104 protein-coding genes, 2 tRNA genes and 2 pseudogenes are annotated in these 113,581 nt (G+C 63.6%); 41 read left to right on the plus strand and 67 right to left on the minus strand.

Going from position 1 to position 113,581, the window contains the following annotated elements; translation table 11 throughout:
• The first annotated feature begins 1,158 nt into the window (after positions 1-1,158).
• Complete coding sequence (locus ACOIX3_RS37995; RefSeq protein WP_420971894.1) at positions 1,159-1,236, plus strand: DUF3309 family protein; 78 nt, start codon at positions 1,159-1,161, stop codon at positions 1,234-1,236.
• 243 nt (positions 1,237-1,479) lie between these two features.
• Here the strand turns inward: ACOIX3_RS37995 and ACOIX3_RS38000 are convergent, their stop codons facing one another.
• Entirely contained in the window at positions 1,480-1,737 is a 258-nt protein-coding gene (locus ACOIX3_RS38000) for a hypothetical protein (RefSeq protein ID WP_420967104.1), read from the minus strand.
• A 48-nt stretch (positions 1,738-1,785) separates the two neighbouring features.
• Positions 1,786-2,034 (minus strand): hypothetical protein, encoded by a 249-nt coding sequence (locus ACOIX3_RS38005; RefSeq protein WP_420967105.1) that lies wholly within the window; start codon positions 2,032-2,034, stop codon positions 1,786-1,788.
• Positions 2,035-3,334: 1,300 nt separating this feature from the next.
• On the opposite strand from ACOIX3_RS38005, the gene ACOIX3_RS38010 reads away from it, so the two are divergent.
• Positions 3,335-3,700 (plus strand): hypothetical protein, encoded by a 366-nt coding sequence (locus ACOIX3_RS38010; protein ID WP_420967106.1) that lies wholly within the window; start codon positions 3,335-3,337, stop codon positions 3,698-3,700.
• Positions 3,701-4,225: 525 nt separating this feature from the next.
• Here the strand turns inward: ACOIX3_RS38010 and ACOIX3_RS38015 are convergent.
• Positions 4,226-5,293 carry a glycosyltransferase family 4 protein gene (locus tag ACOIX3_RS38015; protein ID WP_420967107.1) on the minus strand — a complete coding sequence of 356 codons (1,068 nt, stop codon included), beginning with the start codon at positions 5,291-5,293 and terminating at the stop codon, positions 4,226-4,228.
• Positions 5,294-6,720: 1,427 nt separating this feature from the next.
• Here ACOIX3_RS38015 and ACOIX3_RS38020 point away from each other — a divergent pair.
• From ACOIX3_RS38020 to ACOIX3_RS38030, 3 genes and pseudogenes are all read left to right on the plus strand, one after another.
• A pseudogene (locus tag ACOIX3_RS38020) lies at positions 6,721-6,900 on the plus strand (hypothetical protein); the annotation flags it as partial.
• On the plus strand, positions 6,866-7,165 hold the full coding sequence (locus tag ACOIX3_RS38025; RefSeq protein ID WP_420971980.1) for a hypothetical protein: 300 nt from the start codon (positions 6,866-6,868) through the stop codon (positions 7,163-7,165). The pseudogene ACOIX3_RS38020 and the gene ACOIX3_RS38025, both read left to right, overlap by 35 nt.
• Positions 7,166-7,459: 294 nt before the next feature.
• A complete protein-coding gene (locus ACOIX3_RS38030) occupies positions 7,460-7,678 on the plus strand; it encodes a hypothetical protein (protein WP_420967108.1) in 219 nt (72 codons plus the stop codon).
• A gap of 160 nt (positions 7,679-7,838) precedes the next feature.
• On the opposite strand, the gene ACOIX3_RS38035 is transcribed toward ACOIX3_RS38030, so the two are convergent.
• The 3 genes from ACOIX3_RS38035 to ACOIX3_RS38045 form a co-directional block, all read right to left on the minus strand.
• Positions 7,839-8,531, minus strand: coding sequence for a Crp/Fnr family transcriptional regulator (locus ACOIX3_RS38035; RefSeq protein WP_420967109.1), 693 nt, complete (start codon positions 8,529-8,531; stop codon positions 7,839-7,841).
• Between the two features lie 276 nt (positions 8,532-8,807).
• Positions 8,808-9,026: a hypothetical protein gene (locus ACOIX3_RS38040; RefSeq protein ID WP_420967111.1), complete on the minus strand. Its 219-nt coding sequence runs from the start codon at positions 9,024-9,026 to the stop codon at positions 8,808-8,810.
• A gap of 458 nt (positions 9,027-9,484) precedes the next feature.
• On the minus strand, positions 9,485-10,258 hold the full coding sequence (locus tag ACOIX3_RS38045; RefSeq protein ID WP_420967112.1) for a sensor domain-containing diguanylate cyclase: 774 nt from the start codon (positions 10,256-10,258) through the stop codon (positions 9,485-9,487).
• 643 nt (positions 10,259-10,901) lie between these two features.
• On the opposite strand from ACOIX3_RS38045, the gene ACOIX3_RS38050 reads away from it, so the two are divergent.
• The 3 genes from ACOIX3_RS38050 to ACOIX3_RS38060 all read left to right on the plus strand — a co-directional run bounded on the left by ACOIX3_RS38050 (position 10,902) and on the right by ACOIX3_RS38060 (position 13,750).
• Positions 10,902-11,432, plus strand: coding sequence for a PRC-barrel domain-containing protein (locus tag ACOIX3_RS38050; RefSeq protein ID WP_420967113.1), 531 nt, complete (start codon positions 10,902-10,904; stop codon positions 11,430-11,432).
• A gap of 1,047 nt (positions 11,433-12,479) precedes the next feature.
• Entirely contained in the window at positions 12,480-13,220 is a 741-nt protein-coding gene (locus tag ACOIX3_RS38055; RefSeq protein WP_420967114.1) for a hypothetical protein, read from the plus strand.
• Positions 13,196-13,750 (plus strand): hypothetical protein, encoded by a 555-nt coding sequence (locus ACOIX3_RS38060; RefSeq protein ID WP_420967116.1) that lies wholly within the window; start codon positions 13,196-13,198, stop codon positions 13,748-13,750. The genes ACOIX3_RS38055 and ACOIX3_RS38060 overlap by 25 nt, the downstream gene beginning before the upstream one ends.
• Positions 13,751-14,510: 760 nt before the next feature.
• On the opposite strand, the gene ACOIX3_RS38065 is transcribed toward ACOIX3_RS38060, so the two are convergent.
• The 4 genes from ACOIX3_RS38065 to ACOIX3_RS38080 form a co-directional block, all read right to left on the minus strand.
• On the minus strand, positions 14,511-15,431 hold the full coding sequence (locus ACOIX3_RS38065; RefSeq protein ID WP_420967117.1) for an ArdC family protein: 921 nt from the start codon (positions 15,429-15,431) through the stop codon (positions 14,511-14,513).
• Positions 15,432-15,499: 68 nt separating this feature from the next.
• Positions 15,500-15,805, minus strand: a complete 306-nt coding sequence (locus ACOIX3_RS38070) for a DUF736 domain-containing protein (RefSeq protein WP_420967118.1) — start codon at positions 15,803-15,805, stop codon at positions 15,500-15,502.
• A 785-nt stretch (positions 15,806-16,590) separates the two neighbouring features.
• Complete coding sequence (locus ACOIX3_RS38075; protein WP_420967119.1) at positions 16,591-18,591, minus strand: ParB/RepB/Spo0J family partition protein; 2,001 nt, start codon at positions 18,589-18,591, stop codon at positions 16,591-16,593.
• 516 nt (positions 18,592-19,107) lie between these two features.
• The gene (locus ACOIX3_RS38080) at positions 19,108-20,736 is read right to left on the minus strand and encodes a type IV secretory system conjugative DNA transfer family protein (RefSeq protein ID WP_420967120.1); all 1,629 of its coding nucleotides are present in this window, start codon (positions 20,734-20,736) and stop codon (positions 19,108-19,110) included.
• Between the two features lie 941 nt (positions 20,737-21,677).
• Between ACOIX3_RS38080 and ACOIX3_RS38085 the strand changes: the two genes are divergently transcribed.
• From ACOIX3_RS38085 to ACOIX3_RS38100, 4 genes and pseudogenes are all read left to right on the plus strand, one after another.
• On the plus strand, positions 21,678-23,225 hold the full coding sequence (locus tag ACOIX3_RS38085; RefSeq protein WP_420967121.1) for a hypothetical protein: 1,548 nt from the start codon (positions 21,678-21,680) through the stop codon (positions 23,223-23,225).
• Between the two features lie 222 nt (positions 23,226-23,447).
• On the plus strand, positions 23,448-26,102 hold the full coding sequence (mobF, locus tag ACOIX3_RS38090) for a MobF family relaxase (RefSeq protein ID WP_420967123.1): 2,655 nt from the start codon (positions 23,448-23,450) through the stop codon (positions 26,100-26,102).
• 292 nt (positions 26,103-26,394) lie between these two features.
• Positions 26,395-26,763 (plus strand): hypothetical protein, encoded by a 369-nt coding sequence (locus ACOIX3_RS38095; protein ID WP_420967124.1) that lies wholly within the window; start codon positions 26,395-26,397, stop codon positions 26,761-26,763.
• 95 nt (positions 26,764-26,858) lie between these two features.
• A pseudogene (locus tag ACOIX3_RS38100) lies at positions 26,859-27,968 on the plus strand (recombinase family protein); the annotation flags it as partial.
• A 561-nt stretch (positions 27,969-28,529) separates the two neighbouring features.
• Here the strand turns inward: ACOIX3_RS38100 and ACOIX3_RS38105 are convergent.
• From ACOIX3_RS38105 to ACOIX3_RS38165, 13 genes are all read right to left on the minus strand, one after another.
• A tRNA-Phe gene (locus ACOIX3_RS38105) sits at positions 28,530-28,605 on the minus strand.
• A 140-nt stretch (positions 28,606-28,745) separates the two neighbouring features.
• Complete coding sequence (gene yacG / locus ACOIX3_RS38110) at positions 28,746-28,928, minus strand: DNA gyrase inhibitor YacG (RefSeq protein WP_420967125.1); 183 nt, start codon at positions 28,926-28,928, stop codon at positions 28,746-28,748.
• A 276-nt stretch (positions 28,929-29,204) separates the two neighbouring features.
• Positions 29,205-29,834: a Maf-like protein gene (locus ACOIX3_RS38115; RefSeq protein ID WP_092123132.1), complete on the minus strand. Its 630-nt coding sequence runs from the start codon at positions 29,832-29,834 to the stop codon at positions 29,205-29,207.
• 184 nt (positions 29,835-30,018) lie between these two features.
• Complete coding sequence (locus ACOIX3_RS38120; protein ID WP_212317204.1) at positions 30,019-30,483, minus strand: low molecular weight phosphatase family protein; 465 nt, start codon at positions 30,481-30,483, stop codon at positions 30,019-30,021.
• Between the two features lie 126 nt (positions 30,484-30,609).
• On the minus strand, positions 30,610-31,116 hold the full coding sequence (locus tag ACOIX3_RS38125) for a UPF0262 family protein (protein ID WP_092123128.1): 507 nt from the start codon (positions 31,114-31,116) through the stop codon (positions 30,610-30,612).
• On the minus strand, positions 31,113-32,408 hold the full coding sequence (hisD, locus tag ACOIX3_RS38130) for a histidinol dehydrogenase (protein ID WP_420967126.1): 1,296 nt from the start codon (positions 32,406-32,408) through the stop codon (positions 31,113-31,115). The genes ACOIX3_RS38125 and hisD overlap by 4 nt, the downstream gene beginning before the upstream one ends.
• A gap of 213 nt (positions 32,409-32,621) precedes the next feature.
• Complete coding sequence (locus ACOIX3_RS38135; protein WP_420967127.1) at positions 32,622-33,050, minus strand: DUF2948 family protein; 429 nt, start codon at positions 33,048-33,050, stop codon at positions 32,622-32,624.
• Between the two features lie 84 nt (positions 33,051-33,134).
• Entirely contained in the window at positions 33,135-33,794 is a 660-nt protein-coding gene (locus ACOIX3_RS38140; protein WP_420967128.1) for an epimerase, read from the minus strand.
• A 353-nt stretch (positions 33,795-34,147) separates the two neighbouring features.
• Positions 34,148-34,972 carry an alpha/beta fold hydrolase gene (locus tag ACOIX3_RS38145; protein WP_050403363.1) on the minus strand — a complete coding sequence of 275 codons (825 nt, stop codon included), beginning with the start codon at positions 34,970-34,972 and terminating at the stop codon, positions 34,148-34,150.
• 140 nt (positions 34,973-35,112) lie between these two features.
• On the minus strand, positions 35,113-35,613 hold the full coding sequence (locus tag ACOIX3_RS38150) for a hypothetical protein (protein WP_229172232.1): 501 nt from the start codon (positions 35,611-35,613) through the stop codon (positions 35,113-35,115).
• Positions 35,614-35,785: 172 nt separating this feature from the next.
• A complete protein-coding gene (locus ACOIX3_RS38155) occupies positions 35,786-36,094 on the minus strand; it encodes a UBP-type zinc finger domain-containing protein (RefSeq protein WP_057018148.1) in 309 nt (102 codons plus the stop codon).
• Positions 36,095-36,281: 187 nt separating this feature from the next.
• Complete coding sequence (locus ACOIX3_RS38160; protein ID WP_420967129.1) at positions 36,282-37,979, minus strand: FAD-dependent oxidoreductase; 1,698 nt, start codon at positions 37,977-37,979, stop codon at positions 36,282-36,284.
• Between the two features lie 137 nt (positions 37,980-38,116).
• Positions 38,117-38,311, minus strand: a complete 195-nt coding sequence (locus ACOIX3_RS38165; protein WP_420967131.1) for a hypothetical protein — start codon at positions 38,309-38,311, stop codon at positions 38,117-38,119.
• Positions 38,312-38,675: 364 nt separating this feature from the next.
• Between ACOIX3_RS38165 and ACOIX3_RS38170 the strand changes: the two genes are divergently transcribed.
• From ACOIX3_RS38170 to ACOIX3_RS38205, 8 genes are all read left to right on the plus strand, one after another.
• Positions 38,676-38,750, plus strand: a tRNA-Thr gene (locus ACOIX3_RS38170).
• Between the two features lie 112 nt (positions 38,751-38,862).
• Complete coding sequence (locus tag ACOIX3_RS38175) at positions 38,863-39,519, plus strand: hypothetical protein (protein ID WP_420967132.1); 657 nt, start codon at positions 38,863-38,865, stop codon at positions 39,517-39,519.
• A 1-nt stretch (position 39,520) separates the two neighbouring features.
• Positions 39,521-39,766, plus strand: coding sequence for a hypothetical protein (locus ACOIX3_RS38180; RefSeq protein WP_420967133.1), 246 nt, complete (start codon positions 39,521-39,523; stop codon positions 39,764-39,766).
• A 227-nt stretch (positions 39,767-39,993) separates the two neighbouring features.
• Entirely contained in the window at positions 39,994-40,740 is a 747-nt protein-coding gene (locus tag ACOIX3_RS38185; RefSeq protein ID WP_420967134.1) for an outer membrane protein, read from the plus strand.
• Between the two features lie 240 nt (positions 40,741-40,980).
• Positions 40,981-43,125, plus strand: a complete 2,145-nt coding sequence (locus tag ACOIX3_RS38190) for a methyl-accepting chemotaxis protein (protein WP_420967135.1) — start codon at positions 40,981-40,983, stop codon at positions 43,123-43,125.
• A 186-nt stretch (positions 43,126-43,311) separates the two neighbouring features.
• Positions 43,312-44,376, plus strand: coding sequence for an MBL fold metallo-hydrolase (locus ACOIX3_RS38195; RefSeq protein WP_212317191.1), 1,065 nt, complete (start codon positions 43,312-43,314; stop codon positions 44,374-44,376).
• A gap of 171 nt (positions 44,377-44,547) precedes the next feature.
• The gene (hemA, locus tag ACOIX3_RS38200; RefSeq protein WP_420967136.1) at positions 44,548-45,777 is read left to right on the plus strand and encodes a 5-aminolevulinate synthase; all 1,230 of its coding nucleotides are present in this window, start codon (positions 44,548-44,550) and stop codon (positions 45,775-45,777) included.
• Between the two features lie 114 nt (positions 45,778-45,891).
• Positions 45,892-49,401 (plus strand): PAS domain-containing hybrid sensor histidine kinase/response regulator, encoded by a 3,510-nt coding sequence (locus tag ACOIX3_RS38205; protein ID WP_420967137.1) that lies wholly within the window; start codon positions 45,892-45,894, stop codon positions 49,399-49,401.
• A 2-nt stretch (positions 49,402-49,403) separates the two neighbouring features.
• On the opposite strand, the gene ACOIX3_RS38210 is transcribed toward ACOIX3_RS38205, so the two are convergent.
• Complete coding sequence (locus ACOIX3_RS38210; protein WP_420967138.1) at positions 49,404-50,825, minus strand: MFS transporter; 1,422 nt, start codon at positions 50,823-50,825, stop codon at positions 49,404-49,406.
• 93 nt (positions 50,826-50,918) lie between these two features.
• Here ACOIX3_RS38210 and ACOIX3_RS38215 point away from each other — a divergent pair, with 93 nt between their 5' ends.
• On the plus strand, positions 50,919-51,554 hold the full coding sequence (locus tag ACOIX3_RS38215; RefSeq protein ID WP_420967139.1) for a helix-turn-helix transcriptional regulator: 636 nt from the start codon (positions 50,919-50,921) through the stop codon (positions 51,552-51,554).
• 1 nt (position 51,555) lies between these two features.
• Here the strand turns inward: ACOIX3_RS38215 and ACOIX3_RS38220 are convergent, their stop codons facing one another.
• Positions 51,556-52,230 (minus strand): response regulator, encoded by a 675-nt coding sequence (locus tag ACOIX3_RS38220; RefSeq protein ID WP_050630075.1) that lies wholly within the window; start codon positions 52,228-52,230, stop codon positions 51,556-51,558.
• Positions 52,231-52,545: 315 nt separating this feature from the next.
• Here ACOIX3_RS38220 and ACOIX3_RS38225 point away from each other — a divergent pair, with 315 nt between their 5' ends.
• Positions 52,546-54,210 (plus strand): MFS transporter, encoded by a 1,665-nt coding sequence (locus ACOIX3_RS38225; protein WP_420967140.1) that lies wholly within the window; start codon positions 52,546-52,548, stop codon positions 54,208-54,210.
• 109 nt (positions 54,211-54,319) lie between these two features.
• Here the strand turns inward: ACOIX3_RS38225 and ACOIX3_RS38230 are convergent, their stop codons facing one another.
• The 3 genes from ACOIX3_RS38230 to ACOIX3_RS38240 form a co-directional block, all read right to left on the minus strand.
• Complete coding sequence (locus ACOIX3_RS38230; RefSeq protein ID WP_420967141.1) at positions 54,320-54,793, minus strand: secondary thiamine-phosphate synthase enzyme YjbQ; 474 nt, start codon at positions 54,791-54,793, stop codon at positions 54,320-54,322.
• Between the two features lie 164 nt (positions 54,794-54,957).
• Positions 54,958-55,467, minus strand: a complete 510-nt coding sequence (locus ACOIX3_RS38235; RefSeq protein ID WP_420967142.1) for a hypothetical protein — start codon at positions 55,465-55,467, stop codon at positions 54,958-54,960.
• A gap of 31 nt (positions 55,468-55,498) precedes the next feature.
• On the minus strand, positions 55,499-56,122 hold the full coding sequence (locus ACOIX3_RS38240) for a 2-hydroxychromene-2-carboxylate isomerase (protein WP_420967143.1): 624 nt from the start codon (positions 56,120-56,122) through the stop codon (positions 55,499-55,501).
• 275 nt (positions 56,123-56,397) lie between these two features.
• Here ACOIX3_RS38240 and ACOIX3_RS38245 point away from each other — a divergent pair, with 275 nt between their 5' ends.
• The 5 genes from ACOIX3_RS38245 to ACOIX3_RS38265 all read left to right on the plus strand — a co-directional run bounded on the left by ACOIX3_RS38245 (position 56,398) and on the right by ACOIX3_RS38265 (position 59,024).
• Positions 56,398-56,769 (plus strand): AtpZ/AtpI family protein, encoded by a 372-nt coding sequence (locus ACOIX3_RS38245; protein ID WP_229169536.1) that lies wholly within the window; start codon positions 56,398-56,400, stop codon positions 56,767-56,769.
• A gap of 72 nt (positions 56,770-56,841) precedes the next feature.
• Positions 56,842-57,591 (plus strand): F0F1 ATP synthase subunit A, encoded by a 750-nt coding sequence (locus ACOIX3_RS38250; protein WP_176533912.1) that lies wholly within the window; start codon positions 56,842-56,844, stop codon positions 57,589-57,591.
• Between the two features lie 55 nt (positions 57,592-57,646).
• Positions 57,647-57,877 (plus strand): F0F1 ATP synthase subunit C, encoded by a 231-nt coding sequence (locus ACOIX3_RS38255; RefSeq protein ID WP_016847054.1) that lies wholly within the window; start codon positions 57,647-57,649, stop codon positions 57,875-57,877.
• Positions 57,878-57,968: 91 nt separating this feature from the next.
• Positions 57,969-58,535 carry a F0F1 ATP synthase subunit B gene (locus ACOIX3_RS38260; RefSeq protein WP_092123089.1) on the plus strand — a complete coding sequence of 189 codons (567 nt, stop codon included), beginning with the start codon at positions 57,969-57,971 and terminating at the stop codon, positions 58,533-58,535.
• A 3-nt stretch (positions 58,536-58,538) separates the two neighbouring features.
• On the plus strand, positions 58,539-59,024 hold the full coding sequence (locus ACOIX3_RS38265; protein ID WP_092123087.1) for an ATP F0F1 synthase subunit B: 486 nt from the start codon (positions 58,539-58,541) through the stop codon (positions 59,022-59,024).
• Positions 59,025-59,133: 109 nt separating this feature from the next.
• Here the strand turns inward: ACOIX3_RS38265 and ACOIX3_RS38270 are convergent, their stop codons facing one another.
• The 11 genes from ACOIX3_RS38270 to ACOIX3_RS38320 form a co-directional block, all read right to left on the minus strand.
• The gene (locus tag ACOIX3_RS38270; protein WP_420967144.1) at positions 59,134-59,781 is read right to left on the minus strand and encodes a hypothetical protein; all 648 of its coding nucleotides are present in this window, start codon (positions 59,779-59,781) and stop codon (positions 59,134-59,136) included.
• A 166-nt stretch (positions 59,782-59,947) separates the two neighbouring features.
• Positions 59,948-60,535: a GNAT family N-acetyltransferase gene (locus ACOIX3_RS38275; protein ID WP_092123083.1), complete on the minus strand. Its 588-nt coding sequence runs from the start codon at positions 60,533-60,535 to the stop codon at positions 59,948-59,950.
• 219 nt (positions 60,536-60,754) lie between these two features.
• Positions 60,755-62,044 (minus strand): M16 family metallopeptidase, encoded by a 1,290-nt coding sequence (locus tag ACOIX3_RS38280; protein ID WP_420967146.1) that lies wholly within the window; start codon positions 62,042-62,044, stop codon positions 60,755-60,757.
• On the minus strand, positions 62,044-63,459 hold the full coding sequence (thrC, locus tag ACOIX3_RS38285; RefSeq protein ID WP_420967147.1) for a threonine synthase: 1,416 nt from the start codon (positions 63,457-63,459) through the stop codon (positions 62,044-62,046). Before thrC ends, ACOIX3_RS38280 begins: the two co-directional genes overlap by 1 nt.
• A 401-nt stretch (positions 63,460-63,860) precedes the next feature.
• Complete coding sequence (locus ACOIX3_RS38290; protein ID WP_420971895.1) at positions 63,861-64,487, minus strand: glutathione S-transferase family protein; 627 nt, start codon at positions 64,485-64,487, stop codon at positions 63,861-63,863.
• Positions 64,488-64,669: 182 nt separating this feature from the next.
• Entirely contained in the window at positions 64,670-65,263 is a 594-nt protein-coding gene (locus ACOIX3_RS38295) for a GNAT family N-acetyltransferase (protein WP_420967148.1), read from the minus strand.
• Between the two features lie 204 nt (positions 65,264-65,467).
• Entirely contained in the window at positions 65,468-67,912 is a 2,445-nt protein-coding gene (locus ACOIX3_RS38300) for a penicillin acylase family protein (protein ID WP_420967149.1), read from the minus strand.
• Positions 67,913-67,973: 61 nt separating this feature from the next.
• The gene (gene glpK / locus ACOIX3_RS38305) at positions 67,974-69,476 is read right to left on the minus strand and encodes a glycerol kinase GlpK (RefSeq protein WP_420967151.1); all 1,503 of its coding nucleotides are present in this window, start codon (positions 69,474-69,476) and stop codon (positions 67,974-67,976) included.
• 319 nt (positions 69,477-69,795) lie between these two features.
• Positions 69,796-70,809 (minus strand): SGNH/GDSL hydrolase family protein, encoded by a 1,014-nt coding sequence (locus tag ACOIX3_RS38310; RefSeq protein ID WP_420967152.1) that lies wholly within the window; start codon positions 70,807-70,809, stop codon positions 69,796-69,798.
• A 14-nt stretch (positions 70,810-70,823) separates the two neighbouring features.
• Entirely contained in the window at positions 70,824-71,594 is a 771-nt protein-coding gene (locus tag ACOIX3_RS38315; protein WP_420967153.1) for an SGNH/GDSL hydrolase family protein, read from the minus strand.
• The gene (locus ACOIX3_RS38320; RefSeq protein WP_342726128.1) at positions 71,591-72,850 is read right to left on the minus strand and encodes an OpgC domain-containing protein; all 1,260 of its coding nucleotides are present in this window, start codon (positions 72,848-72,850) and stop codon (positions 71,591-71,593) included. The genes ACOIX3_RS38315 and ACOIX3_RS38320 overlap by 4 nt, the downstream gene beginning before the upstream one ends.
• Before the next feature lie 273 nt (positions 72,851-73,123).
• On the opposite strand from ACOIX3_RS38320, the gene apaG reads away from it, so the two are divergent.
• Together apaG and ACOIX3_RS38330 are read left to right on the plus strand one after the other, a co-directional pair.
• Positions 73,124-73,522 carry a Co2+/Mg2+ efflux protein ApaG gene (gene apaG / locus ACOIX3_RS38325; protein ID WP_092123063.1) on the plus strand — a complete coding sequence of 133 codons (399 nt, stop codon included), beginning with the start codon at positions 73,124-73,126 and terminating at the stop codon, positions 73,520-73,522.
• 269 nt (positions 73,523-73,791) lie between these two features.
• Complete coding sequence (locus tag ACOIX3_RS38330) at positions 73,792-74,115, plus strand: hypothetical protein (protein ID WP_420967155.1); 324 nt, start codon at positions 73,792-73,794, stop codon at positions 74,113-74,115.
• A 326-nt stretch (positions 74,116-74,441) separates the two neighbouring features.
• On the opposite strand, the gene ACOIX3_RS38335 is transcribed toward ACOIX3_RS38330, so the two are convergent.
• Entirely contained in the window at positions 74,442-74,702 is a 261-nt protein-coding gene (locus tag ACOIX3_RS38335) for a DUF1488 domain-containing protein (RefSeq protein WP_092123059.1), read from the minus strand.
• Between the two features lie 304 nt (positions 74,703-75,006).
• Between ACOIX3_RS38335 and ACOIX3_RS38340 the strand changes: the two genes are divergently transcribed.
• From ACOIX3_RS38340 to ACOIX3_RS38355, 4 genes are all read left to right on the plus strand, one after another.
• Positions 75,007-75,786, plus strand: coding sequence for a sensor histidine kinase (locus tag ACOIX3_RS38340; protein ID WP_420971896.1), 780 nt, complete (start codon positions 75,007-75,009; stop codon positions 75,784-75,786).
• A gap of 331 nt (positions 75,787-76,117) precedes the next feature.
• Positions 76,118-76,963 carry a hypothetical protein gene (locus ACOIX3_RS38345; protein ID WP_420967157.1) on the plus strand — a complete coding sequence of 282 codons (846 nt, stop codon included), beginning with the start codon at positions 76,118-76,120 and terminating at the stop codon, positions 76,961-76,963.
• 27 nt (positions 76,964-76,990) lie between these two features.
• Positions 76,991-77,362 (plus strand): signal transduction histidine kinase, encoded by a 372-nt coding sequence (locus tag ACOIX3_RS38350; RefSeq protein ID WP_420967158.1) that lies wholly within the window; start codon positions 76,991-76,993, stop codon positions 77,360-77,362.
• A gap of 21 nt (positions 77,363-77,383) precedes the next feature.
• A complete protein-coding gene (locus ACOIX3_RS38355) occupies positions 77,384-77,617 on the plus strand; it encodes a hypothetical protein (protein ID WP_420967160.1) in 234 nt (77 codons plus the stop codon).
• A gap of 37 nt (positions 77,618-77,654) precedes the next feature.
• On the opposite strand, the gene ACOIX3_RS38360 is transcribed toward ACOIX3_RS38355, so the two are convergent.
• The 3 genes from ACOIX3_RS38360 to ACOIX3_RS38370 form a co-directional block, all read right to left on the minus strand.
• Complete coding sequence (locus tag ACOIX3_RS38360) at positions 77,655-78,656, minus strand: Hsp33 family molecular chaperone (RefSeq protein WP_176533928.1); 1,002 nt, start codon at positions 78,654-78,656, stop codon at positions 77,655-77,657.
• 209 nt (positions 78,657-78,865) lie between these two features.
• The gene (gene argF / locus ACOIX3_RS38365) at positions 78,866-79,792 is read right to left on the minus strand and encodes an ornithine carbamoyltransferase (protein WP_342726122.1); all 927 of its coding nucleotides are present in this window, start codon (positions 79,790-79,792) and stop codon (positions 78,866-78,868) included.
• The gene (locus tag ACOIX3_RS38370; protein WP_420967162.1) at positions 79,792-80,997 is read right to left on the minus strand and encodes an aspartate aminotransferase family protein; all 1,206 of its coding nucleotides are present in this window, start codon (positions 80,995-80,997) and stop codon (positions 79,792-79,794) included. The genes argF and ACOIX3_RS38370 overlap by 1 nt, the downstream gene beginning before the upstream one ends.
• Positions 80,998-81,493: 496 nt before the next feature.
• Here ACOIX3_RS38370 and ACOIX3_RS38375 point away from each other — a divergent pair, with 496 nt between their 5' ends.
• Positions 81,494-82,006: a GcrA family cell cycle regulator gene (locus ACOIX3_RS38375; RefSeq protein WP_420967164.1), complete on the plus strand. Its 513-nt coding sequence runs from the start codon at positions 81,494-81,496 to the stop codon at positions 82,004-82,006.
• Between the two features lie 237 nt (positions 82,007-82,243).
• Here ACOIX3_RS38375 and phoB read toward each other — a convergent pair whose 3' ends face one another.
• The 13 genes from phoB to ACOIX3_RS38440 form a co-directional block, all read right to left on the minus strand.
• Positions 82,244-82,954, minus strand: coding sequence for a phosphate regulon transcriptional regulator PhoB (gene phoB / locus ACOIX3_RS38380; RefSeq protein ID WP_016844067.1), 711 nt, complete (start codon positions 82,952-82,954; stop codon positions 82,244-82,246).
• Positions 82,955-83,084: 130 nt separating this feature from the next.
• On the minus strand, positions 83,085-83,801 hold the full coding sequence (gene phoU, locus ACOIX3_RS38385) for a phosphate signaling complex protein PhoU (RefSeq protein ID WP_050403109.1): 717 nt from the start codon (positions 83,799-83,801) through the stop codon (positions 83,085-83,087).
• A 97-nt stretch (positions 83,802-83,898) separates the two neighbouring features.
• Complete coding sequence (gene pstB, locus ACOIX3_RS38390) at positions 83,899-84,717, minus strand: phosphate ABC transporter ATP-binding protein PstB (RefSeq protein WP_029079896.1); 819 nt, start codon at positions 84,715-84,717, stop codon at positions 83,899-83,901.
• Entirely contained in the window at positions 84,714-85,559 is an 846-nt protein-coding gene (gene pstA, locus ACOIX3_RS38395) for a phosphate ABC transporter permease PstA (protein WP_092123044.1), read from the minus strand. The genes pstB and pstA overlap by 4 nt, the downstream gene beginning before the upstream one ends.
• A 4-nt stretch (positions 85,560-85,563) precedes the next feature.
• Entirely contained in the window at positions 85,564-86,553 is a 990-nt protein-coding gene (pstC, locus tag ACOIX3_RS38400) for a phosphate ABC transporter permease subunit PstC (RefSeq protein ID WP_420967165.1), read from the minus strand.
• Between the two features lie 230 nt (positions 86,554-86,783).
• The gene (gene pstS / locus ACOIX3_RS38405; protein WP_342726120.1) at positions 86,784-87,794 is read right to left on the minus strand and encodes a phosphate ABC transporter substrate-binding protein PstS; all 1,011 of its coding nucleotides are present in this window, start codon (positions 87,792-87,794) and stop codon (positions 86,784-86,786) included.
• A 136-nt stretch (positions 87,795-87,930) separates the two neighbouring features.
• Complete coding sequence (locus ACOIX3_RS38410) at positions 87,931-89,244, minus strand: ATP-binding protein (RefSeq protein ID WP_420967166.1); 1,314 nt, start codon at positions 89,242-89,244, stop codon at positions 87,931-87,933.
• Between the two features lie 84 nt (positions 89,245-89,328).
• The gene (locus ACOIX3_RS38415) at positions 89,329-90,384 is read right to left on the minus strand and encodes a lysylphosphatidylglycerol synthase domain-containing protein (protein ID WP_224943987.1); all 1,056 of its coding nucleotides are present in this window, start codon (positions 90,382-90,384) and stop codon (positions 89,329-89,331) included.
• Between the two features lie 353 nt (positions 90,385-90,737).
• Positions 90,738-90,965, minus strand: a complete 228-nt coding sequence (locus ACOIX3_RS38420) for a SelT/SelW/SelH family protein (RefSeq protein WP_420967167.1) — start codon at positions 90,963-90,965, stop codon at positions 90,738-90,740.
• Between the two features lie 19 nt (positions 90,966-90,984).
• Positions 90,985-91,896: a haloalkane dehalogenase gene (locus ACOIX3_RS38425; protein ID WP_420967168.1), complete on the minus strand. Its 912-nt coding sequence runs from the start codon at positions 91,894-91,896 to the stop codon at positions 90,985-90,987.
• Complete coding sequence (locus ACOIX3_RS38430) at positions 91,893-92,483, minus strand: TetR family transcriptional regulator C-terminal domain-containing protein (RefSeq protein WP_420967169.1); 591 nt, start codon at positions 92,481-92,483, stop codon at positions 91,893-91,895. The genes ACOIX3_RS38425 and ACOIX3_RS38430 overlap by 4 nt, the downstream gene beginning before the upstream one ends.
• Positions 92,484-92,593: 110 nt before the next feature.
• On the minus strand, positions 92,594-92,890 hold the full coding sequence (locus ACOIX3_RS38435; protein ID WP_420967170.1) for a hypothetical protein: 297 nt from the start codon (positions 92,888-92,890) through the stop codon (positions 92,594-92,596).
• 2 nt (positions 92,891-92,892) lie between these two features.
• Positions 92,893-94,287 carry an OmpA family protein gene (locus ACOIX3_RS38440; protein WP_420967171.1) on the minus strand — a complete coding sequence of 465 codons (1,395 nt, stop codon included), beginning with the start codon at positions 94,285-94,287 and terminating at the stop codon, positions 92,893-92,895.
• A 181-nt stretch (positions 94,288-94,468) separates the two neighbouring features.
• Between ACOIX3_RS38440 and ACOIX3_RS38445 the strand changes: the two genes are divergently transcribed.
• Both ACOIX3_RS38445 and ACOIX3_RS38450 read left to right on the plus strand, forming a co-directional pair.
• Positions 94,469-95,527: a polysaccharide deacetylase family protein gene (locus ACOIX3_RS38445; RefSeq protein WP_420967172.1), complete on the plus strand. Its 1,059-nt coding sequence runs from the start codon at positions 94,469-94,471 to the stop codon at positions 95,525-95,527.
• 171 nt (positions 95,528-95,698) lie between these two features.
• Positions 95,699-96,499 carry an SDR family NAD(P)-dependent oxidoreductase gene (locus ACOIX3_RS38450; protein WP_420967174.1) on the plus strand — a complete coding sequence of 267 codons (801 nt, stop codon included), beginning with the start codon at positions 95,699-95,701 and terminating at the stop codon, positions 96,497-96,499.
• Between the two features lie 157 nt (positions 96,500-96,656).
• Here the strand turns inward: ACOIX3_RS38450 and ACOIX3_RS38455 are convergent, their stop codons facing one another.
• Positions 96,657-97,082: a winged helix-turn-helix transcriptional regulator gene (locus ACOIX3_RS38455; RefSeq protein ID WP_420967176.1), complete on the minus strand. Its 426-nt coding sequence runs from the start codon at positions 97,080-97,082 to the stop codon at positions 96,657-96,659.
• Positions 97,083-97,198: 116 nt separating this feature from the next.
• On the opposite strand from ACOIX3_RS38455, the gene ACOIX3_RS38460 reads away from it, so the two are divergent.
• Both ACOIX3_RS38460 and ACOIX3_RS38465 read left to right on the plus strand, forming a co-directional pair.
• The gene (locus tag ACOIX3_RS38460) at positions 97,199-98,071 is read left to right on the plus strand and encodes an NmrA family NAD(P)-binding protein (RefSeq protein WP_420967177.1); all 873 of its coding nucleotides are present in this window, start codon (positions 97,199-97,201) and stop codon (positions 98,069-98,071) included.
• Between the two features lie 122 nt (positions 98,072-98,193).
• Positions 98,194-98,553 carry a DoxX family protein gene (locus tag ACOIX3_RS38465; protein ID WP_420967178.1) on the plus strand — a complete coding sequence of 120 codons (360 nt, stop codon included), beginning with the start codon at positions 98,194-98,196 and terminating at the stop codon, positions 98,551-98,553.
• 160 nt (positions 98,554-98,713) lie between these two features.
• Here the strand turns inward: ACOIX3_RS38465 and boxB are convergent, their stop codons facing one another.
• From boxB to ACOIX3_RS38485, 4 genes are all read right to left on the minus strand, one after another.
• Entirely contained in the window at positions 98,714-100,150 is a 1,437-nt protein-coding gene (boxB, locus tag ACOIX3_RS38470; RefSeq protein ID WP_420971897.1) for a benzoyl-CoA 2,3-epoxidase subunit BoxB, read from the minus strand.
• A gap of 158 nt (positions 100,151-100,308) precedes the next feature.
• On the minus strand, positions 100,309-101,997 hold the full coding sequence (gene boxC / locus ACOIX3_RS38475) for a 2,3-epoxybenzoyl-CoA dihydrolase (RefSeq protein ID WP_420967179.1): 1,689 nt from the start codon (positions 101,995-101,997) through the stop codon (positions 100,309-100,311).
• Positions 101,998-102,162: 165 nt separating this feature from the next.
• Positions 102,163-102,972, minus strand: a complete 810-nt coding sequence (locus ACOIX3_RS38480; protein ID WP_420967180.1) for an alpha/beta fold hydrolase — start codon at positions 102,970-102,972, stop codon at positions 102,163-102,165.
• A gap of 171 nt (positions 102,973-103,143) precedes the next feature.
• Positions 103,144-104,682 carry a benzoate-CoA ligase family protein gene (locus ACOIX3_RS38485; protein ID WP_420967182.1) on the minus strand — a complete coding sequence of 513 codons (1,539 nt, stop codon included), beginning with the start codon at positions 104,680-104,682 and terminating at the stop codon, positions 103,144-103,146.
• 168 nt (positions 104,683-104,850) lie between these two features.
• On the opposite strand from ACOIX3_RS38485, the gene ACOIX3_RS38490 reads away from it, so the two are divergent.
• Entirely contained in the window at positions 104,851-105,759 is a 909-nt protein-coding gene (locus ACOIX3_RS38490; RefSeq protein ID WP_212317125.1) for a helix-turn-helix transcriptional regulator, read from the plus strand.
• A gap of 7 nt (positions 105,760-105,766) precedes the next feature.
• On the opposite strand, the gene ACOIX3_RS38495 is transcribed toward ACOIX3_RS38490, so the two are convergent.
• Together ACOIX3_RS38495 and ACOIX3_RS38500 are read right to left on the minus strand one after the other, a co-directional pair.
• Positions 105,767-106,123: a hypothetical protein gene (locus ACOIX3_RS38495; protein ID WP_420967183.1), complete on the minus strand. Its 357-nt coding sequence runs from the start codon at positions 106,121-106,123 to the stop codon at positions 105,767-105,769.
• An 81-nt stretch (positions 106,124-106,204) separates the two neighbouring features.
• Positions 106,205-106,990, minus strand: a complete 786-nt coding sequence (locus ACOIX3_RS38500; RefSeq protein ID WP_420967185.1) for an IclR family transcriptional regulator domain-containing protein — start codon at positions 106,988-106,990, stop codon at positions 106,205-106,207.
• Positions 106,991-107,113: 123 nt separating this feature from the next.
• On the opposite strand from ACOIX3_RS38500, the gene ACOIX3_RS38505 reads away from it, so the two are divergent.
• Together ACOIX3_RS38505 and ACOIX3_RS38510 are read left to right on the plus strand one after the other, a co-directional pair.
• Positions 107,114-108,472: a Rieske 2Fe-2S domain-containing protein gene (locus tag ACOIX3_RS38505; protein ID WP_420967186.1), complete on the plus strand. Its 1,359-nt coding sequence runs from the start codon at positions 107,114-107,116 to the stop codon at positions 108,470-108,472.
• Positions 108,473-108,614: 142 nt separating this feature from the next.
• Entirely contained in the window at positions 108,615-110,051 is a 1,437-nt protein-coding gene (locus ACOIX3_RS38510) for a glutamine synthetase family protein (RefSeq protein WP_420967187.1), read from the plus strand.
• 151 nt (positions 110,052-110,202) lie between these two features.
• On the opposite strand, the gene ACOIX3_RS38515 is transcribed toward ACOIX3_RS38510, so the two are convergent.
• From ACOIX3_RS38515 to ACOIX3_RS38530, 4 genes are read right to left on the minus strand one after another with little or no spacing between them, the layout of a single operon-like run.
• Complete coding sequence (locus tag ACOIX3_RS38515) at positions 110,203-110,931, minus strand: ABC transporter ATP-binding protein (RefSeq protein ID WP_420967188.1); 729 nt, start codon at positions 110,929-110,931, stop codon at positions 110,203-110,205.
• Positions 110,924-111,691: an ABC transporter ATP-binding protein gene (locus ACOIX3_RS38520; RefSeq protein WP_420967189.1), complete on the minus strand. Its 768-nt coding sequence runs from the start codon at positions 111,689-111,691 to the stop codon at positions 110,924-110,926. The genes ACOIX3_RS38515 and ACOIX3_RS38520 overlap by 8 nt, the downstream gene beginning before the upstream one ends.
• On the minus strand, positions 111,684-112,631 hold the full coding sequence (locus ACOIX3_RS38525; RefSeq protein WP_420967190.1) for a branched-chain amino acid ABC transporter permease: 948 nt from the start codon (positions 112,629-112,631) through the stop codon (positions 111,684-111,686). The genes ACOIX3_RS38520 and ACOIX3_RS38525 overlap by 8 nt, the downstream gene beginning before the upstream one ends.
• The gene (locus ACOIX3_RS38530) at positions 112,628-113,545 is read right to left on the minus strand and encodes a branched-chain amino acid ABC transporter permease (RefSeq protein WP_420967191.1); all 918 of its coding nucleotides are present in this window, start codon (positions 113,543-113,545) and stop codon (positions 112,628-112,630) included. Before ACOIX3_RS38530 ends, ACOIX3_RS38525 begins: the two co-directional genes overlap by 4 nt.
• Positions 113,546-113,581: the final 36 nt, after the last annotated feature.

Below are 113,581 nucleotides of genomic sequence, written 5' to 3' on the forward strand. Positions count from 1 at the left end.
TCGCGCGCTGAGCATATACGGCACTCTAGCAGACCGCTCCGAGACGAAAGGCGCCCGTGAAGGGCTCTCCAGGCATTTGATGAAGATGTACGCCGAGGGAGAACGAGACGAACACCGATTGACGGTGCACGGGCTATCGTACCTTCGCCAGCTCGATCAGGAACTCGACTCCAAATGCTAAGCGTTTTAGTTGTCGACGGTTGCGCGCTACTCAGCCCTTCAGGGCTTCCCGCTGTTTTTGCAAGGAAGTCCGTCGCGTCATTCTCGCCTTCGCGGCGCGGATTGCCGCCATCCTTGTCGGCTCTTTCTTCACTTGCGGCGTCTTCCTTCGCTCTCCGACCGTTGGCGTCAGCAGCATTTGTGTCGGCATTGTCGAGCCGTTCTCGATGGGTTGCATTCTCATCGGGCCGGGGGTGGGCACTGGTTTGCGTTTGGGCATCCTGAACACGGCGAGTGGTCACGATTGATATGGAAGGCGACCCCTTCGGGCCGCCCTTACGGCGATGGCGCCTACTGACAGAGGTGTCGGCGATCGTCTTCGCCACGGAACCAAGCTCCCGGCTGACAAACGAACCCATTGCGCCTGGCATACCCGTTATCGTAAGCGTAACCACTATCGTAGGCATATGAATCGCGGAACGGCGCTGTCGCAATAGCGGCGGCGGTTCCGACTGCGAACCCGGCTATGCCGGCGGCGGCATCAACAGGTCCTCGGTCGCGGTAACCGTCGTGGCCCCGGTAATACACTTGCTGTGCCATTGCTGGTGCGACCATCGCGGCTGAAAGCACTGCAGCGGCGGCAAGAAGTTTTAGCTTGGTCATTGGATCTATCCTCTGCAGTTGTGAGAAGCCAACAACCTGCACGAAGAGACGTTCCGCTATTGAACGGCGATAGAGCCAAACAGACGTCAAAGGCCTGGTGGCCGCGCTCTGTCAGATAGTCGGTCCGCTCTCCGAACGCAGGCGCCACGATGGGCGCGATTATTTCAGAATCACATCGCGCGCTTGACCTTAGGTAAGGAGTGAGCGAAATTGCTCACACGGCCGCAATGTAAACTGGGGGTTGCACGCTCATCGGGAACAATACGTTGAAGGCGCCGTTGATGCTTGATGCGCGGCAATAGTGCCCATCGCTATCAACGGAGAATTCCCATGGAAATGATCCTGATCGTCGTTTTGATAGTCCTCTTGTTAGGTGGCGGCGGATACTGGGGTCGCAGTCGCGGTCATTGGTGATGAACTGACTCTTTCGCGTTCTTTGTAGCATCATCGATTGCCGTCCTAACCCCGGCGACACGCCGCGAACACTGACACTGCGCCACGATCATCATGCGCGCCCATTGAACATATTGTAATCGAAGTTCGACCGAACAGTCCGGCGCGCGTGGCGACCCAATGTGAGCAACTCGCGGCCAACTGACCGGCCTTCCTCAAACTCGCATCAATCCGGCTTTGGTTATGGGCTAGTGGGTCAGTGCCCTAGGCCAGCTCGATTGCGGTAGTTTTGACGTACGCGACGGCGGCCACCGCGACGCGGAGGAAGCGCTGACCCAATTGATTGCCAGTGCCGGGTAGCCTGGATTTGGGCGCTGCCATCGAGGAAGCAGGCGGCTTGTAGCGCGGTGCCACTTGCACGCGCGGCAGACGGCAAAAGACGTTCCAATGAGACGTGCCGCTCCGGATCCTTGCGCGCTTGTTTGCCTTTACGATGGCGTCGTCGTCATCTTTGTAGATCACACTTGGCGGGGTTCCATTTCGCCTAGAAGATAACGTCGGCCGACGGCGTCAATCACCAACCTCAGCAAGCTCGACGTCCCTCCGGTATCCACGGGTTTTTTTACTGGTGTTTCCTCTTTTGGCTTTCCCCTTGGCCTCCTTAATCAGGCGGTCCGGGTGCCGCTCAACTTCACCGCAAAGCGTCTTCATGATCTCGTCGCGCGTCTTTTTGCTTTTGAGCGCGTATCCGAGGACCCATATCTTCAGCTCGTCTTTGCCTGCGTGGTATTCGTGTTCAATCTTTGGCGTCTTTGACATTTGTCTCTCCCGTCAATGCTTCGGCGGAGGGCGTCCTTTGGTTGCTACGGTTCTCACTCAGATTTTCGGCGCTAGACCAGCTCGATCGAACACCGGCGTACTTTCGGCATCAGCCGGCGTGGCGCCGGAGGGCGTGTCCTCTACCGCGTGCCGCAGTGCTTCAGTAGTAGAGTCCAGACCATCAACCGTCTCGTTGGCCTGGCTGCCGGAGTCGTGCGGTCGTGCAGGTATCCGTTCGGCTGTCTCATCTGTATTCGGGCCGCGATTTCCCTGTGACATGATTGGCTTCCTTGAATAGACCAATCCACTCGCTCGCATCCCGTTCCGCAGGCCACGTGTCCGCTTCTTAGCGTCTTCCTATGCTCGCGCAGGGGCCATCGCGCGCGGAGCATGCCGGGGGTTCTAGACCGGCGCCCGCAGCCCGGAAGATATCCACCTCATCGATTTAGTCTCGCTGACGACCTTATCGACATGATGGCAATTGACGCCCTGAAACGTGCGCATCTCGGATCCGATCCGAGAGGGCCGAATGTGCGTCAGAATCATCGGACCCAAACATTTGGGACAGGTGTGGGATTGAATTGCTATGCGGCTTGGGTCGAACAAGACTGCTAAGGATGACACGATGCTCACCTAAATTCGGGCGGGAGCGTTACAGAACTCTCAGTCACCGATCGATGCCATGATGGGATGGTGATAGAGTGACCATGGAACCATTGCCATCGCGGCGCTGGTCTATTTTGCTCAACTTTCGGAAAGTTAACGAATTAGCCTGGGAAAGCGCAACGCCACCAAGCCCAATAGTGCTTGGTGGCGTTGGATTAGATCCGGACAGCGCAATCCCCCGGTGATTACTAAAACAGCAGATCTGCACTGCGATCGTCTGTTCAAAATTGCTCACGTTCGAACGGACCATTTGCTATTTTCGAACTAGGTCACTGTGGTCAGAACGAGCCAGCACCCATGTCCTATGCCGCCAGGAACGCAATTTGAAAGTAGGACAATGAGCAAAAGTGAGCAGCGTCCCACTGTTGGATGTGGTCGGCTGCAACGTAGGTCGTAGCCATTCTGGGGCTGCTCTCAAGACCCAGACCGGTGCAGAGCCGTTTGGGGGTGAGAACCCATGCATCGCAAAACTTTTCTGTTATTCGATCACCTCGAATGCGCCTGACGAGCAGCGAGCGTGGAAGGGCAAGAACCTGAGACCACGCCACATTTGCAAGCCGGTTGACTTTGCGCGCAGGAACATGGGTCGACTTTGTCGGTTAGCTCGCCGGGACGTCACCCTAGGGAGTGTGCCATGGAGAACGATCAAATTGTCGGTTCGGCGAAGAATTTCGCCGGTAAGCTCGAGGGCCCCGTAGGCGACATTGCCGGCAACGCAGAGACCGAGACGGCACGCCGCGTCCGCGAGACGACAAGCGCTGCGCAGAATCTCTACGGCCAGGCCAAGGATGCAGCGCGCGAAGCTACGGATGCCACCGTCAACTACGCCAAAGACGCTTTTGAGAACCGCGGCGATACTTTCCATCACGGCTCGCAAGCGATTGCGAAGAGGGTGCAGGACAATCCGCTCGCTTCGATGTTGATCGCGGGCGGGATCGGCTTTGCGTTGGCGCTATTGCTGACGCGCCCGCCGCGCCGCCCGCTACAGCGCGGGCGATAACGGCTAAGGCGGTCCTATCGGAACAGTTCGCGTATTTTGATTGATTGGCTTGGAGATTAGGTCGTGAGTGATGACACCCCGCTGGCCCCCTTCGCCCACAAAGACTCGGATCCCGTTCCAGAGCCGAAATCCACTATCGCGGAAATCTCCGAAGCTGTGAACGGGACGGTCCACCGGGTTAGCGGCGCGATACAAGCGGGTCGAAAGCCAGGGATGCCGTTGAGCATCTTGAGCAACATCGCGCGCGAGGCGCCTCTCGGTTCGCTGCTAATCGCATTCCTGTTAGGAGTTGCCGTCGCCCGCCGCCGTTGATGATTGGGGGCGTCCGGGGTCAGTAAATCTGTTGATGGCTCGGCGGCAGCTTGCTAGGCCTTGCGTGTCGATGTCGGCGAGGGACATGCAAATCACTCGCCTGGTCCCGGCCCGCGATGTCCGAGAAGGGTTGCCGTGAACGGCATTGCCGTGACCATCCAGGATCGTGGCCCGTTATCGTGAAATGCAAGTGCAGTGAACAAGCAGCACGTGCTACTCGGCGCTGCTCACCAGCTTGATGCGCGGCTCAGCCGCATGCATCAGGGTGCGATACGCCGCAAGATAGTCAAGCGCCATGCGGCGCGCGGTGAAACGTGCCTCGAACCGCTTTCGGACCGCGCTGCGATCAAGCTGTGCAAGGCGGCCGACTGCCGCGACAGCGCCGATCTCATCATCGACGACGAATCCGGTCAGGCCTTCATCGATGATTTCAGCGACAGAACCGCGGTTGTACGCGATCACGGGCGTGCCGCAAGCCATGGCCTCGATCATCACAAGACCGAAGGGCTCCGGCCAATCGATCGGCAACAACAGGGCGGTTGCACCACTGAGAAAATCCGATTTTTCGTGATCGCCGATCTCGCCGATATATTCGACCAGCGAGTGGCGCAGCAGCGGCAGAATGATTTCGTCGTAATACTCCTGATCGCCGCGATCGACCTTGGCGGCGATCTTCAGGGGAATACCGCATCGTATGGCTATCTTGATGGCTTGGTCGACGCCTTTTTCCGGCGCGATGCGACCGAGCACCGCGAGATAGCTCGGTGAGATGGATCGCGGCGTCAGCAGCTTTTCCGGGACTCCGTGGTGGATTGTGCGGATCCAGCTTGCCTGCGGCACGGGGCGCCGCTGTGCGGTTGAAATCGAGATCACCGGAACCGATGAGAACGTCGTGAAAACTGGCTGAAGTTCGGGCAGATCGAGCCGGCCGTGCAACGTGGTCAGGAATGGTGTCGGCTGCCGGGAGAACAGCGAGAACGGATAATAGTCTAAATGAAAGTGCAGAACATCAAACTCTTCATCGTCGCATTTCTGTCGCACCCGCTCCAGCATCATCATGTGCAAAGCGTTGGGATCGCGTACTGATCCATCGAGGCGCAGGGCTTTCGGCCACGTTGCGTCCAGTTTTGCGGAAGTGTTGGAATCGCCGCTTGCGAACAGCGTTACATCGTGTCCAAGTGCGACCAGTTCCTCCGTGAGCCAGTGCACCACTCGCTCAGTGCCGCCATAAAGCTTAGGCGGTACAGCCTCCGTGAGCGGAGCTATCTGCGCGATGCGCATCCACTCGTCTCCTATTAGCATTTCCGGGAAACGCCCAGATTTTAAAATGACAATCGCCCGACGCCAGGAGTGCTTCGTCTCGGATCAGGCGGGAGCGTTGCAGAACTCTCAGTCACCGGCAGATAATCGAGCATGACGCTTCGGATCGAGACTCGCTGGTCAATATTGCTCACTTTCAACGATTTAGAGCGACCTCCAAACTAATGCGCCGAGAAATGCTTAACCGGGTTTTCTCTGGACAAGCCCGCGGTCGATCCGGCCCGGCACATGGCGGGCTCAGTCGAAACAGGCAAAGATCCCGGTACGGTTCGACGTACTAAAGACTAGGCCCATTTGTCATCCGGACGATGAGTGACGATGCCGCCACATCATGCGGTTTACTTCTCCGGCGCCAAACAAGTATCAGTGACGGCCTTCGATGATGTGCTGCCCCCCTTGCGTTGGCATGCAAACTCTCCGTCACTGCTAGACGTGACCAATGCAGCGTTCCGGCGGTCGCTCAGATTTTTTCTGTAACTTGGCTAAGGTTGTTTAACTTGGAGCCTGTACCCAGCGCCGCTGCGCCGACCCATCAACTTTACCTTCTCCACGCCGAAGGTGACGAGTTTACTCCGCTTTAGCGGCAAAGGTGATTGTCATCAGGAACGATTTCTCCGATGCGGGCGTTCCGGTGTTACCCGTCGGAGACGGGCTCACCAAACAGAGGAAACACCGCTATGTCCAAGAAAGCAGCCGAGCACCACAAGCAGTCGGCAGAGCATCATACACACGCCGCGCGTCACCACGGCGAGGCCGCTAAGCATCATGAGGGCGGACACCATGAAAAAGCGGCCCATCATGCACACACCGCGAGGGGGCATGCGCTTCACGCTAGACATCACTCGGACGAAGCTGCCAAGTCTCACATGGAGGAGCACGGCAAGAAGTAGTTATTGAGACGACTGCCCCATTAACGATTTGGATTGGAGGCCGCCTCAGCAGGCGGCCTCACCCAAGCCTGGCGCCCCGACGGTAGCTTCGTTCGGTTTTGCTGCAGACACTCGTCGCCGATGTCCCGAACAATGAGAGAGCATAGCCGCCATCGCGCCGGCCATTGCCGCAGGCAGCGCCGTCAAGTCCGCCAAGACGACCGTTCTAATGACGGGAGCCGCAGTAACGGCTATGAAGAAGGCGGACGCGGTCGCCAAGGCCTACAAGCCAGCCCGATAGGCAAGTCGTTGGTGCGACGTGGACCTTTGGCAAATAGCCTTAACTTCGGGAATGTTTCCAACCCGCGAAGAACTCAGTACGAGCATACGGTTTCCGCTTTGCTCGAAATCGGACATCGCTCGATGCGGTCGGCTTGTCTCAAACGTGCCACGAGGGGAAATTGGCAGCTTAGCTCGATCATCTCCAGTGCGGGCAAGCAGCGTCGACAGATTTTCAAGGCCGAGCACAAGGTTGCAAGCCCGGTTAACTGGAAGCACGGCGAGGACGTGATCATCGCGGGGTCGGTGACAGACCAGGACGCCCGAGTACTGAAATTGTGCTCCACGACAACACACAAGCGGCCTCCCCGAAGGAAGGCCGCTTGTGTTTCGCAATTATTGGTCAATCGCGGTCGATAACGACCGGACGACGGTCGTGGTCTCTGTCTCTGTCGTGGTCACGGTCCTTCCTAATGATAACCGTTTCGTCACGATCTCGGCGGTCACGATCCCGAAAGTGTCCACGGTCACGATCGCGATCACGGTCACCATGACCTTCACCCACCGTCACGCCATGAGGACCTACACCGATTCCGACTTCGTCCGCTCCAGCAGGAATTGCACTGCAAATACCCACCACGGCGGCTACTGCTACTACGTACTTAATCATTGCGTGCTCCTATGAATGAGAAACTCTGGAGCCAATGCCTTGCTACGACGAATGTTCCGATTGGCGCAAACGCAGTGAGGTCGCTCAATGGGCGATACCTTCAGCAAGAGCACCCCTTATGAGATGTGGTTCTGTATAAAATTGACCACCTTTCGCAACCGTCAGGCCGGCAAATTGCAGCTTGCGGAAACGGCTCCGGATCATGGCTTTGTTCGCATACTGCAAACGCGTTGTCCTATTTGCATTCCCTCATTCATTGTTTTCGCTTTCTCGTGAGCGATTGCGGCGCGCCTGAGCTCCGAGGCCATCATGCGAACACACAACGATCGCGCAATGAAAAGCGGAAATCAGGCATACGACCTGGCATGTCAAACGCTTCAGAATATCGGTCAGCTGGAGGTAGATCGCGAAATCATTGCCCGGGGAATTTTGCAGGCTGCCGAGAGCGGCGAGCGGGACGTCAACAAACTATGCGAGCGGGCTATCTATGGATTGACCGCGCTCGACTATCGGCAGCCTGGTATCTAAAACAACCACCGGACCCACCAGTTTAGGTTCGGAGAGACATCGGCAAAGTCGGACGCCAATTAGAGAAAGCCCCACTAACTAGCGGGGCTTCTTTGTTGCCGAGAGGGACATTCCGAGAGCACATGCTTATTGATAGATCGCTCATCGAGCACCGGGCTCGTTAGCCTTTGCTTGTTGAATCATCCCGCTCTATCTCGGGCTTTTCATGCAAGACGGCATTCAACAGCGAATTATGAACCTCTATCTTTCCGTTGTAGCTGATGAGCCCAAGTTTGCGGAATTTGTTCATGAAGTAGCTCACCCGGGATCGGGTCGTTCCGATCATCTCAGCCAGCGTTTCCTGGCTGATATCCAATAGAATTGGCTGAGGTATACCTTCCTTTCCGAAGTGCGCGAGCAGAAGGAGAAGGCGGGCGAGTCGCTTCTCGCTCGAATTGAAAAGCTGATCGATCAAATCCTCTTCAACTCGGCTGTTCCGGGTCAAAAGATACGCCATGAACAGTTCGGAGAATTTCGGCTCGGTATGAAGGGTGGCGATCATCGCTTCTTTGGTGATGGAGGTGATCACGCATTCTTCCATCGCGGTTGTGGTCGCGATGCGCAATGGATGGCCATTGAGGCAGCCCTCGCCGAAGAACTGGCCCGGTTCTAGAATCCCGACGACTGCTTCCTTGCCTTGCTCGGATAGGACAGTGAGCTTGACCCTACCTCTTTGAATGTAAAAAACCGTATCCGCCACGTCTCCCTGCTGGAAGACGCGTTGATTCTTCTCCAGATTCAAGATCGTTTTGCCGGACCCCACCTTGGCGAGAAAGACTTTGGGATCGAACTCGTTGTTGGCTGGCTTCCCCATAGGAGCCTCCTTTGCTCCGATGAACGAGCGCGCCCCGCATTATAGGTGTTCCAACGCCGAAATGAAGCCGCGACTTACGTAGCAAGAGGATTTGACCGGCTAGAGGGCATCCTTCTGCAGGGGGAAACAGGATTCCCTCGTGGCCCAGGCGTGGCCGCACGTTCGACTGCCCCAAGTGCGTTCATGTCGAGGAAAACGGCTGGGCCCTCGATTCGCACCCGCGCCTCGTTCTGACCGGCATCTCATCTATAAATGAGAAAGACCGCTGTTTGTCGTTCAAGTGCAAGCCTCCGCGCTGACGAAAACATCGAAGACCTCGTACGCCTGTTGCGGCGTCTTTCCTTCCTTGAATGCGTTTGCGAAACTGAAGATCGCATCCGCTAGAAGGAATTCATCCGGGACAGGAAACAGGCTGCGAAGTTCGGCGAGCCAGTTCGCGTAGGAAGGCGGGTTGAACTTACCCAAGGTGTAGTTGTCGCTGAATGAGGTCCGCATTTAGGTCGGAGCCTTCAGGCCGGGCGAGGCCAGCCACTCGCTGATGTGAGAGGCAGTCTCAATCTGCCGCGCTCTCCGGATCAACCTCTCACGCTCAATACCTGGCGGAGTCCCCCTCGCTTGCTTGCGAAGTCGCTCCGCCTCATCGACAAGGCGGTTGCATAGAGGTTCGGCTTGGGGCTGGTAACGGCGTCGCTGCATGCCGCGGCTCCTCTGTTTGCAGAAGGCGGGAGCGCATGATGGCGTTCTCATCACCGATGCCGAGAGACGCGCGGTGGTGATGCCAGCTTGGGCTTCTGGAATCTTCCCGCTGTTCCCTTTTGAACACCTCCTGAAGATTTAGTGAACCGGGAGGCGATGGTGCACTCGACAAACCGATCCCCAACAACCAGTCGATGCCCAACAAAGGGACGCTGCAACAATCACTGGAACCGTGTCCGACGGCGACGCCGTCGCGTTCAAGCCACGCGTCGTTTGCTTGCTTTGTCCCATCCGACCGGGCTGACGACGACGCGATCGCGGCCCTCGCGCTTGGCGTCGTAGAGGGCGAGGTCCGCGGCTCTGATGAGGTCGCGTGACGTGCGCTCGTCGCCAGGGACGAGACTGGCCAATCCGATACTCACGGTCGGCAACTCGGGCTGGGACTCGCGCGCGGTCGCCAGCATCGCGCGCAACTGTTCAGCAACCTCCAGCGCCCCGGTCTTGCCGACGCTGGGCAGCAACACGGAAAATTCTTCACCGCCATAGCGCGCGCCAAGGTCGGATACGCGCTTGGCGCTCGTCGCGATGCACCGCCCCACGGTAGCAAGCACCGCATCGCCGGCCTGGTGCCCGTACGTGTCGTTATAGGCCTTGAAGTGATCGACATCGATCATCAACAGGGAGACCGGCGCCTTCACACGCATGCCGCGACGCCATTCGATGTCCAGCGTATCATCGAGATGGCGACGGTTGGCGAGGCTGGTCAGCGCGTCGGTGCGGGCGAGACGCGCCAATTGGTCTTCCGCCGCAGCCCGCCGTTTGACGGCGGCAAGCAAATAGAACATCAGGGTGATCGAGAAACCGCCGAGTACGGCCACCACGGAGCCAATCAGCCAAAGCTGCTGCCACCAATCCGCATAGATGCCGTTGAGCGCGAGACCTTCGGCAATGAGCAAAGGATGTTGGCCGACCTGCTGGAAAACGTAGAGACGGCTGACGTGATCGACGATCGATCTCGTCGCAGGCCTCAAAGGTGCCAATGCACTAAATCGCTGCGCGATAATCCGCTGAGGCGGGCGGTCTAACCGCGAGCACTGTCTCCGGAGGAGAGATCGTCGGTGGCAGGCGTGGCGCCCTGTCTTGAAGATCGAGGTGTGATCCACCTCATCCCAGATAGGAGCCGTCTATGACCGATACTAGCAGTCCGCTTCGCCAGCGCATGATCGAGGACATGAACGCGCGCAAGCTGTGCGCAGGCACCCAGAGGGGCCACATCAGCAGTTGCAAGCGGTTCACTGCCACTCCGATGTAACGGTCGAGCATCGGCTGCCGACGCGGCACCGGCTTACGAAGCACGTAGTGGCGCCGGTGAATAATCCGCTGCTCTGATGATCACCGCACTCAGGCGCAGATTGCCGGGTAAACGCGAGCGATCGCCGCCGAATTCGGCGGACGTCGTCTTCGGTAAGCGTTTTTGATCGGTCACAGTCTGACATCTCAACCGAGAAAATCGGGATCCCTTGTTCGCTTAGGAACTGGCGAGTGGCGAGCAATGTCTGAGCGTTGGCGTCAGCCGCTTCTCGGAAGACCTTGCCGCGAGTAGATGATTTACTGTTCCGTCGCAGGAACCAAAGTCACGTCGCAATATTGTTCCCAAAACAATGGAGGAACATCATGATTTCCAAATGTCTCGCAATAGCATTCCTGGCTACCGCGTTGATGACCGGCGCGGCGGCGGCGCAAACAGCCGCAAACCAAGTGGCTTCGACTACCAGTGCTACCACGCACAAGGAGGGTGAATGGCGAGCGTCCAAGCTCGCCGGCGTCGATGTGTACAATGACGCAAACGAGAAGATCGGCAACATCCACGACGTGATTTTGGATAGGTCAGGCAAGGTGGCCAATGTCATTCTGGGTGTGGGCGGCGTTCTCGGCTTGGGCGAGCACTACGTGGCGGTCGCCTTCGATAAGCTGAAGTGGGTTGACCAGCCGGTGACCTCGACAACTGCCTCAACAACATCCGCACCGACGAATGCTCCTGCAGCTACTTCCGCTCCGGACGGCACCACGCGAACCACCACCGGTGCCGCAACTACCACCACGACAACTACTACAACCAGCGCCAGCACGCGTTGGTATCCCGATCACGCTGTGTATAACGCCACCAAGGATCAATTGAAGACCATGCCGGAGTTTAAGTACTAACTCTCGACATGGGGCGTTGTTGACCGGAAGCGGCACTTCGACCCTGGACGGCGGGATGGCCGGCGTTCTAGGTGGGGTTCTGTCTTGACTTTGCCGTCGGCCCTCGGCCCTCGGCACTCCCTCGCCCGCCAACATATCGTTGGTACTCGGTGAGGTCACGTTTCAATACACGCCCAACCTTGGCTATACGTTTAGCGGGACGGTCCCGATCGCCGAGAGCTACCATCTGTTTCCGCGCGTTTCCTCCGTCGTTCAGTATCCGTGCAGCTGAGACATCTTGAGCCGAGGCGCGCCGATTTCGCCAACCTACATTTTTTTGGCGGTTTTATTCTGCATGGCGCGCTAGATTTTCTTTGTCTGACAGCGCGTTAATCGGCAGCCGAACCGAAATTCGGTTTTGTCTCGTTCGGAGCGAGTTCTATAGTCGCGCTGCGCCGGAGTAAGATTTTATTCCTATCACCAATCGCTAGATGCACAGGTGTGCCCAAAACTTGACTAGTATTTTAAGAGTAAACTTGCTGGTAATCACTAGCAACTCTAGTTCTGGCTAGTACGGTACTGAACGCCTAGGTCTACTGCATGACCTTGGATCTCAAACGTCTCCGTGCCGACGCTTCAAGATTGCAGACCGAACAATCGAGGTCGCGATCCGGCCGGCAAACGACCGGAACGACGAGGGCGATCAGGGCTGCTCTTCCGGAGATCTACAAGTTGCGCGCTGACGGGGTGCAGTGGTCCGTGATCGCGGCGGCCCTGGCAGCTCAGGGTATCATCCAGGGCAGAGATCGTACCCCCATCACGACCAATCGGTTGACGGCCCTCGTTCGTCAGATCGAACAGCAGAACGAGAAGCGCGCTGCGAAACGAGCCAAGAGAGCAACGGTCTGGGGCTCAGAAAAACTTGCAATGCAAAGTCGGAGTCTATCTGTGTCACCCGATCTTGGGCCAAAAACGCGTGCGGTCGAGAGCCGGCCGCCTCAGAGCGAAGATGAAATCCGCCGTCTGGCTCTTGAGCGCGTTCAACGGATGACAGAGAAAGACTAGCGTATGCCGCGTATTCTGTTCAGCAGCCAGGAAAAGGGCGGAGTCGGCAAGACCACGATCGTCCGCGCCCTGGCCGAAGCGGTGGAAGGCGCTCCTATCATCGAGATCGACGCCAGCCATCGGCTTCTTGAACTTAAGGACCGAGTCAGCTTCTTCCAGATGCGTGCCGACCGCGAGGCGATCGAGCGGACCGGCGGGCGGGCCGCCCGCGCGGAGTTCGACGCCGTCCTCGACGTGTTGTCGCAGGCGACGCTGCCGACCATCGTCGACGTCGGCGCCAACACCTCGGTTTCGTTGTTCACGATGCTGGCCGATGTTGCGCCTGAGCTCGCTGCTGAATTCGCGGTCTGCGTAGTGGTGACCAATGAGCCCGGCGCCATGAGCGAGACGCCGAAGTTGCTTGACCTCTCAAGGTCTTGGACCAAGGCCCGCTTCGTGGTCGAGAACCGCTTGCACGGCAACATCGACCCGAATTGGCTCCAGACCAATGTGGGCGATGCGACCGTCGTCACGCTGGACGCCCAGTTCCTCGAAGAGGGGGCGCAAGATTATCTGCAGTCCGGCGGACTTGCGATCGTAGACCGGCTCAACCCGAGAAAACTGCGTGAGGCGCACGGGATTGGTCCGGCCATCCGAATCCAGCGGGACCTTGCCAAGTTCCGCTTGGAGGCTATGCGGGCGGTGCGGCCGGCCGCCGAATGGCTGGTGGGGAGGCCGCCATGGCGATGCTCACGGAGAACTTGAAGCAGAACTATGCGAAGGCTGAGGCGGCATTGGCGGCATCAATCGGCGCGGCAGAACGCTTCAGCAAGAAGCGGCTGTCGGCCTTGCTGGCGTTGGCCCCACAAGAGAGGTTTGACCATCTCGCCGATCGGTCCCTGACCCCGGCGGACGCTCTCGCATTGACACGCTCGTTGCGGGTCGAGACCAGACCGAGACCGCGCAAGCAGGTCTCGGTGAGCATGAGCCGATCGCTTCGTCGTTTAAGCATGGCAACTCTGATGTCGCCGGCCTCGATTGCAATCCTCGTGATGGCAGCGGTCTATGCGGTCGTCGTATGGTTGCACACGCCGCGTGAGGCGACGGTCACGCAACCGGTCGAGGTCACCGTTCAATATCCGGACGGCAGGCTGGTTAATGGAATGATGAGCCCGGGCAAAATCTGGTGGCTCATCCGCTCGTATGGAGACCACGCGATCATCCGGATCTGGATGCCGATGACCGGTTACCAGGAATTTGACGTGCCGGCGTCGGTCGTTCAGCTCGTCAGATGATCTGCGAACCGAACGCATACGCTCGCGCCGCCGCTATCGCAGGCGTCTGTTTGCGGCGACTTTCTATTGTGTGGCGATCCGGATGTGAAAGCATATTCCCTTACGTGTCGATGCTTCCGAAGGCGCATCTGCCCTTCGTCTATTTTTTCTCGGTGCCCCTCCTCTGGCACCATCGCGCCACTGGGCGCATGGCAGCCTCACAGATCAGCTGCGCCGTCTACTGCGAGGGTCGCATGCCATCGAGCAAGCCGCGCTTAGCGGCCATGCGGCGTGCACCAACGTCGAGATAGAGCCGCGCGGCGCGAATGGCCTCCTCCCGGCTTCGTGGCCTTTCGAGCAGACGTTGAAACCTGGCCCTTCGCCACTCCTCGATACGGCGCAACCGGGACACCATTGATGTCCGCCCTCCGTCGATACGCTGTACGATCTCTCCGGACACGTCACCCACCTCCCGCTCCGGTTGTTAGCTTAGCGCAACTCGAGGTGAGCGTGGAAGAGATTCCCGTTATCCTACGGGATCAATGTCTGGCAAGCGTCGCGGTTTACAGGCAATTCGCGGCTTCTCGCCGGCGTTGTGATCGGTGAGATATCCGACTGTCGTTCGAGCATCTCGGCAAGTTCTCGAACCAGATAGAATAGCGGCCGGTTCGCAAACGGGGATCGAGATCCTCGCGAATGTAGGCAATTGTTCCACGAATAATATCATGCTGCACTCTCGGCCTTGTTTTCGCAACGATACGAAGAAGTCGAGCCTCCTCCCTCAGTCGGGATGGCTCTTCGCGGCGAGCCAGTCGAAGGTCTTCTGCGCCAGAGCAGCCGCCGCGAAGATCGCGCGCTTGTCCGACTTGAGCAGGGAGAGCCAGCTCACAAGGTAGGCCGCATGGTCGGGCCTCGGCTCCAGCGCGATGCCAAGGTCGGCGCAGAGGAACGCCGCGCCGATCTCGGCGACGAGCTCTTCTCGCGCGTAAGCATTGTCACCGAAGCGCTTGCCAATATCCCGGTCGCAGCGATGCTTTGGCGATGTCCAGTGGATCAGTTCGTGAAGGAGGGTCGCGTAGTACCCTTCGGCCGCACTCGACGTTGGCGTATCGATGAACTGCCGATAGGGTGGCATTTCGATGCGGTCCGCGGACGGAACATAGCAGGCGCGATTGCCCTTGTGGACGATCGTAGCGTTGGTAGCAGTAATGAAGGCGTCAGCCCTGTCGATTCTCGATGAGATCGGTTCAATGACCGCCGGCTGCGGCGCAGGCTGATTGGGAAGGCCATCGATCTGCTCCGTGTTGAAGACCGTGTAGGCGCGCAGCAGCGAAATGCGTTCGACGGTCTCTTTGCCGGTGTCAGGATCATCCTCGGCTCGCTCGATCGTCTTGGCATAGACGACGGTCGTGCCATGCTCGCCCTTGCGGACTTGAGCGCCCAATGCTTGGGCCTGTTGATAGGTCATCCACGTCGCTGACGTGTAGCCACGTTCGATCGCTTCGGACCACAGGATGAGGACATTGACGCCTCGATACGGCGTGCCGTCGTGGCGCAACGGTCGGGCTGCGGCAGCGTGCTCTGACGATGTAGTCCAAGGCTTAATCCAACTGCGCTTGCCCTGTTCAAGGTCGCGGATGATCTTGTCGGTAACGCGCTGGTAGAAGTCCGCGCGCGGGTTCGTATTGAGGCTCTTGCTCATTGACCTAGCTCTGCGATGTCGGGATGATGAGGACCGGCGCGGCCGAATTCGGCCGCGCCGGCGGCTGCTCAGTCGGCGCTGCGACGCGACCAGATCAACTGGTGGTTCGCCTCTTCGCCTTCGATGAGATTGGCGAAGATCGGGGCAGCGAAGCTCGGGTCATCAAGGCGGACCGAGAGATATTCGCGTCCGTTCTGCGCGGTCTTCTTCCACGCGGCGCCGAACTCCACCGCGCCTGCGAGGATTCGGAAGTCGGGCGCCTTGTCGCTTTCTTTCTCGGCCGGAATGAATTTGGCCTTGACGTTGAGGGTCAGCGTCTTGACCGCGCCGATGAAGCCAGCGTCGCTCTTGGTGAACGTTCCGATTGTCGCCATGATCGTCTCTCCGTTTGCTGTCGGGCTCGCGTGATTGCGGCCTCGATGGCGGTGCTTGCGCCGGGAGGCGATCGACCTGCACCGGAGGCTGGAGCGCAGCGGAGGACGGCGAACGGGAGGGCTATTTTGGCTTGCGCGAGGAGACGCGTAGCGGCGGGGAAAATAGCCCGACCAGCCGTTGCGGGAAGCGATCGGGGCCAAAGGCCCTTTAACTCTCGGCGATACCGTCCATCGTCGGAGGCCCAACACCTGCGTGCCCGGTCTCGCAAACGGACGGCGAATCGCGACGGATGCGTTCACCCGGCGAAATGTCTGACGCAAGGGATTTGATGCTGACCCCTTTCAAGGCCAACCAGACCGGACGAAAACGACAGAGTCCGCCGCCAGACCGCTCGCTGCGGTGGAGTGGCGCGGCGTGGAAGTGTCGACAGAGTTCGCGAGATCGCGTTCGCCGATGTACCCGACGAGCCAAAGCTTGCACCAATTGCAGTCGATGGCTATTGGCGACGGCCCCAGCAGAGACAGTAGCTGTCGAATATTGCGATGCGCAGGACGGCGTGGCTGGACCGCCGCGATTCCGTGTCGTCAAACACGGAGAGGCAAATGCGCACGAGTCGCCGAATTCGATGCGCCCAGCTTCGCTGTATTGATCACATCGCCAAGACGTGACCCAACGGGGAATGCATCGAGGGTGAGGGATTCATCATCCTGATCGATGCTCGACGAACTTGTATCGAGCGCAAGCCGGAGATCGCAGAGGCGATCTCCAGCTGGACTTGGCCGTGCTATTCTGCGGCGACCAGCGTCTCCGGTGCCTCGTCGGTGGTATTGGTTCGATGAACCAGTGCGTCATCCGCTTGCGGCGCCGATTGCGTCATGAGCCGTGGCAGCCAGCCGGTGCCCCCAAGCAGCTCCTCGGCAGCTTCTGCCATGGCCACCTTCTTCATGCCCGCGATGCGCTCAGCCGCGTCCGGCCCCGCCGCTTCGCGAACGGCGGCAAGGATGTTCTCCTTGGACACCCGCCCCAAGTATGACCGCACGGTGGGTTTCCAGTAGCGGTTCATGTCGAGTTCGAGCACCGACGCGACTGTGTCCGCTGTTGCCCACGCGAGCGGCCTCTGTTCCCAAGGTGCCCTGACCGCAAACACCGTGAGAGCCACGCAGTGTGCGAACAGCGCCATTCGGCTATCGTGGTCGAGTTCAGCGATAAAACACCAGAGGTCGGACGGGGCGTGTGGAAGCTGGCTGGCCCATCGACCGTGGCGATCCGCCAGCGCCCGGGCGGCATCGATGTCATCGATGCCTTCCGCATGGGCAGCGAGCGAAGCGGCAACCGGTCGAATATCAAGACATGAAACCTCCTGCCGATAGAATGTCCGAGCGACGAGCGCGTGAACCGCCGCAAGCAGCGCGACATGCGGCTGTTCGCCGAGCGCGAGCCGAAGGCCGAGGGTCCGATGCGCCGTCAGATCACGCGCCAGCACGTCGGAAAGGGACTTACCGCCGTTCCCCTCGCTCTCCATCCCTTCGTCACCGGTAGATGCCCCTTCAACACGGGCAGCGCTGTCGGTGACGGGGGAGCCATCTGCCTGCTCGGCATTCAACAATTTCTCATCATCGCGGCGAACGAAGCCGCGTTCGATACGGGCGGTTCCATCGTGGTTGAGCACGACGAATGCCCCCGAGCACACCTTGACATCGGCTCCGTAGGCTTCGCGCTTGGCGTCGAGCCGCTCGATCTCCGCCTCAAGCTCGCCAAAGCGCGCATCGATATCATCAGGCAACTCTTCCGCATCATCATATTGCTCCGTGAGCGCGTTGAAGGCCGACTGTGCCGCCTCATAGGCGGCGGCATCTTCGGGCGAGAAATCGACGGGCGACGGATAAAGCCGCCGCAGTCCATGCGCATGGGGGAAGTCGAGATGGACTTCTGCCCATTTCCAGCCCTCCTGCTCGCAGAGCCGGGCGGCGATGCTGTCGAGCTTCTCCTTGGTCAAGCGGTCCAGCAGCGCCACGTCTTCGAGAAAGCCGTCCTGGCTCTCCGAAAAGAGATCGCGAAGGATGCTTCCGCCTGCGGCTTCATACGCCTCCAATCCAACGAAGCGCGCTCGCCGGTCGCGGGCCGGAACCTTTGCTTCCAGCAGAATCCGGCGGATCATGTAGGGCTCGGGATTGGGGGCCAGCCGTTCGAACGCAGCCTCTTGGCGTTCGTGATCCCCAACGATCGAAAACGCGATCAATTGATCCAGCGTCAACCCGCCATCGCGGTAAGTCTGGATCAGGTTGGGCGACACGGCGGCCAGCCGCAGCCGCTGGCGCACGACATGCGCCGTGACACCGAAGCGGGCTGCGATGTCCTCGACGCCACGCCCCTTCTCCTCGGCGAGATACCGGAACACCTCGTATTGGTCGGCCGGGTGCAAATCCGAGCGGGTGACGTTCTCATCCAAGCTGATCTCGGTCGGATCGTTGGCGAGATCGACCGTGCAGCGCATCGGTTCAGACTTCTTGATCTCCTTGCGCTGCACGCGCAACAATTGGGCCAATCGTCGCCCCTCGCCGATGGTCACCAGATAGAACCCCGTCGCGGCGCCGGCGTCATCGACCTCCGGCTCCACGACGAGATTCTGCAGCATCCCCTTGTACGCGATGCTGGCCGCGAGCGCCGCGATGGCCGCCTCGGTATGCAGCACTTTCCGCGCATGCTTCGGGGATTTTTTCAGCTTGTTTAACGGTACGAAAATCTCCGCACTGTTATTCGTCTTCGATTTCGCTTTTGTAGTCATGGTGTCACTCCTTGCACTGCCGAAGGCACGGCTTCGGCGTGCCTTCCGGGGGCGCGTGAGCGCGCGGGAGTGAGGGGGCGAGTTTCGGCGCGCCGGGCTGGGCTGCACAGCTGAGCGGGGCGATCCGTTGTTCGGTGATATTGGTCGCCGTGGGATCGCCGTGCGAGGACGCGGCCCCGACCGGGCGTCAGCCGGAACTCGCGGGGAGCGAGGGGAAGACCCTCGCTTCCCGTGCGATAGAAGCCAGTCAACCGTATAGCCTCTCAAGTTTACGGCTTCGGACTACTACATTGTGGCAGATCGCACTTATCCTGTTGTCCTGGACAGCGAGCGATGTTGTGCCGCCGTTAGGAGACAAGCGCACCTCGGCTTATCTTCCACATGAACCGCTCAAGCTGCTGGCAGGCGACGCGTTAAATCGACGACGCCATCGATCGCCGCTATAGTCGGGTGCGAAGACCCGACCAATTTCGCGATCTTGCGCGCGAAGGTTTAGCTAAGCTTCTGCGCACCCGCCTAGATTCGCGCGACCGGCGGTACCTTGACAATCAGCTTCTCAAACCGGACGTCGGTGTGAGCGGCGGTCTTTCTGAGGCGAAAGGGATGGCGCGTGTAGAATGGGCTGTTGGGGAACACAATCAGCTCCCTGCTGTGAAGCGTCGTCAATTCCTCCTTCGTCATCAGGCGCGTCTCTTGCGAGGCGGTCGACGTTGACGCGGTTCCCCTACCCGATCCTGTGGACTGCGTCTCGACGAGGGCGGAGAAGCTGCCGAGTGCACGCGACCACCGGTCGCTCTCATCGGGGTCCGTCGCAGGGACGTCAAACAGCGTGACGATGTCAGCGGTGCTTAATAACGTGCGCGCCCCCGATTCTCCATAGGTCGTCACCATTTGCGCGCGGTCTTGCCAGATGGTCCAGAGGCTGGCGCCATGGCCGGGAAGCTCGCCGGTTGCTTTCAGGATGGCATCGAAATGCCCGAGCGTGTTCGCCTCGTCGATGAAGATGACCATACGTTCCGCAGGATGGTATTCGCGCACGGTGTCGAAGACATCGCCCAACAACCAGCGTAGAAATGGCGCTAGGGTCAGATTGTCGCGGGACGGCACCGCCACGAAGAGGTCGACATCGCCTCGGGTGAGGTCTCGCAAGTCGAACGAGCTGGTGCTGACCATCCTGGCGGGGCGTTCGTCGTTCAGCCATGCAAACGCCTGCGCGGCCGTCGATGCGATCGTGTCCCGCGCTTTAGGATCGCTTTCCAGGATCTTCAACGCGGCCCGGGCTGCTGGCTCCGTGTCATGGAGCGCCAGGCCCTTGATCAGGTCTTCCTCGTTATTGAGTAGCCGCCAGACTTCCGGGATATCGCGTTTGGAGGAATGTAGCGCGACGAGCATGGCGCCGACGATCAGATCGACCGCGCGATTGTTGAAATAGGTGGCGACCCCGTCGCCGTTGCCGATCGGCTCGGGCAACAGCATTCGGGCAGTGTGCTGCAGGTAGAGAATGTCATTGGCTGCGACATGTTCGAGAGGGTTCCAGCTATCGGTACCGTCGACCAACCCCAGAGGGTCCAGGCACCGGACAGTTCGACCCAGTTGGCGCCGCCGACCGGCAACGGCACGGTAGGCATCTCCCTTGGGATCAATCACCACGGCCGGCCCAAGCCAGGCTCTCAGTTCGGGATAGGCCAGGTTCGGGATCAACAGGCCGGACGTTTTGCCCTTTCTCGGGGGCGCAATGGTCAGGAGATTTCCCTCGATCGAGACGCGAACGGCGCGGCCGGTAGTCTTATCGACGCCTAGTTCCAATCCAGTTTTCATTTGGCCGATTTCGGCTTGCGTCGCCCATCGCGCCGCGCCATGGATGCCGCTAGGGTCGCGCTTGAGCTCAAACCTCTTGATCCGGAACAACAGCACCGTGATGACGAGGAACGCGGCGAGCACAATGCCGAGCTCGATTTGTCCGCCACCGGCGAATTCTGGCGACTGTCCCCGCGACATCAACCAGTAGGGGCGAAGCAGATCCGGCAGCTTGAACGACTCGACATAACCGATCCAGCGACCGGGATCGATGGCGTCCGTCGGCCATGCCGTGGGATTTGCGCCGTGCTGTTCCGTCACGGCTAGGGGATAGCCAAGCAGGATCATGCTGAGCCCGACGACGACGAACAGGGATACGTTCCATATAACGCGACGCATTGCGAACCTATGAATTTTCGCAGATGCCTACGTCGCCGCGGCGGTGAAGGCTTTGCTGCTCAGTTTCGGCAATCGTCACGGTCGGCCGCTCGATTGTCCCGAGAGATCTCTTAGTCCAGCCAAGCCGTCAAAAGCACTCGTAGAATTTGCAATGCAAATTTTACTAGGAACGAATGTCGTGGCCGCGCTCCGATCGGTAGAAGGGCGCGCTATTGCCCCCCGACTCGATGTCGGCGTCGATCTGGCGGACAAATCCGGCGCGTCGGTCTCGGTGACGTGATTGGGTTGGTCGTGGAAAGTCTCCTCCTCGGTTGCGAGTCCGATCTTCGGCGATACATGTGGACGAGGCGCAGTAGCGCTGCCCTCAAAACAGCCGACTCCCCGAAGGACCGAGCTATGTTGCGTAAGCGTACGGAAACGAATGGCGTCAACGGCGCCGCACGCCTCGACACAAACGGCTTATTGAGCGGTCGTGCTATCGAACTGAAGTGCTTCTCGAACGGAATTTGCCCGGGCCAATTCACAGGCTTCGTGCCCGCAACGAGGAAGAGGCAGGCTTTGACTTGACGATCGAAGGTTACCGAACAACGGCCAATCGAACTTCAAAAAATGAGATGCGGCGGCGCTTCCGAGCCAAATTTGGGCAGATCGAGCCAAGGCCCGATCTAACGCGTTTGGTGGCACTTGTAAGATCCTAGACTAGGATTGACAAAGCGATCTCGTTCTTCGCCAGCGGGTATTGGCCAACGCCATATGGGCGATGATTACAATTTGAGCTATCGATTTTACGTGATCTGAGGTTGCTGCGCACAGAGTTGCGGCCTAACCGACGAGGCGGAAACGTCCACACCTCGGCACCATATTAGCTATTAACTGAGCACAAGATCATCATGCCATTTTCCGAACTCCGTAGGCGTGCCGTCGCAACTGAAGATGCTGATGTCAACAGTGACGATCTGAGGGTTATCCCACCGGAGTTCATGCTGCCGAGCGCGCCAGGCCCTGGAGACAGGGAGTATATCCATTCGGTATTTTATGATACGCGGCGCTTCGAGACATTTCCGGATCCGCTGCTACAGCAGGTGCGCGACGAATTCCCGGAGCAGCCACTGTGGCAGCCAGAACCAGTGCACGCCGCCAGTCTGCACGGTCGGATGGCCGCATATGGCCCGTCGCACATCGAGAAATTTCTCCAGTTCGGCTACGTCGCCGAGCTTGAGCCGCCGGTCTACCGAAGCGGCAGATTCCCGAAACGATCGCCAAGAAGCCAAATGGCTTGGAACGCCTTCAGGGTCAACGCTTCCTTTGCCGAAGCAATCGCTGATGCCATTCGTGAATGCCGGGATCACTACAAGCTTGATTGGGTATTCCACCATCCGCATATAACCGCGTTGGCACCCATTGTCGGCAGGGTCGACGACAGTTTTCGAAAGAAGGACCCGGACGAAATTGCGCCCGAACCGGGCACGACCATACTATGCCGACAGGGAACGTTATTGGTCGCGCCGAGGGCTATTCTCAGGACGCGCCGAAATGGCCGACCGCCCGTCATCGCCTATCCTGCGGACCCCGTAACCCTGAACACCGCATCAACGACCGGACGAGCACAGTATAGCAATTGGACCCGCGACGGCAGAAAGGATATCTTGAATCGCGTGCAGCAAGAGATCCACGCATGGTGTGCTGCAGGGTTCAATCCGGAAGCTTTCTTGCTCTGGATATTACAGACGGTCGCCGTCTTGCGTATCCAGGCGACCGATTGCAAAGGCCGGGAGCGGCCCAGCTATGTCCGGGGCGATGTTCACGCAAAGCGTGAAGATGATCAAGCTGAGTTTCGTCTCAAACTAGGTGAGTCAGGCCTCGAGAAGGGTGACGCATGTCCGATTGAAATGAGGCGCGCGCCGGTCACCGCTCAGGCAGATGTCATCTCGATGTTGGCGGGAGGCATCGGCCTCGAAGACGAAGCGATCTGGCGCGACAATGACGTCCTTCGCGACAACCTGGCGCGCCAGGATCTCGGCAGTCTCGCCGGATGGATTGGACGCCTAAAGCGATTCCATCGAGAAACGTTCAGCCCTTGGCACGCGCGATTGATCGAGGAGATTTTGACCGATACTCCAAATATTCTGCAAGAGCTAGAAATGACCAGGGATGACTGGTCGGGTCCCCGTCTTGTTCGCGCTCAGTTTCCCGACGACGTCTGGCAGGGGTTAGTCGATACGGCATTGTATGGCGAGCGTGGTGAGACGGATGTTGAGGTCAGCTACAACTGGAACGGTGACCCGATCCAGCAAGCCACAATTTTGTCGCTTGAAGGGGACGGCAACGATGCGAGGATCGTCATTTCCGGACCATTGCTTGATCTGAGCGCGCCGCGCCGCGCTTGGTGGCGGGAGCAACTCGAGCAATTCCGGCAGTCTGGATCGCTAACTATCTGATTCGGACATGGGCAGTACGGTGGGTTAACGGCCCTGATGAGGCCGTGGTCGATCGGCTCGGGCCGCCTTGAGCAGATGCTCCATCTGGCTTCCAAAGACAACTCGGCCGGCGGCTTGAACAGCCAGATCTTGCATTGCAAGTTTCGCGACTCACAGAATTTGCAATGCACGGCACAACACTTTTAGGCGTGGCTATTGGGGCCTCCTTCGACGGAGGCTCCCATGGTCGCGACAATCGCGGCTGGCACACAGGCGACGTACTACTCGCGGCAGTCCGAATATTATCTCGGCGGTGGAGAGCCGGCCGGTCGTTGGATCTCGGCCACCGGTAACTTCGGCGCAGTTCACGGCGCGCTCGTCGACAACGTTTTGTTCGAGCGACTTCACGCTGGCCTCGACGTCGACGGCAAGCCTTTGCTGTCGAACAGCGGCGATAGAACTGATCACGTCGGCGGGATTGATCTAACACTGTCGGCGCCGAAGGCGGTCTCGGTCGTATTCGCGCTGGCTGATCCCACGACGCGGCGCGCGATCGAGCAGGCTCAGCATGACGCTTGTGAAGCGACGATCGGGTTTCTCGATCGCAACGCTGCATTCTGCCGGCGCGGGAAGAACGGACTCAGGCTGGAACGGGCTTCACTCACTGTGTGCTCGTTCCGGCACGGCGAGGCAAGGCCAGTCACGCACAAAAATGGCCGCATCTTCTCCGATCCAAATTTACATAGTCACGAAGTAATTTTGAACTGCAGCGTTCGCGATGACGGTAGCGTGGGCGCTTTGGACGCCCGCCATTTGTTTGCCTACAAAATGGCGGCCGGAGCCGTCTATCACCTCGCACTTTCTTCAAATTTGAAGAAAATTGGCTTCGAGATCGGGGAGATCGGCAAAAACGGCATCTTCGAGATCGTCGTGCCGCCGAGCTACGGCGACGCGAGCCTTGGCCAGAAGTTTGGGGCCCTGCAGCGCCACTTCTCGGGCCGGCGCAAAGAGGTGGAGCAGGCGATCGCCGCCGAAGGGCTGTCGACCGCGGAGGCACCGGCGTTGGCGGCAGCGATCGCGCTCGGAACGCGTTTGTCGAAGACAGAGGAGCTGACCACCGATCGCTTCGCATTGTGGGCCGAGGAAGCCGCGCCGTTTCTGGACGTCGACCAACTCATCGAGAATCTGCGAACCGACTGGACGTGGAACCACACTGAACAAGAGAAGCTGATCGCCGAGCGTGTGGCGGCCGTGCCGGCGCAGCTGACTGAGCACGAAAGCCTGTTCGAGAAGCGACATCTCTATGCAGCCGTCGCGACGTCGCTGGTTGGCACTGGCGCCGACGCCATTCGCGTCGAACAGGAAGTCGACCGGCTGATCGAGGCGGGCCGCATCGTCGAGCTCGGACGCGATGCCCTGCAGCAGCCAGTTTTTTCTACGCCCGAGCAGATCGCAATCGAGCGCGAACTGGTCACGTTCGCCGAGCATCTCGCTCAGGAGCATCGCGCAGCACCTGATCCGGAGCATGTGCTGCAGCTTTGCCGCGAGCGCGGATTGTCCGCAGAGCAAACGCACGCGGCGCAGATGGCAACGACCTCTGCCGCCATCGCGGTGATCCAGGGTGCCGCCGGGTCGGGGAAGTCGACGACCTTGGCAGCGATCGTGGCCGCATATTCCGACCCAGTGGCTTCCGCCGGGATGCAAGCTACCAATCGGCGGATCATTGGCACATCCCAATCTTGGAAGGTCGCCAAGGAGCTGCAAAAGCTCGGCATCGAGGCGATGGCCACCGACGCCTGGCTTGCCTGCACGAAGGAGCCGTTCCTCGACGCCAACACTGTTCTCGTCGTCGACGAGGCGGGCCTCCTATCGTCCGCTCAAATGTTGGCGATCACGAAGAGGGCCGCAGAAGCACACGCGAAGATTGTGGCCGTGGGCGATTCCGAGCAGCTCCAAGCGATAGGTGCCGGCCCGGGCCTCTCTATCCTCGCCAGCGTCGCCGGAACCACTCGCGTCGACACCATCGTGCGCCAGCGCCAAGCCTGGATGCGTGCCGCCGTGACGGATTTCGCGAAGGGCCGCGCCGCGCAGGGCTTAGCGGCGTTCGAGGAGCGCGGCCTCCTGACGTTGGCGGCCGGCGAGAACGCTACCGTTATGCAAGTGGTGGACGCCTGGGAGAGAGCGCGGTGCGGGTCGCCGGCACCCTCGGTCTTGTTGATCGCCCAAACCAATGCGCAGGTGCGAGCCCTCAACGATGAGGTTCGCGTCCGCTTGAAGCGCGATGTGCGTATCGTCGGCGAAGATATTGAAGTGGCTGCCGTCACGCCGTCCGGGCACGGTCAGACGCTTTCCTTCGCGACCGGCGATCAGATCCGGTTCCTGGTCCGGCACGACCGGCTTGCCGTCATCAACGGAACCACGGCCACCATCACCCGTGTCGACGGTCGCGATACACCGGATCCCACACTCCATGTTGAGATCGCCGGACGAAATGCGCGGTTTCGCGTGTCAGAGCTCGCGGACGAACATGGGCGAGCCCGGCTTGGCCACGCCTACAGCACGACGACCTACGGATCCCAAGGGCTAACGACCGATCAGGCCTTTGTTTGGGCCGGTCCATCAATGACGCGGCATGACGCGTATGTAGCGTTTTCCCGAGCACGGGATCATCTCGAGATTTTCGCCGACCTTCGTGAAATCGACGCGCAAGTTCGCCTGGACTTGCCGTTATCAGAGCGTCGGCAGGCCACGATCGCGCCTGAACGCCGACTGAACTGGTTGGCCGGGCGGCTGTCCCGGCTCCAGATCAAGACCCGCACGCTTGATCCCACGCTCGAGCTTGCCTCGCGGTCCGGTGAACGCGTGCGCGATCGCTCCGCGGAGTACGACCGTGGCTAAGTCGTGCATCCCGAAGCTGCGGTTGCGGCCGCGACTGACTGCGTTGGCAATCTTACCGGCGCCGCTGGCGGCCGACACGGCCCCAATGAAAAGGCAGCGCAAGTGGGCTCCGACAGCTCCCTCGCGGCCGTCCGACCCTGAGTACTGGACCGTGATCAATGAGATTGCGGATCCCACACCAATCGCGCCCGCCGAGATCGACGCCATCGAGCGATGCTTCTCGGCAGTGCTCGCCGCCGTCTTCGACCCCTCCCAGAAATCCACTACCTGACCAACCGAAAGGACCACGACTATGCCCGATAACAATCTCCCGCTTGACACCGATATCGTTCCGCGATTGGAGGTCGAGCACTTTGCCAACTTCGCCGTCGACGCCGCGCTCTGGTTGGTGCGAGAATCGATGGATGCGATCGCCAACAAGACTGATTTCGACCCGGATCCGGAGAACTGCTTCAGGGTACTCGGCCGATTGCCCGCGATCCGTCAGCTGCGCGATCTCACGGAAGACCAGCGCCATGACATGTTCATCGAGGGATTCCGCCATATTCCCAACGGCGCGCAAGAGACGTTCGAGTTACTGCTCACCCACCACAGGGAGCTCTTGTGGGAGGGCCTGCGGAAACGTTGGAACGTGGTTGCCGATGAGGTCCCATTCCGCTGATCTTAACCGCGTAGAGGAGTCGAGCGAAGTAGCACTTCCCTTGATTCCACGGCATGGGTAGATTCTTTTTTCTGTACCGCGTGAGGAAGTAGTCGATGGCCCGCAAGAACCTTCAAGTCGTAGCCCCCCTTGAAAAGGCCGCTGAGTCGCGGCCGCGCAATGTCCTGATCTACGTTCGCGTTTCAACCGAAAAACAGTCAGGCCACCAACTCAGCCTCAACTCGCAGGAGGAGCATTTGATCGCACGTTGCAGACGCGACGGCGACAATATCGCCGGCATCTTCCGCGAAGAGGGTGAAACTGCAACCAACATGAAGCGCCCGGCATTCGAGCAGATGATCGCGCGCGCGACCGATGGCACGCGCACGATCGACGCGATTATGGTGTACTCGTTCTCGCGAGCCTTCCGAAACCAAGTCGAGCAGGAGCTCACCGTTCAAACTCTGCGCAAGCACAAGGTCGAGCTGATCTCGTATGCCGAGCCGCTAGCGAACGATGACACCGGCGACATGTTCAGGAAATTCATCGGTATCGTGAACGAATACCAGTCCAAGGAGACAAGTCGTTCCACAATGAGAACGATGAAAGCCAATGCAAAACTTGGCTACTCCAACGGCGGCATCATTCCCTTTGGCTTCAAATCTGTCGACGCAGAGGTGATCGGCAACAAGCAGAAGAAGAAGCTCGCCATCGAGCCAGTCGAAGCGGAGATCGTGATCCGCGCTTTCGATCTGGCCAAGAACGGCGACGGCAACAGCGGCCCACTGGGCACGAAGAAAATCGCAGAGTGGCTGAACACGCGCGGCTACCGCTCGCGCAATGGCTCGTTGTTCGGGACCGGCACCATTCACGAAATTCTGACGCGCCGCGCCTATACTGGCGTTCGGAACTTCAATGAGTTCGCCCGGAAGGGGGACGGCGAGCGCAAGGCACAGTCTGAGATCGTCGAATACGAAATTCCCGTCATTATCGACCAGGCGACCTTCGAGGCGGTTCAGGCCCTGCTAGTTTCACGCCGCCCGAGGTCTCGTGGACCGCGTCTCGCCTCGGCTCCGTCACTGCTCGGCGGTCTTGTCCGATGCGATTGCGAAAGGCCCTGCTCGTTGACCACTGCCACCGGCACCTCGCGGACCGGCGTCATCTACAAATATTACAAGTGCGTTCAGGCCAACAAGCAGGGACGTCATAAGGAGGGAAATGGAGCGAGCTGCGTCAACCGAAAGATTCCCCGTCCCGTTATCGAGAAGCTGGTCGTTGACGCGCTGACCGATCAATTGTTACGGCCGGACAGGGTGGCCTCGATCCTGCTCGCTCTGAAAGCTCGGCGGGACGAGCGACAGGCTTCGGCCGACCGCCGGATCGTCGACCTTGCCCGCCAGGCCACCGAGGCTGAGGAACGTTTGGGACGCCTCTATGCGGCCATCGAAGCGGGCACGATCGATGGCACTGACCCAAGTCTCAAGGACCGCGTAGCCGCTCTGAAGGCCAGCCGAGATAGGGCTGTCGAGGCCCTGGACTATGCGAAAAAGAGCAGCGCAACCTCGATTGAAATTGACCCGATTGCGATCGATCGGTTCACCCGCTTGATGCGCGATCAGCTCGTCTCAGGCGACGTAGCCGCGCGGAAGGCCTACCTCTCGAGCATTGTCGACGCGGTTGTCGTATCGGAGGACAAGATCCGGATTATCGGCTCAAATGACAACATCCGGTCCAGCTTCGGACCCAACGGGCAACCCACCCCCCAGGTTCGTAAATCTGTTCAGGAATGGTGCCCAGGGGCGGGATCGAACCACCGACACTGCGATTTTCAGTCGCATGCTCTACCAACTGAGCTACCTGGGCAAACCCGCGGGGCCGAAAAGGCCGAAGCGAGCGGGCGGTTTATAGAGAGGTCGGAGCGCTGTGTCCACCCGGCTTCGCGAAACGCTTCGCCGGGCGCCGCCCGCCGGGCGTTGTTTCCCCAACTTGTTGGGAAATCTTGGCTATTCCGCGTCCTCCGCGTCGTCGTCGCGGCCGGGAACGACATAGCGGCCGCTGAGCCAGCGGTTGAGGTCGACGTCGCGGCAGCGCGACGAGCAGAACGGGAGAAAGGCCTGCTGGGCGGGCTTGCTGCAGATCGGGCAGGCGCGCGGGGTGGCCGGGGGCGTTCGGGCTTGGTCAGTCATGGCTGGGACGGAGATTACACCAGTTGGCAATTGAGGGGGCGATCGCTTGTTCCGCGTTCACCGCGGGCCCGCTTCCCTTCTCCCCTCTTGTCCGCCGAAGCCTTGGCGAAGGCGGATGTGGGAGAAGGTGGCGCGCGCCAGCGCGACGGATGAGGGGTCTCTATCCTCGGAGACAGACCCCTCACCCGGAATTCAAGCCTTGCTTGAATTCCGACCTCTCCCACAAGGGGAGAGGTGCAGTGCCGATGCGGCGCGGGAAGAGGGTCTCTTCAGATCTCACACCGCGACGGCGTTGAGCCAGCCGTGGCGGATCGGAAAGCCCTCGCCGCCGAGCAGGGTCACGGTCTCGTAGAGCGGCAGGCCGACGACGTTGGTGTAGGAGCCGACCATCTTGACCACGAAGGATCCGGCAATGCCCTGCACGGCATAGCCGCCGGCTTTGCCGCGCCATTCGCCGGAGCCGATATAGGCCTGGATGTCGTCGTCGCTGAGCCGCTTGAAGCGCACGCGGGTCTCGACCAGGCGCTGGCGGAACGCCTCGCGCGGCGTCACCACGCAGATCGCGGTGTAGACGCGGTGGTTGCGGCCCGACAGCAGGCGCAGACACTGCGCGGCCTCGTCGACCAGATTGGCCTTGGGCAGGATGCGGCGGCCGACCGCGACCACGGTGTCGGCAGAAATGATGAAGGAGCCGCGCAGATCGTCGTCGAGCTGCACCGACTTCAGCGCCGCGTCCGCTTTCGCGCGCGCCAGGCGGTTGGCGCAGGCGCGCGGCAACTCGCCCCGCCGCGGGGTCTCGTCGACATCGGCCGGACGCAGCGCGTCGGGCTCGATGCCGGCCTGGTTGAGCAGGGCCAGCCGCCGCGGCGAACCGGAAGCAAGAACGAATTTGGGACGGCCTAGCATGCGGGCTTTTGGGCTGAATCGGGGGGACGGACGCGGGCGGAACCTATCGGATGGGGCATGGATGCACAACCTTGGAACCGGCCGCGAATCGCGCTTCCCCGTGGGCGACAAGGCCCCATAAGCACAGCTGTTTGTCAGTCTGGCGACAAGGGGCGGACCTTGCGAATCGGAACACGCGGGTCCCTCACAAGTTTGCCACGCCAGCCTTGGTGAAGCGACGGCGGATACGCATCAACAGGCCGTCGCAGACCTCGCGATAGGCGGCGAGCTTCTGCTCGCGATTGCCGCTGGTGCCGGTCGGATCAGGGGTCGGCCAGTATTCGACAGCGGCGGCGAGCGTTCGGGTCAGATCCAGCGCCTTGTGGTGCGCCTCGGGCGACAGCGTGATGATGAGGTCGAAGTTCAGCCCCTCCCAGTCCTCGAGCTCCTCGAAGGTCTGCGGCTTGTGGCCGGAGATGTCCTGGCCGAACTCGGCCATCACGGCGACGGCGAACGGATCGAGCTCGCCCTTCTTCACGCCGGCGGAGCGAACATAGACACCTTGCGGGAACATCTGCTGCAGCAGGCTTTCGGCCATCGGCGAGCGCACGGCGTTGTGCCCGCATGCGAACAGCACGGCCTGCGGGGAGCGCGCGCGCGGCGCTTCCATGCGATCAGGCTTTTTTCGACCGGGGTACGCCCCCGTCGTCTGGCGAAGTGGCGATCATCTTCGGGATCATGCGCCTCTCACTTTTGCGCATGATCTGATCCGAAAACCGGTACCCACTTTTCGGGATCATGCGCCTTCACCCTTCCAGTGCAGCACAGTGATCAGCGTGAACAGACGCCGCGCGGTCTCGAAATCGACGCGCACCTTGCCCTTGAGCCGCTCCTGCAGCGTGCGCGAGCCCTCGTCATGGATGCCGCGGCGGCCCATGTCGATGGCCTCGATCTTGTCCGGTGTCGCGGTACGGATCGCCTGATAGTAGCTGTCGCAGATCATGAAGTAGTCCTTCACGACGCGGCGGAACGGCGTCAGAGACAATAGATGCGCCACCACGGGCGCGCCGTCCTCTTTCCTGATGTCGAACATCAGCCGGTTGCCGGTGATCGCGATATGCAGGGTATAGGGCCCCGGCCCGGCTGCGCCTTCGGGCGCGAACAGGTTCTGCTCGACCAGGTCGTAGATGGCGATTGCCCGCTCATGCTCGATGTCGGGCCCGGAACGGCCGATCGATTCCTCGTCGAGCGTCACCGCGACGATGCGATTGTTGGAATCCTCGTCGTCTGGTGGCTTGTTCATGAGAGGTTGAGGCGCAATCCGACGGAACGTGAATGGGCATCGAGACCCTCGGCCTGGCCGAGCGTCATCGCGGCGGGCCCGAGCGCACGAAGCTGATCCGGCCCGCACCGCAGGATCGAGGTTCGCTTCATGAAGTCAAGCACCCCGAGGCCCGAGGAGAACCGCGCCGAGCGCGCGGTCGGCAGCACGTGGTTGGAGCCGCCGACATAGTCGCCGATCGCCTCGGGCGTATGGGGCCCGAGGAAGATCGCGCCGGCGTTGCGGACCTTCTTCGACAGGCCCTCGGCGTCGGCGGTCATGATCTCCAGATGCTCGGCGGCGATCGCATTGGCGAGCTCGACCGCGTCGTCGAGCTTTGCGACCATGATGATCGCACCAAAGTCATCCCACGAGGCGCGCGCAATCGCCGCACGCGGCAGCGTCGCAAGCTGCGCCTCGACCGCACGCTCGACATCGGCCGCGAGCCGCGCACTGTCGGTGATCAGGATCGACTGCGCGCTGACGTCATGCTCGGCCTGCGCCAGGAGATCGGCCGCGATCCAGTCGGCATTGCCGGTGTCGTCGGCGATCACAAGCACCTCGGAGGGGCCGGCGATCATGTCGATGCCGACCTTGCCGAACACCTGCCGCTTGGCCGCGGCGACATAGGCGTTGCCGGGACCGACGATTTTTGCCACTGGCGCGATCGTTGCCGTGCCGTAGGCCAAAGCGGCCACCGCCTGGGCGCCGCCGACGCGGTAGATTTCCGAGACGCCGCCGAGACGGGCGGCTGCGAGCACCAGAGGGTTGAGCTTGCCGTCGGGCGCCGGCACCACCATCACCACCCGCGGCACGCCGGCGACCCGGGCCGGCACCGCATTCATCAGCACTGAGGACGGATAGGCCGCGGTGCCGCCGGGCACGTAAAGCCCGACCGCATCGACCGCGCTCCAGCGCCAGCCGAGCTCGACGCCGGCGGCGTCGGTGAAGCGCTCGTCCTTGGGCAGCTGGCGGCGGTGAAAAGTCTCGATCCGGTCGCGCGCGAATGTCAGCGCTTCGACGGTCTTGGCGTCGCAGGCCGCAACCGCGGCGTCGACCTCGGCGGCGGTGATGCGCAGGCCGGCGGCGTCGATGTCGAGCCGGTCGAACTTCTTGGTCGCCTCGAGCAGCGCCGCATCGCCGCGGGCCGCCACGTCGTCGACGATGGCGCGGGTGGCGCGCTCGACGTCGGCCGATACCTCGCGCTTGGCCGCCAGGAATTCGCGGAAGCGTTGCTCGAAATCGGCGCTCTGTCGGTCCAGGCGAACGGGCATGGCGGCTTTCTGAAGAGGAATTCGGGTCCCTGCTCAATGGCGCGGCGGATAATGGCCGTCAACCCTTGGCGAACACGCAATCCCACCGTCGTCCCGGCGAAGGCCGGGACCCATTACCCCGACTGCCGATTGTTGCGGGAGCCTGGGGCCTCATCGCGACCAAAATCCGCATTGGTGGTTATGGGTCCCGGCCTTCGCCGGGACGACGAAAGACTACCCCGGCCCCACCCCGAGATCGTCGGGCCCCAGATCGGTCAATTCGCACTCCAGGCACTCGACATCGAGCCGCAGCGCCGCACCCTCGCCGAACATCAGCAGCGCACTGCCGCCAGGCGGGTCGGAGGCGTGGAATTCGATCCCGAGCAGTTCCAGGGTGGCCTCCGGGGCCTCCAGGTCGATATTGCGCGACTTGCATGCCAGCACCCGGTCGAACCTGAGTGCGGCGATCAGCCGGCGCGAAGACGTGGCACCGGCCAGGGTCTGCTCCCAGTCCAGCCGGTTCAGGCCGACCACGAGGCGCTTCTCGTCCTGGCGCCAGACGATGTCGGCGGGCTGGACGCGGGCGTCCTGCACATGGGCGGAGATGACCGCGAGGTCATCGGCATCGAGGGCGATCAGTTTCAGGGGAGCAGGCGGCGACATGCCGATACTTATAGCGCCTTGGCGTCCCAGAGATACCACGTGACCTGAGGAAATCCGCCGCAGGAACCCGGCTCGCCGGTTCCGTCAGAGGCTATTGATGTCCTCGCTCTCCAGCACCGGTCTGGGATAACCGTCGCGGGCGACCTTGAGCATGGCGCGGCCGAGTTGTTCCGATGTCGTCATGTAGCCCGGGGCAACCCGCACCAGGAACGACAGCAGCGGCGAGGTCGCGACATAGATCGCCTGCACCCAGCCGGTCTTCGAGCGCACCCCGTGCAGCGGCTGGATACCGGCGGGCCGGAACATATAGGCCGCCTTGAACGGCAGCTTGAGCAGGTCGTTCTCGGTCTTGCCCTTCACCCGCGCCCACATCAGCGGACCCTGCTCGGTGGAATCGGTGCTGCGGCCCGTGACATAGGTGAACACCATGCCGGGATTGAGCCGCGCCAGTGTCGTCGCCGCCGCCAGCGTGATGTCGTAGGTCAGATGGCGGTAGCGCGCCTCGTCCATGCCGATCGAGGAAACGCCGAGGCAGAAGAAGCAGGCGTCATAGCCGGTGAGCTGCGGCTCGATCGCGCTGTAGTCGACGAAATTGTTGCAGATCAATTCGACGAGCTTGGGACCGCGCTGCCCGCTCGGGCTGCGGCCGACCGCCAGCACGCGCTCGACACCGGGATCGAGCAGGCACTCGCGCAGCACGCCCTGCCCGACCATGCCGGTCGCGCCGAACAGGATGACTTTCATGCGATGTGCTCCTTTTCGGCGACTGCGCTTTGACGGCGGGTGCCGTGTCAGAGGACGATATATGAGCGCGTAATCTTTCGTGAGGCGAGCACGACGGACAGGCTCCCTCCCCCCTTGCGGGGGAGGGCTGGGGAGAGGGGTAAGCCCCGGGCGAGATCAGCGACGATGGAGACAGCTTCGCAATCTCAATTCGCATCGTTGGAGATATGGAGAGAGCGCGCCGTGTGTGCCCCTCTCCCTAACCCTCCCCCGCAAGGGGGGAGGGAACCCTTCCGCCGGTGGCTCCCTCACTTGGACGTCGGTGAAGCTGCGCGATGTTGTGATGCGCGACGCAGAGCACAGCTACTCTCACCTCAGCCCTTGATGAACGCCAGCAGATCCTTGTTGATCGTCTCGGCTTCCGTGGTCGGCATGCCATGCGGAAAACCCTTGTAGGTCTTCAGCGTGCCGTTCTTCAGAAGCTTGGCCGAGAGCGGGGCGGAATCGGCGTAGGGCACGATCTGGTCGTCGTCGCCATGCATCACCAGCACCGGCACGTTGATCTTCTTCAGGTCCTCGGTGAAGTCGGTCTGCGAGAACGCGACGATGCCGTCGTAATGCGCCTTGGCGCCGCCCATCATGCCCTGCCGCCACCAGTTCTGGATCACGGCTTCCGACGGCTTTGCGCCGGGCCGGTTGTAGCCGTAGAACGGCCCGGCCGGCAGATCGCGGTAGAACTGCGAGCGGTTGGCCGCGAGCTGCGCCTGCAGGCCGTCGAACACCGACTTCGGCAGGCCACCGGGATTGGCCGCGGTCTGCACCATCAACGGCGGCACCGCGCTGAGGATCGCGGCCTTCGCCACCCGGCTCTCGCCGTGGCGGGCGATGTAATGCACCACCTCGCCGCCGCCGGTGGAATGGCCGACATGGACGGCATTCTTCAGGTCGAGATGCGCGGTGACCGCCGCGAGGTCGTCGGCGTAGTGATCCATGTCATGGCCGTCGGCGACCTGGGCGGAGCGGCCATGGCCGCGGCGGTCATGGGCGACGACACGAAATCCGTGGCCGACGAAGAATAGCATTTGCGCGTCCCAATCGTCCGACGACAGCGGCCAGCCGTGGCTGAACACGATCGGCTGGCCCGAACCCCAATCCTTGTAGAAGATGTCGACGCCGTCTTTGGTGGTGATGGTGGGCATTTGATTGCTCCTCCTGTTGCGTTACGTCATTCTGGGGCGACGCGCAGCGTCGAACCCGGACTCTCGATCGATTGACTCTGGATTCCGGGTTCACGCCAACGCGTGCCCCGGAATGACGTGGCATGAACAGATGTGTCAGATCAGGCGAATGTGACCGGCCTGAACCGGCGCCACGCGCCGATGATCACCACGGCGAAGAACACCAGCACGATGCCCTGCACCACCGCAAACACCGGCCCGGACGGCGGGTTCGGCGGCACCGCCGGCGCCAGCGCCTGCAGCGCGGGCACCTTGAGGAAGCTCTGGATGACCAGCACGAAGACGTTGAGATAGAGCGAGACCATCGCGGTCACGATATAGATCGGGCGCCAGGCGCCCTTGAGCTGCATCGCATACAGCGCGATGCAGGCGATCGCGAGCAGCACCAGCGAGAGGCCGCCGATGATGTGCGACGGCAGCAGCTTCTCGGTCACCAGTGGCGGAATCACGAAGCCGGTGGCGTTGGTCAGGATCGTGAGGATGAGGAAGATCGCGGTCAGTCCGGGCATCGCGCGCGAACCGAGCAGGCCGAACATCACGATCACACCGGCGACGATTGCAATCAGGCTGATAATGACGTGCACAAGCACCAACGTCGTCATGTGGAGCACTCCCCGTTGAGACCCGCGCGCGAGGTTACGATGCGTGCGGGAAAAATGCTACATGGTTCGATGGCAGGACGGCCGACATCTCATGAAAAATTCGCCGGCGCCGGCACTTGCCGAAAATTGTCGCACGCGTGTCGTATGCACGTGCGCCTCGTGAGACATTGAATCAATAATAGCGCGGGATCGGCCCGTTATGCGGCGTCTTGCGCTTCGACAGGTCGAACAGCACCTCGTCGACATAGCACCAGCCCCAGCCTTCCGGCGGGTCGTAGCCCTCGATCACGGGATGGCCGGTGGCGTGGAAATGCGCCGTCGCATGCCGGTTCGGCGAGTCGTCGCAGCAGCCGACATGGCCGCAGGTCCGGCAGATCCGCAAATGCAGCCAGCGGCTGCCGCTCTTCAGGCATTCCTCGCAGCCGAGCGCACTCGGCGTGACATCCTGAATGCCGGCGATATGGGTGCAGCCTTTTGTCATTCTTGGTCCCTCATGCGGAAGCAATTGCTTCGAGTTCAGCTCAGCGAATTCGCTGGCCTAACCCGTCATCCTGAGGAGCGCGGAGCGCGTCTCGAAGGATCGACGGCCACCAGCGGGGCCGATTCATCCTTCGAGACGCGCGTTCCGCGCTCCTCAGGATGACGGGGATAGTGCTGCACCGACATTGCTACAGCGACGGACTGCCGTCATCGGCGAGATACCCGTGCAGCGCCGCGACGACCTGCGCGCCTTCGCCGATCGCGCCGCCGACGCGCTTGACCGAACCGGAGCGGACGTCGCCGACGGCGAACACGCCGGGCACCGAAGTCTCGAGCAGCGGCACGGCCGGCGCGCCGTCGCCGTTCTGCACACCGGTCATCACGAAGCCGCCGCGGTCGACCTGCACGCCGCAGCCCTCGAGCCAGCCGGTCGCCGGATCGGCGCCGACGAACAAAAAGAGATTGCGGATATCCATGGTGAACTCGTCGGGCGCGAGCCGGCTGCGCCAGCGCACGCGCTCCAGCGTCTCCGCGCCTTCGAGCCCGGTCACCTCGGTGTTGAACATCAACTCGATGTTCGGCGTCGCCTCGATGCGCTCGATCAAATAGCGCGACATGCTGGCCCCGAGCCCGCCGCCGCGGATCATCATGTTGACCCTGCGCGCATGTGCCGACAGGTACACCGCGGCCTGGCCTGCGGAGTTGCCGCCGCCGACCAGCACGACGTCCTGGTTGGCGCACAGCCGCGCCTCGATCGGCGAGGCCCAGTACCAGACGCCGCGGCCCTCATAGTTCTCGAGATTGTCGATCGCCGGCCGGCGATAGCGCGCGCCGCTCGCGACCACCACCGACTTGGCGCGCAGCGTGTGCCCGCAGCCGGTGGCGAGCGTGAACGCGCCCGACGCCTTCGAGCAGTCGAGCGATTTGATCGAGACCGGGATCAGCATCTCGGCGCCGAACTTCTGCGCCTGGTTGAAGGCGCGCCCGGCCAGCGCCTGGCCGGTGATGCCGGTCGGGAATCCCAGATAGTTCTCGATCCGCATGCTGGCGCCGGCCTGGCCGCCGAAGGCGCGGGAATCGAACACCGCGACCGACAGGCCCTCGGAGGCCGCGTAGACCGCGGTGGAGAGCCCGGCCGGGCCGCTGCCGACCACGGCGACATCGTAGAGCTTCTCATGCGCGCTGTTGCCGATCATGCCGAGCGCCATCGCAAGCGCGGTCTCGGACGGATTGCGCAGCACCGTGCCGTTCGGGCAGACCACCAGCGGCAGCTCGGCGCGTGTCGGCGAATAGCGCGCGACGAGGTCGGCGGCATCCTTGTCGGTCTCGGGATCGAGGACGTGATGCGGCTGCCCGTTGCGCGCCAGGAAATTCTGCAGCGGCGCCATGTTGCCGACCGACGCGGAGCCGATCAGCACCGGCCCGCCGGCGCCGCCCTGGATCAGGCTGACGCGGCGCAGGATCAGCGCGCGCATGATGCGCTCGCCGAGGTCGGCCTCGGCAACCAGCAGCGCGCGCAGCCGCTCGGGCGGCAGCAACAGCGTCTCGACCGGCCCCTCGGCATGGCCGTCGACCAACGCGGCGCGTCCGGAGAGCTGGCCGATCTCGGCAAGGAATTGCCCCGACCCCTGGTCGATGATCGGCGTGACACGGCCGAGGCCATCGCGCTGGGAGATCGACACGCAGCCCGACAGCACCACGAACATGCCGGGCCCCGGCTTGCCGGTCTCGAACAGCGCCTCGCCATCCCCATACGACCGCAGCTCGCCGAAGCGGCGCATCCGCTCGATCTCATGGCCCGTCAGGGTCGGAAAGGTCTGCTCATGGCGCGGAAAGGCAGTGGCGGTGGCGTTCAGCCGATCGATCGTCGTCTCATCCATGGCCATCTCGGCGACTCTCTTCTTGTTGCAACAAATGCCAACCGGCCGGAGTTTCGATTCTCACTAGAACCAGAACCCAGGCCCTGGCTTGTCGTTTTGCCGGATTTTCTGCACGAACTGATGTCCATCGCGCAGAAATTGATCTAGCGGCCCGGTTCGCTTCCGCCGCCGTCGTCTCGTGAGCCGTCTTCTGGCGAGGTATCTTCTAGCGAGCCGTCTTCTAGTGAGGCTTGGGCGGGTTCGGAAGCCACATCCTCGCGAGCGCGCGCCTGCGATTTCCGCCGCTTCAGATTTTCGCGCAGCGCCAGCTTGAGACGATCCTGTCGTGAATCCTTCACGCGGGCTCCGGCCTGCCCGCCGCCTCTGTCGTGCTCACCTGTCATTGCAAAACTCTCGAACCGCCGTCGCGCCTTCCGCGAGGCCGAACATAGCCAATGGCCGCCGCCCGCGCACCCTGCCCGGTCGGCCAGTTGCGCCAGGCGGCATGATTCGGCGGCTGGGCGAAATCCGGCTTCCCGGCACGATCGGAACCCAATCGGACCGGAATCGGCCGGATTGGGCAGAATCACCGGCGAAGAATGTCAGTTTCTGCCGATTTCATCGGCAACCGAGGCGCTGTTTCGCTTGCGCCAAGGGGAGGCCTGTGGCAAGAACCGCCCGCTTGGACGGGCCCGTGGGGCCGATTCAATTTTTCCCGGGCACGCTGCCGTAGCTCAGTGGTAGAGCACTCCATTGGTAATGGAGAGGTCGACAGTTCAATCCTGTCTGGCAGCACCAGGATCTTCAGCGCCGATTTGCGGGCAGTTCGGCAAGCGAAGATTGTCGTTCGGCAAAGCCGATCCTTCCAGCTAAGACTACTCAGACGCGCAACTAGACGAAATACTACTGTTTGGATCGTCGCGAATCGCGCGACCATGGCTATGCTCCTGATTTGGTCGAGGAGACCCAGCTCCCGAAATTTTCCGAGGAGCACTGTGAAGACGAAGAGACCATCGACGGATCGCAGATAATGTCAGACGCCCAATCATTTTATGTCGCCTTCAGGTTTGACGAAGAAGAGGGCGACGCCGACGCATACTTCCTTTCGGAAGGTCTTGATAGCGTTGAAGCGTGGGTCGCCAATGGAGGAAAACGATCGAACGACGCCACAAATGCTCAAGGCGATCCATCTGAATTGTCCGATGCTCACGAACCGCGCGAGGAGGAGGAGGAGTTTCCTTTCCGAGAACTAACAAGCAAATTCATCCACTCGATGAATCGGCTTAGGCATATTGTTTCAGCTACCATGACCCTACTGCCGATGCTGGAGCGCATCCGAATGAATCGGCAAGTATACGAACCCCTGGCAAAAAGCAGCAGGCGGATTGCCAAGTCTGGATCCTTTGAAATCTATGAGTGTGACTTTGATCGACGGAAGCTCTTCAATACCGTCGGCCGTCAACTCCACGAACTTCGGGATGGCAGAGATAAGCGTGACTGGCCCAGAACTGAAGAAACTGCGCGAACATCTCGGCGAGGCACTCGGGCGGAAGCTGACGGCGGCTGACATGGCGAAGCTGTGCGGGTTGCCGGCGGCCGGCGGTGCCGAAAAACTCCGCAAGTGGGAGGTCACCGGACCGACCCCGAAGGTCGCCGCGCTGCTGCGCGTGCTGGCGATGGCGAGCGAGCACTATCCGATCCTGGAGAAGTTCGACGTGTTCGATCGCCACGACGTTCCGGTTGGGGATCGCGCCGCGCGCCGCCAGGCGTTCCGCGAGCAGATGCGCGACGACGTGCGCAAGCGATTGGATTAGCAGACGGCTTGGTTAACGAAAGCAGCGTGTCGCGCGCGGCGCGTTAAGCCTTCCGTCATTCCCGCTTAAGCGTTCGTTAGGCACAACAAAGCGTTTCACCGCAACGGGTGCGACTTAACGTGCCAAGTCGTCTTTCGGTGACAGCATTTTATTCAAATGCGGTCTAACGCATCGCCATGGATGGCGCCATTCACGCCGCGCCTCATGACTTGTCCGGAGACTGCCCTATGAAGAAGTTCCTGCTTGCAACCGCAGCCGTAGCTGTTGCCGTCGCTGCCTTTGGCGCGACCGCCCAGGCCGCCGACCTCGGCTCCCGTGGCTACTACCAGAAGGCGCCCGCGCCTGTTTACGCCGCGCCGCTCTACAACTGGACCGGCTTCTATCTCGGCGGCCATCTCGGCGGCGTGTTCTCGCAGAACAACACCTTCAACGGCCTGGCGCTGTCGGACTCCAGCGCCCGCTTCATGGGCGGCGTCCAGGGCGGCTACGACTGGCAGCTGTCGCCGATGTGGGTGATCGGCCTCGAAGGCCAGTATTCCTGGCTCGGCGGCCACCAGCTCAACGCGATCTTCCCGGGCGGCTACGTCTACAACAACAACCAGCGCGGCATCGCCTCGATCACCGGCCGGGTCGGCTACACCTGGGGTCCGGGCCTGATCTATGTGAAGGGCGGTTACGCCTATTCCGACAACAACGAAACGGTGACGCTGGGCGGCGCGCAGGTCCCCTTCGCGCTCACCGACAACCACAGCAACGGCTGGACCATCGGCGGCGGCGCCGAATACATGTTCGCGCCGAACTGGTCGGCCAAGGTCGAGTACCAGTACTACGACTTCGGCGACAGCCGCTTCACCGCACCCGGCGCGCTGGTGCCGGTCGGCAGCTTCCACAATGACGAGCACACGGTGAAGGCGGGCCTCAACTACCGCTTCAACCTCGGTAACCTCGGCGGCCCCGCTTACGGCCGCTACTGAGGTTACGGACCACCACAACCGAGAGTGGAAAGGCCGGCTCGCGCCGGCCTTTTTGCGTCCGATCGCGCGCATCGATTCCGCACAGCGAACCAACACCGCGTTGGCGCGCGGCAGCCGCGAAAAATCCCGCAGATCGTCGCAATTTTCCCGATTTTGTTAACCCGCCGCATCGATACTCCCGCGCCGGGGAAACATCCAAGAGTAGTGGCCAAGGGTAGTGGGCCAGGGGGTACGGGGGCAATGGCGTTTCGGTTCAAGCTCGGCAAACCAAATCTCAAGCGTATCCATCTGCCGCAGATGGGTGTCAGGGGCAGCCTGTTCGCGGCGTTCGCCGTGATCGCAGGCATGGCGCTCGTGATCAGCGCAGGCGCCGGCATCGTGCTGCATCAGCTCGGCGGCACCATGAGCGATCTCTCCGGCCGCGACATTCCGCGGCTCGCCGCGAGCCTGCAGCTTTCCGCGCAGAGCGCCTCGCTCGCAGCGCAGGGGCCCGGCCTGCTCGCCGTGCAAAGCGAGGATGCGCTGAACGATCGCACCAAGAAGGTGCAGGAGGTCGCGCAGCAGACCAATGCAAAGCTTGGCGAGATCATCGAACTCGGCGCCGACAAATCCGTCGTCAGCGCGCTGCAGGAGAACGTCAAGAACACCGACGAGGCGACCAAGAGCCTGATCTCCGCCGCGCACGAGCGGCTCGACGTCGGTGCGCTGCGCGACAAGCAGTACAACGCGCTGCGCAAGGCGCAGGGCGCCTTCGTCTCTGCCGCCGGTCCGGCGATGCTCGACGCGCAGACCCGGCTCAACGCCATTCTCGCCGCGGCCGACGTCTCCGCTGACGCTGCCACCGAAGCCGCGCGTACCGTCGGCCAGATCAGCAACGTGCTCGCCGCCGGCAATCTGATGGCCGCCGACATGACCGCGGCGCTGTCGGCCAATTCCAGCGAGACGCTCGATGCGATCGAGGCCGAGTTCAAGAAGGGCCGCGAGCGCGTCAAGTCCAACCTCGAGGACCTGCCGAACAATCCGGCGATCGTTGCCGTGCGCGACACCGCGGAGAAGCTGCTGGTGCTCGGCGAGGGCAAGACCGGCGTGTTCAAGATCCGCCAGAAGGAGCTCGATTCGATCGATTACGGCCAGACCATCCTGGAAGAGACCCGCAAGCTCAATGTCGGGCTCGGCATCAGCGTCCAGCAGCTGGTTGACGCCGTGCAGAAGGAGACCGACTCGTCGACTTTCCAGGCGCGGCAGCAGATCTCGCTCGCGACCACGGTGATGATCGGATTGGGCGCGCTGACGTTGGTCGGCTCGTTCCTGTTCGTCTGGCTCTATGTCGGGCGCAACATCCTGCGCCGCATCCGCGGCCTGCAGCGCTCGATGCAGCTGTTGTCCGATGGCGACCTCGACACCGAGATCCCGCAGAGCCGCCAGCGCGACGAGATCGCCGTGATGGCCGACTCGCTGCAGGTGTTCCGCGAGAGCATGATCGAGAGCCGCGAGCTCACCGAGAACCAGAACAAGGACCGCTCCGCCAAGGCCGAGCGTGCCTCGCGCATGGAGACGCAGATCGTCGCCTTCGAGTCCAACGTCCGCAGCGCGCTCGGCAGCTTGCAGACCGCGGCGAACTCGATGCAGTCGACCGCGCAGAGCATGTCGGCGACCGCCGACCAGTCGAGCGCATTGGTCAATGCGGTCGCCTCGGCCGCCGAGGAAACCTCGGTCAACGTGCAGACGGTGTCGGCCGGCACCGAGGAGCTGTCGTCGTCGATCTCCGAGATCGGCCGCCAGGTCGTCACCTCGGCCGAGATCGCCCGCAAGGCAGTGGAGGAAGCCAGCGCCACCGACACCACCATGCAGGGCCTTGCCGACAACGCCGCGCGGATCAGCGTCGTGGTCGACCTGATCCAGACCATCGCCTCGCAGACCAATCTCCTGGCGCTCAACGCCACCATCGAGGCGGCGCGCGCCGGCGAGGCCGGCCGCGGCTTTGCCGTCGTCGCCTCCGAGGTGAAGAACCTCGCGAGCCAGACCGCCAAGGCGACCGAAGAGATCCGCCAGCAGATCGTCAGCATGCAGGAGGTGACGACGACGGCCGTCACCGCGATCCGCAACATCTCGAGCACGATCGGCGAGATCAACGACGTCACCACCGCGATCGCCGCCGCGGTCGAGGAGCAGGGCGCAGCGACCCGCGAGATCGCCCGCAACATCCAGCATGCCGCCGGCGGCACCAGCGAGGTGTCGAGCAACATCGTCGGCGTCTCGACCGCCTCGGCCGAAGCCGGCACTGCTGCCGGCGAGGTGCTGAGCGCCTCCGACGCACTGCGCCGCGAGGCCGACGTGCTGCGCTCCGAGATCGACGGCTTCCTGTCGAACATAAGGGCGGCGTAAGGCAGATATTCCGTAGCCCGGATGGAGCGCAGCGAAATCCGGGACCGCACGTCGTGATCGACTGGCCCCGGATTGCGCTTCGCTCCATCCGGGCTACGGAATTCAGGCACTTCGCCACCCCATTCTCCGGACGACTATCTGATTTTTCGGCTGGCGCGGCGGCCCGGGTCCCGCTAAGTCGGTAGCATGCATACGAAGACCGACAGCCTGCCGTCCTCGGCGGAGGCATTGCGATACCCCTGGGAGAACCATCCCGGCCACGACCAGGTCGTGGAGGTGGCTCCCGGCGTGCTGTGGGCGCGGCTGAAGCTGCCGTTCCGCCTCAACCATGTGAACATCTATCTGCTCGCCGACGGCGACGGCTGGACCATGGTGGATGCCGGCTTCGGCAATGAGGAATCGATTGCGGCCTGGACCACGCTGTTCGAGGGACCGCTGAAGCACGTCAAGGTCAAGCGGCTGATCGTGACGCATTCGCATCCCGATCATGTTGGTCTCGCCGGCTGGATCACCGAGCGCTTCGACTGCCCGCTATACATGTCGCAGGTGGAATATCTGCAATCGGTCTATCACCAGAACCGCGGCACCGAAGAGCGGCGCAACGCGCAGCGGCTGTTCTTCCGCCGCCACGGCATGGACGAGGACCTGACCGAGAAGCTGCTCGGCCGCGGCCAGGACTACCTGAAGCGGGTGTCGGTGCTGCCGCCGTCCTATCACCGCCTCACCCATGGCGACGAGGTCGTGATCGGCACGCGGCGCTTCAAGGTGATCACCGGCGGCGGACACGCGCTCGACCAGGTGATGCTGTATTGCGCGGCCGACAAGCTGTTCCTGTCCGCCGACCAGGTGCTGAGCAAGATCTCGCCCAATGTCAGCGTCTGGGCGGTCGAGCCCGAGCAGAACTCGCTCGGCGAATACCTGGCCTCACTCGCAAGCCTGACCACCACTTTGCCCTATGACGTGATGGTGCTGCCCGGCCATGGCGTGCCGTTCTACGGGCTCAAGACCCGGATCAAGCAGCTCGCCGATCACCATGAGGAGCGCTGCCGGCTGATCGCCGAAGCCTGCCGCGAGGTGCCGCAGACCTCCAAGGAACTGGTGCCGGTGGTGTTCCACAAGCACGTGCTGGACGAGCACCAGATGGGCTTCGCCGCAGGCGAACTGGTCGCCCACGTCAATTACATGCTGGTCGAGGGCCGCCTGACGGCCGAGATGCACGACGACGGCATGCTGCGCTTCAAGACGACCTGAGCGCCGGGCCCCGGCCGGTTTGACCGAAATCCCGGCCGAACAGGCCCGGCTAGGGCAATTTGCCCAACTGCGGCGCATGCCCGAATGTGGGCCAATGCATGGACATTAGAGCTGGAAAAGCTCTAAGAAGAGGCAGGTTTTCCGGTCAGGTTCCGCTTTCTGGGTTCGCCGATGAATTACAGCCAGTTTTTCCAAACCGCCCTCAACCGCCTGCATGACGAGCGGCGCTACCGGGTGTTCGCCGACCTCGAACGGATCGCGGGACGCTTCCCGCACGCGACCTGGCATTCGCCGAAGGGCAGCCGCAATGTCGTGATCTGGTGCTCCAACGACTATCTCGGCATGGGCCAGCACCCCAAGGTGGTCGGCGCCATGGTCGAGACCGCGACCCGGGTCGGCACCGGCGCCGGCGGCACCCGCAACATCGCGGGCACCCATCATCCGCTGGTGCAGCTCGAAGCGGAGCTCGCCGATCTCCACGGCAAGGAAGCCTCGCTGCTGTTCACCTCGGGCTATGTCTCGAACCAGACCGGCATCTCGACGCTCGCCAAGCTCATTCCAAACTGCCTGATCCTGTCGGACGCGCTGAACCACAATTCGATGATCGAAGGCGTGCGCCAGGCCGGCTGCGAACGCCAGATCTTCCGCCACAACGACGTCGCGCATCTCGAAGAGCTCTTGATCGCCGCCGGCCCCGACCGGCCGAAGCTGATCGTCTGCGAGAGCCTTTATTCGATGGACGGCGACGTCGCGCCGCTCGCGAAGATCTGCGATCTCGCCGAGAAATACGGCGCCATGACCTATGTCGATGAGGTGCATGCGGTCGGCATGTACGGCCCACGCGGCGGCGGCATTGCCGAGCGCGACGGCGTGATGCACCGGATCGACGTGCTCGAGGGCACGCTGGCGAAGGCGTTCGGCTGCCTCGGCGGCTATATCGCGGGCCGCGCCGAGATCATTGATGCGGTGCGCTCCTACGCGCCGGGCTTCATCTTCACCACCGCGCTGCCGCCGGCGATCTGCTCGGCCGCGACCGCCGCGATCCGCCATCTGAAGACCTCGAACTGGGAGCGCGAGCGCCACCAGGACCGCGCCGCCCGCACCAAGGCGATCCTGACCGCCGCCGGCCTGCCTGTGATGTCGAGCGACACCCATATCGTGCCGCTGTTCGTCGGCGATCCCGAGAAGTGCAAGCGCGCCTCCGACCTGCTGCTGGAGGAGCACGGCATCTACATCCAGCCGATCAACTATCCGACGGTCGCCAAGGGCAGCGAGCGGCTGCGCATCACGCCCTCGCCCTACCATGACGACGGGCTGATCGACGCGCTGGCCGAGGCCCTGCTCCAGGTCTGGGACCGGCTCGGCCTGCCGCTGCACCAGAAGTCGCTGGCCGCCGAGTAACCCTATCCGCGTCCACCCCCGAATTTGGGCCGGCCGTGCATCGCACCGCCGGCCCTTTGCGTTATAATCCTGGCACCCGGCCCTCCCAGCGGCCGGGACAGGAGATGAGCAGCGATGCTGCACGACTGGGGCGTTATCGCCACGGCGTTCGCCTACATCGGATTGTTGTTCTTCATTGCCAGCCGCGGCGACCGCAGGTCGGCGGGTGGGCGCGGCCGTGCCAGCCAGTGGATCTATCCGCTGTCGCTGGCGATCTACTGCACCTCCTGGACCTTCTTCGGCTCGGTCGGCTTCGCCACCCGCACCAGTGTCGACTTCCTGGCGATCTATGTCGGCCCGATCGTGATGATCGGGCTGTGCACCCCGCTGCTTCGCCGCGTCATCGCGCTCGCCAAGTCGCAAAACATCACCTCGATCGCCGACTTCATCGCCGCGCGCTACGGCAAGAGCCAGGCGGTCGCGGCCACCGTGGCGCTGATCGCGATCATCGGCTCGGTGCCCTACATCGCGCTGCAGCTCAAGGCGATGGCCTCATCGCTGGAGACCATCCTGAGCGAGGACCAGGCATTCTCGAGAATCCCGATCATCGGCGACATCGCGCTGATGGTGACGCTGGCGATGGCGGTGTTCGCGGTGCTGTTCGGCACCCGCCACACCGATGCGACCGAGCATCAGCACGGGCTGATCCTGGCGATCGCCGCCGAGTCCATCGTCAAGCTGGTCGCCTTCATCGCCGCCGGCGCCTTCGTCACCTTCTGGATGTTCTCCCCGGTCGAACTCTACGAGCGCGCCCTGAAGACGCCGGAGGCGGTACGCGCGATCGAATATGTGCCGTCGATCGGCAACTTCCTGATCATGACGCTGCTGTCGTTCTGCGCGGTGATGCTGCTGCCGCGCCAGTTCCATGTCAGCGTGGTGGAGAATTCGACGCCCGGCGAAGTCACCCGGGCGCGCTGGCTGTTCCCGCTCTACCTCGTCGTCATCAATATCTTCGTGATTCCGATCGCGATCGCGGGCCTCGTCATCTTCCCGTTCGGCGCCGTCGATGCCGACATGTTCGTGCTGGCGCTGCCGATCGAGGGCAATTCGCAATTGCTCAGCCTCGCCGTGTTCGTCGGCGGGCTGTCGGCGTCAACGGCGATGGTGATCGTCGAATGCGTCGCGCTGTCGATCATGGTCTCCAACGACATCGTGCTGCCGCTGGTGCTGCCGCGCAGCGACGACGCCCGCGCCGGCCAGAAGGACTTTGGCGACTTCCTCTTGAAGGCGCGGCGCTTCTCGATCTTTGCCATCATGGTGATGGCGTATTTCTACTATCGCGCGCTCGGCAACACCCAGCTGGTTGCGATCGGCCTGTTGTCCTTTGCCGCGATCACCCAGCTCGCGCCGGCGTTCTTCGGCGGCCTGTTCTGGCGCCGCGCCACCGCACGCGGCGCCATGGCGGGCATGCTGGTCGGCTTCGCGACGTGGCTCTACACGCTGTTCATCCCGAGCTTCCTGGAAAACTCGACCACCGGCCTGATGCTGCTGCAGCATGGGCCGTTCGGGATCGAGGCGCTGCGGCCGCAGGCGCTGTTCGGCGCCGATTTGCCGCCGCTGCTGCACGGCGTGCTGTGGAGCCTTGCGCTCAACATCCTCACTTACGTCGTGTTCTCGCTGGCGCGCGCGCCGTCCGCGATCGAGCTGTTGCAGGCCGACGTGTTCGTGCCCAACGCGCTGGCCCCGATCGCGCCGAGCTTCCGGCGCTGGCGCACCACGGTGACGGTGCAGGACATCGAGAGCACGGTGACCCAATATCTCGGCCCCGACCGCACCCGCGAGGCGTTCGCCTCGTTCGCCGTCGACCGCAACGTCGTGCTGCTGGCCTCGGCACCGGCCGATTTCGAGCTGCTGCAGCACGCCGAGCGCCTGATCGCGTCCTCGATCGGGGCGGCGTCCTCGCGCCTCGTGATGTCGCTGCTGCTGCAACGGCGGACGGTGTCGGCCAAGGCCGCGCTGAAGCTGCTCGACGACTCGCACGCCGCGCTGCATTTCAACCGCGAGATCCTGCAGACCGCGCTCAATCACGTGCGCCAGGGCATCGCGGTGTTCGACGCCGATTTGCAGCTGATCTGCTCCAATCGCCAATTCTCCGAATTGCTCGCGCTGCCGCCGCATCTGGTGCAGCTCGGCATACCCTTGCCCGAGATCCTCGAATTCATGGGCGCGATCAGTCCGCCGCCGGCTGGTGACAGCGACAACCTGCTGCAACTGCGGCTGCGCGCCTACACCACCGAGGGCGAGCCCTATCTGGAACGCTTCACCGACCGCCACCTGGTGATCGAGGTTCGCGCCAACCGCATGCCGGGGGGCGGGCTCGTCCTCACCTTCTCCGACGTCACGCCGAGCTTCGAGGCCGCGGAGGCGCTTGAGCGCGCCAACGCGACGCTGGAAAAGCGCGTCCGCGACCGCACCGAGGAGCTGACGCGGCTGAACTCGGAGCTCGCGCTCGCCAAGGGGATCGCGGAGGACGCCAACGCCTCCAAGACGCGCTTCCTGGCGGCGGCCAGCCACGACATCCTGCAACCGCTCAATGCGGCGCGCCTCTACGTCACGAGCCTCGTCGAACGCCAGAACGGCGGCGAGGATTCGCGGCTGGTCGAGAACATCGACGACTCGCTCGAGGCGATCGAGGACATCCTGGGCGCGCTGCTCGATATCTCGAGGCTCGATGCCGGCGCCATGACGCCGGCGATCACGAGCTTCCGGATGGCCGATTTGATGCGCTCGCTGGAGATCGAGTTCATGCCGATCGCCCGCGACAAGGGCCTCGATCTGCGCTTCATCGCCTGCTCGCTGCCGGTCGAATCCGACCGCTCGCTGCTGCGCCGGTTGTTGCAGAACTTCATCTCCAACGCGATCAAATATACCCCGCGCGGCCGCGTGCTGATCGGCTGCCGCCGCCGCGGCGACACGCTGCAGATCAGCATCTTCGACACCGGCGTCGGCATCCCCGTGCAGAAGCGCGGCGAGATCTTCAAGGAATTCCATCGCCTCGAGCAGGGCGCCCGGATCGCCCGCGGCCTCGGCCTCGGCCTGTCGATCGTCGAGCGGCTGGCGCGCGTGCTCAACCATCGCATCGCGATCTCGGCCAATGTGAGCGGCGGCTCGGCGTTCTCGGTCACCGTACCGGTCGCGACCGCCGTCAACCATACCGCGGCCGTCACCACCGCCACGCCGCTGTCGAAGACGCCGATGAGCGGCTCGCTGATCGTCTGCATCGAGAACGATCCCGCCATTCTCGACGGCATGAAGACGCTGCTGACGGCCTGGGACGCCGAGGTGATCGCGGTGCTCGATGCCGACGGCGCGATCAGCGCGATCGAGGCCGCCGGCGGCCGCGTCACCGGCGTGCTGGTCGACTATCACCTCGACCGCGGCAACGGCGTCGCCGCGATCCGCGAGATCCGCCGCCGCTTCGGCGACGGCATTCCGGCGATCCTGATCACCGCCGATCGCAGCCCCGCGGTGCGCTTGGCCGCGCGCGAGGAAAACATCGCGGTGCTGAACAAGCCGGTCAAACCGGCCTCGCTGCGCGCTTTGCTCGGACAATGGCGCACCCAGCAGATGGTGGCGGCGGAGTAGCCTTACAGCGGGCCGGCTTGCGGCCTGCGCAGCGCCCGCAGGCGGAGCCCGGCCGCAACGGCGAGCATGGCCGGCACCGCGAAGCTCGCCGGCACCCAGAAGGCGGCGCGCGCCATCGTCGCGTCGGCAATCGCAGCCGACAGGCCGCTGGCATTCGCGATCAGGCCAGCGATCGCCGCACCGAACGCAAAGCCCATCTGCTGGATGGTCGGCACCGACGAGGCCGCGACCACCTCGTCGCCCGCCTTGGCACTGTCCATAATGCGGTGTGCAACGAGCGGCCAGCACTGGCCGATACCGACTCCCAGCATCGCGATCGCCACGACCAGCAGGATGATGGACGCCGCGCCGTCCGGACCGAGCCAGCCGATCGCGGCGAGACTCGCTGCCATGATCGCAGGACCGGTCAGCATCAGGCGGTCCGCGCGGCGGGCCGACACGCCGGCCGTCAGCAGCGAGGCGGCGCTCCAGCCCAGCGAAGCGCAGGCGACCGTGAATCCGGCCGAGAGCGGATCGAAGCCATGCAGTTGCTGCAGGAACATCGGCACGTAGATCTGCAATGGACTGAAAGTGATGCAGAGCAGCAGCGCGAGCCACAGACCGACGCCGGTGCCGGTGCGCCAGGAAAACGCGTCGCTGGGCAACAGCCGGGGTGACGCCAGACGATCGAGCCGGAGCATCGCGACAAACGAGACGATCGCCGTGACGATCAGGCCGAGCTTCTGCAAGGACGATCCGGCAGCAGAGGTGGCCGACGTCGCGGCGATGGCAAGGCAGATCAGCGCGACACGGCCGAGCGGCAAGCGCGCCGGCGACGCGCGCTGCGCCGCCGTGACCGGCGGCAGCACGAACAAGGCAGCGATCGCCAGCACGGCGGCCGTTGCGGCGCTGGCGACAAAGGCGCCGCGCCAGCTCGCGAAATGTGCGAACAACCCACCGACCAGAGGGCCGATCAGCACCGACATGCTCCAGCTCGTCGACATCAGCGCGATGGTTCGCGACCACATCTGCTCGGGAAACGTGCCGCGCACCAGCACATAGGCGACAGCAGCCTCGAGGCCGCCGCCGAATCCCTGGATCAGCCGGCCGGCCACGATCCAGCCCATCGCGGGAGCAAGCGAACACAGCACGGCGCCGACGCCGAAGATCGCAACACCCACGCAGTAGACCCGCCGGGCGCCGAGCGCGGTGGAGAGCACGCCGACGCAGCTCGCCGCGACGATCGAGGACGCCAGATAGGCCGTGGTGGGCCAGCTCAGCATGGCGACGCCGCCGAGTTCGCCGACGATCGACGGCAGCACCGTCGTCAGCATCAGCACGTTCATGGATTGCAGCAGCACACCGCCGAGCAGGATGGCCAGTGTCGGGATCCATTCGCGCTTGAGGAGCGATCGCCACCCGGCGCGGACTTGTTGTGGCTCCATGTCGGAGTTCTCTTCCGGACTGGCGCCAAGGCAGTTGCACGCGGCGGCGATTTCCGGTTATTTTAGATAGTATCTTGTTTCTAAAATAAGCCGATGAGTCAAGACGACACAAACAGCCAGGATCGCATCCTGTTCGAACTGAAGACGCGCGGCCCGCAGACCGCCGCCGGCATCGGCGCGCGCCTCGACATGACGCCTGCCGGCGCGCGCCAGCATCTGCTGAAGCTCGAAGCGGCGGGCCTCGTCGAAAGCGGCGATGAACGCGAAGGACGCGGGCGGCCGCGAAAGTATTGGCGGCTGACGGCGCCGGGCCACGCGCGCTTCCCCGACCGCCATTCCGACCTCACGCTGGATCTGCTGCGGTCGATGCGTGAGGTGTTCGGCGAGCACGGCCTGGAGACGCTGATCGCGCATCGCGAACGCACCGGCATTGCCGACTACCGGAAGGCGGTCGGAACCGAAGGCTCACTCCGACAGCGGCTCACGGCGCTCGCACGGATCCGGAGCCGGGAAGGCTATATGGCGAGCGTGGTCAAGGACGCCGGCGGCTTCCTGCTGATCGAGAACCACTGCCCGATCTGCGCTGCGGCGGCAGCCTGTCAGGGCCTGTGCCGCTCCGAACTTGCGGTGTTCCGCGCCGTGCTCGGCAGCGACGTCGTGGTCGAGCGCGTCGATCACATCCTGGCGGGTGCGCGGCGCTGCGCGTACCGGGTGATGCCGGCCGCGTGAGTCAACTCGACGGCGTACCCTGGCGCCACTGGCCGCCGGCGATCTTGGCGGCGGCGATCACGGCCTGGGTGCGGCTTTCGACGCCGAGCTTCTGCAGGATGGCCGAGACATGGGCCTTGATGGTCGCTTCGGAGACGCCGAGCTCGTAGGCGATCTGCTTGTTGAGCAGCCCCTCGGACAGCATCATCAGCACCCGCACCTGCTGCGGGGTCAGCGTCACCAGACGGTCGCGCAGCCGCGTCATGTCGGGATCGCCGGCTGCCGACAGATCGGTGTCCGGCGGAACCCAGACGTCGCCCTCCATCACCTTCATGATGGCGTCACGCAGCGTCTCGACGCCGAAGCGCTTGGGGATGAAACCGGAGGCGCCGAAATCGAGCGAACGGCGGATGGTTCCGGCATCGTCGCTGGCCGAGACGATGACCACCGGAATCGCCGGATACTGCGCCCGCAGATAGATCAGGCCGGAAAAGCCGCTGATCCCCGGCATGCTCAAATCGAGCAGGATCAGGTCGACCTCGGAGTCCCGTTCCAGCAGCGCGGTCAGGTCCTCGAACGATCCGGCCTCGCTGATCGTAGCCGAACTCACGACGCTGGACACCGCCTGACGCAACGCATCGCGGAACAGCGGATGGTCGTCGGCGATGACAAGATGAGTATTGGCAGCAGCAGTCATCTCAGTCCCACAAGCGGGCTTTGGCAAGCCCGCGCCGTTCGGTTGTCGCCCGCGTGGCAGTATCACGCAAGCCCTTGATAATACCAGATGCCAACGCAGTTAACCCGCCGAGCTTGTGCGCCGCAACAGACGCACGCGGGGACGTTCCATCCTGCTCTCACCTCTCAAGATAAGTTCAAGCGTGCAAAAGCCAAAAGTCTTATTGGGACGGGTTTCACTGCGATGTTACCCTTGATTTAAGCCTAGGGCCCATTCGGGCCTAACCCGCCAGCCGGGGGCGAGCATGGCAGCAATAATTCGGGGGGAGCAATCCAGATGTCCACTATGACTGCAACTTCGGCGCGGCCCGCCGGCATGACGAAGGATGAGCGCTTCGTCATCCTGGCGTCGTCGCTCGGCACCGTGTTCGAGTGGTACGACTTCTATCTCTACGGTTCACTGGCCGGCATCATCGGTGCGCAGTTCTTCTCCGACTATCCGCCGGCGACACGCGACATCTTCGCGTTGCTGGCCTTTGCCGCGGGCTTCCTCGTGCGTCCGTTCGGTGCCATCGTGTTCGGCCGGGTCGGCGACATCGTCGGCCGCAAATACACCTTCCTGGTCACCATCCTGATCATGGGCCTGTCGACCTTCATCGTCGGCCTCCTGCCCAGCGCCAAGACCATCGGCATCGCGGCGCCGATCATCCTGATCTCGCTGCGCCTGTTGCAGGGCCTCGCGCTCGGCGGTGAGTATGGCGGTGCGGCGACCTACGTCGCCGAGCATGCGCCACAGGGCAAGCGCGGCTACTACACCTCGTTCATCCAGACCACGGCAACGCTCGGACTGTTCCTGTCGCTGCTGGTGATCCTGTTCACCCGAAGCTTCACCGGTGAGAAGGACTTCGCGGATTGGGGCTGGCGCATTCCGTTCCTGGTGTCGGTGCTGCTGCTCGGCATCTCGGTCTGGATTCGTCTGCGGCTGAACGAATCCCCGGTGTTCCAGCGGATGAAGGATGAGGGCAAGACCTCCAAGGCGCCGCTGACCGAAGCCTTCGCGACCTGGAGCAACGCCAAGATCGTGATCCTCGCCCTGTTCGGCCTGACCATGGGCCAGGCGGTGATCTGGTACACGGGCCAGTTCTACGCGCTGTTCTTCCTGCAATCGATCCTGAAGGTCGACGGCTATACCGCCAACCTCCTGATCGCCTGGTCGCTGCTGCTCGGCACCGGCTTCTTCCTGGTGTTCGGCGCGCTGTCGGACAAGATCGGCCGCAAGCCGATCATCCTGGCGGGCTGCCTGATCGGCGCGCTCACGTTGTTCCCGATCTTCAAGATGGTCACGACCAATGCCAACCCGGCGCTGGAAAAGGCCTATGAGACGGTCAAGGTGCAGGTCGTAGCCGATCCCGCCGGCTGCGGCGATCTGTTCAACCCGGTCGGCACCCGCGTCTTCTCGGCGCCTTGCGACACCGCCCGCGCCTTCCTCGCCCAGTCATCGGTGAAGTACTCCACCGTGCCGGGCCCGGCCGGCTCGCCGGTGAAGGTCACCGTCAACGACAAGGACGTGCCGTACACGGACGCCAAGACGTCGAACCCCGCGATCACCGCGGCGGTGCAGGCGGCGGGCTATCCGAAGCCGGGTGACGCCGGCATCGTGAAGATGTCGAATCCGTTCGACATCTTCCGTCCGCAGGTGGCTGCGATCATCGGATTGCTGTTCATCCTGGTGATCTACGTCACCATGGTCTACGGCCCGATCGCCGCGATGCTGGTCGAACTGTTCCCGACCCGCATCCGCTACACCTCGATGTCGCTGCCCTATCACATCGGCAACGGCTGGTTCGGCGGCCTGCTCCCGGCGACCGCGTTCGCGATCACCGCCTCGACCGGCGATATCTACTCCGGTCTCTGGTATCCGATCATCTTCGCGGCAATCACCGTCGTGGTCGGCGCGCTGTTCATTCCGGAAACCAAGGACGTCGACATCACCAAGACCTGACCGCAAGTCCTGATCAGTCGACATTTGAAATCAAAATGCATCGGCCGCGGAGCGATCCGCGGCCGATGTCGTTTTGGAAGCCCAGGCCCAGGAAGCGAGGCGCAACCCGTCAGCGCGTGGCGCCGATGAATTGCAGCACGATCTCGCGCCGGTGCGCCCTGGCACGATGCTCGATCAGATAGATGCCCTGCCAGGTGCCGAGCGCCATCTCACCATCGAGCACCGGGACCTGCAGCGAGGTCGCCGTCAGCATGGTCTTGATGTGCGCCGGCATGTCATCGGGGCCTTCGGCGTCGTGACGCCAGCCGCCGTCTTCGGGCGCCGCGCGATCGAGCGCCGTCATCAGATCGAGCAGCACCGTGGGATCGGCATTCTCCTGGATCGTCAGCGAGGCCGAGGTGTGCCGGATGAACAGCGTCACCGCACCCTCGCCGGCACGCACCTCGCGCAGGAATGTTGCAACCTCGCGCGTGATGTCGGTGAAGCCGGCGCCGGACGTTTCGACGGTCAGACGCGACGAGGCGATGCTGGTCGCCGCTGCCAAGGATGGCGCCGAGCGCGTGATGGTCCTCGATGAGTTCATCTGTAACTCTCAGTACGTCGTCCCGGCGAAGGCCGGGACCCATACTCCGCGGCCCTTCGATTTCGAAGGCTCGGAGTTGATATCTTTCGTAATCAACGTGCATCGGTGGTTATGGGTCCCGGCCTTCGCCGGGACGACGCTGTAGAAACAGCGCCGACATCAGCTCAAATCTTGCCGCCATTGACGTCGCGCTGCACGCGGTTGGCCATCTCGATCAGCCGCCGCCAGGCCCGCTCCACGAACGACATCATGCGATCCATGTCGCGGTCGCTCGGCAGCGGGATCTCGATCTTGCGCTCGCCCTCGGCGACCTTCGGCTCAGCCTTCTTCAACGAATCCGATTTCGGCAATGCCTCATCGGTCTTGGCCGGCGGTACGCGCGCAGCGAGCTCGCCTTTCAGTTTGTCGTTGTCGGCTTGCAGGCGGCCGATCTCGGCATCCAGCGCCGCGCGCTCGTCGGGCACCATGTAACAGGCCCAGCCCGCGCTGGAATTGGTGCAGGTCGACACCACGCCGGTGCGGGTGTCGAGCCGCAGGAAGCCATCGCCGGCCGGCGACAACGCGTAGCGGCCGTTCTCGGTATCGGGCGCGGTTTGCGCGAGCGCCGCGCCGCTTGAGATCAGGATGGCAACGATTGCGATGGACAATTTCGAGGACGACATCGCGATGGGCATGGCTTGCTCCGCCTCAACCTGATTCCTGCCCCTAGACCACAGAGCTATAGGGCTTGCGACCTGACTTCAACGCGTCCTCGAGCAATTCGATCCGGTCCTGCCCCCAGAACACCTCGCCATCCAGCACATAGCCGGGCGAGCCGAACACGCCGGCGTCCAATGCAGTCTGGCGATTCTGCTCATAGGCCGCGCTGATCGCATCGGAGCCCGAGCGCTCCACCAGCTGCCGGCCGGGCAAGCCTGCATCGTCGGCGAGCTTCACCAGCGTCGCAGCATCGGCAAGATTGAGCTCAAGCTCCCACACCGCGGGATAGGCGCGTTGCAAGAATGGCTCGGGGTCGAGGCCGGCCTCGAGCAGCGCCATCACGACGCCATCGGCAAGCCGCCCGTTGAACGGCCAATTGGCTGGCTGCAGGTGAAAATTCAGCCCGCGCTTGTCGCGCCAGCGCTGCAACTCGATCATCCGGTAGCGCTGCCGCACCGGATGGCGCTGGGCGAGCGGCTGCCCGCCGGTCTCCGAGAACAAATCGACCAGCAGCACGGGCCGGTAATTTACCTTGAGATCGTAAGTGCTTACGAGCCGCACGAAGGGCTTGTGACCGATATAGGCCCAGGGCGATTGCAGCGAGAAGTAGTAATCGATCTGGCGTGACATGCGGAACCTTGACTGCATGAGGGATAAGGACTTTCGGCGATCCCAGCAGAGCCGGAAATGCCAGGCAACATCGCTTCAAAGCATACAAGCTGTTGCACTGCGAACACTGCGTCACTCTGACCTTGAATATCTTCAAATAAATCCAGCAGAATCAAAGCAATAACTGGTTACGACGCAATCTTGACTTGATTAGACGCGGTAAGTATGGTCCGCGCGGCTTTTGACGGGGACGGGCGCAATTTCCATCATCCGCGGCTTCGGTTAGTGTTTGCAGCATGGCTGAGAACACCAACGACGGCGCAGGTGGAAGTCGCGATCAATCGCCTCCTGACGAAGCTGCGCTTTCCGCAAGGCTCGGAAGTCTCGATCATCGGTTGTCAGAAATTCGCGACAGCCGCAGGAGCAAGACTGATCAATCCGGTACTGAAAGCGGGGACAGTGCCGCCAGAGCTTCGGCGATGGCGCTCGGTTTCCGCCTTTCCTCGGAGTTGATCGCGGGCGTTGTCGTCGGAGCGGCGATTGGCTGGGGATTCGACCGTTTGCTGTCGACGTCGCCATTCGGCTTCATCGTGTTAACGCTGCTCGGCTTCGTCGCCGGCGTGTTCAACGTGGTGAGGTCCGCGGGCGTGGCCTCGGGCAAGCGCTGAGCGCTGGCGGGAAGTCACGACATTTGAAATTCGATTACCGGCACGATGGCCGGTGGACCAAGAGCCGCGCGGATGAAAATCGACCCGATCCACCAGTTCAATATCGAGCCCCTCTTCACGCTCGGCCACATCGGCAATCACACGATCGCCTTCACCAATTCGTCGCTCTACATGTTCATCGCGGTGCTGCTGATTGCACTGCTGATGCTGGCGAGCGGCCGGGACCTGGTTCCGGGACGGCTGCAGTCGGTCGCCGAGATCTCCTACGAGTTCGTCGCCAGCACGGTTCGCGGCAACGCCGGTGCGGAAGGCATGAAGTTCTTCCCGCTGATCTTCTCGCTCTTCATGTTCATCTGCGTCTCGAACCTCGTGGGCATCATCCCCTATACCTTCACGATCTCGAGCCACCTGATCGTCACCGCAGCCCTTGCGCTCCTGGTGTTCTTCACCGTCCTGTTCTACGGCCTCTACAAGAACGGTCTGAAGTTCTTCAAGATCTTCGTCCCCTCCGGCGTTCCGCTGTACATCCTGCCGCTGGTCATGTTCATCGAGGTCCTGTCGTTCTTCCTGCGGCCGGTCTCGCACAGCGTGCGTCTGTTCGCCAACATGCTGGCCGGCCACATCGCGCTCAAGGTGTTCGCGGGCTTCGTCGCTATGCTCGGCTTCTCGCTGGGCGCGCTCGGCTGGTTCGGCGGCGTGCTGCCGCTGGCGCTCACGGTCGCGCTGTACGCGCTCGAACTGCTGGTCGCGTTCCTGCAGGCCTACGTGTTCGCGATCCTGACCTGCATCTACCTCAACGACGCCATTCATCCGGGACACTAAGCGGTCCGGGGAATCTCCACCCACCAATCTGTCTATCTTTCTCAAGGAGCTACAAATGGAACCGGCAGCAGCAAAACTTATCGGCGCGGGCATCGCGTGCATCGGCATGGGCGGTGCGGGCGTCGGCGTGGGCATCATCTTCGGCAACTACCTCGCCGCTGCGGTGCGTAACCCCTCGGCCGCTCAGGGCCAGTTCGGCAACCTGATCTTCGGCTTCGCCGTGACCGAAGCGCTCGGCATCTTCTCGCTGCTGATCGCGCTGCTTCTGCTGTTCGTTCCGCTCTGAGCGGCACCCCGGTTCCGCTTTAGCGGTAACCCGTCGCGCCGCCCGAAGGTCATCTCAAGGGCGGCGCGCATGACAGCAACAGGAGAACACCGTGGCTGAGAGTCATGGCGAGGCAAAAGGCCAGAATGCCGGCGCCCACACCGAGGCCGATGGCGGACATCACGGCGGAACCTTTCCGCCGTTCGATTCCTCCAATTACGCCTCGCAGCTGGTGTCGCTGGCGATTGCATTTGTCGCGCTCTATCTGATCGTGTCGCGTATCGCCCTGCCGCGTGTCGGCGGGACGATCGATGCACGCCAGAACAAGATCGAGGGCGATCTGGCCGAGGCGCAGAAGCTGAAGGACGAGTCCGACGCGGCGCTGAAGGCCTATGAAACCGAGCTGGCGAATGCGCGCTCCAACGCGCAGGCGATCGGCAACGAGACCCGCGAGAAGCTGAACGCGGCCTCGGAAGTCGAGCGCAAGGCGCTGGAAGAGAAACTGGCGGCCAAGCTCGCCGACGCCGAGAAGCAGATCGCAACGACCCGGACCAATGCCATGAGCAACGTCCGCGGCATCGCGGCGGATGCGGCCGGCGCCATCGTCCAGCAACTCGCCGGCGTCACGCCGGACGCGAATGCGGTCAACAGCGCCGTCGACGCGTCGCTGAAGGGATAGACGATGTTTTACGAACCGGAAACCTGGGTTGCGATCGCCTTCGTCATTCTGCTGGTCGTGTTCGGCTATCTCGGCGTCCATCGCACCCTGCTGACGGCGCTCGATCATCGTGCCGAGCGCATCAAGGCCGAGCTGGATGACGCCCGCCGTCTGAAGGACGAGGCCAACAAGCTGCTCGGCGAATACAAGGCGCGCCGCGCCAGCGCGGAGCGCGAAGCCGCCGACATCATCTCCAACGCCAAGGCCGAAGCCGAACGGATCGCGGCTGAAGCCAAGGCCAAGATGGAAGATTTTGTCGCCCGGCGGACCAAGACCGCCGAGGGCAAGATCGCCCAGGCCGAGGCCCAGGCCGTGGCCGATGTGCGCGCCGCAGCGGCCAACGCCGCCGTGACCGCCGCCTCGACCATCCTGTCGCAGTCGGTCAAGGGCTCGGTTGCCGACGACCTCGTCGGCAAGGGCATCGCCGAGGTTCGCTCCAAGCTGAACTGACGCGATCACAACGCCTTCAAGAAAAAGGCCGGCGCGAGATCATCGCGCCGGCCTTTTTCTTTGTTCCTGCCGCTTTCCTATTCTACCGGCCCCGTCACGGCGGCGGCCGCTACTTCTTCTTGTGCGGCGCGCGGGCCTTGGGCTCCGGCTTCAGCGCCTGCGGATCGAAGCCGATATAGAAGATGTAATCGTCGTTCTCCGCGGCCGACGGCGCCGGATAGACGACATCCTCGGCGACAAGGCTGAACGGCACGCTGCCGCTGTCGTCCATCTGCACCGTGGTGGTGTAGGCCTTGGTGGCGATGGTCTTCTCGCCGACGCCGCCCTTCACCACGGCGACGCGCAGCGGCACCTGGATGGTCGGCGGTGCGCCTTGAGGGCCAACAATGATCCGCCCCTGGATACCGATCTTGGCCGTGATCTGGCCGCTGTTCAGATTGCATTCCCGGGCCGTGCGCGTGATCGAGGCCAAGAATTTGACATCGTTGCCGACCGCTTCCTTGCCGTCCACGGCCACCGAATAGGTCGAGGCCCCGGAGCGGATCTGCACCGGCGGGCAGGTCAGCCCGGCGTCGGCATCGTTGAGCGGCTGCGACGCCGCCGGCGTCGCCGGCTTCGAATCGGACGAACCGCCGCCGAACAGGCTCTTGAAACGGTCGCTCAGCGACTGCGCCGAGCTGGCCTCCGGCAACAGGGTGGCACCGAGACCGATCGATACCGCCGCCGCGAGCGCGAACCTGATCACCCTGTCACCCATGCGATATCCCTAAAGCCCCCAAACCAGAGTTCCCCGTTTCGCGCGCGTTATAGCAAGCCAATGGCGGCGAACCCAAGGCATGTTGAAACGGCATGTTGCAAAGGCATGTTGAAAGCATCCTGAAACGGCTCGGATACGGCCCGCCATCAGCCAATAGGCTTAAGACTCAGCCGCGGAAATCCTCGTGCAGCAGGCCGAACAGCAAATGGTCCTGCCAGATCCCGTTGATGCAGAGATAGCGCCGCGCCAGGCCCTCGCGGGTGAAGCCGCACTTCTCCAGCACGCGGATCGACGATGCATTGGAGGGAATGCAGGCCGCCTCGATGCGATGCAAGTTGAGCTCGCCGAACAGCGAGGGTAGCAGCACCCGCAGCGCCGTCGTCATGTAGCCGCGATGGGCGTGCGGCAGGCCGACCCAATAGCCGATCGTGCCGGCCTGCACGATGCCGCGGCGGACATTGGCGAGCGTGATCCCGCCGATCATCACCCCGTCCGATTCGCGGAAGATGATGAACGGATAGGAGCGGTCGGCGGCGATATCCTCGCTGTAGCGGCGCAACCGGCGGCGGAAGCCGGCGCGGGTCAGGTCGTCGGACGGCCAGATCGGCTCCCATGGCGTGAGATAGGCGCGGCTCGACTCGCGCAACTGCGCCCATTGCGGGAAATCCGACATTTGCGGCGCACGCAGCAAAAGCCCGTGCCCCCGCGGCATCAGCGCAGCCGGTCCACCGGACGGCAAACGAAACAGGGCCATGGCCCAACACTCCCCCGCCAAGCTGCTCCCCCTCGCCCCGCTCTGGTGGGGTGAGGGTCGGGGCGAGGGGCCGTTTCCGCAAACTCGGCCTGCGGATAGCCCCTCACACCCGAAGCCTTCAGCCATAGCCGAGGCTCCGCCTCGGCTATGTCCGTCAACGGCCGCCGGTAGGCGGCCTCTGCTCTCCCCCCCGCAAGCGGAGCGGGGTAAGCAGAATTCTTAGTGCAGCAGCGTCTTTGCCTTCGACTTCGTCAATCCTTCCGCAAAAGACACTGCCGTGTCCAGACCCCTGCCGCTGCCGAGTGCAACGACGGCGGGCCGGCTGCGCGACAGCAGCGCGCGGGCGGCGTTGCGGCTCGATTCGACCGAGACCGCGTCGATCCGCGCCACCAGCTCTTCCACCGTCTGCGGCCGGCCATAGGCTAGCACATGGCGTGCCAGCTGCTCGGCCCGGGATGAACAGCTTTCCAGCGCCATCAACAGGCCGGCCTTCATCTGCGCCTTGGCGCGGGCGACCTCGGCTTCGGTCAGGGTTTCCACCGCCTCGTTGATGACGTCGACGATGACTTCCATCATTTCCGGCGCGTCGGCCGGATCGGTCCCGGTATAGAGGCCGAAGAACCCGGTGTCGGTGTAGGGGGCGTGGAAGGTGTAGATCGAGTAGCACAGCCCGCGCTTCTCGCGCACCTCCTGGAACAGCCGCGACGACATCCCGCCGCCGAGCGTGTTGGTGAAGACCTGCAGCGAGAACAGCGACAGGTCGGTCTGCGGCACGCCTTCGAGCGCCAGCGTCAGATGCGCCTGCTCGAGATCGCGATGCACCACCCGCGAGCCGCCCTTGCCGAACATCGCAGGCTGCGGCGCCGGCGCCGGCGTGGCGTCGAAGCTGGCGAATTTCGCGGCGACGTCCTCGACGACGCGCTTGTGATCGACCGCGCCGGCGGCGGCGACCACCATGTCCGGGGCGCGGTAATGCGTCGACAGATAGCCGCGCAGCGTGTCGCGGTTGAAGGCCTTCAGCGTCTTGGCGGTGCCGAGCAGCGAGCGCCCCATCGGCTGGTCCGGATAGCAGAGCTCGTTGAGATGCTCGAACACGACATCGTCGGGCGTATCCTGCGCCGCGCCGATCTCCTGCACGATGACGCTCTTCTCGCGCTCCAGCTCGTCCGGCACGAAGGACGGATTGGCGAGGATGTCGGAGAGCACGTCGAGCGCCAGCGGCACGTCGGCCTTCATCACCCGCGCGTAATAGGCCGTGGTCTCGGTCGAGGTCCCGGCATTGAGGTCGCCGCCGACCGCCTCGATCTCCTCGACGATCTCGCGCGAGGAGCGCCGCGCGGTGCCCTTGAACGCCATGTGCTCCAGGAGATGCGAGATGCCGTGCTCGTTCGGCTTCTCGTCGCGGCCGCCGACGCCGGCCCAGACCCCGAGCGCCGCGGTCTCCAGATGTGGCATTGTGTCGGTGACGACGGTCAGGCCGCTCGGCAACTTGGTGATTTCAACGCTCATCAGGCAACTCCCTGCTTGGCGGCACGGCTGACCGACAGCACGAAGCGCTCGACCTCGGCGGAATCATTCTTCATCACAGTCATCTGTTCGGACTTGGTCATCAGGCCTCCGAGCCAGGCCGGCAGCTGCGGACGCACCCCGCAGGCGGCCTCGACCGCATCGGGGAATTTGGCCGCATGCGCGGTCGACAGCACGATGTTCGGGATCTTCGAATCCGAGGTGTCGCGGTCGGCGACCGCAAGCGCCACCGCGGTGTGCGGATCGACGAGATCGCCGGCCTCGCGCCAGGCGGCGCGGATCGCGGCCGCCGTCTCGGTCTCGTCGGCGCGGCCGGCGTCGAAATCGCGGCGCACCGCGGCCAGCGTCGCATCCGGCAGCACGAAGCGGCCGGACTGCTTCAGCGAGGCCATCAGGCGGCGGACCTGATCGGCGTCGCGGCCGCTCGCCTCGAACAACAGCCGCTCGAAATTCGAGGACACCTGGATGTCCATCGACGGCGACGCCGTCGCGTGTACCTCGCGCACCTCGTAATTGCCGGTCTTCAGCGTGCGCGGCAGGATGTCGTTGACGTTGGCGGCAATCCGCAACCAGCGGATCGGCAGCCCCATGCGCTTGGCGACATAGCCGGCGAAGATGTCGCCGAAATTGCCGGTCGGCACCGTGAAATCCACCGTCCGCGCCGGCGCGCCGAGCGCGACCGCCGAGGTGAAATAGTAGACCACCTGCGCCACGATGCGCGCCCAGTTGATCGAGTTGACGCCGGACAGCGCCACCTGGTCGCGGAAGCGATGGTTGTTGAACATCTCCTTCACCAGCGCCTGGCAATCGTCGAACGTGCCTTCGATCGCCAGCGCATGGACATTGGCGGCACCGGTCGTCGTCATCATGCGGCGCTGCACTTCGGAGACGCGCCCGTTCGGGAACAGCACGACGAGGTCGACATTGTCGAGATTGGCAAAGGCGTCGACCGCGGCGCCGCCGGTATCGCCCGAGGTCGCGACCACGATGGTGGTGCGCTGCGCCCGCTTGGCCAGCACATGATCCATCAGCCGCGAGATCAGCTGCATCGCGACGTCCTTGAACGCCAGCGTCGGCCCGTGGAACAGCTCGAGCAGGAACTGGTTCGGCCCGATCTGGTCGAGCGGCACCACGGCGGGATGGCGGAAGGTGGCGTAGGCCTCGTTCGCCATGCGGCCGAGCTCGGCGTCGGAAATCTCGCCGGCGGCAAACGGCCGGATGATCTCGACCGCGACCTCCCAATAGGGCCGGCCGAAGAAGGCGGCGATGGTCTCGGGCGACAATTGCGGCCAAGTCTCGGGCACGTAAAGCCCGCCGTCACGGGCAAGCCCGGTCAGCATCACATCGCAGAAGCCAAGCGCCGGAGCCTCACCCCGGGTCGAAATATACCGCGTCAAACCGCCCTCCAAAGGCTTCGATTAGAGCCTTAAGCCTTTGATATCATGGATTTATCGAGTTCGCCGCATGCGACCCGATCTGGTTCACCATAGAAGATCGGACCAACAATGGGTAGCCCGAAGCACGCGCCCCGGGGTCGTGCGGAGTGGCGCGCGGTGTTGCCCGCGAAGACGGCCACCATGCCACATCCACCACGGTCGTCTTGGTGAAAGCTTGAGGCACGCTGCGCGTCTCAAATTCGGCCGTCGTCCCGGCGCAGGCCGGGACCCATACGCCGCAGCAGGTGTCGTTAGCGGGACTCGTCGTTTAGCGATGCGTAACAATCGGCGTTCGTGGTTATGGGTCCCGGCCTTCGCCGGGACGACGATAAGGACGGCGGAGAGAGATGACGATACGCGCGCTAACCGCTCGGCGGCGCCAGCGGTTGCACGATCTCCTGGAACGGCGGCAGTGCCTCGCAGCGCGCGGCGTGGGCCTTGAGCGCCGGATAGCGCGCGTCGAACAGATGCGGATGCGCCTCGCCGGTGAAGCGCAGCGCGCAGGCCACGGCAATGTCGGCATGACCGATGCGATCACCGAGCCAGTATGGCGGCTGCACCGCCGCGCGCTCCTGCTCCAGCACCGCGAGCACGCCCGAAATCTGCGCCTCGCAACGCTCGACCCAGAGTTTTAGCTGCTCCTTGCGCAGCACGCGCTCGTAGATCAGGCTCACCGCCTTGTCGGCGAGCCCGGTCGCCAGCGCCATGATGCGCAGATGCCTGCGCCGCGCGGGCCCCGAGCGCGCGATCATCGCCCGCTCCGGCCCGACCAGCTCGTCGAGATAATCCAGGATCGCACTGCTCTCGATCAGCGCCTCGCCGTCATCGAGCACCAGCGTCGGCACCCGCCGCACCGGATTGTAGGCCGCAACCTTCTCCGCATCGCTAAAGGTCGACCACGGCTTGTGCTCGAACGGCAATCCATAGAGCCGCAGCGCGATCGCGGTGCGGCGGACAAAGGGCGAGTCGTACTGGCCGATCAGGAACATGCTTGCATACTCGTCATTGCCGGGCTTGACCCGGCAATCCATCGCTCCAAGAACTTCTTCGAAGCAAGATGGATGCCCGGGTCAAGCCCGGGCATGACGACGGAACAAGCGGTTGCGCTTTGCACCATCCTAGATGGCTTGCGCCGCGTTGCAACCGGATCATGATCCGGTTGCCTCACGAGCTATCCAATCACCGGCACATGCCGCGCCGCATCGCGCGGCAATCTGCCGTCGAGCCGGGGATCATCCGCCACCTCGATCTGCCGCTTGAACGCACGGAAGCCGGAGCGCTGGTAGAACGCGATCGCGGAGGAATGGTCGAAGGTGCAGGTGTGCACCCAGAAGCGGCCAATGTCGCGCGACCAGGCGATCTCGAGCGCACGGTTCATCAGGAAGCGCGCGGCGCCGGTGCCGATGAATTTTGCGGTGACGCCGAAATAGAGCAGCTCGCATTCGCCTGATATGCTGAAGTCGAGCTCGAGCAGGCCTTCATCCCTGCCATCGACGAGCAGCCCGTAGAGCTCGACGCCGGGCGCGTGAATCCGCGAGGCGAGATCGGCGTCATCGAGCCCCGTGCGGGTGATCCACAGCCACGCCTCGCCGATGCGGCGGTAGAGATCGCGATACCAGTCGACCGCAGGCGGCTCGACCTTGTGCAGGCGCCACGCGCCCGGCGGATCGTCGCCGAGCTGCGGGCGCTCGGTCATTTCCAGATGCGTGACGACGGCGGCGACCTTGCCGTGGGGGACGTCGGAGTAGCCGTCGGGCAGCAGCATCGCGCGACCTTCTTTCCGCGTTGTCGGCGGCCACACACTCGCTGTCGTCCCTGCGAAAGCAGGGACCCATAACCACCGCGGTTTGTTGTTGCGATCGCTGTGGCCCCAGCGCCGCAAAACAACTTGCATTTGTGGTTATGGGTCCCGGGTCGCGCTTCGCTTGCCCGGGACGACGGTGGAGGTTTGGGCCGCCACCGCGCCCCCTCACCTCGGCGTCAGCGCGATCGCCTCGGCGGTTGCGGCTTCCACGGCCGGGCGGCTGTAGAGCAGCGGGACGTATTGGCCGGTGGCCCAGAGCGGTGCGAGGTCGCGGTAGTGGCCGCTGAAGGGATCGCCGGATTGGCCGGGCGTGTTGATGGTGCGGCTCGCATCCCAATTGCCGACATCGAGCACCATGCGGAACGAGGCGCCCGCGGTGAGATGATAGTCGGAGCGGCGATAGGTGGCCGCGCGCGGCACGTTGGCGGCGCCGCCATAGGCGAGCGGACCGACCGACATCTGCGCCGCGGTCGCCTTGTCGGCGAGCGGCATCAGCGCGTGATCGAACTTGGCGACATGCAGACGGCCCCAGCGCCAGGTCGATGCATCGCCCCCGAGCTTGTCGGCGACGTCGGCAACGGCCGCGCCGAGGCTGTCGCGCAGCACGCGGTCGCGTCCGCCGGCGGGGTCGCTGCCGAGCGCGGAGTCGGGCTTCTCGAGATAATCGACGATGGCGGAGATGCTGGAGGCTTCCGGCGCGATCAGCTCGGCCGCCTTCGGCGCCGTGGTCTTGAGCAGCACCGGGCCGAGATGGTTCGCGATCCAGACCTCATAGACGGCGGCCGCCGCGCTGTCCGCAGCGTCGCGCGCGTCCCACGCCTTCAACAGATCGAGGCCCTTCTTCACATTGGCATCGTCGGATGACAGCGGCTTCAGCAACGCGACGAGGCGCCGCGCCAGCATGCCGGTGTCGTCGTTCTGCAACGCCATCGCGTCCGCCAGCGTCACTTCGCTGTTGGCCTGCAGCACCTCGACGATGCGCTGCCAGCGCGCGCTGTCGGACCATTCGAAGCCGACCCGGCGCTCATTGACCGGATAGTCGGCCGGCAGGTTCATCTGGTTGGCGGTGGCGATGAAGCCCTGCTTCGGCTGATAGAGCTTCGGCAGCTCGTCGAGCGACAGGAAACCCTGCCACTCGTAGCGGCCATCGCCGGGCACCGGCATCAGGCCATCGAAGCTGGTCCGGCGCGGCGTCTTGCCGGCGGCGACCCAGCCGATATTGCCGCTCGTGTCGGCATAGACCTGGTTCTCCGACGGCGCGCCCCAGCGCCGCATCGCGCCGAGAAAGCTGCTCCAGCTCTTCGCGGTCATGTAGTCGGACGAGCCGAAATAGGCCGAGGTGCCCGGCTCGAACCAGATCGAGCGCACGGCGAACGCGCGCTTCTTGTCGGCGTCGACATAGATCACGGGTCCGTGGCGGGTGAACTTCAGCTCGAGGTCGCGGTCGGCCTCGCCCTTCACCGCCTCCTTCTCGTGCACGATGCGCATGTCCTCCCAGCCCGTGCCGTAGCGATACTGGTTCGGATTGTCCGGGTTGAGCTCGTAGACGTAGAGGTCTTCCTGGTCGACATTGAAGATGGTGAGGCCGAACGCGATGGTGTCGTTGTGGCCGATCGAGATGCCGGGCAGCGCCGGCTCGCCGGCGCCGATCACGGAGATGCCGGGCGCGTTGAGGCCGACGATGTAGCGCAGCGACGGCACCGAGTGCTCGCGATGCGGATCGTTGGCGAGGATCGGCCGTCCGGTCGCGGTGCGCGATGCCGCGATCACCCAATTGTTGGAGCCGATGGTGTCGCGCTGCTGATCGGCCTCGGCCAAGTATGTGTCGGGATCATGCGCCAGCGCCGCCTTCTGGTCCTTCGGCGCGGCGAACTTCACCGGGCGCGTGGCAAGGTCATAGGCCGCGAGCACGCCCTTCGGCACGCTGCAAGGATCGAGCCCATCGGGAATCTTCGTGGTCCAGGCGGGCTCCAGCTTGACGCGGAAGCGATCGGCATCGAGGCCGGCGGCGCAGGCGACCAGCGCGCGCTTCACCTCGGAGGCGACGTTGCGCGTGAGACCATGGCTGCGGACGCGCACGACATCCTCCGCCGACCACAGGTCCGGCATCGTGCCCGCGATCCTGAACTCGATCGGCAGCGGCCGCTTGCCCGCCTTGACGTCGGCGACATAGGCGTTGACGCCGGCGACGAAGGCCTCCGCATAGGTTTTCGCCTTCGGGCCGTAGGCGGCCCATTCCGCGTTCATGTCGCCGCGATAGAGGAACTGACGCAGCGCCTTGTCCTGCTCGGCATAGGCGGGGCCGAAGTCCTTCGCCAAGAGGCCGAGCCCGCGCTTGCGCCAGAGATCGATCTGCCAGAGCCGGTCGCGCGCGGCGTTGAAGCCCTGCAGGAAGAACAGGTCGTGCTCGTTGCCGGCATAGATGTGCGGGATGCCCCAGACGTCGACCAGGATCTGGCCCGGCGCCTTCAGCCCGGCGACGTCGGTCCTGACCTCGCGCGCCGCCACAAGCGGGCTCGCCTTCTCGCGCGCGACGGCAGGTGCGGCGAGTATCGTGGCGCAGAGCGCGGCGGTGAGTAGTTTCGCGACGCGGTTGAGATCCGTGTTCATTGTTTCTCCGATGGTTGTTATTTTTGGTGCGAGACTTCATCCGGGTTTTTCACCCGGCGCGCTACTCCCCCTCGTCGCTCGCCAGCACGCCCTTCACCGCGCGGCCCCAGCCGGCGAGCTTGCGGTCGCGCGTGGCTTCGCTCATCGCCGGCCTGAAGCGGTGTTCGAGCCGCCAATTGTCGGCGAATTTCGCGGGCTCCGGATAGACGCCGGCCTCGAGGCCGGCGAGATAGGCCGCCCCTAACGCCGTGGTCTCCTGGATCATCGGGCGATCGACCGGCGCGTTGAGCAGATCGGCGAGCCGCTGCATGGTCCAGTCCGATGCCGTCATGCCGCCGTCGACGCGCAGCACGGTGTTGGCGGCGTTGGCCTCCGGCCAGTCGGTGCGCATCGCGGCCCACAGGTCGAAGGTCTGGTAGCAGACGCTCTCCAGCGTCGCATGTGCGATCTCGGCCGGGCCGGTGTTGCGGGTGAGCCCGATCAGCGCGCCGCGCACACGCGGATTCCAGTACGGCGCGCCCATGCCGACAAAGGCCGGCACCAGATAGACGCTCTGCATCGAATCCGACTTGTCGGCGAGCGGGCCGGTTTCAGCGGCATGCTTGATGATGCCGAGCCCGTCGCGCAGCCACTGCACCGCGCTGCCGGCGACGAAGATCGAGCCCTCGAGCGCGTAGGTGCGCTGGCCATTGAGTTGGTAGGCGATCGTGGTGAGCAGCTTGTTCTTCGAGGCCACCGGCGTGGTGCCGGTGTTGAGCAGCGCGAAGCAGCCGGTGCCGTAGGTCGACTTCATCATGCCGGGCTCGAAGCAGGCCTGGCCGATGGTCGCGGCCTGCTGGTCGCCGGCGATGCCGGAGATCGCGATCGGGCCGCCGAACAGATCCGCCGTGCTCTCGCCGAACCGGGCGGAGGAATCCTTCACCTCTGGAAGCATCGAGCGCGGCACGCGCAAGAGATTGATGAGGTCGTCGTCCCACGCCCCGGTGTGGATGTTGAACAGCAGCGTGCGCGAGGCATTGGTGGCGTCGGTGGCGTGCACGCGGCCGCCGGTGAGCCGCCACAAGAGATAGCAGTCGACGGTGCCGAACAGCAGCTCGCCGCGCTCCGCGCGTTCGCGCGCGCCCGGCACGTGATCGAGGATCCAGGCGACCTTCGTCCCGGAGAAATAGGGGTCGATGATCAAGCCGGTCTTGGCCGAGATCGCCGGCTCATGGCCCTCGGCCTTGAGTTTGGCGCAGATGTCGGCGGTGCGGCGGTCCTGCCAGACGATGGCGCGATGCACGGCCTGACCAGTGGCGCGGTCCCACACCACGGTGGTCTCGCGCTGGTTGGTGATGCCGATCGCGGCGATGTCCCGCGCTTTAAGGCCGGCCTTCTCCAGCGCCTCGCGGCACACCATCACGGTCGAGGTCCAGATGTCCTCGGGCTCGTGCTCGACCCAGCCGGAGGCCGGGAAATGCTGCGGAAACTCCTGCTGCGCGACCGCGGCGATGGAGATGTCGCCGCGAAACACCATGGCGCGCGACGATGTGGTGCCCTGATCGATGGCCAGCACGAAAGACATGAGCGTTTCCCTTAAGGCTTCGTAACAGGCGCCAAGGGAGCGGATTACCGCGGCGAGGTCAAGATTGCTGGCGCCTGTGGGGATGGTCGAGGCAAGCCCCGCCACGGTATCAATCCCGTCATCCCCGCGCAAAGGCTTCGCCTTTGTCGCTGGAGGAGCGCCAACGGGTCCGCGCGAAGCGCGGCCCGATGACAGGCTCCGCGCGTCTCGAAGGATGCACGGCCACAGTCGGGCCGTCGACCCTTCGAGACGGCCGCTACGCGGCCTCCTCAGGGTGACGGTGACAGGCTGGATGCCGGGAGAGAGGTAGCAGCGCCGATCACATCGGCCGGTAGGTCCTGACGTCGCCGGGGACGTTGACGCCGATCTTGATCGCGCCGACCGAGCGGATGATGTCGTCGCCGAGCAGCTGGGCGAAGCAGGCATAGCCCCAGTCGTTCATGTGCAGGCCGTCGGCGGTGACGAAATCGTCGATCGGGATCGCCTGCCTCTCGTGCCAGTCACGCATCACCTCGAAGCGCGGGAAGATGCCGACATGGCGCAGCGCGGCGATGCGGCCGAGCAGCTTCACCATGCCGCGGGCGCTTTCCGGGCGCTCGGTGACGCGCGGCGAATATTGCGGATCGACCAGCACGACATCGGCGCCGTCGGCCTGGATGCGCGCGACGCCGTCCTCGACCTGCTTGGCGGTCTCCGACGGATCGAGGTTGCGCAGCACCGCGTTGGTGCCGACCTGCCAGATCACCATGTCGGGATGCACGTCGAGCACTTCGGTCTGCAGCCGCCTCATCATCTCGGGTGCATCCTCGCCGCCCTTGCCGCGATTGAGCACGCTGATGTCGGCCGACGGATACTGCCGGCGCAGCTGCGCGGCGAGCCGGCTCGGATAGGTGAATTCCGGCGCCGACGAACCGTAGCCCTGGGTCGAGGACGAGCCGAACGCGATGATGACGACGGGCTTGCCGGCGGCGAGCTTGGCCGCGACATGCGGCAGCGAGCCGGTCGAGTTCGGCACGCCGGTCGGCTGATGGCAGGGCACGCGGTGGAAGATGTCGCTGGCGGATTTCGCGACCTGCTTCACCTTGTCGAGCGCCTTGGCGGCGACGCCCGGTTGCGGCTGCGGATTGGCCGCATCGGTTTCGACCGCGGCGGGCTTCGCAGCATCGGTCCTGGTTGCTTCAGTCTTTGCTCCTGATGACAGCGCCGCATGCTGGTCGGCCTGGCCGGTCTGCGCGCACAACGGCAGGGTCGAGAGCGGCGCGAGCAACACGAGCGCCGCAACGGCGCGCAGGCTCCGCCCTGCGGCGAAACGAAAAGGGAAGGCAAAACGCATCAACTCGGCTTCCTCTAATTCTGCTGCACCGGGCCCAGATGGGCCGCATCGATCACGAATTTCGCCAGTGCGCGGCCGAGACAGGCATGAACCTTCTTGGCCAGATCGACACCGTGCGAGGTGCTGAACAGGTCAAAATATCCGGCGTCGCTCCACTGCTTCATAATCGCGAACCGGTCGAACAGCGGAACGTCGTGCTGCTGCGCAACCACCTTGATATTGTCGAGATATGGCGGCGCAGAGATCATCGTTTCCGTACGCGGGCTGTATTGCAGATTGACCAGCACCACGTCGGTCCCGGCGCCCCGCAACGCAACAACGCCATCGTTGATGGCGGTGCGGAAATCGTCAGGATCGACTGCTCGCATAGCATCGACCGTTCCGGTCTGCCAGATAACCAAAGTAGGCTTTTTTGCTTCAACAAGCTTAACAAGAGTTCCCGCGGTCTCCTCGGCGGTGCTCTTTCCCTGTAATTCTACGGATAGATCGATGGTGGCGGCCGGAAACGCCTCCTTCAGCGCCGCCTGCAGCGTGGCCGGATAGGCGCTCGCCTCGTTGCCGGGGATGGTCGAGGAGCGGCTGCCCACCACCAGCACACTGAGCGGCTTGTTGGCCTTCACCGCGTCGGTGACCTTCGGCAGCGAACTCTCGCTCGCCAGCAGATAGGCCGGCACGTCGCAGGGCGGCGCCGGTGCCGGCTCGACGGTATCGCCGGCGCGCGCGGGCGCGGCCGCCAAACAGGCGACCAGCAGCGTCAGGCTCAGCATCGTCCACCCGGACTTCATGCTCCCCCTCCCGCCAGATCGGCGTTGCCGGCGGCACCTTTTTTCGAGGCGCCTTTGTCGGCGGAGTGCTTGTACCACGAAATAATCCACGCCATGCCGCACATGATGAGGATGCCGCAAACGCTGATCAAGGCGTGCAGTGCGGCACCGCCAGATACTTCGGCAAGCACGAAGTGACCGGCAAAGGCGAGGAAGACCCCGAGACAGAATATCTCAAGCGAATGCTGGCCACACAGGATCAATGGTCGCAGCCAGCGCGATTTCAAGCCCGGCCAATCCCGGGGCAGGAAGCGCACGGTGAGTGCGGCGAGCGCCAGGAAATGCGCGAACCGCAACACGTCCAGGTCGGTCTTGTTGATCGGATACATCCATTGCTCGATCACCTTCGGCATGATGTGGCCGAGCTGCGGCACGTACCAGGTCAGCGTCACGAAGAACGCCGCGACCAGATAGACGATGCAGATCCACATCGTGATGTTCGACGACAGGATGCGCGACATCCGCCGCGCGCCGCCGAGAGCGCACCAGGCGCCGAACACGAACAGCAATTGCCAGGCGAACGGATTGAACGCCCAGAAGCCGTTCGGATAGGCCGAGAGGTAAAGATCGAATTGCCAGGTCAGCGCGTAGAGCAGGACCGACAGGCCGAGCGTGACATCGGGCTTCCACTTCATCAGCCACAGGATCAGCGGCAGGAACAGCATCAGCACGATATAGAGCGGCAGCACGTCCATGTTGACCGGGCGGAAGCGCAGCAGCAGCGCCTGCACGATGGTGACGTCGGGCTGCTTCAGGAAGTCCATGATCCCCATTTCTTCGCTGTAAAGCGGGTTCTCGAACGAGGTCGCGACATAGGAGATCTCGGCGAGGAAGATCGTGAACAGGAAGACGTGCGCGACATAGATCTGCCAGACCCGGCGCAGGATGCGCGCGGTCGCGATCACGAAGCCGCCCTCCAGCATCGCGCGGCCATAGACGAAGGCGGCGGTGTAGCCGGAGATGAAGATGAAGATCTCGGTGGCGTCGGAGAAGCCGTAGTTGCGGATCGTCAGCCAGGTCAGAAGATTGGTCGGCAGGTGGTCGATGAAGATCAGCCACAGCGCGAGCCCGCGGAACAAATCGAGCCGGAGCTCGCGCTCGCCGGTCGCCGGCAGCGAGATCGCGGGGGCCGCCGCCACGGCTTTCGCCTTGACCTCGGCATCGGCCTTGGCGTCGGCCACCGGCGAACCGGCTATCGGATCGGCAATCGAGCTCATCAAACACCGTGTCGGCTGCGGGCGCCCGCAGGTCGTGCTGAAAAGATAATATCGGTCCACAACTTGCCGACAAAGCACAGAGTGCGGCGACATGCGGCCGCGCTTTAGAGCGGAACTATGTTGAAACCACGATGAACAGACGGCCCCCGGGACCGGCTTTTCACGGCCTGCCCGGCGATTGGTTCCGGCTGACCAATTGGCTATGATGGGCGCCTGTTTGCGCGTGATCCGGCCGAAAGCGGATTTTGCGCCGAGATCATCGGATTGAGCCGTATGTACCGCGCCGTTACCCGCCAGATCGAAGTCACCGTCGAGCCGAACTTCATGCCGGAGCGCTCGTCGATCGACCGGCGCGAGTATTTCTGGTCGTACAAGATCGTGATCGTCAATTCGGGCCCGGAAACGGTGCAGCTGCGGACGCGGCACTGGATCATCACCGACGCCACCGGCCGCCGCCAGGAGGTGCGTGGCGAGGGCGTGGTCGGCGAGCAGCCGGTGCTCGCGCCCGGCGAGCGCTTCGAATACACCTCCGGCGTGCCGCTGCCGACCGCCTCCGGCTTCATGACCGGCAGCTACCAGATGGTCACCGAAGCCGGCGAGCGCTTCGACATCGACGTGCCGACCTTCTCGCTGGATAGCCCGAGCCCGGACGGGAAAAGGGTGCTGAATTAGCCGCGCTGTCCGTCTCGCCGCGCCCCAAGCAGTCACCAGGGATGCGGCCCGTCAAATTTCTGAATAATGGAAATAGTTGCGGGTTTTCGTGATTTGCCCGACGGGCGGACGCGCACGGCCGGCCTCGGTTCCTCGTCATTTCAACGTGCCATTGCCTATTGGGGCGGCACGGCCGCCGCGCGATCAATGCAATCGACCGGCCGGCGCTAGGAACCAACGGCTCGCGAGACTCTTGGCTCCCTGACACAAGCACTTTTTGGAGAAATCATATGAAGAATCTCGCGATCTATTTGGCAGCCGGCGCAAGTGCCCTTGTCATGACTGCCACAAGCACGGCTTTCGCCGCACCGCTTTCACTCGGCGCGTCGGTCGGGCCGGAGAGCAACATCCAGAACGTTCGCATGGTTTGCGATGACTCCGGCCGTTGCTGGCGCGCACGTGGCGAACGCCGCGTCATCGTCCGTGAGCCCGATGAATCCTACGGGTACGTGCCTCGCGAGCGCTACATCGAGCGCCGTGGCTATGACGAGCGTGGCGGCATCGGGTTCCGCGCTCCGGGCGTGAGCGTCGGAATCGGAACCGACCGCTACTGAGGAAACGCATCGACGTCAGAACGGCCGCGGAGCAATCCGCGGCCTTTCTTTTGGAGACGCGGCATCTCGAACGGCGTGGACCTGGGTCCACCGGACGCCTGCCCCACCCTCACAAGTGAGGGGCACCGGCGCATCGCATGCGCTCGAGAAGCCAGAAAGCCCCGATCGCAACGAACGAGAGCACGAAGATTGCTCCGCACGCCAGGAAAGTCTGTAGGAAGCTCGTATCCATGACATCCTCCTTTTGATCGCTCGCAAGGGTGGCGTGCGACGAGCGCGCTCAATCCGCCAAATTGTCGGGCGTGATCAGATCGAAGCCGCCGGTTTCAGAAATTCGCGGCGACCAGATCGTAAGACCCCCTGCTTCCGCGGACATAGACCCTGGCCGCAGCGGCACATATCCGATCGCGGTTGGCATCGAAGGCGTGCAGAAGGCCCGGCTCGTCGAGGTAGGCATCCGATTGAAGTCGCTTCAATGCGCCTTCGGTGACGAAGAACGATGCCTCAATAGCACTGTCATATCCCCAAAACCGCACGGCGCGCCGCGTTTGGTCGTATGAACGACTATGATTTGGAAATTCAATCATGGGTAAGGCCTATCAGGTTTGTTGCCACAGCTTGTCGTGATCCGCGACGCGCGCATTGAAGCGACGTGACGTCTGGTCGATCGGATACAAGATTTGGCAGCTAAGGCTTCGCGCTTCCGCAAGGGGGATGCTGTAACAATACAGTTGCGCTGCTGATCAGGTGGCTACTCCGCTGTCGAATGACAAGCCCACTCGGCACGGATCGGGGCAATCGCTCGGGTTTTTCGTGCCGGATACGTCCAGATTCGCCCGATTGCGCAGAAAACATTCGCCGAAAGGCCAGCTTATGATGATACGGTCGGTGATGTCTCCAGCCGACCTCCGCACAGACCCGGGTGCTGCAAGCAACTTGGCACCGCAGCAGGACCTTGTGGCGGAAGAGAATGTCAGCCTTCGGCTTCTGCTCGCGCAGGCCGCGATCGATGCCCAGAGTTTGCTGACCGCAGCCGGCATCGACGCCAAGGAGCGCGAAGCGGCCGACAAGCTGCAGAGGATGATCCTCGAGGAGCTGCACCACCGCATCAAGAACACGATCGCAACCGTCGGTGCCATTGTCTCGCAGAGCCTGCGCAACCTGGCAGGGGTCGAACATGCGCAGCACGCCATCGAGGGCCGGTTGCTGGCGCTCGGGCGGGCGCACGATGTCCTGCTGCAGGCAAGATGGAGCAGCGCGGATCTCGGCACCGTCGTCCGCGGCGCCACCGAAGCCTTCAACAATCCGGATGAGCCGAAATTCTCGATTTCGGGACCCGGTATTCGCATGACGTCGGGCGCCGTCATTGCCATCGCAATGACGCTCAACGAGCTCTGCACGAACACCACAAAGTTCGGCGCCCTGTCCGCCCCACAGGGGCGGATCGATATCAGTTGGACACTGGATCAACCAACACAGCGCTTGCATCTGACATGGACCGAGAAGAACGGTCCGGCAGTCCACCCTCCGGAACGGCGCAGTTTCGGGACTCAATTGATCGAAACGCTCGGCAGGCAGCTGCGCGGCGACGTGCAGCTAAGCTATGAGCCGACCGGTCTCGTTTACACATTCGACGCACCATTGGCTTCTCTTACTTCGTCAACCGCATAGCCGACGTCCCGAACGCACGCCGAAGTCTGGATATGCTCCCCTCCGACTGCGAATTGAGTCGACTACCGGACGTAAGGGGTATCTACTGCGGTGATCACTGCTCCGCCTCTGGCCGATACCGGTGACTGAGAGTGCTGCAAGCTCCCGCCAGTAACCAGGAGAGCTTTATGCCGATTGCCCAACACAGCCAGCCTGAACCGCCACCTCATGATCTGCCGGCGTTGGAAGCCGTGAGGACAGGAGATGCTGCGAAGCCATTCCTGCCCGGCCTTCAGCGCGACGCGATGCTTCGCAAGGCCCGGCTGGTCGAAACCGCCTCGCACATCAGTGATTGGCTGACATCACCCGGCCTGCGAACCCCGAGCTGACTCTTGACGAGAAAGCCCCGGTACGGGGCCGGCTCAGGCCGCCATTCCTCCGATGCCACCGGGGCCTGGCCTCCGGTCGCCTCTCACCAAGCGACGGCTTCGACATTGCTTCCAACTGTGCTTCAGGAACTGGCGACCGCGGCGAACGTTGTCGCGGTGCAGATATTCACGCGCGCCATCCGATTGGCTTGTGCCCGGTGATTTGTGGCCTCGGTGCTCGTTATTCGACCGTTTGCCTCCCATATACAAATCAGTCCTCGTCAGCCATCGAGATTGGTCGGAATGCGCGGAGACCTCCAAGGAAAGGGCCCGCCATGTTTAAATCTCAGCAGTACCGCACCAAGGCAGCCGCATACGGCGAACTGATCAAGCGTTCGAGCAGTCAGGGCGAAAGCCGCAAGTTTCAAGAGCAGCAAGATCGGCTCGCTTCGCTCGCGGATAACGAGCAGGGATTGGCGGACAATTTCGACAACGCAATAAACCTTGCGGAGCAGGACCGCTCTCGCGGCGCCGCCCTTGCCGCCGAAGAGGAATACGTTCTGCGGTGTCTCGGCGCGGCCATTATCATGCAATGGAACGTGCTGCCGAAGGCGCTGCAGCGGGAAATCTTCGACACCGCCGGATCGGTCGGAAAATTGTTGGAGACGTCTGCGCTGCGCGGGCAGATCGCGCGCTTCCTGCACAAGCACAAGGATGATGCCGGTCGCGACAAGATTCTGGAGGCGCGTCAGGACGCGAAATCTGGCGCTGCGGCTTTGTCGCGATGGGACAATGAAGGAGGTGCAGTCCCCGATGGACTGCCGATGTGAGCCAACGACGACAACAGGAGATTCACCGTGTCACTTACCCAATTGGACGTCGATGACGGACCGCACAGCATGGACGGGCTGCGACTTCTCGCCCGTGATGGAAATGAACGGATCGAGGCATTCATCGGCCGCAAGGTGATGGACATCTGGGCCGAGTCTGTCGAGCACCGCGGCGGACATCAAAGCCTGTTCCGCGATCAATACAACGCACTCGGCAGGCTGAACCTGGCGGCGATCGAGCGGATCGTCAGTGCAAAATACCAACGCGGTGCTGCGTTCAACCGCCAGCATCCCTATGTCGAGGTACTGTTCTCGGATATCACCGACAGCGGGGAGACCTTGAATCTGAGCGGGCTCGTGCGCGAGACCCTGCCGCCCGCGTTTCACCGACTGAGTTGAGATCGATCCAGGAGGATTCCCATGACGACGAAGAAATCCCTGCTCTCCATTGACGAACCAGAGCCGAAGAAGCCGCTGCGCGCCGACCGGCCTCCTACCGAAGGCTTCGTGATCATTGTCGACAAACAGTTCAAGTCGGAGTTCGACACCGCCGAGGCTGCTGAAACGTCTGGCCGACAACTGAAGGCGGCTTATCCGATGCTTCAGATCGAAATCTACGACGCCGCCGGCAAGACCCGAACCTTGCTGAGCTGACAGGCCTGGTTACCGGGCCTCGTAGGCGGTTTTCCGCCTACTCGACGCCGGCTTCCTGCGGGGTGAATTCGTAGACCGACGAGCAGAACTCGCAAGTCACGACCACCTTGCCGTCCTTGACCATCTCGGCGCGATCGTTCGGCGCAAAGCTCTTCAGCATCGACGACACCGCATCGCGCGAGCAGGAGCACTGCGCGCGGAGCGTTTGCGGATTAAAGACGCGCACGCCGCGTTCGTGGAACAGGCGGTACAACAGCCGTTCGCCGGAGAGATCGGGATCGATCAGCTCGACATCCTCGACGGTGGAGATCAGCGACTGCCCCTCGACCCAGGCATCGTCATCCGGCACGCTGTGCGTGGCCGTACCTTCCGGCGCATCGCCGGGATGCAGATCGGCCTGCTTGGCGCGTTCGGGGGCCTTGGGCAGGAATTGCAGCAGGATGCCGCCAGCGCGCCAGTGCAGCTTGCCGCCTTCGCCGCCGCGCATCTCCTCGCCGACCGCGAGCCGCACCCGGGTCGGAATCTGCTCCGAGCGCAGGAAATATTCGTGGGCCGCCTCTTCGAGGCCGCCGCCGTCGAGCGCGACCAGGCCCTGGTAGCGGCTGGTGTTCGCGCCCTGATCGATGGTCATCGCAAGGTGGCCCTTGCCGAGCAGCTCACCCGAGCTCTGCCCATCCTTGAGGCGCGCCACATCGTAGCGCGCATAGGCACGCAGCCGGTCGGGCGCCTGGAAATCGACGATCAGGAGCGAGACCGGACCGTCGGTCCGGGTCTGCAGGATGAAGCGGCCCTCGAACTTGACGGAGGAGCCGAGCAGCGTGGTCAGCACAATGGCCTCGCCGAGCAGCTTGCCGACCGCGGGCGGATAATCGTGCTTGTGCAGGATCTCGTCGAGCGCGGGGCCGAGCCGGGTCAGCCGGCCGCGCAAGTCCAGCGCGCCGACCTCGAAGGCCAGCACGGCATCGTCGACAGGAACCGCCGAGGGCGCGCGAATGGGCGTCTCGGCCTGGATTTTGATGTCGGGGGATTGTGAAACCATGGCGCTCTATCTGGGGTCTCGGACCATGAAATAAAGGGGTTCAGCAGAACCGATCTATCCGTCGTCCCTGCGAAAGCAGGGACCCATAACCACCGATGTCAGTTGCTGCATCGAGCTGGAGCCCCAGCCTTCACAACAACTGGCAGCGATGGTTATGGGTCCCGGGTCGCGCTGCGCTTGCCCGGGACGACAACGTTAGTGACCTACAATTACGCGACCGTGTCGAAACACCAGGCCAGGATGCCCTTCTGCGCATGCAGGCGGTTTTCCGCCTCGTCGAACACCACGGATTGCGGCCCGTCGATCACCTCGTCGGTGACCTCCTCGCCGCGATGCGCGGGCAGGCAGTGCATGAACAGCGCGTCCGGCTTGGCGAGCGACATCAGCTTGGCATTGACCTGATAGGGCTTCAGCACGTTGTGGCGGTGCTCGCCCTCCTTGTCGCCCATCGACACCCAGGTGTCGGTGACGACGCAGTCGGCGCCGCGCACGGCGGCTTCCGGATCGGTGCCGAGCATGATCGGCGCGCCGGTGGCCTTGATCCAGTCCCGCATCGGCTTCTTCGGCGAGAGCTCCGGCGGGGTCGCGATGTTGAGATTGAACTTGAAGCGCTCGGCGGCGTGCGCCCAGGAGGCCAGCACGTTGTTGTCGTCGCCGGTCCAGGCCACCGTCTTGCCCTCGATCGAGCCGCGGTTTTCCTCATAGGTCATGAGGTCGGCCATCACCTGGCAGGGATGCGAACGCCGGGTCAGCCCGTTGATGACGGGCACGGTGGCATGAGCGGCGAGCTCGAGCAGCGCGTCATGGTTGAGGATGCGGATCATGATCGCATCGACATAGCGCGACAGCACGCGCGCGGTGTCGGCGATGGTCTCGCCGCGGCCGAGCTGCATCTCGGCGCCGGTCAGCATGATGGATTCACCGCCGAGCTGGCGCATGCCGACGTCGAACGACACCCTTGTGCGGGTCGACGGGCGCTCGAAGATCATCGCCAGCGTCTTGCCTTCGAGCGGCTTCCTGCCCTTCTCATGCGCCTTCAGCTTCGCCTTCATGGCGGCTCCGGCAGAGAGCATGTTGCGCAGCTCAGCGAGCGGCAGCTCGTTGATGTCGAGGAAATGACGGACCGGCTTGCTCATTATCCAGCCGCCTTCTTCGGCTGCGGCGCCGATAGCACGGAGCAGGCGTGCTCGAGCGCCGTGATCGACTGGTCGATCTCGGCCTCGGTCACGATCAGGGGCGCGAGGAACCGCACCACATTGTCGCCGGCGCCGACGGTGAGCAGCTTCTCGTTGCGCAGCGCGGCGATCAGATCGCCCGACGGCACCACCGCCTTGACGCCGATCAACAGGCCCTCGCCGCGCACCTCCGACAGCACGCCGGGATAGCGGTCGACGACGGAAGCGAGCTTCTGCTTGAGCAGCAGCGACATCTTCTGCACGTGCTCGAAGAAGCCGGGCTTGAGCATGACGTCGAGCACGGCATTGGCGGCGGCGACCGCGAGCGGATTGCCGCCGAAGGTCGAGCCGTGCGAGCCCGGCGCCATGCCGGCCGCAGCCGGCGCGGTCGCCAGCACCGCGCCGATCGGGAAACCGCCGCCGAGCGCCTTGGCCAGCGACATCACGTCCGGCGTGACGCCGGTGCGCTTGTAGGCGAACAGCTCGCCGGTGCGGCCCATGCCGGTCTGCACTTCGTCGAATGCGAGCAGCAGGCCATGCTCGTCGCACAGCGCGCGCAGCGCCTTGAAGAACGCCTGCGGCGCCGAGCGCACGCCGCCCTCGCCCTGCACCGGCTCGATCAGGATGCCGGCGGTGTGCGGGCCGATCGCCTTCTTCACCGCCTCGATGTCGCCGTGCGGCACCTGGTCGAAGCCGTCCATCGGCGGGCCGAAGCCCTCGAGATATTTCGCCGAGCCGGTCGCAGCCAGCGTGCCGAGCGTGCGGCCATGGAAGGCTCCTTCGAAGGTGATGATGCGGTAGCGTTCGGGATGGCCCTTGGAGAAGTGGTGGTGGCGGACCAGCTTGATCACGCCCTCCATCGCTTCGGCGCCGGAATTGCAGAAGAACACGAAGTCGGCAAAGCTCTGCTCGCACAGCCGCGCGGCAAGCACCTCGCCGTCCGGGCTCTTGAACAGGTTCGACATGTGCCAGAGCTTGGTCGCCTGCTCCTGCAGCGCCTTGACCAGATGCGGATGCGCATGCCCGAGCGCGTTCACCGCGACGCCGGAGGTGAAATCGAGATAGCGGTCGCCATTGGTTGCGATCAGCCAGGCGCCCTCACCGCGCTCGAAGCCGAGATCGACCCGGGCGAAGACGGGGAGCAGATGCGACGAGGCGTTGGTCATGGCGTTCACTGCCGGTTTGAAGCCGTCAATTGCTGCGCGCCTTGACGCCAACGCAGCAACCGCCAGCTTCGGAAAACAAAACGGCCGCCTTTGCGGGCGGCACGTGCGGGTCATTCTATGCGGCGGCCGGTCAGTGTCAATCGCCAGGAGCCGGCCTTTGCCGGCCTTCCTGCAATGCGAAACCGGCGCAATCCGGAGCATTCCGGTGCGGTGGAAAAGCCTCATAGCAATGCTTAACTTTGTGGGAACATGTGGACGCACGGCCGCGGACTCTTGCGCCAGAGTCACGCCATATTGTAGCGTTTGGCCTGTCGGGTACGACATCTCGTGCGGCAGTACTGGACCCTCTAAGTAGCCTTCGTGTCTCCTGTAAACGTTCGGGCGCAACACCGTGCCCGGCGAGGGCTAAGGGATTCTGGCCGCAGGGATATTTGTCCAGATTGGCTCGCAGCGCCGCTCCGATGAGTGGCCGGCGCCATGCGAAAGGAAGAATGTGATGACTCTATTGACATGGTCCGACGATCGCGTCGAGCAGCTGAAGAAGCTCTGGGAATCCGGCCTCTCGGCCAGCCAGATCGCGGCGGAACTTGGCAATGTGACGCGAAACGCCGTGATCGGCAAAGTACATCGGCTCGGCCTCTCCGGCCGCGCCAAGGCCCCCTCCACGGCTGCGCCGCGGCAGCGCAAGGCGCGCCCCGCCCAGCATATGATGCGGGTGGCGCGCCCGGTCTCGCGCGGCAACACCGCGCTTGCGCACGCCTTCGAGGTCGAGATGGAGCCCGATCCGATCTCCTTCGACAACGTGGTGCCGATGAGCCAGCGGCTGTCGCTGCTCGAGCTCAACGAGGCCACCTGCCACTGGCCGGTCGGCGATCCCTCGAGCCCGGAATTCTTCTTCTGCGGCGGCAAGGCACTCGCCGGCCTGCCCTATTGCGCGCATCACTCGCGCGTCGCCTACCAGCCCGCCGCCGATCGCCGCCGGCCGTCGGCGAAGCCACAGATCAAGTAAGCACTCGGGAAACTGCCTGGACTACAAAACAAATCCCCGCGAAAGCGGGGATTTTTTTGTGGCTCGTAGCCCGGATACAGCCGCCAGCGTCGTCCCGGCGCAGGCCGGGACCCATAACCACGAATGGGTGTTGTTAGAAAGTCGTCTAGCCGCGTGCCGATTGCGCCCGCCGCGGCGTATGGGTCCCGGCCTTCGCCGGGACGACAGGGTGTTGCGGCTTGTGATTACCGCACGGCCTTACGGCTGCGGCTCGGCCTTCGCGAAGCGGTCATCGAGTGCGTAGCCGGCGCCGCGCACGGTGCGGATCGGATCCTGCTCGCGGCCCGGATTGAGCAGCTTGCGCAGGCGGCCGATATGCACGTCGACGGTCCGCTCATCGATATAGATGTCGCGGCCCCAGACGCTGTCGAGCAACTGCTCGCGGCTGAACACGCGGCCAGGGTGCTCGAGGAAGAATTCGAGCAGCCGGTACTCGGTCGGACCGAGATCGATCGGACGCCCCGAGCGCGCCACGCGGCGCTTCTCGCGGTCGAGCTCGATGTCGCCGTAAGTCAGCACGGTCGCAAGCCGCTCCGGGCTCGCGCGGCGCAACAGGCCCTTCACCCGCGCCAGCAGTTCGGGCACCGAGAACGGCTTGACGATGTAATCGTCGGCGCCGGTGGCAAGCCCGCGCACGCGCTCGCTCTCCTCGCCGCGCGCGGTCAGCATGATGATCGGAAGCTGCTTGGTCTCGGGCCGCGCCCGCAGACGGCGGCACAGCTCGATGCCGGACAGGCCCGGCAGCATCCAGTCCAGTACCACGAGGTCGGGAACGCGCTCCTTCAGACGGGTGTCGGCATCGTCGCCGCGCCCGACCGTTTCGACATCGTAGCCTTCCGCATCGAGGTTGTAGCGCAACAGTGTCGTCAGCGCTTCCTCGTCTTCGACTACCAGAATGCGTGCGCTCATCGGTTTAAGTTCTCTCTCTGTGGTGATCCGTTGCCCAGACGCAAACCGAAACGCTTACTTTCCTGAGCATAATCCCCGCGGAAACGACTTGTCGTGAAGACAATCCGGCTCCGCGCTTGCGGATCATGTCCTAGGTACCCGGCACCGTGGTGGCAAAGTTGGTCATGTCGCCCTTCGGACGCTTGTCGGTGATCTGCTGGCCCTCGATCATATAGAACACGGTTTCGGCGATGTTGGTGGCGTGATCGCCGATCCGCTCGATGTTCTTGGCGCAGAACATCAGATGGATGCAGAACGAGATGTTGCGGGGATCCTCCATCATGTAGGTCAGCAGCTCGCGGAACAGCGAGGTGCAGATCGCATCGACCTCCTCGTCGCCCTTCCAGACGTTCATCGCCGCCGGCAGGTCGTGCGCGGCATAGGCGTCGAGCACCGACTTGACCTGCGACAGCACGAGGTCGGTCATGTGCTCAAGGCCGCGGATCAGCTTCAGCGGCTGGAAATCGCTTTCCAGCGCCGCGACGCGCTTGCCCATGTTCTTGGCGAGGTCGCCGATCCGCTCAAGGTCGGTGGCGACGCGCATCGCGCTGACGATTTCGCGCAGATCGATCGCCATCGGCTGGCGGCGGGCGATCGTCAGCACCGCGCGCTCTTCGATGACGCGCTGCAGATTGTCGATCTCGATGTCGGCGGCGACGACGCGCTTGCCGAGCGCGACGTCGCGACGGATCAGCGCGTCGACCGACTCGGTGATCATCCGCTCGACGAGGCCGCCCATCTCGGCGACCAGGCGGGTCAACTCCTGCAGGTCGCTGTCGAATGCCTTGGCGGTATGTTCAGAAGCCATCGCTTGTCTCCCTCATGATCCCGGGGATCATGATTTGGTGTCCTCAGTTTCGCATGATCCGATCGGAAAACCGGTGCCCACTTTTGCCGATCATGCGCTAGCCGAACCGGCCGGTGATGTAGTCCTGGGTGCGTCGATCGCTCGGCGAGGTGAAGATCTTGTTGGTGTCGTCGAACTCGATCAGCTCACCGAGATACATGAAGGCAGTCTTGTCGGAGACGCGCGCCGCCTGCTGCATGTTGTGGGTTACGATCGCGATCGTGTAGTCCTCGGAGAGCTCCTGGATCAGCTCCTCGACCTTGGCGGTCGAGATCGGATCGAGCGCCGAGCACGGCTCGTCGAACAGGATCACCTCGGGCCGCACCGCCACGGTGCGCGCGATGCACAGGCGCTGCTGCTGGCCGCCGGAGAGCGACAGGCCGGAAGCGTTCAGCTTGTCCTTGACCTCGTTCCACAGCGCGCCGCCGCGCAGCGCCTTCTCGACCCGGTCGTCCATCTCGGACTTCGAGATCTTCTCGTAGAGGCGGATGCCGAAGGCGATGTTCTCGTAGATCGTCATCGGGAACGGCGTCGGCTTCTGGAACACCATGCCGACCCGCGCGCGGAGCAGGTTGAGGTCGAGCTTGGGATCGAGAATGTTGGTCTGGTCCAGCATCAGCTGGCCGACCGCGCGCTGGCCCGGATAGAGATCGTACATCCGGTTGAAGATGCGCAGCAGGGTCGACTTGCCGCAGCCCGACGGGCCGATGAACGCCGTGACGCGGTTGGTGCCGAGCGTCAGGTTGATGTTCTTCAGCGCGTGGTGCTCGCCGTAATAGAAGTTGAGGTTGCGCACCGTGACTTTCGGCGGCGCTTCCGGCAGCGGCACCTGGGGAACGTGGCTCGCGACGGTTGTGGAGACGGAAAGCTCGGTCATTTTGCGGCCCTTTCGGCACCAAGGATACGCGCGCCGATATTCAGCGCGAGCACAGTGAAGGTGATGAGCAGCGCACCGCTCCACGCCAGCTCTTTCCAGTAGGCGTAGGGGCTCTGCACGAAGTTGTTGATGGTCACCGGCAGGTTGGCCATCGTCTTGGTCAGGTCCAGGCTGAAGAACTGGTTCGACAGCGCGGTGAACAGCAGCGGCGCGGTCTCACCGGCAACACGGGCGGTCGCCAGCAGCACGCCGGTGATCAAGCCGCTACGGGCGGCACGATAAGCGATCCGCTTGATCACCAGCGAACGCGGCAGGCCGAGCGCGGAGGCCGCCTCGCGCAGCGGATTGGGCACCAGCAGCAGCATGTCCTCGGTGGTGCGCAGCACGACCGGGATCACGATCACGGCGAGCGCAAGACTGCCTGCGATCGCCGAGAAGCCGCGCATCGGCACCACCACCGCGCCATAGATGAACAGGCCGATGATGATCGAAGGCGCGCTGAGCAGGATGTCGTTGATGAAGCGGATCACCGAGGTCAGCTTGTCGTGCTTGCCGTACTCAGCGAGGTAGGTGCCGGCGAACAGGCCGAGCGGCGCGCCGATGCCGACGCCGATCACCGTCATGATGACCGAGCCGACGATGGCGTTGAGCAGGCCGCCTTCGGTCGAGCCCGGCGGCGGCGTGTTCTGGGTGAACAGCTGCACGCTGAGGCCGGCAAGGCCGTTATAGACCAGCGTGAACAGGATCAGCGCCAGCCAGGTAACGCCGAACAGCGCCGCGCCGACACAGAGTGCGCGAATGACGATGTCGCTGCGGCGGCGGGATTTGTAGATCGGGTTCATGGCGCTATTTCCCCGCTTTCGTTTCAAGCCGCATCAGCATCAGCCGGGCGCCGGCGAGCACGAAGAAGGTCAGCACGAACAGCAGGAGGCCGAGCAGGATCAGGCCGGACTGGTGCAGGCCGTCGCTCTCGGCGAATTCGCTAGCGATCGCCGCCGAGATCGTGGTGCCCGGCGCGAAGATCGACGACGAGATGCGGAACGAGTTGCCGATGATGAAGGTCACCGCCATCGTCTCGCCGAGCGCGCGGCCGAGCGCCAGCATGATGCCGCCGATCACGCCGACCCGGGTGTAGGGGATCACGACGCTGCGGACGACTTCCCAGGTGGTGCAGCCCATGCCGTAGGCGGCTTCTTTCAGCACCGGCGGCACGGTCTTGAACACGTCGACCGAGATCGCGGTGATGAAGGGCAGCACCATGATGGCAAGGATCAGCGCGGCGTTGAACAGGCTGAGATAGGACGGCGGACCTGCGAACACCGCACCCAGCACCGGAACGCCCTCGAATATCCTGATCATGAAGGGCTGGAACGTGTTGGCCAGGAACGGGCCCAGCACGAAGAAGCCCCACATGCCGTAGATGATCGAGGGAATGCCGGCGAGTAGCTCGATGGCGATGCCGATCGGGCGGCGCAGCATTTGCGGGCAGAGTTCGGTGAGGAAGATGGCGATGCCGATGCCGACCGGAATGGCGATCATCATCGCGATGACCGAGGTGATCAGCGTGCCGTAGATCGGGCCGAGCGCGCCGAGCACCGGCGGATCGGCCGAGGGCGCCCAGCGCTGCGTCCAGAGGAAGGCGAAGCCGTATTCCTTCATCGCCGGCCAGGCGCCGGCGATCAGCGACAGGATGATGCCGCCGAGGATCAACAGGACCGAAATCGCCGAGATGCGGGTGATCCAATAGAAGGTGAGATCGCCGAGCTTGAAGGCGCTGAGGGCCTTGGCGCGATCGTAAGGTCCCGCGGCTTCCATCACATCGCTCTGAACAGCCATGTCTGCCACGCCAATCCCCTCATTACTATGTGAAAGCTACGCAAACCGCTACGCCCCGAAGCGATCTTCACTGACGCATTTGGCCGGGCGTCGTTCCGGCTTGCGCCACCCGGGGCGCGAACCCCGGCCCCGCCCCGCGTTTCTTGCCGCGGTGATGGAAGCCAGGGCCTCAATCGGTCGACCTGTGCCGCCCCTGAGAGGCGGCACAGGCGTTGTTCAAAGCGTCGGACTTAGCTCTTGATGTCCGAGGACCAGGTCTTCTCGATCAGCTTGACGACCGATTCCGGCATCGGGATGTAGTCGAGCTCTTCGGCCGCCTTGCCACCCTTCTCGAAGGCGTACTTGAAGAACTTCAGCGCTTCCTGCGAGGCCGCCTTGTCGGTCGAGTCCTTGTGCATCAGGATGAAGGTCGCCGCAGTGATCGGCCAGGAGGCTTCGCCCGGCTGGTCGGTCAGGATCACGTAGTAGCCGGGAGCCTTGGACCAATCGGCGTTCGACGCAGCGGCCTGGAAGGCGGCGACGGTCGGCTGCACGGTCTTGCCGGCCTTGTTGACCAGCGCGGTGTAGGTCAGCTTGTTCTGCTTGGCATAGGCGTATTCGACATAGCCGATCGCGTTCTTGGTCTGGCCGATGTTACCGGCAACGCCCTCGTTGCCCTTGGCGCCGACGCCGACCGGCCACTCGACCGCGGTGCCGGAACCGACCTTGGACTTCCAGTCGGCGTTCGACTTGGAGAGGTAGTCGGTGAAGTTGAAGGTGGTGCCCGAACCGTCCGAACGGCGCACGACGGTGATCGCGTCGGCCGGCAGGGTCAGCTTCGGATTGAGCTTGGCGATCGCCGCGTCATTCCACTTGGTGATCTTGCCGAGATAGATGTCGCCGAGCACTTCGCCGGAGAGCACGAGATCGCCCGGCTTGATGCCTTCGACGTTCACGACCGGAACGATCGCGCCCATCACCATCGGCCACTGGACGAGGCCGTCCTTCTCGAGCTGCTCGGCCTTGAGCGGCGCGTCGGTCGCGCCGAAGGTCACGGTCTTGGCCTGGATCTGCTTGATGCCGGCGCCGGAACCAATCGACTGATAGTTCAGGCCATTGCCGGTGTCCTTCTTGTAGGCGTCAGCCCACTTCGAATAGATCGGGAACGGAAACGTCGCGCCTGCGCCGGTAATATCGGCAGCGAAGGCCGACGTCGAAGCGGCGACCATGCCGGCAACGACGATTGCTTTGATGAAATTCATGGGGTGGTCTCCATCTTGTGAGCGAAGCGCCAATTGCGCCCGATCGCGCTCACACCGGTCCATCTAGGAGCGGTCGGTGCTGCTTTTACGAAGGTTGGATGACAGTTCGATGACAGCACTAAGTGACTGAAAACGCTTAGCTTTGGGTCGGTAATGGGGTCTTCGGCCGGGGAAAACAGGCGGTAAACGTCGCGCCATTCTTCGGCACGCTCTCGATCAGAAGACGCCCGCGATGACGGTTAAGAATATGTTTCACCAGCGATAATCCGAGGCCGGTTCCGCCCTGGTTACGGCTGTCGCCGACGTCCACCCGATAGAACCGCTCGGTCAGCCGCGGCAGGTGCTCCGGGGCGATGCCGGGGCCGAAATCCCGTACCATGACACGGATTTCGGGGCTCCCCTCGCCCGATGTGCCCGAAACGGTCTGATTGAGCGACACTATGACGCGGCCGCCCGAGGCGCCGTATTTGAGGGCGTTCTCGATCAGGTTCTCGAACAGGCGGAGCAGTTCCTCGCGGTCGCCGGCGATCGTGACCGGGGTCGGTGGCAGGTCGACGTCGATCTCGACCTGGCGCTCGCTGGCCAGCGCCTCGAGCCCGTCGGCCACCTGGCGGATGATCGGCACGATATCGATCGACGCCTCGGGCCGCACATGGGCCGACAGTTCGACCCGCGACAGCGAGAGCAGGTCGTCGATCAGCCGCGCCATGCGGGTGGCCTGGGTGTGCATGATGCCGAGAAAGCGCTCGCGCGCCCGCGCGTCCTCGCGCGCCGGCCCCTGCAGCGTGTCGATGAAACCGGACAGGGCGGCGAGCGGCGTGCGCAGCTCATGGCTGGCATTGGCGACGAAATCGGCGCGCATCTCCTCGACCCGGCGCAGCGGCGTCAAATCGTGGAAGGTCATCAGCATGCACTTCTCGGTGCCGCCGAACTGGGTCGGCACCGGCACCGGCGTGATCACCAATTCCATCCAGCGATCGACCGGAACGTGGTCGGAGTAGGTGGCGCGGCGCGGCTCGGTGGTCGCGATCGCCTCGCGCAACGCAGTGATAATCTCCGGCGAACGCAGGGCAAATTGCGCCAGCTCGTTCTTGCGCAGCGCCGGCGCCAGCTGGGCCGCGGCGGTGTTGAGATGGATGACGCGGCCGGCGCGGTCGAGCAGCACCGCCGGGTCCGGCATGCCGGCAACGACCGCGCTGACGGCGGTCGCCTCGACCGGATTGCCGTGGCGGACATCCTCGCGCGAGGTGCCGGCATCATGCAGCCGCCATGGCACCAGCGCCGCAGCCGCGATGCAGACGAACACCACGCAGGCGCGCAGCAGCGACAACTCGCCGAGCGCGACCACCACGCTCAGCGCCAGCGCTGCGGCAAGCAGGATCAGCGCGGAATGGCGCAAGCGGTCGGGCCAGGGCGAGAAAATCGAATGCGGCGTATCGTCAATGGCCATCGCGGCGGCTTTCTTCCCGTCGGTTCGTGTCTCGCCCAGGCGCGGTCAAATCGACCTTCCCTCGGGAGGCATCGGGCCGCGTCATCAGACCCCGGAATCACCACGCTTGCGGACCAGAACCGCCTCATGATGCGGCTCAGCGCGGGGACCCGAATCAGTCTGCGGCAGCCGCTTGAGTCGGGCGCCGACGATAACCTCCCGAAACGTCAGCAAGATTACAGATATGACGAACGGCGCAATATAGTAGAGCAGCCGGAACAACAGCATACCGCCGAGCAGGTCCTCGCGGTCCATCTGCCAGAGGCCGACCAGCATGGCGGCGTCGAACACCCCAAGCCCGCCGGGGGAATGGCTGGCGAAGCCGAGCAGGGTCGCCGACACGAAGATGACCGCGACCACGACGAAGCCGAGATTGGGCTCGTCCGGCACCAGCACGTACATCGCCAGCGCGCAGAAGCCGAGGTCGACGATGCCGATCGCGATCTGCAGCAGCGTCAGCGGGCCGCCCGGCAGGGTCACCGTCCAGGGACCGCGGCCGACCACCCGCGGCTGGGTCCAGACCCAGACCACATAGGCGACCAGCGCGATGATGATGCCGAACGCCAGCGTCCGGTTGAGCCAGGGCGGCAGCTGGTCGATGTTGGCGGCGGCTTCCGGATGATAGGCGATGCCGAGCCCGAGCACCGCGGCATTGCCGAGCCAGAAGGTCAGACCGGCGAGAAAGCAGATCTTGGCGACGTCGATCGCGTTCAATCCCCAGGCCGAATAGATCCGGTAGCGCACCGCGCCGCCGGTGAAGACGCTGGCGCCGACATTGTGCCCGATCGAATAGGAGGTGAAGGCCGCGAGCGCATTGACGCGATAGGGCACGTGGGCGTGGCCGATCGCGCGCACCGCGAACAGATCGTAGAAGGTCAGCGTGAAGTAGCCGGCTGCGACGAACAGTCCCGCCAGCGCGATTTGTCGCGGCTCGGTGCTCTTGATGGCCTCGAGCACCTCATTGGTGTCGATGCCGCGCAGCATATGATACAGGACGTAGCAGGCGATGCCGATGACGGCGATGCTGATGACAACACCCAGCCGATGCAGGATTTGCTTCTGGCGCAGAAACGCCATCGCCCTGCGTATTGCTTCCAGCATCTAGACCTCGAATTGCGATCCCGCGACGACGGCTCCCGGGCGAACCCCGCCGGCGCTTCGCTGTGCCCCGACCCCTGTAGCGCGTTTTAAGCCGGAGTGGAATTCGTCAAACGACAATAAAACGCGCATCTTCAAGATATTAGGGATGATTCATGACAGCGGGTGCACAAATATGCGCGTTTCTCGCCATCTTCGACAAGACTTGACATCGACGTGCGGCAGTTAGCCCGCCGAACGGTGCGCAAGGCCATCCGGGAAACTACGGGAAGCAGGAGCGACGCCGCGGCGCCCGCGCAGTGAAATCGCCGCCGCAATGGTGATGCGACGGCGATGAGGCAAGCCTGCGCAGATTTTTATGCCTGTGCAGCAGCCACCGCGGTGACGATTTCGGCGGCATCCGGGAAATGCCCCTTCACGCGCTTGGCGATCACTTTGCCGTCAAGCTTGATCTCGAAGACGCCGCCCTTGCCGGGCACGAGCTCCGGATCGAGCCCGAGCCGTTCGCGCAGCAGCGCGGCGGCCTCCCTGGCGCGCTTCTCGTAGCCGCAGGGACGGCAATAAATGATCGAGAGGTCGGTCATGGCGTGCTCTCCCATCCACTCATGCTGCGAGATGTTGCGCGTTCACGGCTTCGATGCCGGCGATCCACCCTGCAACCGAGCGCCCGATCGCCTCCGGATGATCCTCCTGCAGATAATGCGCGCCCGTGCCGAGCTGAATGACCGCGCAATGCTGCAGCCTCGCCGCGAAATCCGCGGCGAAGGCGGGCGACACCAAGGCTCCGGGAGATCCCGCGAACAGCAGCTTCGGATAGGTCGATGCCGCGAGCGCTGCGTGCGCCGTGGTGAGCGCCTGGTCGACATCGGCAGGCTCGCCCGCGATCGGCAGCTCGCGCGGCAGCATCAGGGTCGGCTTGCGGCTCTCGCGCGTCGCAAACGGCGCACGGTAAGCGGCCATCTCTTCCTCACTCAGCTCGCGCAGCATCCCGTTCGGAAGAACGCGCTCGATGAAGGCATTGCCTTCCAGAATCATCGCCTCGCCCACACCTTCGGTTCTGAACTTGCGAAAGGTTTCTTCGCGCACGCCGTGATCGGGATCGAAATCGCTCCATGTCGACATCGGCCGGATGAACTCCATGAAGGCGAGCCCGCGCACGAGGTGCGGACGGCGCGCTGCGAGATGGAACGCGAGCGCCGTGCCCCAATCCTGCGCGACGAGATACGCCGAGCTGATGCCGAGCTCGTCGATCAGCGCATCGAGATAGTCCGCATGGTCGAAGAAGCGGTAGGCGATGTCGGGTTTGCCGGACTGGCCGTAGCCGATCAGGTCGGGCGCGATGCAGTGCCCGACCGGCGCCACCAACGGCATGATGTTGCGCCAGATGTAGGATGACGTCGGATTGCCGTGCAGGAACAGCACGTGCGGCGCGTCGCTGCGTCCGGTTTCGCGATAGGCCATCGTGGTCCCGAGCACCGGGCGATGATGCAGACTGATATCGGCAGACATGGTCATTGCAACTCCTTGAACACGGTTTGGAAGGCGATCGTCTTGAAACGCTCGAGCGCGGCCGCGCTGCGCTCGACCTTCATGCGCAGCATCGCGCCCTGCCAGGATGCGAGCAGGAAATCGGCAAGCGCATCGGGATCGAAGTCGGACGCGATCTCGCGTTTGGCCTGGGCCTCAGTGATGCAGGCCGCAAACGGTGCACGCCATTCCCGGAAGATCTCGTCGAGCTGCTCGCGCAGCATCTCGCTCGAGCCCGACGCCTCGAGGCTGAAATCGCCGATCAGGCAGCCGCGGGCGAAGCCGTCATGCGCGAGTTTGCCGGTGATGAGATCGAGATAGCGCCGGAGCCTGTCGCGCGGCGGCAGCGTCGTGTCGCCGAGGGCTTCGGCGACGAGGCCGCGGACATAGAGGAAGTAGCGGTCGAGCACTTCCGACGCGAACAGCTCCTTCGAGCGGAAATGGTTGGTGAACGAGCCCTGCGGCGCGCCGGCAGCCGTGGTGACGTCGCGCACGCTGGTGCCGTGATAGCCGGTCCGGAACATTTCCTTCAGGCCAGCGTCGAGGATGGCATCACGGAGAGAGGGTTTTGGCATGGGCATCATTTAATACGTACGTACGTATTGATGTCAAGCGGCAAAAATGCGCGCAGCTGACGCCGCGCTCGGCGGCGCCGCTCAGTCCTGTTGGGTCAAGGGTTTGGGGGTCAGCTCGCGGGCCTGCTGCGCGAAACCACCCAGTCGCGCAGCCAGGAGCCGATCGCGCAGCCGACGAGATAGAGCGCGAACATGACCAGGAAGAGATCGAGCCAGTAGCCGAAGCGGCCGGGCACGACCCGCGTGAACGACGCCGCGACCAGCGCGGCGGCGAGCAGCGCGAGCCAGCGCATCCACATCTTCGAGACGCCCTGCGCCCGATGCACCACCGCGATCCAGCCCATGCCGAAGCCGAGCAGCGCGGCGCCGAGCAGCCAACCCCAGAAGAATGTCGCAAGCACGGTCATCGCTACTTCACCACGAATTCGATGCGGCGGTTCTGCGCCTTGCCGTCTTCACTCTCGTTGCCGGCGAGCGGCTGCGTGCTGCCATAGCCGATCGGCGTGAAGCGGTTGGCAGGCAGTCCGGCGCGCACGAGGTAATCGACCACGGCCTGCGCGCGGCGTTCCGACAAGGACTGGTTGGCCGCCTCCTCGCCATCGCTGTCGGTATGGCCGGCGACCTCGATCGTCGCATTGGGACAGCGCATCGCGGTCTCGATCAGGCGGTCGAGCAGACCGGCGGAGTCAGGGACGATGTCGGCCTTGCCGGACTCGAAGCGGATCTTGCCCTTGGAGAGGATTTCGGAGAACAGCTGCTGGCACACCGTCGGATCGACCGGTGCCGCTGCCGGCTTCACCGTGACCTCGGCCTTGTACTGCCAGCCCTGCGGAAAATCCTTGCCGAGCCCGTCGCGGATCTGGCCGGCCGCGGCATCATAGAGCGCATCGCCCGACAGCTTCACCTCGCGGTCCGACACCACGAGCGTCCCAGTCGACAGCCGCGACAGCGCGCCGAGCGCAGGCACCACCGCCGCCGCAAACCCTGACGGCGCGCCGAGGCTGGCCTTGAGATTGTCCACGACCTTTTCGCTGAAGAACTTGCGGCCGGCAGCGGCGACCAGCGCGGCATGCACGTTGTTGTCGGGCACGTAGCCGGTCAGCGTCAGCGTCACCGCGACCGGATCCTTGTAAGCCTGGAACACGTAAGGCGGCGCCTTGATGTCGTTGGCGGCGATCGAATAGCCGTCCGGCAGATTCTTCAGCGCCGCCGCGACCGCTTCGCGTCCGCCGAGCTCGCGCGCCATGCCGGCAAGAGCAACCTTGTTGTCGGTCAGCGTGATCTTGCCTTCCTTCAATTTGCCGATCTGGTCGAGCAGCAACAGCGCCGCCGGGTCGAACCGCGACGGCGCGCCACGTGCGAGCGCCATCTGATCCACCACCTCGACACCGCCGAGACTGGCCTTCGCGGCCTCGGTCAGCTTGCTCTTGCTCGACGGCAGCGGCGCATTGCCGCCAAGCGTGACCCGCACCACGTCGCGTTCGGCGGACCACACAAAGGGTTTGGCTTCGGCAATGAGGCGGGTCTCGTCGTTGACCAGCCGCACGCCCGGCACGGCCTCGACCGACGCCACCGCGCTGAGGCGGCCGTCCTCGGAGAAGGCATTGGCGGCAAAGGTCACGTCGCGGCCGTCGACGCTGATGCGGCGCTTGTCGAGCACGGTGTCCTTGAGTGCGGCATTAGAGCGCGCAGCAAGATCCGCCTCGACCGTTCCCGTCGAGGTCCAGGCCGCGATGCCCCACAGGACGACCAGTGGAATCACCCCCGGCCACCACTTGCTACTCCACTTGAAAAGTCCGTGCATTCAGCGTCCTGCGGGTCTGGAACCAGAGAGAAAACAAACCCTTGGCTGACTGTCAAACCCCAAATCAAAGGCCGAATCAAAGACCATGGCGGGGCCGCCATATTGGATCGGGATAACAGTTTCTTCAGTGGTGTTTCGCTAAGTTTCCGGCGGAATGCAAATCGGCCAGCCCGTGCCCCTCATGAAACAACTCCGCAACACCGTGATCCGTGCCGGGATGGAGGCGTTGTATTTCTCGGGTGCGCACATCCTGCTGCGGCCGATCTTTGCCGGCGTCGGCGCCATCTTCATGCTGCATCACGTCCGCCCGCGGCGCGCCGACGCGTTCCAGCCCAACCATCATCTCGAGGTCACGCCGGACTTCCTGCGTGCGATGCTGACGCATCTGCGCGCGCTCGACGTCGATGTCGTCAGCATGGACGAGGCGCATCGCCGCCTCACGGAACGGAATTTCGCGCGGCGCTTCGCCTGCTTCACCTGCGACGACGGCTACCGCGACAACCGCGATTTCGCGCTGCCCGTGATGCGCGAGTTCGGCGCGCCGTTCACGGTGTTTGTGGCGAGCGATTTCGCCGAGGGCTGCGGCAAATTGTGGTGGATCGCGCTGGAGCGGATCATCGCGGCAGCGTCGGCGATCGAGGTGCCGATCGCCGGCGTCATGACGCGGATCGACACCGCGACGCCGCAAGCCAAGCGAGTTGCGTTCGGCCGCATGCACGACTGGCTGCGTTCATTGCCGGGCGAGCAGGAGATGCAGGCCGAGATCTCAGCGCTGTGCGTCCGCCACGGCGTCGACGAGGCCGGCATCGCGCGCGAGCTCTGTATGTCCTGGGACGAGTTGCGCGGCTTTGCCGACGATCCGCTGGTCACCATCGGCGCCCACACCATCACCCATTGCAATCTCGCCAAGCAGAGCGAGACCGTCGCATCGTTCGAGCTCGCCACCAGCCGGGCAAGGATCGAGGAGGCGCTGCAGCGGCAGGTCGCGCATCTCGCCTATCCCTATGGCGACCGGATCGCCGCCGGGCAGCGCGAATTCGCCCTCGCCAAAACGATCGGCTTCCGGACCGCGGTGACGACGCGGCCCGGCATGCTGTTTCCCGAAAGCGCCGACCATCTGACAGCGTTGCAGCGGGTCTCGCTGAACGGCAATTACCAGGACGCACGGCTCCTGCCGGTGCTGACATCCGGCGCCGCCACCGCGGTGTGGAACGGCTTCCGCCGCATCGACGCGGCGTGATACGCGCCTGCCTGTAGCCCGGATGGAGCGAAGCGCAATCCGGGACGGTCTCGCATCGGATAATGCTGCCCCGGATTTCGCTTCGCTCCATCCGGGCTACCGTTCCCTTCCCTCTTCTTGACTCGATCCCCGGCCGCGCCCAGAACCATCGGCAACGCAATGGAGGAGCGCATGTTCAAGGATCTGTTCTCACTGAAGGGCCGCGTCGCACTGGTGACCGGGGGATCGCGCGGCATCGGCAAGATGATCGCAGCCGGTTTCCTCGCGCAGGGTGCCGCCAAGGTCTACATCACCGCGCGCAAGGCAGGTCCCTGCGAGGCCACCGCCCAGGAGCTCACCGCCGCCTATGACGGCGAATGCATCGCGCTGCCGATCGACATCTCGACCGTCGAGGGCTGCGACAAGCTCGCCGCTGAAATCATCAAGCGCGAGCCGAAGCTCGACATCCTGGTCAACAATGCCGGCGCGGCATGGGGCGCGGATTTCGACGAATTCCCGGAGAGCGGCTGGGACAAGGTGATGGACCTCAACGTCAAGTCGATCTTCTTCCTGACCAAGGCGCTGGCCAAGCCGCTACGCGCGGCGGCGACCCATGACAAACCGGGCAAGGTGATCAACATCGCCTCGATCGACGGCATCTTCGTCAACCCGATGGAGACCTATTCCTATGCCGCGAGCAAGGCCGCGGTGATCCATTTGACGCGCCGGATGGCGACGCGCCTAGTCAAGGACAACATCAACGTCACCGCGATCGCACCCGGCGCCTTCAAGTCGGACATGAACCGCGCCGCGCGCGACCACGCCGACGAAGTCGCCAAGCGCGTGCCGGCGAAGCGCGTCGGCAGCGACGAGGACATGGCGGGGACTGCGATCTATCTCGCCTCGCGTGCCGGCGACTATGTGGTGGGCAACACCATCGCGGTCGATGGCGGCGTGGTCTATGCGACCGCAGGGCTGGAGATCGCGGGGTAAGCGACCGCGCCTCTCACGCCCATCAGAGCATCACTGGTCATACAAAGGGCGCCTCGCCAGCAGCGGGGCGCCTTTTTCTACACCTCTTGCCAGCTCCATCTGAAGCACGCCGCGAGACTGACATCATACACGCGGTGATGTGAACTTTCGTTTCACATCACGCACGCGGGACATCACACGGGGCTCCGTCAAAGCGGACGCGCGCAGCATGGATATCCGAATAGCGCCGGTCGGCCCAATCGATCAGGCTCGCCATCGGGTCCAGCAGGGATTGGCCCAGCGGGGAAAGGCGATATTCAACGCTCGGCGGCTTGGTCGGAAAGACATGGCGGGTGATAAGTCCGTCGCGCTCCAGGTCGCGCAGCGTCTGTGTGAGCATGCGCTTCGAGATGTCGCGGATGGCTCGGCGAAGCTCGCCGAAGCGCTGCGGTCGCGTCGCGAGCGTCATGATCATGAGGATGCTCCACTTGTCGCCGATGCAGTCGAGCACGTCGCGCACCGGGCAATGCACGGGTTCCACTGACTGGGCGTCGTCCGATTGATATCGGCTGAAGCGCTCGATCGCGCTCAATGCATCGCTCATGCCGGTCCCCTTTTCCTGTCCTGGTTACAAAAAACTGCCTCCTTACGGGGCAGGCCTGAGGTCTCTATGTGAGACCTACCCTAGAATATAGGCCATTTGGTACCCGGAGAATACGCATGTTTCTAGTCACTGGAATCACAGGAAAAGTCGGCGGCGCGGCGGCCAGGCATCTTCTGGCGCAAGGCAAGAAAGTACGCGCACTGGTTCGCGACCGCGCTAAGGCGGCAAGCTGGACGGACCAGGGCGTGGAACTGGTGGACGGCGACTGGAACGACGCGGCCGCCATCGAGCGGGCGCTCGGGGGCGTCGACGGCGCGTTTGTCATGTTGCCGGCCGTCTGGGCCCCCTCGCCGGACTACAAGGAAGCCAAGGGCGTCATCGCGAACTATGTCGAGGCGCTGACCAAGGCCGCGCCGCCGCGGCTCGTCGGGCTCTCGTCGATGGGGGCGAACAGAACCAGCGGGCTGGGGATGATCACGGCCCTGTCGTTGCTGGAGCAAGGCCTTCGCAACCTGACATCGCCGACCGCCTTTGTGCGCGCCGGCGGCTTTTTCGAAAACTTCCTCTACGGCCTGCACGTCGCCCAGGGCGGCACGCTCCCCGTCTACTACAACCCGACCAACCGGAAATCGACCATGGTCGCGACGAACGACATCGGTGCCGAGGTGGCGACGCTGCTGACGGGCCCGGCGTGGTCAGGGCATCGCGTCATCGAACTTGGTTCGATGATCAGTGCGGATGAAGTCGCAGCGCAACTGGGCGATGTCATGCAGCGCGAAGTCAGGGCCTTCGCTGTCCCGCGGGCCGACTGGCCGGCGGCATTCGAGCAGTTCGGCATCCCGAAGGGCCAAACCGGACCGGCTGAAGCGGTGTTCGACGCCGTCAACGCGGGCTGGATGGACCTCGGCGTAGCGGGCACGGAGCGCGTCGCCGGCACAACGCTTCCCCGCGATGTCTTCGCGGCGGCCCAGAAGGCCGCCACGGCTTAGGTCCGCGGATCAGCGATGAGATGCGACTTTCGGACCTGTTCCGAAATTCGCATCTCCTTCGGAATGAACGCGTCGTGGCCGGCCGTCTCGCCGCGACGCCCTCATCAGAAAGGGATGGACAAATGTCAAAGATTTCCTGGCGCCAAGCCTCGGCCTTGGCGCTTGCAGCTTTCTTCGTCGTGGGATCGCTCAGCAACATCTTCGCCCCTGGGTCGATCTACGAAGAATATCTGCGGTGGGGATACCCGTACTGGTTCCATTTCGTAACCGGATCGCTGGAACTCACGACCGCCGTTCTGCTGGCGCGGGCACGGACGCGGCTATGGGGCGCGGCGCTCGGCTGCACCGTGATGTTGGCAGCGCTCGCGACCGTCACATTCCACGGCGAATACGGGCACGGCGTGGCGCCGCTTGTCGCGGCAGCGCTATCGGCAGTCGTCGGCTGGTTTGCCTGGCCGAAGCGGCTCCCCAGTTCGGCATGACTGTCGCCGCTCGAGGCCAAGGTAATGTCCGCGTGCGCGCGTTCTGGCACTTCATCGCATGAGCCAACGCACGTCTCAAAAAAGAAAAGGGGCAAGCCAGGACCTTCTCGGCTTACCCCTTTTCGGCCCCTCCGGGAGGAGAGGAACTGCGAGCTGATGATCAGCTCTCGATCCTCACATATTCGAAGTCGCCGGGCTTGTTGTCGATGCCGACCTTGGGCGGCGAGATCCAGGAGGCGAACTCGCCGGGCTCGGTCACCGGCTTCATCAGCGAGGCGATGAAGTCGCCGTCTGCGGTCGACGGCAGCCAGTCGTTCTTGCGCTTGGCCCAGGTGGCGTCGTCGATCAGGAGGCCATCGGGCGTCGCATGGATGTCCTTGAACTCGCCGATCTGGCGGTGGAAGGCGGTGTTCGGCACCGCGAGCTTGTAGTCGATGCCGGCGGTGGAGATCACCTTGTTCCAGCGCAGCATGCCCTTGACGCAATCCTGCGTGTAGTCGTCGCGCAGCCGCATGTTGAGCGCGGTCAGCGCCGGCTCGTCGACCATCTTGATCCGGCCGTCCACCATCTTCATGACCGGATAGGTCGAGCTCTTGAGCTGGTGATCGTCCTCGATCGTGGTTTCCTTGTAGCGGCCCTTGATGCCGGCGTTGAAGGCGTTGGCCGCGTTGGTCGACACTTCGGAGCCGAACAGATCGAGCGACAGCGAATAGTGCAGGTTCAGCTTCTTCTGGATGGTCGGAAGATCGATGACGCCGAGCGCGCGGATCCTGGCGATGTCGTTCGGATCGGTGATGCCGGCTTCCGTCATCGCATCGCAGGTGCGCTGCACGACGCGGGTGATGCCGGTCTCGCCGACGAACATGTGGTGGGCTTCCTCGGTCAGCATGAAGCGGCAGGTGCGCGACAGCGGATCGAAGCCCGACTGCGCCAGCGAGTGCAGCTGCATCTTGCCGTCGCGGTCGGTGAAGTAGGTGAACATGAAGAACGACAGCCAGTCCGGCGTCGCCTCGTTGAAGGCCCCTAGCATGCGCGGCGAATCCGCATCGCCCGAGCGGCGGCGCAACAAATCGTCGGCCTCCTCGCGGCCGTCGCGGCCGAAATACTTCTGCAAGAGATAGACCATCGCCCAGAGATGGCGGCCTTCCTCGACATTGACCTGGAACAGATTGCGCATGTCGTAGAGGGACGGCGCGGTCTTGCCGAGATGGCGCTGCTGCTCGACCGAGGCGGGCTCGGTGTCGCCCTGGATCACGATCAGGCGGCGCAGCATCGCGCGATGCTCACCGGGGACTTCCTGCCAGGCCGGCTTGCCGTAGTCTTCACCGAACGGGATGACGCGGTTCTCTTCCTGCGGAGCAAGGAGAATGCCCCAGCGATATTCGGGCATCCGCACGTAGTCGAACTTGGCCCAGCCGCGCGGATCGACCGAGTAGGCGGTGCGCAGGTAGACCAGCGATTCCTGGAAGCCTTCCGGCCCCATGTCGCTCCACCAGTCCATGTAGCCGGGATGCCAGCCCTCCAACGCCTTCAGCACCTGGCGGTCTTCGGCGAGATTCACGTTGTTTGGAATCTTGGTCGAGTAATCGACGTTCATGATGTTCATGGCCGTGCTCCTTGGTGGGTCTCGTGTCCCGGACGCGGTGCAGCGCGAAGCGGTGCGCCGCAGGGCCGGGACCCATTCAGTCGTGGTCCACGTGGGTCCCGGTTCTGCAGCGCGTCACTTGCGTGCCGCGCAGCGCCCGGGACACACAATCAAACGCGCGTCATGTCGAATTGCGCCTTCTGGCCGGTGCCGTAGCGGCGCAGCGCGCCGTCTTCGCCGACCGCATTCGGCCGCTGGAAGATCCAGTTCTGCCACGCCGTCAGGCGCGAGAAGATCTTCGATTCCATGGTCTCGGGACCGACGAAGCGCAGATTGGCTTCCATGCCGGTGAGACCGTCGGGCGAGAACGAGGTGCGCTCCTCGAAGAACACGCGGACCTCGTCGTCCCAGTCGATGTCGTCGAGCGCGAAGGTGACGAGGCCGAGCTCCTCGGCCTCCTCGGCATCGAGCGCCTTGCCGATCGAGCCTTGCGCGCGCTCGATATCCATTGGGTCGGCCTGGAAGCGCGATTGCAGCCGGGTCAGGCCGTGGCTCATCGGATAGGGCCCGAAATTCATCGCGGTCAGCTCGATCGCCGGCGGCGGGCGGTTGTCGCCCTGCTTCTGGCCGATCAGCATGTAGGAGCGGTCGGCGGCGAACACGAGCTCGGCCAGGGTGCCGACGAAGCAGGAGCCGGGCTCGACCAGCGTCACCAGCGTACGCGAAGTGACATCGATGCGCTTGAGCACGCGCTTCCAGTAGTGCCTGACCTCGTTGACCAGCCAGTGCGCCTTGTTGGCCTCCAGGAACGCGTCATGGGACACGACATTGGCGCGGTCGCCGTGGCTCTTGAACACCAGCATCGCGGTCTCGAGCTCGTTGATGCGCAGATGCAGGATCGCATCGTCGAGCTCGCGGGCGACCTGCAGCGGCCAGAACGAAGCGCCCTGTCCTATCATGCCGTCGATGTCGGCGGGCGCGACAACTTCCGGCGCCTTGATCGAGATAGTGGCGATACGCGCCGCGCGATCGATGTCGACGCTGACGAAGCCGTAGCGGATGGCGCTGTCGTCGATGGTGCGCGTCAGCGGCGCCAGCGCGATGCCTTTGCCTGCGCCGTTGCGCTTCGACCTGGCGGCGAATTCCTTGACGCGCTCGGCAAGCTTGCCCTCGAGCTTGGAGTTCGGCGCGATCTCGTCGACCAGCCGCCACTGCACCGCGCGCTTGCCCTTGATGCCTTCCTCGATGGTGCAGAAGAAGTCGGCGTGGTCGCGGCGCACCTTGCGCTTGTCGACCACACGCGTGAGGCCGCCGGTGCCCGGCAGCACCGCGAGCAGCGGCACTTCCGGCAGCGCGACGGCGGCGGCGCCGTCATCGGCCATCATGATGTGATCGGTCGCGAGCGCCAGCTCATAGCCGCCGCCGGCCGCGGTGCCGTTGACGACGGTGATGAAGCTCTGGCCGGAATTCTCGCTGGAGTCTTCAAGTCCGTTGCGGGTCTCGTTGGTGAATTTGCAGAAGTTGACCTTGTGGGCATGCGTCGAGCCCGCCAGCATGCGGATGTTGGCGCCGGCGCAGAACACGCGGTTCTTGCCGGAGCGCATCACCACGACCTTGACCTCGGGATGCTCGAAGCGCAGCCGCTGCACGGCGTCGGCCAGTTCGATGTCGACACCGAGATCGTAGGAATTGAGCTTGAGCTGATAGCCCTCGAACAGGCCGGCGTTCTCGTCGACGTCCATGGTCAGCGTCGCGACGTCGCCTGCCACGTCGAGCTTCCAGTGCCGGTAGCGCGACGGGTTGGTCTGGAAGTCGATGTACTTCGCCCCGCCTGCAAGGACGCGATCGTCACCAGCCATGGGCCACCCTTATCTGTTGTTCGTTTGAAAGTTCGTCGTCGAGGTCTTCATGCACAATAATGCATGTTTTTGGCTTCGTCCAGTTCAAAACTCAAAAACATGCATTTTGTTTCATGTTCGGGAAATTCGCCCGCTCGGCCAATGGCCTGGCACCGGCACCAAAAGTCAGGCCGCCAGTGCCGGGTCGTCGCGCAGCGCTGCCCCGGCGAATTCGGTGACCGCATCCAGCGTGACCGCGGGCGCCTCGCGATGCGGCGAGTGACCGGCGCCGCCGATCGCGACGACATCGACCGGGCAGTAGCACTCATCCTGGGCGATCTCGACCTGACGCATCGTGCCGTATTGATCATCCGCACCCTGCACGATCAGCACCGGCACGCGGACATAGGCGAGATATTCGGAGATATCCCAGTCGCGGAATTTTGGATCGAGCCAGGCGTCATTCCAGCCGCGGAAGGTATTGTCGACATCCTTGTGCCAGCGCGCCAGCTTCTCTTTCAGATTGGTGGTCTCATACGCCGTCTTGATCTCGGCGATCGACTGCACCGAGATGTCCTCGACGATGAAGTGCGGCGCGAGCAGCGCGAGCCCGTGCAGGCGATGATCCTGATGCGCGCCGGCATAGATCGCCGCGATCGACGCGCCGTCGGAATGGCCGACCAGAAGGCCGCGGCGGAAGCCGATCCGATCGAGCAGCTTCGGCAGCACGTCGAGTGCCTCGCGATGCATGTAGTCGACTGGACGCGGCAGCTTCGCCGGCGACGAGGAGCCGTACCCCGCGCGCGAATACGCGAACACGCCGGCGCCCGTCGCCGCCTGCAGCTTGTCGGGAAAGTCGCCCCACAGCCCGACGCTGCCGAGACCTTCGTGCAGCATCACGAGGGTCGGCGCCGTCTCGGGCATTGGGTCGATCATCCGGTATTCGAGATCGGCGCCGTCGATGCTGAGGAAGCCGGAGGGATTCAGATTCTGCATGGCGGGCCTTCCTCACTCGTCGTCCCTGCGAAAGCAGGGACCCATAACCACAGGCTTTAGTTGTTGCGCCAAAGCCGTCGAACAGCATCTCTCAAAACAAAGGCCGCGGCGTATGGGTCCCTGCTCCCGTGCGCAATTGCGCACTAGGCAGGGACGACGCGAGTGGAAACGCTAGTGCGCGCCGTCGTCGTGCCGCAACTTGAACCGCTGTATTTTCCCGGTCGCCGTCTTCGGCAGATTGTCGACCACATCGATCCAGCGCGGATATTTCCACGGGCCGATCTTCTGCTTGACGTGCTCCTTCAGCGCCTCGTGCAAACCATCGGCCGAACTCTCGGGCCGCAGCACCACATAGGCCTTCGGCTTCAAGAGCCCTTCCGGATCGGCCTCCGGCACGACGGCTGCTTCCAGCACCGCGGGATGGGTGATCAGCGCGCTCTCGACCTCGAACGGCGAGACCCAGATGCCGGAGACCTTGAACATGTCGTCGGCGCGGCCGCAGAAGGTGTAACGCCCGTCGGCATCACGTGTGTACTTGTCGCCGGTGCGGGTCCAGGCGCCCTCGAAAGTGGCGCGGCTCTTGGCGCGCTGATTCCAGTAGCTCTCGCCGGCCGAGGGTGCATCAACCAGCAGCTCGCCGACCTCACCGTCGGCGACGTCAGCCCCTGTCTCGTTGACCAGCCGCACCTTGTAGCCGGGCACCGGACGGCCGGACGAGCCGTATTTGATGTCGCCGGGCGCATTCGACAGGAAGATGTGCAACAGCTCGGTCGAGCCGACGCCGTCGAGAATGTCGACGCCGAACCGCGCGCGCCACGCATTGCCGACCGATTCCGGCAACGCCTCGCCGGCCGAGGTGCAGACCCGCAGCCGATTGCCCGCGGCTTGCGTCTTCGTCGCCTCGTCGTTCAGCATCGCCGCGAACAGGGTCGGCACGCCGAAGAAGATGCTGGGATGATATTTGTTCAGTAGCGCGAACATCACCGCCGGCGTCGGACGCTCCGAATTCAGGATCGTCGTTGCGCCGACCGACATCGGGAAGGTCAGCGCATTGCCGAGGCCATAGGCGAAGAACAGCTTTGCCGCCGACAGGCCGACGTCGTCCTCGCGGATGCCGAGCACTTGTTTCGCATAGGTCTCCGCCGTCGCGGCGAGATTGGAATGCAGATGGCGCACGCCCTTCGGCATGCCGGTCGAGCCCGATGAATAGAGCCAGAACGCCGGCTCGTCGGCATGCGTCGGCGCGGTCGCGAACACGTCGCTCTCACGCGCGATCTCGTCGGACAGCTTGTTGTGGCCGTGCGCATCCTTGCCGGAGACCACGACATGCTCGAGGTCGGGCATGCGTGCGATGATGTCCTTCACCACCGGCAGCAGCGCCTCGGACACGAACAGCACGCGCGCGCGGCAATCACTGAGGATGTAGGCGTACTGCTCCGCGGTCAGCAGCGTGTTGAGCGGCACCGGCACCACGCCGGCGCGGATCGCACCGAGGAACACGATCGGGAAATCGACCGTATCGAGCATGATCATGGCGACCCGCTCTTCGCGGCGGACGCCGAGCCGGCGCAGCATGTTGCCGACGCGGCGGGTCTGCTGCTGCAACTGGCCATAGGTGATTTGCGAGACCGTATCGTCGAACGCGACCTTGGCGCCGCGGCCCTCATCGACATTGCGGTCGAGCAGCCAGGAGACTGCGTTGTAGGTCATGGCCCGCTCCTCAGGCACAGGCGCACCGCGCCTGCCCTCTCCCGTCAAGATTTAAGAATTATAATTCATACAAAGCCACCACATTGGCTTGCTGTCAATCCTCGTCGGCATTATGTTTCCTAGACCATTGGACCTGATTCAGTCAGGACCGCGCGTCGCACGGGGATCATGACCGAAGCCAACGATCCGGAAACCGACTTCCTCGAACAGCTCGGGCAGCGGGTGCGCACCATGCGCGCGCTGCGCGGCATGTCGCGCAAGGTGCTCGCCAAGGTCTCCGGCATTTCCGAACGCTACATCGCCCAGCTCGAAAGCGGCAAAGGCAATGTCTCGATCGTGCTGCTGCGCCGTGTCGCAGGCGCGATGGGCGCGCATCTCGAGGACCTGATCCCCTCGAGCGAGCCGATCCCGGATTGGGCCGTGATCCGCGACCTGCTGCGCAAGGCGTCGCCGAACCAGATCGCGCAGGCCAAGGACATGCTCGCCGGCAGCAGCCCGCTGGCGCCGCGCGGCGCCTCGTTCTCCGGCATCGCGCTGATCGGCCTGCGCGGCGCCGGCAAGACCACGCTCGGGCGGATGCTGGCGAAGAAGATCGGCTGGAGCTTCGTGGAGCTCAACAAGGAGATCGAGGCGCAGAACGGCCTGTCGGTTGCCGAGATCATCGCGCTGTACGGCCAGGAAGGCTTCCGCCGCATGGAGCAGGCCGCGCTGACGCAGCTGCTGGCGCGCAAGGAATTGATGGTGCTGGCGACCGGCGGTGGCATCGTCTCCGAGGCGCTGACCTTCGACCTGATCCTGTCGTCGTTCTACACGATCTGGCTGAAGGCCGAGCCGGAAGAGCACATGGCCCGCGTCCGCCGCCAGGGCGATCTGCGGCCGATGGCCGACGATCGCTCGGCGATGGCCGAATTGCGCAACATCCTGGTCAGCCGCGAACCGCTTTACGCCCGCGCATCGGCGGTGGTCGACACTGCCGGGCTATCCGTCGATGCCGCCGCGGCGCGGCTGATCGATTCCGTGCGGCCGGTGCTGCAGAACGAGGCGCGCTCGTTCGGGCTGCGCAGCGTGGCGCTTTGATCTGACGTCACACGACCTGGCAAGCGTGTTCATGAAACACGAGATAGCGGCCCGGGCGGACCACGTCTAACGCGTGGGTGCGCCACCAAGCAGCGGCTTCCGGGCTCGACTGATTCAGCCGCTCGAGCGCTGCGGTGGCTTCCACGGCATACCCGTCGATGATCTCGGCGCGGCCGAACAACACAAGGAGGCATTGCTTCCACCACTGCCGAGGCATGGACAGCACGCCGAGGCCGTAGAACCGACGACGATTCGCATGGCGCTCGACGGGCAGCTCCAGACCGATCCATTTCTCTCGCACCCAATAGGGCGCTTCACCGGGCGGGACGGCGACGATGCGAATGGTGAAGCTCGACTGTTTCACACTGACATTCGCAGCACTGCTGCATACGTTTGTCAACATGACGGATTCAACGTGCGCCGTGCCAATCGAATTGTGCTGAGATCACAACAGCCGGCTCTTCACGTCCTCCGCGCCGTCGCGCAGCAGCGGCAGGAAACGGTCGATCAATTCCTTGGCCGGCACGCGATCGACATGCGCGCCCATGTTGATGGCGGCGACGATGGTGCCGTCGTAGCGGCGCACCGGCACCGAGATCGAGCGGAAATGCGGCTCGGCCTCGCGGTCGACCAGTGAGTAGCCGTGCGCGCGATCGGCGATGATGGTGGCGAGCAACTTCTTCGGATCGGTCGTGGTCTGCGGGGTCACGGGGTCGCGGCGCATCGCCTTCAGCCGCGCCGCCAGTTCTTCATCGCCGAGCCGGCCGAGCATCGCGCGACCCACTGATGTACAGAACGCCGGCAGCCGATAGCCAATATCGAGACCGGCGGAGAACACCCGCGTCGGGCTCGAGCGCGCGACGAACACGACGTCGTCGCCGTCGAGCAGCGCGAGCGAGGCGATCTCCTGCGCCGCGGTCGCGATGCGATCGAGCACCGGCTGCAGCACCGTCACCACCTGGTTGGATTGCAGGAACGAGCCCGCCAGCGTCAGCACATGCGGCGTCAGCGTGAACAGCTTGCCGTCGGTCGAAACGAAGCCGCCATGCGCGAGCGTGAACAGGATGCGGCGCGCGGTGGCGCGGGGCAGATCGGCGGCGCGCGCCAGATCGCTCAAGGTCGCAGGACCCGAGACGGTACCGAACACCTGCAACAGGCGCAGGCCGCGATCGAGCGCCTCGACGAAGTCGGTGGCGCGCTCCTCCTGATCAGTCCGCTTCAGCTTGGGCATGGCGTTCTAGGTTGGGTCAGGCTTTGAACGGTTCAAAAATTGCGCTTGCTGTCCAAACCAGACATGGCATAATTCGCACATTCGTTCAATAGGCGAACAAATCCAAATTCGGGAGACGCCGCCATGATGAGCCAGGAAGCGAACGATCTGATCACCCGCACCGGGCGCAAAGACCCGTGCGGAAAGCTGATGCGGATGTACTGGCAGCCGGCGGCGCTGGTCGATGAACTGGAAGGGCCGCGCCCGGTGCGGCCGGTGCGGCTGCTCGGCGAAAATTTGGTGCTGTTCCGCGGCGAGGACGGCAGCTACGGCCTGATCGACCGCCACTGCGCGCATCGCGGCGCCGACCTCGCCTTCGGCCGGCTCGAGCATGGCGGGCTGCGCTGCGCCTTCCACGGCTGGCTGTTCGACACCAGTGGCCAGTGCATCGAGACGCCGGCTGAACCCGTTGGATCGCAGCTCTGCAAAGGCATCAAGCAGCGCTCCTATCCGGTGGTCGAGAAGAGCGGCATCCTGTGGGCCTATCTCGGCGAAGGCGCCCCGCCGGCGTTTCCGGAGCTCGACTGCTTCGTTGCGCCCAGCAGCCATACGTTCGCGTTCAAGGGCCACATGAACTGCAACTGGCTGCAGGCGCTCGAGGTCGGCATCGATCCGGCGCACGCCTCCTTCCTGCATCGCTTCTTCGAGGACGAGGACACCTCGGCGGCCTACGGCAAGCAGTTCCGCGGCGCCTCCGCCGGCAGCGACATGCCGATGACCAAGATCCTTCGCGAATATGACCGGCCGATCATCAATGTCGAGCACACCGAATACGGCCTGCGCCTGATCGCGCTGCGCGAGCTCGACGAGGAGCGCACCCACGTGCGCGTCACCAATCAATTATTCCCGCACGGCTTCGTGATTCCGATGTCGACCGAGATGACGATCACGCAGTGGCACGTGCCGGTCGATGACGAGAACTGCTACTGGTACGCGATCTTCACCAGCTACGCGGCGCCGGTCGACAAGCAGAAGATGCGCGACCAGCGGCTCGAGCTCTATACGCTGCCCGACTACAAATCGCGCAAGAACCGCAGCAACGATTACGGCTTCGATCCGCACGAGCAGGCGACCGAGACCTATACCGGCATGGGCACCGACATCAACGTCCACGACCAATGGGCGGTGGAATCGATGGGGGCGATTCAGGACCGTACCAACGAGCATCTCGGCCAGAGCGACAAGGCGATCGTGCAATATCGCCGCCTGCTGCGGCAGGAGATCGAGAAGGTGGAGGGCGGGCAGACACCGATGCTGTTCCTCGACGACGCCTCGGCGCGCAGCATCCAGGGTCCCGCCACGATGGACGGCATCGGGCCGACGCTGGGCTGGGAGCTCTACTGGATGGAGGTCGACGTCAAGCGCCGCCGCGGTGCGCCGTGGGCCGCGCCCGTGCCGCGCGAGATCGCCGGCAAGGTGCATCATCTGACGGCGGCGGAATAGCTATGTCCTTCCGTCATTGCGAGCGAAGCGAAGCAATCCATCGCGCCGCTTGTGGAGATGTGGATTGCTTCGTCGCTTCAGCGGAAAATTCTGCGCAATTTTGTCGCGAGCTCCTCGCAATGACGACCAGAGGAGTCGCGCGGTGAGCTTCGTCGAGCGTCACGGCCTGTGGTCGGATGAGCAGAAGGAGGCCGCACAACGCCTCCGCCGCATCGTCGAGGAGAAGAACCTCGAAGTCGTCAGGCTGTCATTCCCGGACCAACACGGCATCCTGCGCGGCAAGACGCTGATCGCCAGCGAAGCGGTGCGCTCGCTGGAGGGCGGCTGCTCCATCACCACGACGATGCTCGCCAAGGACACCTCGCACAAGACGGTGTTTCCGGTGTTCACATCAGGCGGCGGCTTCGGCATGAAGGAGATGGAGGGTGCGGCCGATGTGCTGATGGTCGCCGATCCCACCACGTTCCGCGTGCTGCCCTGGGCGGAGAACACCGGCTGGCTGCTCTGCGACCTCTATTTCAGCGACGGCCGCCCGGTGCCGTTCGCGACCCGCAACCTCTATCGCAAGGTGCTCGATCAGCTCAGCGGCCGCGGCTACGATTTCGTCGCCGGCCTCGAGGTCGAATTCCATCTGTTCAAGCTCGACGACGCCCACATGGCGCCGGAGGACGCCGGCCAACCCGGCCGGCCGCCGTCGGTCAGCCTGCTGTCGCACGGCTACCAGTATCTCACCGAGCAGCGCTACGATCAGATGGAGCCGGCGCTCGAGATCATCCGCCGCGACATCATTGCGCTCGACCTGCCCTTGCGCACGGTCGAGGTGGAGTTCGGCCCGAGCCAATGCGAGTTCACCTTCGCGCCGACCGTGGGGCTCGCGCCGGCCGACATCATGGTGCTGTTTCGTTCGGCGGTGAAGCAGATCGCGCGCCGCCACGGCTATCACGCGACCTTCATGTGCCGGCCGAAGCTGCCGAACGTGTTCGCGAGCGGCTGGCACCTGCATCAATCGCTGGTGTCGCGCGCCGATGGCGAGAATGTCTTCATGGCGAAAGAAGCCGGCGAGCCGCTGAGCGCGCTCGGCCGCGCCTGGCTCGCGGGCCTGATCGAGCATGCACGGGCCTCGACCGTGTTCACGACGCCGACCATCAACGGCTACAAGCGCTACCGCTCCTATTCGCTGGCGCCCGATCGCGCGATCTGGGGCCGCGACAACCGCGGCGTCATGATCCGCGTGCTCGGCGGCCCGAATGATCCGGCAACGCGGCTGGAGAACCGGATCGGCGAGCCGGCCGCCAATCCCTATCTCTATATGGCAAGCCAGATCCTCTCCGGCCTCGACGGCGTCGACCGCAAGCTCGATCCCGGCCCGTCCGCCGACACGCCCTACGAGACCAAGGCCGCGCTCCTGCCGAAGTCGCTGCGCGAAGCCGTGTTCGCGCTTCAAGACGATCCGTTCTTCCGTCAGGCGCTGGGGCCCGAGTTCGTCGACTATTACGTCTTCATCAAGAACGCGGAGATCGAGCGTTTCCAGGCCGAAGTGTCGGACTGGGAGCAGCGCGAATATTTCGAGATGTTTTAACCTCACCGCGGCACAACCACCTGCCCCGTCATCCTGAGGAGCGCGAAGCGCGTCTCGAAGGATGCACGGCCCGGCTGGTGGCCGTCGACCCTTCGAGACGCGCTACGCGCTCCTCAGGGTGACGGGTTGAAATTGGCGAGTAGCCGAGCTCTCAAATCCCCAGATACTTGTGCTGCAGCTCCGGCTCCGCGATCAGCTGCTCGCTCGTCCCGCTCCACACCGTCTTGCCGCGCTCGATGATGTAGTGGCGGTCGGCGATGCGGGTGAGGTTGCCGACGTTCTTGTCGATCACGAGCACCGACTGCCCGCGTCCCTTCAGCATCGACAGGCAGCTCCAGATCTCGTCGCGGATCAAGGGCGCAAGGCCTTCGGTGGCCTCGTCGAGGATCAGGAGCTTCGGGTTGGTCATCAGCGCGCGGCCGATCGCCAGCATCTGCTGCTCGCCGCCGGACAGCGTGACGCCCATATTGCTGGTGCGCTCGGCGAGCCGCGGGAACAGCGCATGGATTTTTTCCAACGTCCACGGATCGGAGGCATTCAACCGATTTCCCGATGCCGCGACGAGATTTTCACGCACGGTCAGGTTCGGGAATATCTGACGCCCCTCGGGCACGAGGCCGATGCCGAGCTTGGCGATCCTGTACGACGGCAGGCCGCGCACCGCCTCGCCGGCGAAGCGGATCGCGCCTGATCGCGCCGGCGTCAGGCCCATGATCGAGCGGATGGTCGTGGTCTTGCCCATGCCGTTGCGGCCCATCAGCGCGACCATCTCGCCGGCCTTGATCTGCAACGACAGGCCGTACAGCACCTGGCTCAACCCGTAGCAGGTCTCGATCCCATCGACTTCGAGCAGGGTTTCAGCCGTTTTAATATCAGCCATGGCGCGTCACCGCATGCTGATCGCCGAGATAGGCGCGCTTGACCTCTTCGTCCTTGCGGATCGCATCCGGCACACCGCAGGCGATGACGCGGCCATAGACCAAGACCGTGATGCGGTCGGCCAGCGCGAACACCGCCTCCATGTCGTGCTCGACCAGCACGATGGTCACTTCCTTGCGCAGCTCCTTCAGCAGCGCGACCATCCGCGCGGATTCGGTGACGCCGAGCCCGGCCATCGGCTCGTCGAGCAGCAGAAGCTGCGGCTTGGTGGCGAGCGCGACCGCGAGCTCGAGCTCGCGCTGCTCGCCATGGCTCAGTTGCGAGACCACGATATCGGCGCGCTGGCCGAGGCCGACGCGCTCCAGCGCCGCGCGCGCGGTCTCGCGCAGATGCCGCTCCTTGCGCGCATTGCCCCAGAAGCGGAACGAGTGGCCGTCATGCGCTTGCGCCGCGAGCGCGACATTGTCGATCGCGGAGAAATCCTTCAGCAGCGAGGTGATCTGGAACGAGCGCGCCAGCCCAAGCCGGCTGCGCTTGTAGGACGGCAGGTGCGTGACATCGCGGCCTGCGAAGTAGATGGTGCCGGAATTCGGCATCACCTGCCCGGTGAGTTGGCTGATCAGCGTTGTCTTGCCGGCGCCGTTGGGGCCGATGATGGCGTGCAGTTCGCCCGGGATGACCTCCATCGAGAGGTTGTCGGTCGCGGTAATGCCGCCATAGCGGCGCACCAGATTGTCGACGCGGAGCAAGGATTCAGCCACGGCTCATCCTCCCGAGCAGGCCCATGATGCCGCCGCGCGCGAACAGCACGATCAACAGCAGCACCGGGCCCAGAATCAGTCCCGAATATTCGGTGAACTGCGACAGCAGTTCCTCGAGCAGGAGATAGACGATCGCGCCGACGACAGGGCCGAACAGCGAACCCATGCCACCGAGGATCACCATCACCATCAGGTCGCCGGAGCGGGTCCAGTACATCACGGCGGGGCTGACGAAGTCGGTGTTGTTGGCAAGCAGCGCACCGGCGAGGCCGCAGATCGTGCCTGCGATGACGAAACAGACCAGGCGATAGCGGTTGGCATGGAAGCCGATCGCCTGCATGCGCTGCTCGTTGGAGCGGACGCCCTGCACCACAAGGCCGAAGCGCGAATTGACGATGCGCCAGATCAGATAGAGGCCGCCGAACAGGCAGGCGAGGCAGAGGTAGTAGAACTGGTTGCGGTCCGACAGGTTGATCAGGCCGGCGAAATCGCTGCGCTTGTAGACGGTGAGCCCGTCGTCGCCGCCGTAGCGCGACAATGCGGAGGCGACGTAATAGGCCATCTGCGCAAAGGCCAGCGTGATCATGATGAAATAGACGCCGCGGGTGCGTAGACTGAGAGCGCCGATCAACAGCGCGAACAGCGCCGAAACCGCGAGCGCCACCGGCCACTGGATGAAGCCGGAACCGATGCCCTCGGCGGCGAGGATGCCGACGGCATAGCCGCCGATGCCGAGATAGGCGGCATGGCCGAAGCTCATCATGCCGCCATAGCCCATGATCAGATTGAGGCTCGCGGCCGCCAGCGCATAGATCGCGATGCGGGTGAACAGCGTCAGGATGAAGATGTTGCCTGTGACGGCCGAATAGACCGGCAGCAGGACCAGCGCGGCGCACAGCAGCGCCGCGACCGTATTGGAGGCGTTGAGCTTGGGCATCATCGTTTGGCCGCCGGGAACAGCCCTTCGGGGCGCAGCACGAGGATGATCGCCATCAGGAGATAGATCAGCATCGAGGACAGCGCCGGCGCCGCGGTCGAGGCCGCTGCTCCGCTCAGCACCTTGCGCAGCAGGTCGGGCAGGAAGGCGCGGCCCATCGTGTCGATGATGCCGACGAAGACCGCCGCCATGAAGGCGCCGCGGATCGAACCGATGCCGCCGATCACGATGATGACGAAGGCCAGGATCAGGATGTTCTCGCCCATGCCGATCTGCACGGTAAGAATCGGCGCCTGCATCAGCCCGGCGAGACCGGCGAGCGCGGCCCCCAGGCCGAATACCAGCGTGAACAGCAGCTTGATGTTGATGCCGAGCGCCCCGATCATCTCGCGGTTGGAGGCGCCGGCGCGGATCAGCATGCCGATGCGGGTGCGCATCACGACGAGATAGAGCATCGCGGCGACCGCCAGCGCGACCACGATGATCATCAGCCGGTAGGCCGGATAGTACACCCCGGGAATGATCTGCACCGGCACGGTGAGCCAGGCCGGCAGCGGCAGCGCGAGGCCGGCCGGGCCCCAGATCAGCCGGACGGCGTCGTTGAAGAACAGGATCAGACCGAACGTCGCCAGCACCTGGTCGAGATGGTCGCGGCCATAGAGATGCCGGAGCGCGACATATTCCAGCACGATGCCGAGCAAGAGCGTCGCCCCCAGCGCCATCAGCGCGCCGAGCACAAAACTGCCGGTCCAGGCCACGAAGGTCGCCGCGAAATAGGCGCCCATCATGTAGAGCGAGCCGTGCGCCAGATTGACGAAATCCATAATGCCGAACACCAGCGTCAGCCCGGCCGCTAGCAGAAACAGCAGCAGGCCGAATTGCAGGCCGTTCAGCAGTTGTTCGACGACGAGATACATCGTGAGGCTACATCATCCCTAAAAAAACAGCGGCAG

Origin of the sequence: Bradyrhizobium sp. B120 (genome assembly GCF_049075665.1) — a bacterium.
Classification (GTDB): domain Bacteria; phylum Pseudomonadota; class Alphaproteobacteria; order Rhizobiales; family Xanthobacteraceae; genus Bradyrhizobium.

Coding starts and splice junctions, on each gene's coding strand:
- ACOIX3_RS38230 (WP_420967141.1), bottom strand. CDS start 54,793: ATGAACTCATCGAGGACCATCACGCGCTCGGCGCCATCCTTGGCAGCG.
- ACOIX3_RS38445 (WP_420967172.1), top strand. CDS start 94,469: ATGAAACAACTCCGCAACACCGTGATCCGTGCCGGGATGGAGGCGTTG.
- ACOIX3_RS38005 (WP_420967105.1), bottom strand. CDS start 2,034: ATGTCAAAGACGCCAAAGATTGAACACGAATACCACGCAGGCAAAGAC.
- ACOIX3_RS38225 (WP_420967140.1), top strand. CDS start 52,546: ATGTCCACTATGACTGCAACTTCGGCGCGGCCCGCCGGCATGACGAAG.
- ACOIX3_RS38040 (WP_420967111.1), bottom strand. CDS start 9,026: ATGCGGACCTCATTCAGCGACAACTACACCTTGGGTAAGTTCAACCCG.
- ACOIX3_RS38070 (WP_420967118.1), bottom strand. CDS start 15,805: ATGGCGACAATCGGAACGTTCACCAAGAGCGACGCTGGCTTCATCGGC.
- ACOIX3_RS38080 (WP_420967120.1), bottom strand. CDS start 20,736: ATGATCCTGCTTGGCTATCCCCTAGCCGTGACGGAACAGCACGGCGCA.
- ACOIX3_RS38155 (WP_057018148.1), bottom strand. CDS start 36,094: ATGACAAAAGGCTGCACCCATATCGCCGGCATTCAGGATGTCACGCCG.
- ACOIX3_RS38135 (WP_420967127.1), bottom strand. CDS start 33,050: ATGTCGCCGCCTGCTCCCCTGAAACTGATCGCCCTCGATGCCGATGAC.
- ACOIX3_RS38290 (WP_420971895.1), bottom strand. CDS start 64,487: ATGTTCCTGATCGGCCAGTACGACTCGCCCTTTGTCCGCCGCACCGCG.
- argF (WP_342726122.1), bottom strand. CDS start 79,792: ATGAGCAAGCCGGTCCGTCATTTCCTCGACATCAACGAGCTGCCGCTC.
- ACOIX3_RS38095 (WP_420967124.1), top strand. CDS start 26,395: ATGCCCGATAACAATCTCCCGCTTGACACCGATATCGTTCCGCGATTG.
- hemA (WP_420967136.1), top strand. CDS start 44,548: ATGAATTACAGCCAGTTTTTCCAAACCGCCCTCAACCGCCTGCATGAC.
- ACOIX3_RS38180 (WP_420967133.1), top strand. CDS start 39,521: ATGGCGAAGCTGTGCGGGTTGCCGGCGGCCGGCGGTGCCGAAAAACTC.
- ACOIX3_RS38010 (WP_420967106.1), top strand. CDS start 3,335: ATGGAGAACGATCAAATTGTCGGTTCGGCGAAGAATTTCGCCGGTAAG.
- ACOIX3_RS38315 (WP_420967153.1), bottom strand. CDS start 71,594: ATGAAGTCCGGGTGGACGATGCTGAGCCTGACGCTGCTGGTCGCCTGT.
- ACOIX3_RS38120 (WP_212317204.1), bottom strand. CDS start 30,483: ATGGAAGCGCCGCGCGCGCGCTCCCCGCAGGCCGTGCTGTTCGCATGC.
- ACOIX3_RS38430 (WP_420967169.1), bottom strand. CDS start 92,483: ATGCCAAAACCCTCTCTCCGTGATGCCATCCTCGACGCTGGCCTGAAG.
- ACOIX3_RS38485 (WP_420967182.1), bottom strand. CDS start 104,682: ATGACCTACAACGCAGTCTCCTGGCTGCTCGACCGCAATGTCGATGAG.
- ACOIX3_RS38435 (WP_420967170.1), bottom strand. CDS start 92,890: ATGACCGTGCTTGCGACATTCTTCTGGGGTTGGCTGCTCGGCGCCGCG.
- ACOIX3_RS38300 (WP_420967149.1), bottom strand. CDS start 67,912: ATGAACACGGATCTCAACCGCGTCGCGAAACTACTCACCGCCGCGCTC.
- ACOIX3_RS38410 (WP_420967166.1), bottom strand. CDS start 89,244: ATGGCCATTGACGATACGCCGCATTCGATTTTCTCGCCCTGGCCCGAC.
- ACOIX3_RS38050 (WP_420967113.1), top strand. CDS start 10,902: ATGATTTCCAAATGTCTCGCAATAGCATTCCTGGCTACCGCGTTGATG.
- ACOIX3_RS38375 (WP_420967164.1), top strand. CDS start 81,494: ATGACTCTATTGACATGGTCCGACGATCGCGTCGAGCAGCTGAAGAAG.
- ACOIX3_RS38440 (WP_420967171.1), bottom strand. CDS start 94,287: ATGCACGGACTTTTCAAGTGGAGTAGCAAGTGGTGGCCGGGGGTGATT.
- pstB (WP_029079896.1), bottom strand. CDS start 84,717: ATGACCGAGCTTTCCGTCTCCACAACCGTCGCGAGCCACGTTCCCCAG.
- ACOIX3_RS38030 (WP_420967108.1), top strand. CDS start 7,460: ATGCGAACACACAACGATCGCGCAATGAAAAGCGGAAATCAGGCATAC.
- pstS (WP_342726120.1), bottom strand. CDS start 87,794: ATGAATTTCATCAAAGCAATCGTCGTTGCCGGCATGGTCGCCGCTTCG.
- ACOIX3_RS38185 (WP_420967134.1), top strand. CDS start 39,994: ATGAAGAAGTTCCTGCTTGCAACCGCAGCCGTAGCTGTTGCCGTCGCT.
- ACOIX3_RS38220 (WP_050630075.1), bottom strand. CDS start 52,230: ATGACTGCTGCTGCCAATACTCATCTTGTCATCGCCGACGACCATCCG.
- boxC (WP_420967179.1), bottom strand. CDS start 101,997: ATGGCTGGTGACGATCGCGTCCTTGCAGGCGGGGCGAAGTACATCGAC.
- ACOIX3_RS38075 (WP_420967119.1), bottom strand. CDS start 18,591: ATGACTACAAAAGCGAAATCGAAGACGAATAACAGTGCGGAGATTTTC.
- ACOIX3_RS38065 (WP_420967117.1), bottom strand. CDS start 15,431: ATGAGCAAGAGCCTCAATACGAACCCGCGCGCGGACTTCTACCAGCGC.
- ACOIX3_RS38205 (WP_420967137.1), top strand. CDS start 45,892: ATGCTGCACGACTGGGGCGTTATCGCCACGGCGTTCGCCTACATCGGA.
- ACOIX3_RS38355 (WP_420967160.1), top strand. CDS start 77,384: ATGACGACGAAGAAATCCCTGCTCTCCATTGACGAACCAGAGCCGAAG.
- phoB (WP_016844067.1), bottom strand. CDS start 82,954: ATGAGCGCACGCATTCTGGTAGTCGAAGACGAGGAAGCGCTGACGACA.
- ACOIX3_RS38295 (WP_420967148.1), bottom strand. CDS start 65,263: ATGCTGCTGCCCGACGGCTACTCCGACGTCCCCCACGGCAAGGTCGCC.
- ACOIX3_RS38530 (WP_420967191.1), bottom strand. CDS start 113,545: ATGTATCTCGTCGTCGAACAACTGCTGAACGGCCTGCAATTCGGCCTG.
- ACOIX3_RS38360 (WP_176533928.1), bottom strand. CDS start 78,656: ATGGTTTCACAATCCCCCGACATCAAAATCCAGGCCGAGACGCCCATT.
- ACOIX3_RS38240 (WP_420967143.1), bottom strand. CDS start 56,122: ATGTCACGCCAGATCGATTACTACTTCTCGCTGCAATCGCCCTGGGCC.
- ACOIX3_RS38370 (WP_420967162.1), bottom strand. CDS start 80,997: ATGACCAACGCCTCGTCGCATCTGCTCCCCGTCTTCGCCCGGGTCGAT.
- ACOIX3_RS38210 (WP_420967138.1), bottom strand. CDS start 50,825: ATGGAGCCACAACAAGTCCGCGCCGGGTGGCGATCGCTCCTCAAGCGC.
- ACOIX3_RS38035 (WP_420967109.1), bottom strand. CDS start 8,531: ATGGGGAAGCCAGCCAACAACGAGTTCGATCCCAAAGTCTTTCTCGCC.
- phoU (WP_050403109.1), bottom strand. CDS start 83,801: ATGGCTTCTGAACATACCGCCAAGGCATTCGACAGCGACCTGCAGGAG.
- ACOIX3_RS38235 (WP_420967142.1), bottom strand. CDS start 55,467: ATGCCCATCGCGATGTCGTCCTCGAAATTGTCCATCGCAATCGTTGCC.
- ACOIX3_RS38500 (WP_420967185.1), bottom strand. CDS start 106,990: ATGCCCAAGCTGAAGCGGACTGATCAGGAGGAGCGCGCCACCGACTTC.
- ACOIX3_RS38255 (WP_016847054.1), top strand. CDS start 57,647: ATGGAACCGGCAGCAGCAAAACTTATCGGCGCGGGCATCGCGTGCATC.
- ACOIX3_RS38115 (WP_092123132.1), bottom strand. CDS start 29,834: ATGCTAGGCCGTCCCAAATTCGTTCTTGCTTCCGGTTCGCCGCGGCGG.
- ACOIX3_RS38420 (WP_420967167.1), bottom strand. CDS start 90,965: ATGACCGACCTCTCGATCATTTATTGCCGTCCCTGCGGCTACGAGAAG.
- ACOIX3_RS38480 (WP_420967180.1), bottom strand. CDS start 102,972: ATGCAGAATCTGAATCCCTCCGGCTTCCTCAGCATCGACGGCGCCGAT.
- ACOIX3_RS38250 (WP_176533912.1), top strand. CDS start 56,842: ATGAAAATCGACCCGATCCACCAGTTCAATATCGAGCCCCTCTTCACG.
- yacG (WP_420967125.1), bottom strand. CDS start 28,928: ATGACTGACCAAGCCCGAACGCCCCCGGCCACCCCGCGCGCCTGCCCG.
- apaG (WP_092123063.1), top strand. CDS start 73,124: ATGTACCGCGCCGTTACCCGCCAGATCGAAGTCACCGTCGAGCCGAAC.
- ACOIX3_RS38340 (WP_420971896.1), top strand. CDS start 75,007: ATGTCTCCAGCCGACCTCCGCACAGACCCGGGTGCTGCAAGCAACTTG.
- ACOIX3_RS38310 (WP_420967152.1), bottom strand. CDS start 70,809: ATGCGTTTTGCCTTCCCTTTTCGTTTCGCCGCAGGGCGGAGCCTGCGC.
- ACOIX3_RS38490 (WP_212317125.1), top strand. CDS start 104,851: ATGACCGAAGCCAACGATCCGGAAACCGACTTCCTCGAACAGCTCGGG.
- ACOIX3_RS38160 (WP_420967129.1), bottom strand. CDS start 37,979: ATGGCCATGGATGAGACGACGATCGATCGGCTGAACGCCACCGCCACT.
- ACOIX3_RS38140 (WP_420967128.1), bottom strand. CDS start 33,794: ATGAAAGTCATCCTGTTCGGCGCGACCGGCATGGTCGGGCAGGGCGTG.
- ACOIX3_RS38425 (WP_420967168.1), bottom strand. CDS start 91,896: ATGACCATGTCTGCCGATATCAGTCTGCATCATCGCCCGGTGCTCGGG.
- ACOIX3_RS38015 (WP_420967107.1), bottom strand. CDS start 5,293: ATGCGCATCGCGCAGATAGCTCCGCTCACGGAGGCTGTACCGCCTAAG.
- ACOIX3_RS38190 (WP_420967135.1), top strand. CDS start 40,981: ATGGCGTTTCGGTTCAAGCTCGGCAAACCAAATCTCAAGCGTATCCAT.
- ACOIX3_RS38465 (WP_420967178.1), top strand. CDS start 98,194: ATGTCAAAGATTTCCTGGCGCCAAGCCTCGGCCTTGGCGCTTGCAGCT.
- ACOIX3_RS38280 (WP_420967146.1), bottom strand. CDS start 62,044: ATGAGCGTTGAAATCACCAAGTTGCCGAGCGGCCTGACCGTCGTCACC.
- ACOIX3_RS38505 (WP_420967186.1), top strand. CDS start 107,114: ATGATGAGCCAGGAAGCGAACGATCTGATCACCCGCACCGGGCGCAAA.
- ACOIX3_RS38455 (WP_420967176.1), bottom strand. CDS start 97,082: ATGAGCGATGCATTGAGCGCGATCGAGCGCTTCAGCCGATATCAATCG.
- ACOIX3_RS37995 (WP_420971894.1), top strand. CDS start 1,159: ATGATCCTGATCGTCGTTTTGATAGTCCTCTTGTTAGGTGGCGGCGGA.
- ACOIX3_RS38515 (WP_420967188.1), bottom strand. CDS start 110,931: ATGGCTGATATTAAAACGGCTGAAACCCTGCTCGAAGTCGATGGGATC.
- glpK (WP_420967151.1), bottom strand. CDS start 69,476: ATGTCTTTCGTGCTGGCCATCGATCAGGGCACCACATCGTCGCGCGCC.
- pstA (WP_092123044.1), bottom strand. CDS start 85,559: ATGAACCCGATCTACAAATCCCGCCGCCGCAGCGACATCGTCATTCGC.
- ACOIX3_RS38275 (WP_092123083.1), bottom strand. CDS start 60,535: ATGGCCCTGTTTCGTTTGCCGTCCGGTGGACCGGCTGCGCTGATGCCG.
- ACOIX3_RS38245 (WP_229169536.1), top strand. CDS start 56,398: ATGGCTGAGAACACCAACGACGGCGCAGGTGGAAGTCGCGATCAATCG.
- pstC (WP_420967165.1), bottom strand. CDS start 86,553: ATGGCTGTTCAGAGCGATGTGATGGAAGCCGCGGGACCTTACGATCGC.
- ACOIX3_RS38335 (WP_092123059.1), bottom strand. CDS start 74,702: ATGATTGAATTTCCAAATCATAGTCGTTCATACGACCAAACGCGGCGC.
- ACOIX3_RS38125 (WP_092123128.1), bottom strand. CDS start 31,116: ATGAACAAGCCACCAGACGACGAGGATTCCAACAATCGCATCGTCGCG.
- ACOIX3_RS38150 (WP_229172232.1), bottom strand. CDS start 35,613: ATGACGACGTTGGTGCTTGTGCACGTCATTATCAGCCTGATTGCAATC.
- ACOIX3_RS38195 (WP_212317191.1), top strand. CDS start 43,312: ATGCATACGAAGACCGACAGCCTGCCGTCCTCGGCGGAGGCATTGCGA.
- mobF (WP_420967123.1), top strand. CDS start 23,448: ATGGTCGCGACAATCGCGGCTGGCACACAGGCGACGTACTACTCGCGG.
- ACOIX3_RS38055 (WP_420967114.1), top strand. CDS start 12,480: ATGCCGCGTATTCTGTTCAGCAGCCAGGAAAAGGGCGGAGTCGGCAAG.
- ACOIX3_RS38215 (WP_420967139.1), top strand. CDS start 50,919: ATGAGTCAAGACGACACAAACAGCCAGGATCGCATCCTGTTCGAACTG.
- ACOIX3_RS38460 (WP_420967177.1), top strand. CDS start 97,199: ATGTTTCTAGTCACTGGAATCACAGGAAAAGTCGGCGGCGCGGCGGCC.
- ACOIX3_RS38060 (WP_420967116.1), top strand. CDS start 13,196: ATGGCGATGCTCACGGAGAACTTGAAGCAGAACTATGCGAAGGCTGAG.
- ACOIX3_RS38415 (WP_224943987.1), bottom strand. CDS start 90,384: ATGCTGGAAGCAATACGCAGGGCGATGGCGTTTCTGCGCCAGAAGCAA.
- ACOIX3_RS38320 (WP_342726128.1), bottom strand. CDS start 72,850: ATGAGCTCGATTGCCGATCCGATAGCCGGTTCGCCGGTGGCCGACGCC.
- ACOIX3_RS38145 (WP_050403363.1), bottom strand. CDS start 34,972: ATGCCCACCATCACCACCAAAGACGGCGTCGACATCTTCTACAAGGAT.
- ACOIX3_RS38265 (WP_092123087.1), top strand. CDS start 58,539: ATGTTTTACGAACCGGAAACCTGGGTTGCGATCGCCTTCGTCATTCTG.
- ACOIX3_RS38525 (WP_420967190.1), bottom strand. CDS start 112,631: ATGATGCCCAAGCTCAACGCCTCCAATACGGTCGCGGCGCTGCTGTGC.
- ACOIX3_RS38330 (WP_420967155.1), top strand. CDS start 73,792: ATGAAGAATCTCGCGATCTATTTGGCAGCCGGCGCAAGTGCCCTTGTC.
- ACOIX3_RS38450 (WP_420967174.1), top strand. CDS start 95,699: ATGTTCAAGGATCTGTTCTCACTGAAGGGCCGCGTCGCACTGGTGACC.
- ACOIX3_RS38270 (WP_420967144.1), bottom strand. CDS start 59,781: ATGGGTGACAGGGTGATCAGGTTCGCGCTCGCGGCGGCGGTATCGATC.
- boxB (WP_420971897.1), bottom strand. CDS start 100,150: ATGAACGTCGATTACTCGACCAAGATTCCAAACAACGTGAATCTCGCC.
- ACOIX3_RS38085 (WP_420967121.1), top strand. CDS start 21,678: ATGCCATTTTCCGAACTCCGTAGGCGTGCCGTCGCAACTGAAGATGCT.
- hisD (WP_420967126.1), bottom strand. CDS start 32,408: ATGCCCGTTCGCCTGGACCGACAGAGCGCCGATTTCGAGCAACGCTTC.